The organism is Thalassotalea sp. SU-HH00458, assembly GCF_040362795.1.
Lineage (GTDB): Bacteria > Pseudomonadota > Gammaproteobacteria > Enterobacterales > Alteromonadaceae > Thalassotalea_H > Thalassotalea_H castellviae.
In genome coordinates this window covers 115,107-230,449 of record NZ_BAABWW010000005.1, presented here as the reverse complement: position 1 = coordinate 230,449, position 115,343 = coordinate 115,107, and the positions used below count along the sequence as shown (strand labels likewise).

Below are 115,343 nucleotides of genomic sequence, written 5' to 3'. Positions count from 1 at the left end.
TGTAAAGAAACTAATTTAGCTCCTTTACTAGAAAATTAATCTGCTAAGCTAGATGAGTTAACCGTTACACCGGCACCCATAGTAGTTGAAACAGAAATTTTCTTAATGTACTGACCTTTAGCGTTAGCTGGTTTAGCTTTTTTCAACGCTTCCAATAATGCTTCAAGGTTTTGTTGCAACTTAGCATCGTCAAAATCAGCTTTACCAATAGTAGTATGGATAATACCGTTTTTGTCGTTGCGGTAGCGAATTTGACCCGCTTTAGCATTGTTAACCGCTGTAGTAACGTCAGGAGTAACTGTACCAACTTTAGGGTTAGGCATTAAACCACGAGGGCCTAAGATTTGACCTAGTTGACCAACTACACGCATTGCGTCTGGCGTAGCAATTACAACGTCAAAGTCCATATTACCGGCTTTAACTTGTTCTGCTAAATCGTCCATACCTACAACGTCAGCACCTGCTGCAGTTGCTTTCTCAGCATTAGCGCCTTGTGTAAATACTGCAACACGAACATCACGACCTGTACCGTTAGGTAATACAGTCGCGCCACGTACGTTTTGATCAGATTTACGAGCGTCAATGCCAAGGTTGATAGCAACATCAACACTTTCACGGAATTTTGCTGTTGCAAATTCTTTTAATAAAGCAAGCGCTTCATTAATGTCATATTCTTTTAATACGTCTACTTTTTCACGGATAAGACGAGCGCGTTTTGATAATTTAGCCATTGATTAGTCCTCTACCACTAAACCCATTGAACGAGCAGAACCCGCAATGGTACGCACTGCAGCTTCCATAGAACCAGCAGTTAAATCAGGTTCTTTTGTCTTAACGATTTCTTCAAGTTGAGCTGTAGTAACAGTACCCACTTTTTCAGTGTTAGGACGACCAGAGCCGCTTTTAATACCAGCCGCTTTCTTTAATAAGTAAGAAGCAGGTGGCGTTTTTGTTTCGAACGTGAAAGAACGATCCGCGTATACAGTAATAACTACTGGTACTGGAGCGCCTTTTTCAATTGAATCTGTTTTTGCGTTGAACGCTTTACAGAATTCCATGATGTTCACACCGTGTTGACCTAAAGCAGGACCAACTGGCGGTGACGGGTTTGCTGCACCAGCAGCAACTTGTAGCTTGATTAAAGCTGTGACTTTTTTAGCCATCTTTAATATTCCTATGTTTGGGTACGAACGCCCTGCTTTACCTTACAAAAGGAAAAAGCAACGAACCTTAATGGTTGAGCTCCCCGTGGATTAAAAATCGTTCAAATTTACTGACTTTTCAGCCATGCAAATAAAAACGGCAGCGGATTATAAATTAATCAACGCCACCGTTTCAAGTTATATTTTAGTTTTAGCGGTATTTTTATTAAATGATCGCAATCTTGCCATGAAAGATTAGTTTGAGTGTCGTAGAAACAAAAAACGCCTGCCAATGGCAAGCGTTTTTTATCAGCGGAAAAAGGTTACCCTTTTTCTACTTGACCAAACTCTAAATCAACTGGTGTTGAACGACCAAAGATAAGAACCGAAACTTTAATGCGGTTTTTCTCATAATCAAGTTCTTCAACAACACCGTTAAAGTCAGCGAAAGGTCCATCAATAACACGTACCACTTCACCTGGTTCAAATAACGTTTTAGGTTTAGGTTTATCACCGTCTTCTAAACGCTGTAAAATACGATCAGCTTCTTTTTGCGTAATTGGTGCTGGACGATCACTCGTACCACCAATAAAACCAAGAACACGTGGTACACTTTTCACTAAATGCCAAGCTTCTTCATCCATTGCCATTTGTACTAATACATAGCCAGGGAAAAATTTACGAGCACTCTTACGCTTTTGGCCTGCGCGCATCTCAACTACTTCTTCAGTTGGCACTAAGATTTGTCCAAACTTGTCTTGTAAACCATGTATTTCAATATGTTCAACTAAGGTTTTTTGAACACGGCCTTCATAGCCTGAAAATGCTTGGACAACATACCAGCGTAATTTAACACCCGTTGATGGTGTCACACTGTCATCTTGTGGTGCATTTTCTTCTGGGATTGCGTTTTCTTCAGACATAATTAAACCTTTAATCCAGTAACGAAACCAACAAGTTCAAATAAAATTGAATCTAAGCCCCACATTACTAATGACATGATTAATGTCGCAACAAGAACAATACCAGTAGTTTGTACTGCTTCTTGACGCGTAGGCCAGACAACTTTACGTGTTTCAGTACGAGCTTCTTTAGCAAAATTAATAGCATTGCGACCTTTTTCTGTTTGACCGGCAACAATACCTGCAATAATTACCGCAGCAACAACAGAAACGGCTCGGATCAACACTGATTGATCACCATACACATAATTTCCTACTACAGCACCTGCTAATAGTAATATTGCGACGCCCCATTTTAAGGTGTCTAGAGAACTGCTAGGTTGCTCTTCTGTACTTGCATTCATATTAATAACCTGTAATTACCTGTCAAAACTAATAATTAACTTCTCTTTAACACGAGAAGCTTACAAATAAGTATATCCATGATACCTATTTAAAAATATGGCAGGGGTAGAGAGATTCGAACTCCCAACCGTCGGTTTTGGAGACCGCTGTTCTACCAATTGGAACTATACCCCTTCAAAATCTAGTTACACTTGTCGGGTGAATCTTAGTTTGTTTGGGAAAATTAAGAGTAACACGAGAAGTGAGGGGCTATTATACTGATGAAAACAGATTACTCAAGGGATATTTACAGGATATTATTAAGATATTCGTTCCATTAATGTATACTAAATTTTTCGATTTTCCTTAGCATTCTTGGAGTATATTTATGCGATTTAACAAGTCTTTAGTTGGTATCATTTCTTTTTCACTAATCATCACAGGCTGTGCAACAACCAATGCACAAAAAGGTGCCACTATCGGTGCTGTAGCAGGAGCAATTCTCGGAAAATCAACCAGTAATCATAAAGATAAACGTTTAGTATGGGGGGCAGCTATTGGGGCACTTGCTGGCGCTGCTATTGGTGATTATATGGATAAGCAAGAACAAGCATTTCGTGAAGAATTATCAGGCTCTGGAATCGATGTTATTCGTGAAGGCGATAATATTCGTTTAGTCATGCCTGCCAATATCACTTTCGCGACGGATCAGTCTTATATCACCGCAGGTTTTCATCAAACACTCAATGATATCGCCAAAGTGCTCATCAAATTCGATAAAACCTTATTAAGCATTGAAGGTCATACTGACAGCACAGGCAGTGAACAGCATAACCAGTTATTATCAACCCAACGAGCGAAGAGCGTTCAGCAATACCTTATTAGAAAATCTGTAGAGGAAAACCGTTTAAAAGTGACAGGTTATGGAGAGAATATGCCTATCGCCGATAACAGTACCGCAAGTAACCGTGCATTAAATCGTCGCGTTGAAGTGCAAATTATTCCCAACAAAGCCAGTTAATCGTTTAATGACTGATCTTGATCAACACTTATATTTTCATCAGTAATATGATCACCCTGTGATTAATTACGGAGAGTGAGAAATGAGTTGTTGTGGTCAATGTGGTGGTGAAAACCACGAAGCAAAAAAAGAAGTTGAGCAAGAACCCGTAGAGTCAACAGAATCTACAGAAGCAGAGTAAAATAGTGTGTATCAGCACTGACTTTATTAAAAGACGTTACGGCGTCTTTTTTATTGCCTAGGATTTAGTTTGTAGTATTTTGGTGTATATTAAACGGCACAATATTTTTATAAGTAAACAATTATGACCTCAGATAAATTTGGCACCAGTGCTAATTATAAGCGCCAAGAAAAAGGTTATAGAGATAAAGCATTAAAACTTTACCCATGGGTATGTGGACGTTGTGCACGAGCCTTTGAATACTCAAACATAAAAGAACTAACGGTTCATCATATAGTTCACGACCATACTAATAACCCAAACGATGGATCAAATTGGGAATTACTGTGTATATATTGCCATGATAATGAGCATGCTAAATATACTGACCATGCCTCATACAGCACCGAGGTAAAGCCAGGCGATACCAATCAAGACCAAGCGACATATAATCCCTTTGCGGATTTGAAATCAATGCTAAAGAAGTAGTTTAGCTTTTAAAAAGTTAAACCAATACTCACAATCATAAGACAATCTTAGTAATGGTGTTTATAAATGGAAAAATACTTTCTCGTTTAGATTTAATATCATCATTATATTGTCGCGGTGGCGACGACACCCAAAGGGACGCTAACGCCACTGTCCCCTTAGAACCCCATGGCGCTGCTAAAAAATGACTTCTTCATTAAATAATCATGCTTCAACCTAACGCTAAGAGAGCACATGGATGTTTTTATTCAGCATTTTTTAAAGCAGAATTTATGCTCCGTTAAGTTTTAGTATTAATCCTAAGCATATTAGCTTGTCATTTATCTTAGCTAGCTATAGAAGCGAGCTTTTCAGTTATAACCATTCCCCATCTCAGCGATTAACTTATCAACTAGCATAGGTAGACCTCGACCCGAGACAGGGATGTCGAGGGCTGCCGCTACTCATGGACGATAAATCGGCAGGTATCGGGGGCTAATGCTAGTTGAAAAGTAAAATGTTTCGCTGAGTTGGGCACCGAGGGGGATGCAAGGGGGAAACTGGTGTTATTTCCCCCTTGTGTGCTGTCGGCACACCGACAATATAACCAGAATGATTGGATAAACTAGCAAGTATTTTACTAAAACCAAACGCTCTGAACCTATTAATTTCTAAAGAAGTAGGTTGATTTTTAGTTATATTTAAGCAAGTTACATCAATATATTCGACATACAGTTTGAACCTTAAGAGATGATACCTACTTCAAAATCAAAAATACTTTCTAGTGTAGATTTTATATCATCATTATATTGTCGCGGTGGCGACGACACCCAAAGGGACGCTAACGCCACTGTCCCTATAGAACCCCATGGCGCTGCTGCATTAAACGTGAACTTACATTAAATTCAATAATTTCGACCTAACGACAAAGATCGCACATCCATGTGCGGCTTTGCCTTTGTCATCATCCATGATGACAATACATGAATATTGATTTTAACTTCAGCGTTTAAAGAAGCAGGGTTTATGCTCCGTTAAGTTTTAGTATTAATCCCAAGCAAATTAGTTTGTCATTTATCTTATCTAGCTATAGAAACGAGTCTATCAACCGTAACCATTCCCCATCTCAGCGATTTACTTATCAACTAGCATAGGTAGACCTCGACCCGAGACAGGGATGCCGAGGGCTGCCGCTGCTCATGGACGATAAATCGGCAGGTATCGGGGACTAATGCTAGTTGAAAAGTAAAATGTTTCGCTGAGTTGGGCACCGAGGGGGATGCAAGGGGGAAACTGGTGTTATTTCCCCCTTGTGTGCTGTCGGCACACCGACAATATGATAAGAAAAGTTAATTAAACTAGAAAGAATTTAACTTGTAATATTATTCACTAGCTAATTATAAATAAGTCTTCAAAGTGCACTTAGTTGACGTTAGCTATCGTCTCATCACCGAAAAGATTATGAAAAAATATCTAGAGGTTTCTAATGACTTTGATGGGCTAATTAAAATCAATCAGAGGTTAGATGAACTATGTCTAAACGAAGGGGAAATTTGTTGATCACTACAATTCGACATAAAAACTAATCGAAATCCAATTCTAGCGCATTAGAGCTAATGTCCGCTATGTGGCATCTCCAGTCCATACCGCCAACCCCTAGACAACAAAAAAGGCGCCGAAGCGCCTTTTTCAATCAGATTAGATGTTAATCTAAATCAGGAATTAATCCATGATTTTAGATACAACACCAGCACCAACTGTACGACCACCTTCACGGATAGCGAAGCGTAAACCTTCGTCCATCGCTACTGGGTTGATTAGCTCTACAACAAACTTTAAGTTGTCGCCAGGCATTACCATTTCAACACCTTCAGGAAGCTCTACTGCACCTGTGATATCTGTTGTACGGAAGTAAAACTGTGGACGGTATCCTTTGAAGAATGGTGTATGACGACCACCTTCATCTTTACTTAATACGTAAACTTCTGACTCAAACTTAGTGTGAGGAGAAATTGAACCAGGTTGACATAATACTTGACCACGCTCTACGTCTTCACGTTTAAGACCACGTAATAAAATACCACAGTTCTCACCAGCACGACCTTCGTCAAGAAGCTTACGGAACATTTCTACACCAGTACAAGTTGACTTTTGAGTCTCACGAATACCAACGACTTCAACTTCATCACCTACTGTGATGATACCGCGCTCAACACGACCTGTTACTACTGTACCACGACCTGAAATTGAGAATACATCTTCGATAGGCATAATGAATGCGCCGTCAATTGCACGCTCTGGCTCTGGAATGTATGTATCTAAGTGGTTAGCAAGTTCTAATACTTTCTCTTCCCACTGTGCTTCGCCGTTCAATGCACCTAATGCTGAACCTTGAATTACTGGTAAGTCATCACCTGGGAATTCGTATTCGTTAAGTAACTCACGAACTTCCATTTCTACTAATTCTAATAACTCTTCGTCATCAACCATGTCACATTTGTTCATGAATACGATGATGTAAGGTACACCAACTTGACGAGATAATAAGATGTGCTCACGTGTTTGTGGCATTGGACCATCTGTAGCAGCAACTACTAAGATAGCACCATCCATTTGTGCAGCACCGGTGATCATGTTTTTGATGTAATCGGCGTGACCTGGACAATCTACGTGTGCGTAGTGACGTGTTTCTGTATCGTACTCAATGTGAGAAGTATTGATTGTAATACCACGCTCACGCTCTTCTGGAGCATTATCGATTTGTGCGAAATCTTTTACATCACCACCGAAAGCTTTTGTTAATACCGCAGAGATAGCAGCTGTTAACGTAGTCTTACCGTGATCAACGTGTCCGATTGTACCAACGTTTACATGTGGTTTCGAACGTTCAAATTTTTCTTTAGCCATTATAAAATACCTCAAGGGTGTTAACAAAATTAATAAATTATTTATTAGAGATAAAGAATAGACCAAGAATTAAGGAATGGTGCTGATAGGCAGATTCGAACTGCCGACCTCACCCTTACCAAGGGTGCGCTCTACCAACTGAGCCATATCAGCATTCAACTTAAAAATGGAGCGGGCGGCGAGAATCGAACTCGCAGCTTTAGCTTGGAAGGCTAAGGTATTACCACTATACGACGCCCGCTAATCTTTTAGTTATCTCTGCAAAATGGTGGAGGGAGGTGGATTCGAACCACCGAAGGCGGAGCCGTCAGATTTACAGTCTGATCCCTTTGGCCACTCGGGAACCCCTCCAATATTTTGGACTTAATGACTATTTCATCATAGAAATTAAGTATTAATGGTGCCGACTGCCGGAGTCGAACTGGCGACCTACTGATTACAAGTCAGTTGCTCTACCAACTGAGCTAAGTCGGCACTACATTAAGTGGTGCGAATTCTAGAGTAATGTTTTGCCCCTTGCAATAAAAAAGCGTAAAAAAATAAAGTTTTTTACGCTTTTTTATTGTAAGTGATGTTTTTTTACTCAAAGTCGATTTATTTAAGCCCTTTATTAGCATTATAACGGTTCATTCCAACAAAAATTAATTTTTCAATGAATTCACATTCTACTGTCATTAATTGCTTAAGCTTTGCCGCATTGCCACCAGTTAACACAATAAGTAACGTATCATCTTCAGGTAAGTATTGTTCATGTGCAGTTTTAATTGCTGTATTAATACAACCTATTGTTGCCGCCCAGTTCGCTTGATTAACCGCATCAGTAGTATTATTTGCAAATGCTATTTGATTTATGTTTTTAGGTGTAGCGAAAACTTTTTTGGTATTTTGCACTAAACTTGAAAACATTAAATTAATGCCGGGTAATATCCAGCCCCCTTGATGAATACCTGAAGATGTTAATAAATCAATCGTAGTTGCTGTGCCCGCATCAATTATCAGTGTAGCTTGATTAGGGAATAACGTTGACGCTCCAATTAGCCCTAACCAACGATCGACGCCAAAAGTGCTCGGGTCATCATAAGCACATCTGATATTAAATTTTTCCGCTTCACTTTCGACAAAACAATAATCTATTCGCTCAGATTCACACCACGATGTAATGATTTGATTTAAGTTACTATCATTAACATTACTTACTATGCATTGCTCTACTATAGGAAAATTTTCCGCTAACCATTGCTGATTAATAAGGTGTGTTTCAATCGACTTGATAACCGAAAGTTCACCCTGTTGAAACGTCACGTATTTACATAATGTATTGCCGACATCTATCAATAATTTCACAGTAAACCTCTCAAGCTCACTTCACCACCATAAATAGGTTTGATTTGCCCATCGACTTCAAGCAATAAAGCCCCTTGATTATTAATGCCTCGGCATATTCCTAAGGTTTCTTTGGCACCTGTGATTAATCTTACTGGTTTATTGACGTATAAATCTTGCTTGTGCCAATCTTCAAGCATAGTGACAATTCCGCTTTCTTTATGTTGATTTAATCGGACGATAAGACAATTAATTAGCGTTGACACTAACTGGTTACGGTCAATTTCCACTGAAATAATTGATTGGAGATCAGTCCAAGGTTGATCGATATCTTCTGCCGCTTTCATTGGCATATTAATATTTAAACCTATCCCTATAACACAATGACTTGATTCTAGTGCTTGCCCTTCTAATTCTATTAAAATACCCGCTAATTTTTTGCCATTGGCATAAATATCATTCGGCCATTTTAATTCCACTTCAACATTATATAACTGCTTTATTGCATCACTAACAGCAATGGCCGCAACAACACTTAAGCCCATGGCGGCGGAAATCCCTTGTGTTAAACACCAATACATTGACATATAAACATGGGAGCCAAACGGCGAAATCCATTGTCTGCCTCTGCGGCCTCGACCAGAATTTTGATACTCAGCCACACAGACTTGACCTTGCTTAACTTGATGTGGGATCCGGCGTATTAAATAACTATTTGTCGAATCAATAACACTATGTACCTCCAGAGATATGGCACAATCATCAGGGTTTAAGTGTTGACCGATCAGCGATTTATCTAACAATTGAAGCGGCTGGGCAAAACGATAGCCTTTACCTGTAACACAAAACACATCTAAGCCCATTTTTTGTAACCCAGAGATATGTTTAGAGACCGCCGCCCTGCTAATACCTAATTCATCGCCTATCGCTTGTCCTGAAATAAATTGTCCAGTCGCAAGTCGTTTAATTAATTGTTCTTTTACAGATTTTGCCATATCTAAATAATCACGCTTGTCTTGGTTGAGTTAATTCAATTAAACCTTTGCTCGATAACAACCTGACTTCCGCTTGAAGAAAAATTTCGAATTTTGCCAAGACTTGCTTTTGAACATACTGGGCTAAGTGAATAATATCTTGACCATGTTTGCTGGCATAATTTACCAAGACCAATGCCTGAGTTTCAGCCACCCCAACCTCACCATATCTAAATCCTTTCAAGCCTGATTGCTCAATTAACCAACCTGCGGCTAATTTTACTTTGTTATTTTCTTGTGGGTAAGCGGGAATATTGGGATATCTTTTCTTTAATGCTTCAAAGGTATGCTTTTCAACCACAGGGTTTTTAAAAAAACTCCCTGCGTTAGGTAAGATTTCTGGATCAGGTAATTTAGCTCGGCGAATTGCAATCACTTTATCAAAGACATCTTTAGCGGTGACATCACCTGGCAATTCATCTAAACCACGATAAGTTAAATTCGCCTGCCACTGTTTAGCTAAACGAATAGTGACTTCAACGATAAGCCCCTTACCTGCAAGCTGATTTTTAAAAATACTATCACGATAAGCGAATTGACAGGCCGAGCGGTTTAATTTTTTAATCGATTTACTTTCAAATTCATACCATAAGACATATTCAATAACATCAGCCAACTCAGTGCCATATGCACCAATGTTCTGCACAGGAGCAGCGCCAACACTACCAGGAATTAACGCTAAATTTTCAATACCATAATACTGATTATCCACACAAAAACTAACCAATGCGTGCCAATTTTCACCACATTGTGCAGACACGAGCACTGAATCACCATCTTCGTTAACCGAGATACCTTTAAAGGCTGGTTGTAAAATAGTGGTGGTTTTGGCTTCGGTAAATAAGGTATTGCTTCCGGCTCCTAAAATATAAAAAGGAGAGGTTAACTCCTCAAGAATAGCATCCAATTCTGATAACGAGTGCGGTTGATAAAATGCAGGACAAATGGCTGGAAAAGCAAAACTATTATGCCGACTTAAATCGTATTGATGCTGCATTGTGTTCATTTTTAGAGAAGAATTTCGCTTATTGTAATGGAAATCAATCAGCTTAGGTATGGAAAATTTTGCGAGTCATTATCCTTGCTTGCGCATCGGGAGTTTAATGATATTAGCTTTATTAGTGTAATATTTATTTTGATATTTATCGGTATCGATATTTTCACTGTGGTTAATGACCACGCCGTCAACAGGCGCATTGACCTGTCTAAGCAAGCGTAAACCGGTTGTAATTTGTTCTCGTTTAGTTTTACCACCATGAACAATGTATAAAACACTATCGACTAAACGTGAAATAATAACCGCATCACTAACCGCATTAACTGGCGGTGTTTCAATAATAATGCGGTCATAAAAATTGCCAAATACTTTAATGAGCATGTTAAAGCGTTTCATCGATAAAAATGCAAGGGGATTTGCGGGTGTGATCCCTGAAGTTAAAATATCTAACTTGACATTTTTATCTCGGACAATACATTCGTTAATTTGGTGAGTTTTGGCTAATAAATTTGATAATCCTGGGCGGTGGGCAGGTAAATCCATATTTTTATATATAGTGGGATGACGCATATCCGCTTCAATTAATAGTACTTTTTCCATTTCACTAAATGAACGCGCTAACTCTAAGGCAACGGTAGATTTTCCTTCATTAGGTACAGATGAAGTAACCGCTATGACTTTAGGCGGTTTTTTCTCATGATTAAATAACAATGACGTTCGTAACGTACGAATTGCCTCAACAAAACGATTATCAGTATAATATTTTTTATCACCATCGTGAGTTTTAGGTCGAAATTTCGGCAATACCGCTAATATTGGCGCTTCATTAAAGCTTTCTAATTTTCGGCGTGAATTAAGTGTGTCCATTAATAATTCCCGCAAAATGACCACCATTGAAATAAAACCAAGCGATAAGATAAACGCTAAAATCACCGCCATTGTTTTATTAGGAGCTATCGGCCCTTTAGGAATAATCGCTTTATCGATAAAACGAACATAGAAGTTCGATTTATAATTACCCATCGCATCTGTCTCTTTCAGACGAATCAAATAATTACTATAAAGCTCTTTGTTTGTCTCAACTTCACGCTGTAACTGTGAAAATTTATTTTTAAGCCGACTCATTTTTAAATAATTTTGTTTCGTTATGTTGAGTCGTTCTGTATCTGCTTTTACTTTTTCTGCCGAAGAAAAGTATTCTTTTTCTATCGCGATAACCAGATCATTAACTTGTTCTTTTAAATTACGACGTAGAGACGCTAACTCTGCTTCAACAGACATTCTTTTCGGATGTTTAGGGCCATATCGTTGGGAAAGTTCAGTGAGTTTTCGTTCAATTTCTTCTTCTGATCGGCGAAGTTGAATATAACTTGGTTTGCTATTTATTTCTTGAAGATCCGTTAACTGTGTGTAATTACCTTTATGCTTTTGGATATATTGATACGTAACTTTTAAGTCACCTTCTTTTTTCGAGGCTTTTAATAATGATGAGGTTAATTCAGTTAATTCTGACTCAATCAAACCATCTAACCCTTTTACATCAACGATGCCTTCGCTTTCACGATAAGCTTGTAAGGCTTGTTCTGAGGATTCAAGTTTTTTCCCTAATTCTTCGAGCTGATCAACTAACCATTGCGAAGTCGATTCTTTTGATGCGCTATGAATTTCATCTTGATATTGCAGATAAGTTTGCCCCACTTGATTCGCGACTTTTTGAGCTAATCGTGGATCATAAGCGGTAAACGTTATCTTCACTAACTCAGTTTCAACAATGGGTGATATTTTCAATCGGTCTTGAAAATCTTCCACCACTTGACCAATAGTCGGCGGTGAAGAAGGCTTACCTCTGTCGGCGAGAAACTGAAGTTTATCATTATACTTACCGCTGTTAAATTCTTCATGCTCAGTAAGGTTTAATTTTGACACTACACGTTCGGCAAACTTTCTCGATCGCAGTAATTCGTATTGAGTTTGAATTTGTTCGTAACTTGCCGAACTTTCATTAAAGGCATCGTTAATAGATAAGGTATTTTTAGGTTTATTGCTACCGATTTGTAAGATGGCGGTTGCTTTATAAGAGTGCTTTAAAAGCGACACATAAAAAGCCACCACTAAACTCATTAGTAGTGTGAAAATAATAATTTTCCATCGTCTTGTCCAAAGCGGGCTTAAAACTTCTTTTAGATTTATCTCGTCTTGAACTATTTTAGGATGCTCGTGTTCGTTCATCAAAAAAAGCTTTGCTCTATCTCAATTATGTCGTCTGGGTACACCAATGTCATAACATTACCAGTGATTATGACGCTTTTACCATCAACAGTCCTTGTGATTTTCCATTCAGTTTTCGATGCTCTGTTCCCTAAACCACCGGCAAGTGCAATCGCTTTATCAAGTGTTAAGTCGTCTTGATACGGATAACCCCCTGGGCGTTTGACTTGTCCATGAATAAAAAAAGGTCGGTATTGTACAATTGACACCGTCACTTGCGGGTCAATTAAATAATCACCAAGTAACCCCTGTTTAATGACATTTTCTAGTTTTTTAGGTGTTAAACCAATCACTTTAATATCATCGAGAAAAGGAAAGGAAATAAAACCTGTTTTATTAATTTTTACATTGGTCGATAAATCGGGCTCATTGTATACAACAATTGATATTTGATCCCCCGGCCCTAAAACATAATCAGAAGCCAAAGCATTAGTACTAAAAATACTTATCAACCAAAATAAAATGACTAAAAATCGCATATTTTTTATCCACTCAATCCTAAAGGGTAACATCAAACCCTATTGAAATGCTATTTCTCTGATAATCGAGCATAATTTCAGACGCGTCTAAATCCTGATATTGATATTTCAGGTAAAAAGATAACCACTCATTTCTTTGATACTGCACGGTAAATTGGCTATACAAAAAATGCTCTTTTTCTTTGCCTTGCTGATAAATAATTTTTTCACGCTTTGTACCAACAATCGCAGTGGCATTAAATAAATCACTTAACCGAGAGGTTAGCTTGATATCAAAATTATCGACAATGCGATAGCTATTTGATAACCGATTCGCTTCTTGGAAATCTCGTTCGGTACTTATCACTACTTTAGTAGAATAAATAGGATGCCATTGCCAGTCAAAACGCCATTTAAAGCCGTCATCATCATGAAAGGCAGTTTGAGCAAATTTTATTTGCTGATAACCTAACAATAAAGCCAATTGGCTAATTTCAGTCGTTTGCCATTTCATCCCTGCTAACGCGGTATATTTCTTCTTATTGAGCACATTATTATGCTCAAAAGTGATGTTTTCAAAGGCGATATTGGTTGCTAAATAAGACTGACCTGAAAGCAAGTAATCAAATGAAATATTGGCATAACGCTTTTGTTGATCTAATAAATATGTCTGATCTCTACGTGTGTTGTATTGATGTGTAAATTGTCCTAGCTCAGCCGTTAATTTTGCCACTGAAGTTTGAGAGCCATACATATAACCTACTGAAAAATCTGAAGACTCGCGTTTATCTCCTTTCGTAAGTAAGTTAGCTTTGCCTAATGTCAGACCGGTACCTCGGTTTTCATAAATATTAGCTATGGTTGTTTTAATGAAAAACGCTTTATTGGCAGCTATCTTGAATTGATAACGGGGAGCTAAAGTATAATTTGTATGATCATCCTTAGAAAAATCTTGAAATTTGATGTGCTCGCTTTCAAATTCAAGATTGAATAACTGATTGTCAAATTGTGTCTGCAGAGCTATTGAAGGCGATAAGGTAATAAAAGAGGTTTGTTGTTCATGTTGATTAGTAAATAAAAAATTATCAGTTTGGCCAACTTCTGAATGTAACGAAAGGTTAAAAAAATTGCCTGATTCAGTATTAAAATAATCCTTGGCAAAACCACTTACACTGAAAAATACCCAGGAAAAAAGGTAAACATAAATGAATTTTAATCGTACTTTTTTATTATTCATGACAACAACGGCGTTATTTTAATAACAGACATTCCACAGGATTTTAACAAAGAACACAAGCAGGTGGGCAAAAATATTTACATTTTGTTAACGACAGGTGAAATTTTCACGATTAACCTTGATTTGTTTCAAAGATATAGACATAAATAGCATTAATGAGAGGTTGGCAGTAACACTTTTGCTGAAAGTCCTCCTTCTATCCGATTGGTCAGTAGGATTCTTCCGCCATGCGTATCAACTATACGCTTTATAATTGCTAATCCTAAGCCGCTACCTTCAGTACCGCGCGCTTTGTCACCCTGTGTAAATGGTTGAAACAATCGCTCAATATCCGCTTCAGGTATCCCTGGACCAGAGTCACACACATCAAAATATGCAAAGCGTCCCGTCTCACTCATGCCAGAGTGAATAGTAATATCACCATCACTATAACGAACGGCATTTTGGATTAAGTTTGCAACAACTCGCTTTATCGCGACATAACGTAAGGGTATCTTTACTACTGGTTGGGCATTCAGGGTAATATTTCTATCTAAAATGGATTCAGATTGCACCACTTCACTTAATAAGACATTGAGATCATCAAGTTCAGCTTTATCTTTACTATCATGGCGAATGTAATCAATAAATTGATCGATAATGGTATTCATATCGTCGATATCTGCATCAATACCTTCTTTAAGAAATTCATCTTGTTTAGACATCATCTCTGTCGCCAACCTGATACGAGTTAATGGCGTTCTTAGATCATGAGATATGCCCGCCATCAATAAATTTCGGTCATCTTCTAATTGCTTAATGCCCTTTGACATATGATTAAATGCTTGAGTTACCGCAACTATCTCTGTGGTACCCCGCTCGGCTAACGGCTCAGGAAAATCACCACGACCCACTTCGTGGGCCGCAGATTGTAATGATTTAAGAGGTCGGTTTAATTGGCGAACAAATAACCATCCACCAATAACACTTAACGCGCCAAGAATCATCAATACAATAATCAACGGACTATAATTTGCTTCTTCTAAACCCGTTAGTGGTATTTTCACCCAATAATTAGGTGCTTGAGGCGGACGTATCCAAAAGAGAAATTCGTCCCCTTGTGAAATACGGACTTCTGCTGGACCACCTAGCAACTCAGTCATAATAGATGAACGAAATTCAAAATAAGTTGCATCCGCTAGGCCTAACGGTAAAGCATCTTGTTCGGTGTAAATACCGATGCCCGTTTCTAAGTGAAAAGCTTTGGCCATGGCAGGCGTTAAAATTGGATCTTTTACATCTAAAAAAACCACGCGCACTTGTTTAGCTAACAATTGGTCTACTTGATCTGATTGTGGTTGCACTATGTACACCATAATTGAAACCAGTGAGACGACTTGATTGATTAATAACAAGACACCAATCAATAAAATTGTTTGCCCAAAAGCACTACGTGGCAATATTTTCATAAATGTTTATTTGTCAGTTATGCGACTGCTTTTCCTTCCGGAACAAACACATAACCTAGTCCCCATACGGTTTGAATATAGCGTGGCTTTGCTGGATCTTCTTCAAGCATTCTACGTAAACGAGAAACTTGCACATCAATACTACGCTCTAACGCTGAGTAATCTCGTCCGCGCGCTAAATTCATTAATTTATCCCGAGAAAGTGGCTCTCGAGGATGTGTGATCAACGCTTTTAAAACCGCAAATTCGCCACTGGTTAAAGGCATATTGATATCACCTTTAAGCATTTCACGTGTCGCAAGGTTTAATTGATAATCACCAAATTCAATAATATTTTCTTCTTGTGATGGTGCACCTGGGGCTTCTTGAACACGTCTTCTTAACACGGCCTTAATACGTGCTAACAACTCTCGTGGATTAAAAGGTTTTGGCATATAGTCATCTGCACCTAATTCTAATCCAATGATGCGATCCACCTCGTCACCTTTAGCCGTTAACATGACAATAGGTATATCATTTGACCCTTGACGCAATCGACGACAAATGGATAAACCATCTTCTCCAGGCAACATCAAGTCTAACACTAATAAATGAAAGTTTTCACGCTCGAGTAAACGATCCATTTGTTCAGAATTTGCCGCACTTCTAACAACAAAACCCTGTTCAACAAGATAACGCTCTAATAATGCTCGCAAACGCATATCATCATCTACAACCAATACTTTAGGTGTTTCGTGGCTCATATCTCACCTTTATTTTTTCCATATGTTATTTTTTGACTTGTCGCTACTATATGCTATTGCTAGCAATTTTAACAAAGTTACTATGTGTCAAAGCGACGGTATTTGTTACAAATTATTAACAGTATAGATTATCTAAGACAAAGTATTATAAGAAAAATTTGTATGTACTCCAGGGACAAATTTATCATGAGTCGACACATAAACTAAATCTTTACAGAACATTTTACCAATTAGATAAAAATGCTCCCTTTAACACCTATAACTTAAGCTGTTAATTTAAAAGAAAGCACAGATCAAGTTTTTTATCTGCGTTAATTACGAAAAGTAAGGTAGAATGCAAGCATGAAAACTTGGATTTATTTCTTTAAAGCACCTAGACGTGTACTAATTATCAATCGAAAACGACAATTAACGAAGTTAAAGCGTCAACTTATTCGTGTAAAAATAGCACTCGCCCAAGAAAAAGCTGAAACCAAAGAAATGCTAGTGATCTATCGCCGTTACACTATTAAGCAAGCAACACCTGAAGAAATGAAACAAGCAAACAAACAATTTCTGGATGTGTTAAAAGGCCTGGGAATTGGTGTGTTTGCTGTCTTACCATTTGCTCCTATTACTATTCCTATAGTGATAAAAATAGGTAAATGGGTGGGGGTAGATATTTTACCTAGTTCTTTTAATGAAGAGTCTGTTAAAAAAACGATCGTTATTTCAAATAACCAATCGCCTGATCCGTAACACATTGTGTGAAACTGGTTTGTCTTTCTGGCTTCGACAACCTCGCAATTGCTTGTTTCACTAATTTTGTTTTTACTTTTCTATCGGCTTCAGGTAAATCTTTTAATTGCTCATGAAAACAGCCAACAAGTCCGAAATTTAACGCCGTTTCTGAGTTTGGTAACTCTCCGTTTAAACACGTACTTAATTTTTCCGCTAATTCATTTCTACTAACTTTCGTTACTAAATCAGTTATTTGATAATTGACTTTATCTGTTTTCCGCGCTTGATTACAAGCAAAGAAAATATCAGCAACCGCGACAATTGGGATCAGTTTTTCATGTTGCATACTAAATTTATCTTTTAACCACTTTTTATGCTCAGCCGACATTTCATCCGCATAGCCACCGCTTAGTACCAATGAAAATGAAAGCAATATCATCATATTTTTAGTTAACATATACACCATCCAATGAGGAAAAATTAGAGCAAAGCATAGTCGTCTCTACGAAAGCCATCATAGTAAAGTTTAACTCAAAGATGAAGTAGTTTTATCTTTCAATAATTTAACCAAAAAAAACGCCACCTCAACGTTGAGGTGGCGTTTTATCGTGTGAAAAATTAAGTTTTAAACCATCATAGGTTTAAAAGGTATGTCGCGATATCGTTTGCCAGAAGCAGCAAAAACAGCATTGCTTAATGCCGGTGCAAATGGCGCAACCCCCGGCTCACCAAGCCCGGTAGGTTTATGATCAGATTCAACAATATGAACATTTACTTTAGGCATATCATTGATGCGCATTACCGGGTAGTTATGGAAATTAGAATTAACCACCGCCCCTTCTCTAAACGTAATTTCTGTACTTAACGCAAGTGACATTCCCATCACAACAGCCCCTTCCATTTGAGCGGTTGCGCCATCAAGATTTAACACTTGACCACAGTCAATTACACAATCAACTTCTAACACTTTAATATTTTCGCCATCAGATTCAACACGAACAGCCATAGCCACATAGCTTTGAAAGCTATAATGTACCGCTAAACCAATACCTTGCCCTTTAGGTAGGTTTTCACGCTCATACCAGCCAGATTGTTTCGCGGCTATTTCTAATACATTTTTAGAACGTTCAACCTGCTCTTTTTGCTCTGCAATATCGTTTGCATCATACAATTGATTCAAAAATGTTAAAGGATCTTTACCCGCTTTATACGCCAATTCATCCGCGAAAGTACTAAACGAAAAACCATAAAAAATAGCATATACCGCTCGATACCAACCAATGCGGGTATGTGCTTTCGCATCACCTATTTCGCTTCTAAAGTTTGGCAAACCAAAAGGATAATTATCAACTGCTGCAACATCATCTTTGCCTGGTTTTACTGCTGCAGGGTTAAATAATGAGGCAATAGGTGGAAAAGCAGTGCGGTGTAGCCAGCCGGTCACTGCGCCGTTTTCATCCAGTGACGCTTCAATGTGTTGCGCATTAATTGAGTGATAATAGCCTGTGCGCATATCTTCTTCACGCGACCAAGTTAACTGAATAGGAAAGCCAGTTTTTTCAGAAAGTACCGCTGCTTCATGAACATAGTCACATTTAAATTTACGGCCAAATGCCCCTCCCGCCATAGTAACGTGAACAATAATATCTTTAGGATCACGCTTTAAGTAACCTGCCAAAACTTTTTGAATATCAGCAGGAGATTGAGTAGCGGCCCACACTTCACACTTATCTTTTTCAACGAAGACCACACTAGCATTAGGTTCCATAGGTGAGTGCGATAAATGCCCCCCCGTATAAGTAGCTTTAAGGGTTTTTGCAGCGGTTGCAAAAGCAGAGTTTACATCACCACGTTCAGTCGCTAATTCAGCAGGGGATTCAACATTTTTGACTAATTGTTTTTTATACTCGACGGTGTCGTAGCTGGCATTTTCACCTAAATCCCAGGCAATTTTTAATTTCGCTAAAGCTTGCTGTGCAGTCCACGTATTATCCGCCACTACGGCAACACCACCAATAGAACCATAAGGCACCGCTAAACGATCAACCACGATAACGTCTAACACACCTTTCATGGCTAGCGCCTCATCTTTTTCAAGTGACTTCAAGGTGCCACCTAAAACCGGACAATGAGTAATCGCCGCATATTTAAGGCCCGGCATTTTTGTATCAACGCCGTAAATTCTTTCCCCAATAACGACTTTTCCTTGGTCATGTCTCGGCAGCGCTTTACCAATATAGTTATAAGCAGCTTTTGTTTTCAATGTCGGTTTTTCGGGGACCGGTTGAGTTGCGGCTAAACTCGCTAATTGACCAAAAGAGAGTTTTTTTCCGGATGATTTGTTATAAACAAAATGATTTTTTGCTTCACAGTCATCTACTGTTGTTTGCCACACTTTTGCCGCAGCAGCAACTAACATAAGTTTAGCCGCAGCACCTGCTTCACGCATAGGTTCATACATGACCCGAATACTGGCAGAGCCACCGGTACCTTGTGGGCCGTATTTTTCATCGCCATCTGCTTGTTGCACAGTCACCCGAGACCAATCCGCTTCCATTTCATCGGCAACTGCTGCTGGTAAAGCCGTACTAATGCCTTGTCCCATTTCACAACGACCACAATATAACAGTAAGTCGCCATTTTCTTGTAAATGAATAAAAGCATTTGGATTAAAGGCAGACTCGTGTTCAGAATGATCGAATGCTATCGCTTGTGAAGGGATCGCAACACCTAACACTAAGCCTGTGGTAGCAACACCTGAAGCTTTGATAAAATTACGTCGGCTGACATTTTCAATCTGATTTGTTGCCTTTGCCCGATTAGTTAATTTTTCAAGAATACTCATTACGAAACCTCCTTGGCTAATTCAAATGCTGCTTCACCAATGGCTTTTTTGATCCGTTGATAAGTACCACAACGACAAATATTTCCTTGCATCGCGGAATCTATTTCTTCAGCAGTAGGTGTTGGGTTAGTCGCTAAGAATCCCGCTGCATTCATAATTTGTCCTGCCTGACAATAACCACACTGAGGAACATTATTATTCAACCATGCTTTTTGTAAGGGGTGATCACCGTTTTCAGATAAACCTTCTATGGTGGTAATTGATTTTCCTGCCAACATGCCAACAGGAGTGATACAAGCTCGGGTTGCAACACCGTCAACATGCACAGTACAAGCGCCACATAAGCCTGCGCCACAACCAAACTTGGTGCCTGTTTTTTCTAAACGGTCACGTAAAAACCACAATAGCGGCATTTCATTATCAACATCGATAGGGTGTTGTTCACCATTAATAATTATAGATTTATCCATATTAGTCACTTATTTGTTCGGTTAAGTAATCAGCACTTTATACAGTAACACTTGCTGATGATCTGAGTACAGTAAAACGATTTAACCCCTTTTTTATCAGATAAACAACGGGTAATTAATACTTTGTTACAAGTGATAAAAATAAGATAATCGGGTAATTTTGTTTAAACAATCTTGACTAAAGGTAGTAGTAATCAAGGATAATTTCTATATAACTTGGTATTTAATTCACTTCAAAAAACAGTGTTTAAATGCTTATATCTGTGTAAACATAACCTTAAAACCTAATGAGTTTGTAGAGAATAAATGAATAAATACAAAATTTTGTTTATCGCGGCAATAGCTTTGTTTCTCAATAAAAATAGCTGCGCCGATACCTTAAGTAACTTTGAACGCCAAGTAGCAAGTCACAAAGGTAAAGTAATTTATGTCGATTTTTGGGCGTCTTGGTGTGTCCCTTGCCGAAAATCATTTCCTTGGATGAATGACATGCAAGCAAAATATGCGGATAAGAATTTTACTATCTTAAGTGTTAATTTGGATGCTCAGCCAAACTTAGCTGAAGAGTTTTTAAAGGAGACTCCGGCAAAATTTCCTATTTTTTATGATCCGAAAGGAAAAGTTGCCCGAGCATTTAAGTTAAAAGGCATGCCCAGCAGCTTTATCATAAATAAAAAGGGAGAAATTGTCAGTTCTCATGTCGGCTTTACCGAAGAGAAGAAACAAATGTATCAACAAGAAATATTGAGCCTTTTGAAAGACTAAAAACTTGAAAAGCCTCAACTATCGATGATTATAGTTAAGGCTTTTTTGCTTAGTTTATTCAACCGCTAATAATTCTACTTCAAAAATCAGCAATGAACCTGGCGTTATTTTTCCTGCGGCATTGTTACCATAGCCAAGACTTGCAGGAATAAAAAATTTAAACTTATCACCAACTGTCATTAATTGTACGCCTTCGGTCCAACCTTTTATCACTTGGTTTAACGCAAAACTAATCGGTTTTCCTCGTACCAGAGAACTATCAAAAACAGTGCCGTCTAAGAGTGTACCATGGTAGTGAACAGTCACGGTAGATTTAGCACTAGGTTGCTCTGTACCCTCTCCTTGATGCAAAATTTGATATTGCAGCCCCGAGTCAGTTTCTTGCACGCCCTCAGCGACTTTATTTTTTGCTAGAAATTGTTCTCCTAGTTGGATATTTTCTTGTGCGAGAACTTTATTTTGATGGTTTCTAAATAATATAAAAACGACCAAAATTATAACGACCACTATAAAAAATTTCATCTTTTACCTATTGAGTTTAAATCTGTGAAATGAGTGTACATTCCAAATCGTACAAATAAAAGCAACCTCAAACAATTGAGGAGATACCGTGTTTTGTTATTCTCTTAGACAAAATAAAAAGCACTTCGAATGAAGTGCTTTGGTAATTAACGTGCAAAAATGATTATTTCAGTAATTTTAATGCTTTCACACATCGACTGACATTTTGATGTTGTGCTTTAACTGATTTTAACGCTTGAGCTTTCATGTCTTTATATTCAACAACAAGTTTTGCCAATTCAGCTTCACTTTCTACGGTACATTCTGTTGGTAACATAGCACCGGTGAAAGCACTTAATAAGCCTAAATCACTACCCGCATTCAGCTGAGGAATATGTGCAAGAATTCGAGCTTTATACGGCGCTTCTAATTGGCTTTGTTCGGCAGGGAATAAGCCCCACATAATGTAGCGTAATGTTGATAGTTTTAACTTATCGGGGTTATTTACCACCACATCAAACCATTTTGCTTTTACATCAGCTTCAGGGCGAAGCACTTCTGCATAAATCGCACTTTTCACACCGCTATCAGAGTTATCTTTAGTTTTTTCAGTCTCAAGTAACGCTTGATAATTTCCGTGTTGATAACGGTTTAATTGAGCAAGAATATTCCAACGTTTATCTTGATCTATCGTTAAGCCCGCATAAGATTTCTCGCCTTGTAAAATATCTAAAAGATTCTTTAAATGTTTATCTGACTTAGACATAGACACATAACGGCTATACCACAACTTTTGGAAATCAGATTTTGCTTCAGCTTTTTCTAATAAACGTAAGTATAAATCTTCAACCTCACGATAAAGATCAGCATAGTCATTTTGCCCTAATCGCGTCGCTGTTGTTAAGTAACGCAGCGCTGTTGTTAAGCTTCCAGCAATTTTACTAACAACATTATAATCGGTTTCGCCTTCAATATTGGCGATAGCAAAATGAACAAATTTATCAGCAGCTAAGTTTGCATCACGCACACTGTCTGACAAACTTTGCCATAACATTAAACGCATCGTAGTACTTTCAACGGCATTAATATGCTTTTCTACTGCAGCCAATGATTTGTCATCTAGATCAACTTTCACAAATCCCCAGTCAGCTTCATTTGGGTAAACCATATCAGGACACGATTGACCAATGGCGTCTTTAACTTCTGTATTCGCACCTTTATAAGTTACCGGAATTGCCTTCGTTAAACTCATGCTATTGTCTGCAAAGTTATAAAGTCCTACTTGTACTCGTTGCTCACGTAACGTTGGATAATCTTCGGTCGCCGTTTGTTCTATAGAAAATTGGCTAATTTTATTATCACTACATTGATAATTAACTTTGATCGTATTCAACCCAGCATTATAAAGCCAGTCTTGTGTCCACTGGGTCATATCTTTACCGGCCGCTTTGCCTAATTCACCGATAAAATCGTCAAGCTCAGTATTTTTATAAGAGAATTTTTTCAGGTAATTACTCACCCCCACACGAAAGTTTTCTTCACCTAAGTAATAAGGTAATTGCTTGAGTACCGATGCACCTTTACCGTAAGTGATACCATCAAAGTTAGTTAATGCTGTGCCGGTAGACTCTACAGGTAATTCTATCGCATGAGTATTTACTGAATCATCGCTGCGATACGCCCACTGTTTTGTCCCTGAATAGAAAACATCCCAGGCATTATCAAAATCGCTAGCTTCGTTCACCTCAAGGTTTGCCATATAAGTGGCAAAACTTTCATTTAACCATAAGCCATTCCACCAACGCATCGTGACTAAATTACCAAACCACATATGCGCCATTTCATGAGCAATAACATTGGCTAAGCGCATTTTCGCGCGGGTAGATTTTTCACCACGCGCAATATACCCTTCATTAAACGTTACCGCGGCAACATTTTCCATGGCACCGGCATTAAAGTCTGGCGCAACAATTTGGTCATATTTACCAAAAGGGTAAGGTACTTCAAAGTATTCATTAAAAAACTTAAAGCTTTGTTTCGTCGGTTTAAACCATTCTTCGGTTTTGACATATTCCGCTAAACTTTGACGAGCAAATAAACGCAATTTCATGCCTTCATAGTCGTCTTCCCAAACCGCATAATTACCCGCATGTAACGAGAAAATATACGAAGAAAATTTAGCCGTTTCTGGAAAATGCCAAAGGTTGTTTTCACCTTGCGCTTCAATGTTATTTTCACGTGCTGCAGAAATCACTTGCCAAGACTTAGGCGCCGTAACTTGCATGGTATAAGTCGCTTTTAAATCTGGTTGATCAAAATGTGGAAATAAACGATTAGCGTCATAAGGTTCAAAATCTGTGTATAAATACACTTCGCCGTTTTCTGGGTCAACAAAACGGTGTAAACCAGAGCCATCCGTCGAATAAGGACGTTGATAATCCACTGAAACAACATTTTTACCTGGTGCTAGCTCTGCGGCAGGAATCGTAATAAACCACTTTTCATAAGTAAAAGAAACGGCTTTGCCATTCACTTTCACTGAATTTACCGTGCCCATTTCAAAATCAATGGTTAAGTCGTTTTGATTATTGTCGACCAAATCAAAACTTATATCCGTAACGCCTGAAAAATGTTCGTTTTTATTATCTAAACGTACTTGCAGATTATAACTGACATCACTGACTTGTTGAGCACGCATTTTGGCATAGTCTTCATACAGTGATTCGCTCTGTTGACGGGTAACTTTGGCAACAGGTGTTTGTTTAGCAACAGATTGAGATTCAGGTGCTTGGACGTTATTTTTTTCACAAGCGGTTAAACTTATTGCCGAAGCAGCAATAGCTAAAGCTAGCGCTTTATTAAGGCGAGATTTTACTGTTTTCATTACGTGTGAACCTTGTTAATGATTATTTGTAGTGGGTATTTTTATTGTTGTTTTTCATGTAAAAAATTTGTTAATAGGGGCTTTATAACATATGTTTGGTTATTCGTCAGGTGGAATATATTGTATATCTGGCTTTTTGAGATTAATGAGCAGATTTATCAGATAAATGAATGGTTAACTAAAGCAAATATCATTATTTAACCTGTAAAAACTTATCTATAGTTAAACAACTACAGAGAATTTTTTGAGGTTTATTTGTCTAACATAAAACACAATCGCCTGAGGTATCAGGAACTTGATTTAAACACCCTTGAAAAAGCTTATTCGCCCAGTAGTTGTGTTGATGATATTGGTGTTTATATCAAGCAATATATTGATTTAAGCGATAAAGCAAAAAAGAGTGCGATAGAGCAAGGTAAGTTAATTGCAAATATTCAATACGGCAGTAATCCCGATGAGGTTTTAGATTTATTTATGCCTTTTAAAGCTGCTCCCCAAAAACGAAAATTACAGGTGTATATTCATGGCGGCTATTGGCAAGAACTCTCAAAGGATGAATCATGCTTTGCTGCAACCAATTTTCAAAATTCCGGTTATCACTTTGCGGTAATAAACTATTCACTTGCTCCAAAAGCATCACTAACAGAAATTGTTGAACAAAATCGTCAAGCGCTCATTTTTCTATATCAACATGCGGATGAATACGGTTACGATAAAAATGAAATCTATCTTTCTGGCAGCTCTGCCGGTGGTCATTTAGCCATGATGATGGCGTTAACGGATTGGTCGAAATATATCGAAACAGAACAAAATATTGTTAAGGGAATTTGTGCGGTGAGCGGCATTTATGATCTTACCCCTATCGCGCAAACTTACATTAATGAGCCTTTACAGCTGACTGAAAAAGAAATAGCGAACTATAGTCCGCTTTTATTTGATACAGAAAAATTAAGTGTACCCTTACGAGAAAAAGAAATAATCAAACATTGCGCTTTTATTATGGCATATGGGGATACTGAAACCAGCGAATTTAAATGCCAAACTAGCGCAATGATTCATCATCTAACTGGACAAAAAATAAAGGTTACGCAGGCTGAAATAGCACAGCGTAACCACTTTAATGTAATTTTAGATTTAGCCGATGCTGAATCATGGCTAAGCCAGCAAATATTCCAACAAATGAAGCGCTACCTTAATTAAGCAATTAATTTAAGAAAACCTTCACTTGTTCATCTAGTTTCTCTTGCCATGTTTCAGGCATTTCTTTTGTTACGATGCTTAAAAAGTCCAAATTTTGTTTACTAGGGTTTACCTGATAAGCCGTTTTAGCCCACAAATAGCATTTTGCTAAAACTGAGGATGCCATATCCTTCTCAACTACCGCTAATTTTGTCCAATAAATTGAAGCTGTTTTCTCATAAGAAGGTGCATATTTCAGTGAAGAAGACGTTTCCATCATCAATAAAGCTCTATCCATTAAATCAGCATTATTTTGTTGATTTATCGCCATAGAGTAATAAAGGTTTGCTAACTTAAATGCTGCTTGTCCTGAATTACGCTGAACAGCCTGTTGATACCAGTATTCAGCGGTAGCGACATTTTGTTCGGGCGAAACTATAGCATAAGCATCACCTAAGGTGATCTGTGCAGCAACGGCACTAAGCTCCGCTGCAGGAGTGCACCATTCAATTACTTTTTTAATATCTTGTCTATGCCATTTCGAAGCTAAATATAATCTGCCAATGTCACAACCAGCGTCATGTAATCCATTTTTAAAAGCTTTGTTATACCAAAAACTTGGTACCGATTCTAATTCTGTTAGTTGCGATTCAAGGGTAGGGGCAACATAGTTGAAATTGATACAGTCAGCAAACTCTTTTTGCGCTTGAGGGATCTCTGCTAACGCAGCTTGGTAAAACCAGTTGCACGCTTGAGAGCTGTCTTGATTTACTTTACCCCAGCCTAATTTATAAAATAAGCCAAGTGTCATTTTTGCTAACGAATTATTATATTTGGCATGTTTTTCAAAAAGTATAAACGCTTGTTCAAACTTTTCTTCTGCAAGTAATTGCTGCGCAACTTGTAAAGGCTCATTTAATTCTTGTTCATTAGCCAATATTATTTGGCTAATGACAATAAAAAACAGCCCGAAACCGAGCTGTTTGTATCCATTAAATCTCATCAATTATGACCTTGAGGGAAACGTTCCTTGTAGTGCAATAATCCAATTAATAGCGATATAAGGCGCTCTAATACTAAAGGGTAGATTACCACCATTATTATTCACTGTAGTCGTAGCAGTAGAGTTCACTGTCCCTGTTAAATTTAAAGCAATGGAATCAGCATGCATAGGTACACTTGGTGCTGTTGAACTATAAATGTTTTGACGATTTGGGCTTTGGCCTAATGCTGCTCCACTTGGTACATTACTAGAAGAACGGCCATTAACTGCATTTAAATCAGCAACCCCTCCAACCGTAACATCATTCTCTATAGTAGTCGTAGCAGAATGATTGTGAGATGGCATTTGTATTAAATGCAATGTATGAGTTTCCGCTCCGCCTCTTTGACCAAGTGCGTAGTTTTGCAAACCGGGTCCATTTCCTGCTCCAATAACCGAACGACCTCGCGTATCAGGCAAACCAAACGTTGTTCTGCCATCTCCACCATAAGTTGTACCTAAAATTGAAAATAGTGCACTGTTTTGACTGATAGCAAGTAACTGGCCTTGAGCCAATGCATATCCTCGGGGAGCAAAATTACCGGCAAATACGCACATTGTTCCGAGCATAGGATCAAAGCTACTACAAGCTAAGGCACTTTTCCCAAAAAAGAGACTTGGTAACAAAATTAACGGTAACGCGATTTTTTTATATAGCTTTTTCATAGTTAAATCCTTTTTATTTTTGTACGTGTAGTTAATAATAATATTGATAAAAATAAGAGTAGAGAAGATGGTTCTGGTACAGTTACTGGTGGTTGGCCAACTTGAATTTGACGAACATCATTAAGCCCTAACATTCCTGTTGAATCTTGTTTAGCAGGGGGGACGCTATCAGTAATAAAACCAAATGATGCCTGTAAAACACCAACAATGTTTATACTTTCACCCGCTAATAAGGTACGTGAGAAATTGAAAAGCCCTGAATCTTGAACGACACCACCATATGGAGTAGGTAGAAGAAATCCATTGCGTTCATTACCATAATCAACATCTGACATAATATCTGAAAAAAAGAACTCCCCAGAGTCATCATAAAGACTGATCAAAGAGCTAGAAAAACCACCAAGACCAGGAATAGCCCAAGTATCGACTTTGTTAAAAAAATCAAAGCCAAAATCAAGCTCAAAAGTATCTGTTGCATGATTATTTTCTATATACAAACTAAAATCTAAAGCAGCAACTTCATATCCTGCAGCATTCGATAACAAAGTAGTGTCAAAACTTAACTTCTGATCTGTATCTGTGATTGCGACATTGCTGGTATTGTCACCTGATACATCTAGTCCTCCAAGAATTCCCCCTGGATTAACTTGGCCAGAATTAGAACCAACAGACATGTTAGCAGTAAATATTGTTTCTGGTGTAACCCACACCCCCGAAATTGGATCAATCCAACCGAGGGCAATACTACCCTCAACGGTTAGGTCTGATGTAATGATGGTGGCAGAAGTGGAAAAGTGAGTAAAAATTGAAAAAATAACGATTAGTATTTTTTTATTGAATTTTATCATTTGTAATTCCTTTTTTATTTTTGTATGTGAAGCAATTTTTACACCAGAACACTATATCCTCTTAAAAACAATAACTTAAAAACAAGCCAATCATTTCACTTCTTCAGAGTGTAAATTTTATGGACACATATTGTTAAAAAATCGTTGCGACAAATCACTGATATGTAAATTATTTATATGGTTGTTAAAAGCGTTTAAAACTTAATGAGTACGGCAAGCCTCAAGTAACTTTTCAACAAACAAGCCAGAAGCCAAGGAAATTTCTCTTACATTGCGATGCAAATTCAATAAATGTTTTTTAATCCGCTTTACTTCTGGGGTTCTAATTTTCACGCCTGCCAAGCAACTATGTGCGACCGTTAAACCTAACGTATTTATTGTTCTTGCATCATAAATAATATCGGTAATTGTGGATAATTTTGGGTTTTTCTTCGTGATTTTTAACACCTCTTCATAACCAGAATGCCATCGTCGCATAGTATTCACTATCGCTTGTAATCCAGCTTTATCGCCTCCTTTATAGGCATTCAGTTGTTGTTGCATATTGACTAAAGTTAAACTTTCCGCAGGCAAATAATCTACAAAGCTATTTAAGCCGGCTCTTTGGTGATATTGATCTTTTTTAAATTTTAAATGATGACGAGTGTAATAATGAGCCGGCTCTAATTGCTCGGCTAACATCACCAAAGAGGTAATCTTTGTTTCTGGAAATACAAGCCCACGAATACCATTCATGTGTTGTTGTAAATGATGCAACCCCAACTTAGCCGCACTGATATTAATTTGAAATAAGCGTTGATACATCTGATTGATATTTCGCATTGATTTAGCCGACCAGAGCCTTTCGGCGATGGCAAATGTGCGTGGCCAAATCCGTAAATCAATATTTTTTTCGCTAACAAGCTCCGTCCATAGCGTTGCTTCACCGCCAAGTATATTTTTTTCATGTGCTGGCAAAAGATTGGCGAGTAATTTAACGTTAGCATAGTCAAAGTCACTTAATTGTTGACCTTCTACATTATAATGACTATTCCCGATTAACATACGGCCAGTAAGTTGAGCAGGATCAGATAGGTCAAACTCACCACGTGTCGGTCCCATCCAAGAGTCTATGGTAAAATTGATTTGTCTTGGGTGTAAGGCTAACTGACGATCAAGTTGCACTTTTTGATAGTGATTATTGTTTAATTTTACATAAGCATGGATCAGGTAATTATTACGACTAACCATAGCTAGTGTGCCTTTTACTGCACTACCTTTTAAACGAGGCATGGTAAATTGCCACGCCGAAACAGTATCTTCATTGCTAGGAATGACGGCTGAATTTTCCCGTTTCGATAACAATTCATTTCGATAATGGTATGCGCTACTTTGTGGTTGATCGATATAAAAGCCGGTCGATAATAATCCCTGATATTGATTGGCAGCTATTTGACTTAAAGATTCCATTCCTCGCCACGACTGTACCATAATATCTTTTGGCAATTTTGGCTGGTAAATTTCATCCCAACCCATCATTTTCCGCTGATGTTTTGCCAGTATTGTTTGCACTTTTTCATTAAAGTGTCCTTGTAATTCATGGCTATCTTGTAACTTGTTATCAGCCATGTACTGTTGCACCGCCTCACTTTCTTGCCACTGCACTGGATCGACTTCATCCCCCCCAATATGTATATATTCATCTGGGAAAAGCGAAGTAATTTCCGCCACTATTTTATCAATAAAGACGTACACATCAGGATTACTCGGATCAAGTAAGGGTTCAAACACCCCCCAAGCATCTTCCATTGAATAACGCTTTTTTTCAGTCATTAATTCTGGGTACGCTACGGCAATTGCTGATGCATGACCTGGCACATCAAACTCAGGTACTACTCGAATGCCTAACTGACTCGCATAATGAACTACGTCTTTGATCTCTTGTTGTGTGTAATACTGTCTATCAGAGGCTAATTTGTGTAACTTAGGATAGGATTTTGATTCAAAACGCCAACCTTGATCATCCGTTAAATGCCAATGAAAAACATTTAATTTTGCTGCTGCCATCCCATCAAGTTGACGTTTAATCGCCTTAACTGAAATGAAATGACGAACACTATCAATCATCAACCCCCGCCAAGGAAAACGTGGAAAATCATTGATCACAACTTGTGGCAATGTCGTAATATTTAAGGAACGGTTCGCTGCAATTAATTGGCTAAGTGTGGCGAGGCCATGCAAAGCCCCAAAATCATTATTGGCCAAAATATCAATACCTTGTGAAGTTATTTTCAACTGATAACTTTCATCACTGTTCAGTTTTGCAAGATAGTTTTCATGTGTTTTGCCTTGATTGATGATCAGATTAATTTTACTCATCATTTCACTATCATCAGGCGGTAGTTTAGTCACTTGATGACCAAGCTTTGCTAGTTGGCTAGTGATGCGTTGCTGAATAAACAGCTGGCGTTTTTCATGAATGCCTTGCACATTAAAATACACACTTTCTGTTAATTGATATGTTTCAGGTAATAATTTTACCGACTGCGGATATGGCATCAAAGCTAACGACTTTTCTTGTGCGAACGCTTGTTGCGCGCAGAACATAAAAGACAAGCCAACGCTGATAACGATGATTTTTATTATTGATAACTGGTGACTGAATAAGGTCATGATGTAAAACCCATAAAATATGTTTCCATTGAAGATAATTAACTAAAACGATTCCATTGCTGCACGCTCGGCATTTAATTTGGCTAAAGCCTGTTGTGTATTCAACTTAGATTTTGGCGTGAATATTGTCACAACCACGCCGGCAATAATACCTCTTATTAAGACAGTAATCACAGGGTTACCCGAAAATTATTAGAAAACTAATATTGGGTAAGATTACCTATATTCCCGCCGACAATATTAAAAACGCCTAACTCTAACGACATTATATTTACAGTCATAGGGAGGAACACAATCGCTGGGAGAATAGAAAAGCTCAAGTACAACAAGCCTGAATAGATACTTTGATTACGGCTAACGAATAAGACTGCGAAATAGCTTAGTGGCAAGAAGCAATATCGGTTATTTTTGCAATATGGCAATCACGCTTTCAGCAGGTTCAGCGATTAATTGCTGATTCGCGTAAACTAAGTGCCAGTATAAGGTTAAGCCATGTTCTCCTAGGGGGATCAGCTTAATATCTGAGTCATACGATAAACGCTTTAATTGATTTCTCGAAAATATTGAGACACCTAAATTAGCTTTAACTAACTCGACAATGGCATCGTTAAACCCCACCTGTAAGACTTTTTTGGGGATCACACTTTCGGGTTTAAAAAATAATTCATATTCACGATCTTTTTCAGGCACCGTTGAATTCGTTACATAGGTTTCATCGATAAAATCGTGTGCGGTTAAATAGGTTTTATTGGCATATTTATGTTGAGTTGAAAGGCAAGCCACCAACTCATCCTGATTCAAACAATGCGTTTTGAAGTTTTTCTCATCTATTTCAAGATCCGCGCTGGCTGTTGAGATCATGGCAATATCCACATCATGATTAAATAATGCATGTAAGGGTTGGTTAGCGGCTTCTGAAGAAATTTCTAATTCAATAGTAGGATGCTGATGGTTAAAGCCTTCGATTAATTTTGGCAACCATTGAAACGAAGCATAATGTGGCAAACCAATACGTAATACTTGTTCAATTCCATCGGTTAATCGTGAGATATCATGTTCTGCCCGCGCTAATTCTTCCAGTATTTTTTTTGCCGATTGTAATAAACGTTTACCTGCATTCGACATGATAATTTTACGACCGCGGCGATAAAACAGCGAAGTATTTAAACGTCTTTCTGCTTCACGAATACGGTTAGTCAATGCCGGCTGTGTAATAAATAACGCTTGTGCGGCTTCTTTTACTGTTTCGCAACGTTCTAGCTGACAAATCATTTTTAAATGACTAATTGATAACTGACTTTTTGTGATATCCATTGTTTTTATCTCAGATCTGAATCTCAGGTTCATTTATCGATGCGCGACAGGTGATCATTTATTCACGGGCATACACAAGAAAACCCATTCAAAAACTGAATGAGTTTTCTAAATCATATCAAATAAAGTGATTACTTGTTGAGTAAAATTCGATTACGAGAAAACTGACTACGAACGCGTTTGTCTTCGATTGAAAATTGATAATCGATCACTTGTTTCACTGCAGTTTTACTGGTGACTTCGGTATCAACAAGTTCAGGACATTGACCATTTTCAAGATAATACATAGCGGTAGATAACATGCCTTCTTGTTGATCGCCCAATGGTTTAGTTAAATCATCTGCAACATCACAACCTTGAATATCGGTATCATATATCGGCGCATCACTCGGTGAAAAACCATCGGCATAATCACCAAAACCTTGATCATTTACCCCTTTAAATTGCACCGTAAAGTACGTGGTATCACAATTATCTGTTGGATAAAAACCATAAGGTTTACCACAGGTAGTCGTACCAATTTGAATCACTTCGACACCAATGCCACGCACACCATTAATAAAAGCTTCACTTGCGGAACAAGTACCTGCAGATGTCAGCACAAATACGCGAGATAAATTTAACGTTGGCAACTCAATCCCTTCACGAATATAGTCAGCATTAAAACCTATGGTTTCTTGGTAAAATGGTGTTGGCGATAAACTATTACCGGTAACCGGATTGGTATTAGGGTATTTATCGTTAAAAATCGTTTGCTCAAAAGTACGGTTTACCGTTTGATTTCCCGCGACCATATAACCTAACTGACTCGCTAAGGCTAAATAGCCGCCGCCGTTATAACGAAAATCTATCACTAACTCATCAACATTAGCTGCTTTTAATGTTGAAATAGCGTCATATAACCCTTTTTCAGCGGTCGCGATATGATCATTAAATACCATGTAGCCAACGGTATTAATATCCGTTTCTATCACCTTAGTCATAGGCACTGGATCAGAAATAATAGTTTGCGCGGTTAACATCACTTCTCGAGGCTCTTCGCTCTCTAAATCATGAATAAGAAATACGCTTTCTTGGCCATCTTCACTTGGAAATAAACCATGATTTAACGTATCAATACTGGCCGAATCATTTGCTGAGGCGACATTCACCCCGTCTACTTCCACGATAATTGCACCACGTTCTACATTGGCATTTGCCGCTGGCGTATTAGGATCTGAATAGGTAATGGTAATTTTTCTTTCAATATCAACGCCCTGCTCGATACTAATATTAAAACCAAAACCGACGGATGAACCTGACGTGGACAGGTTTTCCCATTCTTCTGAGCTCATTGAAAAATGAAATTGATCTTTTAACTTTCCTGAAGGCGTAACGGCTGTGGTGACAAGTTCATCAAAGTATTCTAATACCGTAAACGGCGCGGGGTCTTGATCTAAAATTTCATCGTACCAAAGATATGTATCATTGCTGTAAGAACGTAACCACAGCTTCTCAGTCATTGCTGAGCCAGAGCCCGCAGCACATTGGTTAGCAAGTTGCGCATGAGCAGTAAATTCACCTGCTACCCACGTTGGCGTACTCGTAGAATTGCCACTACCATTGCCACCAAAAGCACTCGAACCGTTTGAAGAGCCAGAACCACCACATGCGGTTAAAACTAAAACACTGCTCGCCAACAAACTTCGTAAAATAAAATCGTTTAAAAACACTTATTACTCCTACTTAAATCCATTTAATGTATTACTCAAGCAAAATTATCATGAGTTAGATAAAAAAAGCCACTGCTATGTGACTTTTCAAAGAGGAATTTTAATACACCACAATTTGCCTTGCTTAACTTTAAAGGTGAGTGCGCAATTCAAATAACTCAGGAAAGAAACTTATATCTAACGCTTTTTTCAAAAAGCCCACGCCTGATGAACCTCCGGTTCCCATTTTATTACCAATAATGCGCTGTACGGTATACATATGTTTAAATCGCCATTGCTGAAAAGCATCTTCTATATCAATTAATTTTTCCGCAAGTTCATATAATTCAAAATGCTCATCAGCATTTTTATATACCGCTAGCCATGCGTTTAACACCGCTTCATTTTGTTGATACGGCAAAGAAAAATCTGTTCTTAACTGCGTAGGATCCTCGATTAACTTTTTATCCGCTAATACCTTAATTACTTCATCATACAAACTTGGCGCCTCAAGCGTTGCTGTTAACTCTCGATAAGCCACAGGGTTTGATTTGTGTACCTCCAGTAGTTTTGCATTTTTATTACCTAATAAAAATTCCAATTTCCGATAACCGAACGACTGAAAGCCAGAAGAATGACCTAAAGTATCTCTAAATTTTAAATAATCTACTGGCGTTAAAGTCGAAAGAATATTCCAAGATTGGGTTAGTTGATTAAAAATGTGTTTAACGCGAGAGATCACTTTAAATGCATGACCAAAATCGGCTTCTTGGATATTGTTAATCGCTTCACTAAGTTCATGACCAGCCAGTTTTAACCATAATTCACTGCTTTGATGAATGGTAATAAATAACATCTCATCATGTTGGTCTGATAAAGGGTTTTGCGCAGACAATATTTGCTCTAAACCTAAATAATCGCCGTAGGACATATCATCGTTAAAGTCGGTATGGATAGACGATTCGACTTCTCGATAATTTTTATTTTTCGGTTGATGTGGGCAGCTCATCGTTGCACCTCTGAGAGTTGATTAACCAACATTTCCTGCGCTAAATGATACAGTTTTTCATAGACATGGTCTTGCTGCCAATGATCTTCAATATTTGGCATCAGCATAATTTCATCCATAATTTTTTGTTGTATATCACCTACGCGTAATGCGGTTTTATAAGGAATATTCGGCGAAAATGTCACCATAGCGTACAAAGGGATCCATAAATCAGGATGCATTTTATGAAATTTAGCCTCAATTTTTTTACGCAGTAAAAAGCGCTCATCGCCAGCTAAATCACTCATTTCAACAAAATTTCGTTTTGCTAATTCAATAATGGCGTCGCCATTTTCTTTGCGCTCATCTTGATAGGCGGCAAGAATATCAGCCCATTGATGTTCATGCTTTTCGACTAATTCAGATAAAATTCGGCAGTCTTCAAAACCACAGTTCATCCCTTGCCCATAAAAAGGCACCATCGCATGTGCGGCATCGCCGATCAACGCAATACTGTCATTCACTAACCAAGGATAAATATGCACTAAACATAAAGGGGAAGGGGTTTTGCTTAAAAAATCTTCTACAGGGTCAGCTAAATATTGCATTGCTTCAGCAAAATATTGATGAAAAAACGCCGTCACTTTTGCTTTAGTATTTAATGAAGTAAATGAAAGCTCACCTTCATGATTTAAAAATAAGGTACAAGTAAACGAGCCATCTATATTTGGTAAGGCAATCAACATAAAGTCTTTTCTCGGCCAAATATGTAAGGCATTTTTTTCGAGTTTATGACTGCCATCTTCATTGGCAGCAATCGAAAGTTCCATATAGCTTTGTTGCATATAGTCGAGACTGTAACTTATTCGCTCTTTCGGCAACTCTTGCATTAATCGCCTAACTTTTGAAAACGCGCCATCAGCGCCAAACACTAAATCACTTTCATGAATTTTTTGATGATGATTTTCATTAAGATAAACCGCAGTATTATCAGCAAAATTAAGCTGTACCAATCGATGATCAAAATGCACATTAACCTGTGGTTCTTGTTCTGCTAAATCAATTAATTGTTCATTAATGCCTGAACGGGAAACCGACCATATCGCTTGTTCTTCAGTACCATATGGCTGCTTAGTAATATTACCTTCGATATCGTGCATAACCCGACAATACATAGGAATAGCTTGTTGTCGGATTTCATCATCCAAACCAACAGCATTTAACGCTTTCCAGCCGCGATCCGATAAAGCTAAATTAATCGATTTACCTTGATATATATTCGTTTTTCGAGAATCAGGGCGAGATTCAAACAAGTCTATTTGATAGCCCTTTTTCGCTAACATAACGGCTAATAAAGCACCAACCGGACCTGCACCATTGATCGCTATTTTTTCGCACCTACTTTTATCTGATGGCGATTGTTTCGAGAAATCATTCATCTTGCCACCCTGCTAATAATGATTTTAACGTTTGGCCAAACAAGTAAACGTCTTCAAAACTATTGTATAAGGGCGTTGGCGCTAATCGAACTACATCAGGCTCTCGAAAGTCAGCTATAACCCCTGCTTCGGTTAGTGCTTTAAAAAATGATTTATCGGTGCCCACTAATTTTACCGACAGCTGACACCCTCTTTTCTCTGGCGCAGTTGGTGTAATGATCTCCAGTTCAATATTAGAAAATTGACTGACAATATCATTGAAAACAAATTCTAAATAAGCCGTTAATTGCAAACTTTTCGCCCGTAAGTTTTCAATACCTGCCGCTTGAAAAATATCTAAAGACGATTTCAATACTGCCATGCCCATAATCGGGACATTGCTTAATTGCCACCCTTCCGCTCCTGACATAGGTTCAAAGGTATTTTCCATTAAAAAACGGCGCTCTTTGTTATGTCCCCACCAGCCGCCAAAGCGAGGTAATTCAGTGTTATTGCCATGTTTGTCATGCACAAAAATGCCGCCAACGTTTCCCGCACTCCCATTTAAATATTTATAAGTGCACCAAGCAGCGAAATCGACATGCCAATCATGTAACTGTAACGGCACATTTCCCACCGCATGAGCAAGATCAAACCCCGCTAAAGCTCCAACATCATGAGCCGCTTGTGTGAGTTTTTCCATATCAAATAATTGACCAGTAAAATAATTCACGCCACCTAAAAAGACTAATGCAAGCTCGTCTTTGTGGTTATCAATAGCGGCAAGAATATCCTCTTCGCGGATCAGATGTTCACCTTCTCTGGGAGCAACTTCGATAATGGCATCATCAGGAGAAAAGCCATGATGTTTAACTTGTGTTTCCAGTAAGTAACGATCAGAAGGAAACATTTTCGCTTCACTGATAATTTTATAGCGTTGCTGACTTGGCTGATAAAAAGACACAAACAGTAAATGTAAATTTGTGGTGAGTGAATTCATACACACCACTTCCGACTCATTCGCACCGACAAGCTCAGCACTGGCGGGCGTTAAAATTTCGTGGTAACTCACCCAAGGATTTTTCGCTTCAAAGTGACCTTCAACGCCCCATTTTGCCCATTCATCCATTTCTGCATTAACATACTCTTTCGCGGATTTTGGCGCGAGACCAAGCGAGTTGCCAGTAAAATATAATACCCGCTGGTCGTTGATAATCGGAAAGTGAAATTTATCACGAAAAACCGACAATTCATCTTGCCTGTCTTGCTGTTGTGCGAAGCTTAAGCTGTTTTCAAAAATCATAAAATTCTCATTCTTTATTGGCTGTTTCTTTTGTTAACAACAGCACTACACTGAAATCGGTAAATTAAAAAATTGTTCGGCATTCGTTGCCAATAATTGTTGTTGTTCAGGTGGCGAAAGTGTTGCTGAGGTTTTAATTAATTGCCCCATTTTTTGCTCCCCTAACGGGAATGGATAATCGGTACCAAACATGAGTTTATTCGTGGTCATTTTTTTGACCAATAAATCTAAGGCGTCATGATCAAACACTGCCGTATCAAGATAAAATCGATCAAGGTAATGACTCGGTGGAAATTGTGATTTACCTCGAGCGATATCTCTAAAATGCCAAGCGTTTTCTAATCGCCCTAATAAAAAAGCAAATGCGCCGCCGCCATGGGCAAAACATATTTTTAATGTCTCGCTGACCTGATCAAAACCACCGCCTAAAATCATTGAAACGATTGATAGTTGTGTTTCTGCAGGCATACCAACTGTCCAGCCCATCATATAGTTTTTCGTGCGCTCACTTGCCATCATGTCCCACGGATGGACAAACACTGGAATACCTTCACCTGCACAATGCTGGAGAAAGGTCAGCACACCTTCATCGTCCATATTTTTTTCACCAACATGATTGCCAATTTGAATCCCGACATGACCGGTATTCATTGCACGACTTGCTTCTTTACAGGCGACGTCAATATCTTGTAACGGCACTTGTGCCATCGCGAACAAACGTCCTTTACCTTGCTGACAAATTTCTAACGCGGCGTCATTAAAAAACTGTGCGCAATATAAAGCTTGTTCAATCGGTTTTTCGTAGGCAAATAAAATTGGCGTAGCAGATATAATTTGCTGCTCAAGGCCGTGTTCATTCATTTGTTGTAAACGAACATCAGCATCCCAACAGGCAGAATAAATAGGACGAAACTCTTTGTTGCCTTTCATCAACATTGCTTTATCAAAATCCTCCCCTTTGCTGGGTAAGTGTTTTAACCACGGCCAATCATCGCCACCAAACTTCTCTTGTAAATTAGGCCATGTTTTAGGAAAAAAATGTGAATGTATATCAATCACTTTCATTGTTAATTCTCTATTTATTCGTTTGTTATTGGCGTTATTGAAATGTCTAATTAAAGTAAACGGCAAACTTTTGTGTTTATTACTCGCTTAAATATTAACTGTCATCGAGGGTTACCCAACCTTCTGGTGGTTGTTTACCTGGATGAAGCGCACCACATTCTGGGCATGTTCGGGCTTTTTCATCTTGATAAAAGGCTTGATAAACCGGAGGTAAGTCATCAACGATAGAGTGCAATATCACTTCGCTTCTGTGTACTAAGGCCTGACAGTCAAAACAATACCATTCAAAGGCGTCTTTTTCGCCAGCAGGACGCTTAGGTTCAATCACTAAACCAATGCTGCCAGCCATTGGTCGTTGAGGCGAGTGTCTGACATGTGCAGGTAAAAAGAAAACATCGCCTTCGCGAATAAAGACATTTTTACAGTCGCCGTCTTCAATCACTTTCAACACCATGTCACCCTTTAGTTGATAAAAAAACTCTTCAACAGGATCATCATGAAAGTCTGTCCGTTGATTCGGCCCCCCCACCACAGTCACCATCATGTCGGTGTTTTGCCATACTTGAACATTTCCCACTGGAGGTTTGAGCAGATGTTGATGCTCTTCAATCCATCGCTGAAAATTAAAGGCTGTTAGCTTAGCTTTCATAACTTGTCCTCAGTTAATTCATCTGCTTGGTTAATGGTTTATAAGCCACGGCTTTGCACTCAATTAATAAGTGAGGGTGAGGCAATTGATGTACTGCAACGGTAGTGCGTGTTGGGCCATCAAAATCAAAGTATTGGCTATACACTTCGTTATAGCCTTTAAAGTCATTCATGTTGACTAGAAAAGTACTGAACTCGACAAGATCAGTAAGCTCTGCACCAACTGAATGGAGAATATCGCGAATATTTTCAATCACGGCTTTGGTTTGCACAGCAATGTCTAAGCTTGTCGCGCCGAATTCATCCACTTCAACGCCAGCAAAACTATTGTCTGGTAAACGGGAACTGGTGCCAGAAATAAAAATAAAATCACCTGCGCGCTTCACATGAGGGAACTTACCTCGCGGCACCGCTTTTTCTGTTAAGACTTTTGCGTTTGTTGTCATTTCCAATCCTTTTTAGCTTTTGAACCCTGCTAGGTTTAATCGATTTTAATACAAATATTGACCGGCTCTGCGTAAAAATTAAGTGAGTGCTTACCACCTTCTCGACCTATACCAGACAGCTTAACGCCGCCAAATGGTGCTCGCAAATCGCGTAAAAACCAAGTATTGACCCATACAAGACCAACATCTATTTGTGGGGAAACACGATGAGCTCGAGAAACATTTTCGGTCCATAACGCGCAAGCTAAACCATATGGCGTATTATTCACTCGTTCGATAACTTCGTCTTCATCATCGAAAATTGAAACATGACAAATAGGGCCAAAAATTTCTTCTTGATTCACTCTATTGTTGTCCTCTAACCCGCTAATTATTGTTGGTTCGATATAACAACCTTGATCGCGTTCATCATGAAATTTCGGCACACCTCCACCAATAATAAAGTTTGCACCTTCATCTTTTGCTAACTGATAATAAGCAAGCACTTTTTCTTGATGCTGTTTTGACACCAACGGTCCTAACAAAACACCTTCTTCTTTCGGGTAACCAATTTTTATCGCTGCCGCTTGTTGTTTTAGTTTTTCAATAAATTCATCGGCAATTTCGCGGTGAACATAGACTTTTTCCGTGCACAAACACACTTGACCACAATTAGTAAATGTTGAACGTGCCACGCCCGCAACGGCTTTATCAAGGTCAGCATCGGCAAAAACAATCGCTGAGTTTTTCCCCCCTAATTCAAATGAGATTGGTTTCACTCCTTGAGAAACAGCGCGCATAATATGTTGCCCCGTTGCGCTTGCACCAGTAAAAGTAACGGCATCAACACTTGCATGTGAAGTTAAGTAGTCGCCAATATGCTTACCCCGTCCAAGTATTAAATTAAACACACCTTTAGGAACGCCAACTTCATCCATCACTTGTGCTAATAACACGGCGGTTGAAGAGGTTTCTTCTGAAGGTTTAAGTATCACACAATTACCGCATGCTAATGCTGGAGCTACTTTCCATGTTGCTAACAACAAAGGTAAATTCCATGGCGAGATCACAGCGACAACACCCAGTGGTTTATTAACAGAATAGTTCAGCGCTTTTTCACCCGAAGGGGTTTCAGTGATAAAAGTTTCGCCGGAATGAGTGCGTGCCATATCTGCAAACGCGCGAAAATTTGCCGCTCCTCGAGGGATATCAATGGTTTGCACTTGATGGAGTGATTTACCTGTATCGGCAATTTCCGCATCAATAAATTCTTGTTGACGTTCAACCATGCGATCCGCAATTTTATGCAGTAAATCGCAGCGTTGATTAACCGTCAATTTACCCCAAGGCCCTTTTAATGCTTGCCGCGCACTCTGAACAGCCATATCTATTTGTCGATTGTTTGCTTCGGCAATTTCAGAAATTTTCTGACCATTAACTGGATTAATATTGTCGAAATAACAATCGCTTGCAACAAACTGTCCGTCGATATAACAGTGTAATAAGGGATGAGGTAATGACGCAGACATTCAATTTCCTATCAATTTTGTTTCACACGTTATTAGTGTAGTAGGAATTTAACTGTAGCTTTTTAATATTGATAACAAAAATTATTAAATATAAGAATAATGATTCATTTTATGAATACGTCATAAATAAAAATAATGCGAGGATATTTACGTAACAATGATGTAAAACCGATAAACCTTGTACTAAGATTTGACTCAGCTTTTACTGGTCAGATACAACTGCGCTGCCCCAAGTAAAGCCGCATTTTCTAAGTCACTTTTTATTATTGTTAGGTTATTCGTGACCCTTTTATAAGGAAAGTTTGCTAGTGAACGCCATAACGCTTCAATAAATAAATGATAAGACTGCGCAACTGAACCGCCTATCACGATCACCTGCGGATTTAACACAAATAGAATGGTTGAGATCGCCTGTGCTAAATGCGCGCCAAATTGTTCAAAGGCCTCGAGTGCTTTAAGCTCATTTTGCGCCGCTAATTTTGCTAACTCAGCACCCGTCATTTGATAATGTTCAGTAAAAAATTTTCCCGAGCAATAATCATCTATAGTGCCATTTAAATAACGGATCCCACCTACTTCGCCAGCACTACAATTTTGCCCAGCATATAATTGCTGATTGAGAATATACCCTGAACCAAATCCGGTTCCTAAACAAATACCGACAACGTCTTGGTAGGGTTGTGCTCCACCAAAAGCATGTTCACCGGCAACAAAACAATTAACATCGTTATTGATATAAATATCACATTGGTAATGAGCATAAAGTGCAGCTTTAAGTGGGTAGTTTTGCCACGCTGGAATATTAACCGCGTCAAAAACCACGCCTTGTTCAATATCCAAAATACAAGGTACACCTATCGCGATGGCATTGGTTGAGTCATTTTTCACACTGTCGATACAAAAAATAATAAACGCTAATATTGACGCTTCATTTTTATGTGCAGCAAAACTTCGCACGTTAGATTCTGCAATAACACCGTTTTGAAAACGGCCTGCGTTTATCGTTGTGCCACCAATATCTAAAGTGACAATAGAAGTAGAATTCATAAATACGCCAATTTTTTACATCATATCATTTCAAGTCAGTTCAGAGATTAAGCCTACAGGGAAATAATGTAGGCTCAATCCAAAGCAACAAGTTACTGAGATTAGTTCACAGTAAAGCTTCTACCAGCTCTTTGACCATCTGCAGATCTTGCTCTGACTTTGACAGGCAAACTGACGGCTACCGGCTTAGCATAACTTTGCCAATCGCCGTTGGCTTGTTGGTATTCCAGTGGTAAACCCACTAAAGAGCTATTGATATGTAATTGGTTGTCGATTATTTTCGCGCCAACGGTAGGAATACGATAAAACACGCCAAGCTTATCTAATTTAATCAGCTCTTTTTGCCCGATGGTATTACTAAATAGCTGCCATTTTTCATCCCGTAACGCTTTTAATTCATTAGAAAAGACACCTGTATCTTTATTATATTTTGCTCCTTGGTAATTATAAGGAACTGACCAATTGGCATGGTGCCAAGCACGCTCTGCCATAGCAATCATACGAGGGTAAAGCATATATTCCGCTTGATTTTCACTGCGAATGGTTTCACTCCACACTTGCCCTTGAACACCGATAACCTTGAATTGCTCTGGCAACGGTCGATGGATAATATTGCCAGCGTCATCTTTTTGTATGCTGTCATCAATTTCGAAAGGTTGACCAGAAGTATCGACGCGAAATTCCGCATGAATGGGTAAATTATCAGGCATAAAATTAAACACGTTTTGGCTATCAATACGACGTGAAGCCCAATTATAACCACGCTCTTTTGGGTCGACTTCATAGGGAAAATCAAAATAGAAAACATCAGGAATTGATAACACAACATTCCAACCGCGATGTGCCTGCTCGCTCACCATTTTGTGCGCGCCACCCGGTAAAGAACCCCAAATATAAGAATAAATGTCTTTAGGCATGTTCTCTACATGCGTTTAACCTAAACCATCATTCCAACCCCCCACCGAAATACCTTTACTGGCGATCATATTAGCAACACGTTCAATAAAATGTGCTCCTAAATGTTTAATATCATTAACCTCATTCGTAGTATCAGCAACCAATGCTTGACATGCCGGTGATTCTACCCAAGCTCCAGCCGTTTCATCGGCGCCAATATGATACATTTGCAGTGGATGTTCAGCCTGATCATGTAAAGCAATTAAATCTTCCAATACTCGATCAACAAAGGCATAAGAGGACTCCAAACAAACGTTGATCGTATTGTCGTTGTAATTTTGAATCGACATATATTCGGTTTTATCATCAAAATCACTTAATAAATATTTCGTGGCTGCTACTTCATTTTCTTGCTCGATAAATCTGCGGTAACGCGCTTCCATTGCTTTGATCGCTGCACGCGAATGTCCAGGCATATCAAGCGAAGGGATCACTTGAATATGATGTTCCTTGGCATAATGTAAAATATCGAGATAATCTTGGACGCTATAAAAACCATCTCTGTCCGCTGCGTCTGCGCCACCAAGTTGTGGCTGCATGCACGCTGTATCTGATAAGTCCATACAACGCATTCCACCAATTTCAGTTAACTCAGGAAAGCTCGGTAATTCAATACGCCAACCTTCATCTTCTGCCAAATGCATGTGTAGTTTATTTAACTTATAAGCCGCCATTTGCTCAATCAAACGAAACACCATGGCTTTATCATGAAAATTACGCGCAACATCTAAATGTTGACCACGATAGCTATATTTCGGTGCATCGTTTATCTCAACATAAGGAACCGTAAGCGTGTCTACCGTTAATAAACTTGCTAACGTTTGAACCCCATAAAATGCCCCCGCTTTATCGGCGGCATTAATGATAACGCCTGCATCAGAAACCGTTAAATGATAACTTTCTTTTGCCCCCGCCGTAGTATTCAGATCAGTAGCAATATTAACCTGAACTGGCACTCCTGAAGGTGATTGTGGCACACCGAGTTTGGTTAATCGAGTTAGCGCAGCACTGATATCTCTTTCATCAAGTCCTTGATATCTCAAAGTTAATCCTTTGGATAAATTTAACGACTGATTCTCTGTCAGGGTTATAGATTTTGGCGTTGGAATAACGCTCGCCGCTAGTGAAACGTTATCCACTGCACCAGCTTTATTATGCTCAAACAACCAGCCTGCATCAGCGTATTCGTTAATATCATTTGGATTCGCTTTAATTTGTTTAGCAATATTGTCATACGGGACTATCCAAGGGGTGAGTTCAAGTTGAGTTTCCGGATCAATTTTCGTGCGGGTACTATCAATCACCGCAGGCGTTAATTGTGGAGCCGACAGCCAATAATTCGGCATTAATTGTGAATGAGTTAAAACGGTTGCTGCCATCCAAATTTTTAAACTTTGTTTTTCGCCCGCCTTAAAACCAGTGAAAGCTGGTGTTGGTTTTATTTGATGAATATCACCGTTATGTAAGGCAATAGTAAAGGCGTCTGATTGACTGGCATAAATAGGATACACTTGTGAATATTGAATCGTCCATTGATTAACAGGTAAATCAACTGGCGAAGTAAAGTGTATATAAGCACTAAAACAATACTTGATCGCTTTACCATCTTTATCGGGACAATCAGTTTCTATATTACTCAATACTTGATATTTCACCTCAAGTGAAGCGGCCATTTGATCAAGCTGACTTTGATTTATTGCCGTTACTTCATTGAGTTGTTTATTACTTTCATCCACATTTTTTTTTGCCTGACCACAAGCAATCAAGGTGACTAAAGCAACACTTAACCCGCACTTTGCTACTATCGAACGTTTTATCATGTAATAACCTTTATCCATTTAAAATTTAGTAACTTAACAATTCTCTTTGCGATTAAATATCGGTAATGTTTTATTGGCGATCAAAGGCTTGGCCCAAAAACCTATAGAAAAAATATAGCCTAAAGTGAGATACACAACGATCATACCAATACGTAAATCGCCTGACAGATCCGCAATAAAACCTATCAATGGCGAAGCTAAACCTCCACCAACGATGCCTGTGCATAAGATGCCAGCAAATGAGCCATGATGTACTCGTACAGAATTTAACGCGAGAGAGAAAATCACCGACCACATCACTGATAAGAAAAAGCCAACCAATGGAAAAGCCAATACCGCCACATCGCTTGTGCCAAATAAAGCCGCGGTTAAAGCAAGCATAGCTCCCATAGAAAATAATTTAAGTACTAGCCGACTATCGAGTATTTTCACTAACGCTAACCCCAAAAAACAGCCTAAAGTTAACATCTACCAAAAATTACTAACGGTATTCGCGCCTACCGTCACCGGGTCTAAACCATGGTATTGTGATAAAAATAGAGAGATTACATTAGCAACACCTTGCTCAGTTCCTACGTAGGCGGCAATGCCAATAAAAAATAATATCACGGTTTTATTTTTAAATAAGCCTTGATAGATTTGCCATGCACCAACTTGTTCATCGGCTTGTAATGTTACCTTCGGCAATTTTATGAGATATATAAACACTAACATCATCAATGAAATAATCGCGAATATCCAATACATCGACAGCCACGTCATCTTGGCGGGAACATTTGCCTGAAAAAACGCAAATATTCCAGAAACGTCTTCACTAGCCATTCCTTGTACAACAACGCTGTACACCATAGGACTTAAGGCCGCAGCACCACCAAATAATAATTGCGCCATCACCGAGTAGAAAGCAAAGTGCTCTTTGCCACCAGCAACTCTTAATAACGGATTAATAGCCACTTGTAACATTGCCATGCCAGTACCAATAAAAAACAAAGAGGCCATTGCCATGAAAAAGCTTGGAGTTAAGGCGAATAAAAAGGAGCCGAATGCAGACATAATAAAGGCAGATAACATTACAGGTTTTTCGCCATATTTATCAACGAGCATACCGGAAGGAATAGACATGACACCATACGCGGCAAAAAACGAAAAAGGTAGAAAGCCTGCCACGGCTAAACTGAGATCAAAATCATTCACCAACGAAGGAAATAAAGGTCCTAAAATATTGGTGATAAAAGAAATGGCAAAAAAAATGACTAAAACCAAAATCAGCGCGGAAACATTCTTTGTCATACTGTTTATTATTCCTATAAATTTTTTATCAAGCCGATAAAAGACTGTTGTGATCTCATATTATTTTGCAAACTATGTATTGGCATTTAGCAATTAATTTACTCAGCTTCAATGCTATTAAGACTTCTACTGTCTTTCGCACTTCGACAGCTTTATTGGTTAAACACAATAAAACTAAAGATTAATCGCGCAGCAACGCTTAAATTTTGATAAATATTTTTCGCTCATATAGCCACTTTGACATCCAACCAAAGAGCACGACATGACTCAAGGCAAAAACAAACGACGCTAGCTTTTCAGGTAAAAACGAGGCTAAACCAGCGAACATATATTGATGCAAACCTTGCTCCCCTACGTGAAATAAACCGTAGCTTGCAACCCAAACCCAAGATAATACATAGATAAATAATGGATTTGTGCCGTAAATAAATAGTGGTGTCATTGGTTTTTCAATGCGTTTCAAATCAATTAAGTAAACAAACAGAGCTAAAACTAAACAGGCAAAGCCTGTGGTGTAAATAACATAAGCACTGGTCCACAACGCTTTATTAATTGGTATGAAAACATCAAGCATCAAACCTAGTCCAATAGCAATAACACCTAATTGCAATAACTTAACTAACGACTGCTGTTTATTTTCACATTGGCTAATGAGCCGTGTAACCTCGAAGCCAAACAACACACTCACAATAGAAGGTAAAGTACTTAATAACCCTTCGGGATCAAAAGCGACGCCAAAACCGCTGTACATATGCTCTGCACCAAGAATGAAAAGATCAAATTCTCGCACTATATTCATTTCAAGACGATAAGCCCCGTCTCCTGCCAGCGTTAAAATAAAATGATATGCCACTAAAATAAGGCAAGAAAGCACTAACATTTGTTGTCGTTTAAACGTCAAAACAATAAAAGCAGCAAAGATGTAGGCAATACCAATGCGTTGTAACACCCCCATAATGCGCAACGATTCAATCGAACTGGTAAATGGGTAAGCATTTAACGCTAAACCAATTAAGAACATGATAATGCCACGTTTGATAATTTTAATTCCAGCGTCAATATCAAGGATATAATCTTGCTTTTTAAACGCGAAATACATGGCTGAGCCAACAATAAAGAGAAAGAAAGGAAACACTAAGTCCGTTGGGGTAATACCATGCCAGCTCGCATGCAATAAAGGAGCATAAACAAATTCCCATGAACCTGGGGTATTCACTAATATCATTAAAGCAATGGTTAAACCGCGTAAGGCATCTAACGCTAAATAACGTTGCATAGTAATTTCCTATTGATAATTATCACCTTACTCACCTGTGAGCGAAATTAATGCCATGAGATTAAGGGAATGAATAGGTTATTCTGCTATAGGCCTGTTATTAACAGATAAACTTTTCTCTCACTTTATGATACTTTTCTATCAACAATAATAAGAGTGCTTGCTATGAAGTTAATGTTTGAAAAAATCTTACCCTCAGAAAATTCATCTTGGCGGTATTGGTTATACAAACTCGATAACATTGAGTTTAATTGGCATTATCACCCTGAATATGAAATTGCTTTAACTCTAAATAGTCAGGGACAGCGATATGTCGGTGATAATATCGAAAATTATCACGAGTTAGATATGGCGTTTTTAGGCCCCCACTTACCGCATACATGGTCTTCATCGCCAGCGGTAATCGGTAAGCCTCAAAAAGTATTTGTTGCGCAAATCCCCGTTCGTTGGCTTGAGAACTTAATGCTAAGTATACCCGATTTAGCAGACTTTAAACCATTACTTGAACTCTCTCGAAGGGGGATAAAATTTAGTGAAGATACCGTCAAAAAATCAGCAAAAATATTCGCAAAAATGCAACAGGCCAATGCTTCGCAACGCTTTATCGGTTTACTGGAAATTTTTCAGTTAATGCTGGATGATAAAGACAAAAAAGTGTTATCGAGTAATGGTTACAATGTTTCCGTCACCTCAGATGCTTCTACCGATAAACTCGATAAAGTGATCCGTTATATTCATGAAAATTACACAGGTAAATTACCAGCAGCTAAAGTTGCCAGCTTAATACATATGAGTACCAATCATTTTCATCGGTTTTTTAAACAAAGAACTGAGCAAACCTTCACTGAAGTGGTTAATCAATTACGCATTAGTAAAGCCTGTTCATTATTAATTAACTCACAACGCCCTATTGCCACAATCAGTGACACTTGTGGCTTTAATAATATTGCGAACTTTAATCGACGATTTTTACAATTTAAAGGGATGAGACCTAAGGAATTTCGACAAATTTATGCGGGAAAACCTGTCTAAAACGGTATGTGATAAAGCGATAAAGAGACCCCTTTATCGCTTTATTTCGAGGTATTACCCTTTGGCTTGGATAAGATGCACATCTCTTTGTGGAAATGGAATAGTGATGTTTTCACGATCAAAGGCAAGTTTCACCTCTTCCATCATACCGAAATAAACAGGCCAATAATTATCAGATTTCACCCAAGGACGAACTAAAAAATTAATTGAACTATCGGCATGCGCTGAGACAAAGATATCAGCACCCGGCTCTTTTAAAATCATGTCGTTGTCATCCACTATTTTCGCTAAAATACCTTTAACTTTAGCAATATCATCTTGATAACTAATGCCAAACGTTAAATCAACGCGTCGCGTTTCTTCAGCAAAAATATTTTTCACACATCCATTAGACAATAATGCGTTAGGGATGATTACTCGTTGATTATCAAGTGTGCGTAAAATGGTATTAAAGATCTGAATTTCAACTACTTTGCCGACAAAGCCTTGCGCTTCAATCACATCGCCCGCTTTAAATGGCTTGAAAAGTAGGATAAGAATACCACCAGCAAAATTCGCTAAGCTTCCTTGTAATGCTAAACCGATGGCTAGACCTGCAGCACCTAATACCGCAATCAATGAGGCCGTTTCAACCCCCACCATAGAAGCAAATACAATAACGAGAATCGCTTTGGCAATAATACTGACAATACTTAATAAGAATTTATGAAGGGTGACTTCAACTTTCTTTTTCTTCATGCCTTTTTCAAACACCTTGAGGACCTTTTTAATAAGCCAAAGACCAATAAAAAAGACCACTAACGCCATCAATAATTTCCCACCCCATTGCACTGCCATTTCGCTAACAATGTTAAGGTAATGCTCAATTTTTTCTGTCGATTGTTCCATAATTTAGTAATTCCTATGCAGTGAAGTTAAAAATAGTGTAGTGATTACTTACTGATTAATAAACTAAAAAAGCGAACATAATGTTCGCTTTTTGAATTCTTAATCACTTAAAGTTGTTTAGAAACTATACTGGTAGCCTAAAGTTAAACTTCTTGGTTTACCCACCATAATAGAGCCATGGGTTTTCGTTGATACGTATTCTTCATCCAATAAATTATCGATATTTAAAGTGATTTTTTGATTTTCAGCTAACATGTATTGTGTTGAAAAATCAACCACAGTACGACTGTCGATACGGTCAGTTAATAAAGCATTCCCTTGACCTGCCACGGTACGAACTTCATCGGTATAACGTACTAAAACATGACTGCGCCAATGATCACCGACAACACCAACCGTTAGTTGCAATTGATTTTCAGGCACATAGGGTAATTCATCACCAGCGATAACATCGCCCCATGTTTCTAACTGTGATGAGAAGTCATTTTTAAATTCAGTTTGTGTAAAGGTATAGGTTAAATCCACCGGAATAATGACATTATTCGAGGCAAATTCGTATCCAGCTTTCACTTCTAAACCTGAAACTTCTACTTCACCGGCATTGTATTGATTACCAATATTATCATCATCACAACCTTGGCTCGCCGTACAATTACCGTGCATGTTGTCATAATCAGAGACAAACCATAACGCCTCACCATTAAATCCAGCTTGGTTATAACGCAGGCCTAACTCGTAGTTAAAACTTTCTTCATTGTCTGTGTCTTCATTGCCTGGCGCAGGTGGCGCAAAACCTTTTTGCACACCACCTAAGATAATTAATTCATCGTTAACGCGATATGAAACCGCCACAGAAGGTAATAACACATCAACATTATTTTCCTTATGGCTTGGTGTTAAAGTACGGCCACTGTCTGATTTACCCCAATCATGACGTTCAATGGTCATATCTTCATAACGTAAACCCGCATTTATGATGAAATCACCTAACGTCACTTCGTCATGAACAAATAATGCTAAGGCTTGAGCACTATCGACACGGTTAGAATCTGTACCCGGTGCGCCAGCGCTAGTTTGTGACATGGTGAAGGTAGCATCGATCAAATACTTATCTACCCATTGAAAACGGTCCATTTCATCTTCGTGATATCGTGCACCAAACTTCACCTGATGATCACCAAAGTCGGCATCAAGCGTTGTTTGAATTCCTTTCGATAAATAAGCACGACTATTTGCTTTTATATCTACTGTCATCGCACTTTCTTCAAATGTTCCGGCATCAAATGCCGCCGCCGCTTCAATACCACCACTACCTAAACTGTCACCGTTGACTTTACTGGTTTTATACCAGTTTCGGCTGAAGTCATTGTAGTAGGCTGAACTTCCTAAGGTAAAACGGTCAGATAATTTAATATGATGATTAATCTGCAATTGTTTATGTTCAGTGCTCATATTATCTAATTGCGATGCCGAATAACGAGTATATGGATTTGCTTCAAAATCACCTTGCGTTAATCCCATATAAGTTTCATCTGAATCTTCATCAGAATATTTCACTTTAAACTCTAGCTCTTGATAATATTTAGCATCATTATCACTGTGAACAAGTACTTTCGCTAACAGGTCATTTTTAATAAATCCAGTTGCTGCGTCGCTATGATTAATATCTTTAAATCCGTCAGCTTGATAACGAAACACCTCAAAAACTGTCGCGACATTTTTTCCTGAGCCACCAACAACACCATGTACTTTACCGTAGCCATCTTCACCAGCACTTAAAGATAATTTGCCAGCTAATGCTTCTTCAGGAATTTGACGCGATAGCATATTAATAACGCCACCGGTAGTACGAGGGCCATACATAGCACTTGATGTCCCTTTAAGAATTTCTAATTGCTCCATACGACCAACTGTCGGAAAATAATACGCAGAAGGGGCTGCGTATGGTGCTGGCGCCGCTAAAACACCGTCTTCCATAATCGTGACTTTTTCACTTCTGTTTTGTCCTGTGCCACGCATACCAATATTTGGACGAAGACCATAGCCATCTTCTTCGAGAACGTAAACACCTGGTACTGCGGTAAGCGTGCGCATAATGTCAGTAAAATCAAACTTTTCTAGTTCATCGGTAGAAATAACGTGTGCACTACCTGGAATATCATTAATGGCAGTATCTGAACCAAAAATAGTCAAATGTTCCATGTCATCATTATCACCAGCAAAAGCAACCGAGGAGAATGCGGAAACAACCGCTAAAGACAACATAGCGGGTTTAAAGTTTTTTGAAAAGCGCATGAAGTAAACCTTGATAAAAAGTCAGTAAAGATTAATTGCGCGCATTTAAACACAATAACAAATGAGAATCAATATCATTACCATTAGTTTTACTTATACAATCCTTATTCTTTGATCTCGCGCATAATTAAAGAAGATAAGCAAAATTGATAAAGTCGAGTAAAAGCAATTAATTATCATATATACCGAGATGCTTGTTTATTTAAAGACAATTGCTTGATAGATTATCTAAAAAAAGAATAAGTGGAACGCCCTTGTCCACAATTAAATTGATTACGAGCCTTCCATGAGCAAAATAGCTTTTATTACTGCAGCACCTGAAACTATCAGTGCGTTTTTACTGGCTTATATTAAAGCGTTATCGATTCATCATGACATACACATCATTACTTCATTACAGGATGACCAATCAATTAGAGGGCTTGATAGTAAAATCACTGTTCACAAGGTTAATATTCAACGTGATCCTAAAATCTTTGCTGATTTAAAATCGTTGGCTGTACTTTACCGTTTGTTCAAAAAAGAGCGCTATGAATTAGTTCATTCGTTTACGCCAAAAGCAGGGCTACTCACGCAACTCAGTGCCTTTATGGCACGTGTTCCTATACGGCTTCATACCTTCACAGGCCAAGTGTGGGCGACCAAACAAGGCGTTGCTCGCGCAGTACTGAAAACTTTAGATCGTATTACGGCAAGGTTAGCCACTTATTGTTTAATTGATAGCCCTTCGCAAAAAGCCTTTTTACTGAAAGAAAAACTGTTAACCGACAAACAATGTAGCGTATTAGCTTCGGGTTCAATTTCTGGGGTAAATATTGAAAAATATCGCTTCTCACAAGAAAATAGAACGCAGTTAAGGATTAAGCACCATATTGCTGATGATGACTTTGTCTTTATGTTTGTCGGCAGGTTAAAAAAAGACAAAGGCGTACCTGAACTATTAGCTGCATTTCAGCAGATCAATCATGATGACAAAGTGAAACTATTCATTTTAGGATCAGACGAAGAAAATTTAAGCGAACAATTTAATCAAATCGCCAATCTTCATTATTTAGGCTTTACCCCAAATGCCGAAGATTACTATGCTTTTGCTGATGTTTTATGTTTACCAAGCCATAGAGAAGGTTTTGGCAATGTTATTATTGAAGCAGCTTCCTGCCAACTTCCTGCACTAGCCTCAAATATATATGGGTTATCCGATGCGGTGGAACATAATGGCACGGGAATTTTGCACCCAGTCAAAGATCCACAAGCCATTGCAACGGCAATGCAGTCATTCATTGACAATCCAGACAAGTTAAACGAAATGAGAAAAAGGTGTCGAGAGAGAATTGAAGAATCTTTCGACGAAAAAATACTCGTCAACGAATTTATGCATTTTTATCAAACATTAGGATTAAAGTGATCACATTAATGTTATTTAAACGTGAATGGCGTATAAACCAGTGAATAATGCCGAACTATGATCAGTAAAGTAAACACCCTCAAAGATGCCAGCTTAACTACCATGGCTAATATTGCTCAAGCGTCAGCACAGTGGCTTTTGTTGATCATAATCGTCAAGCAATTTAATGATTTAATTTTAGGTCAGTTAGTACTTACACTATCAATTGTTACCCCAATATTCTTATTGTTTAGCTTTAAATTAAGAACATTAGTCGTTACCGACTACCACAATGAACGTTATTTTGAGCAATACTTACATGCGCGATTTTTTGCACAAACGATTGCCGTTATTCTCTTAGTGTTACTTTCGCCTTGGCTGCTTTCAAATGTTTACGCCAGCATTATTTCGTCGGTGATTTTTTTTAAAATAGGCGATGGCACGTCTGAACTTTGTTATAGCTATTTACATAAACAACAACAATATAAACAAGCCGCACTTTCACAAACCACCCGCAGTATTTTTACCATTACCTTGTTGCTAGCCGCTTCGCTGATATCTAATGACATTCACTTTACGTTCTTTACATGGGCGATTACCACTGTTGTTTTCTCCATTATTGATGTGTACACAGTGAAAAAAACGATTGCCGACAAAGAACACCGTTCCTTTATTTTATGGTCAACCTGTCAACATAAAGAAGCTATATTTGCCTCTCTCGTGATCTACAAAAAATATTGGCCCATTAGTGTGTCAATTTTATTTAGCGCGATGTTTGTTTATATTCCCAATTATACTTTAGAGTATTTTCATGGCACACAAAGCGTTGGGCATTTCGCCGCTATTAGCTATTTTCTCGTTGCCGGTGGTATTTTAATTCATAGCCTTTCGCAAGCAGTCACGCCGAAATTGTCTCATTTATTTCACCAAAGAAAATTTCAAGCTTTTATGAAAACCACGCAATTACTGATGTTAACTGGTGCAGGTATCGGGTTAATCGGTTTAGTCTTTGCGCATTTTATTGGCGAATGGCTACTCACCATCATTTATAATCAAACCATCGCTTTACTGACTGACGAATTAAAACTCATCATTATTGCCAGTATGATCCGGTATAGTTACACCTTTTTAGGCTCAGCGTTAAACGCATTAAAGTGCTTTAATCGACAAGCCTTTGTATATGGTTCAGGCAGTTTAGCCTTGTTGATTTCATGTTTATTTTTAGTACCAACCATGGGCACTATCGGAGCCGCTATTGCGATGATCATTGCTTGTGGCGTAGAAATGCTCATTATGTGTGTCACATTTTTTGTTCAGTGGAAAAAAATCAACCAACCCAAGGCGCATTCATGAATAAAAAAGTTCTGCATATTTTCGGAAAAATGGACAGAGGGGGCGCTGAGCTTAGAACCCTTGCTACCTTACAGCCATTATCTGATAAAGGCATAGATATAGAGTTTTGTTCATTATCAGGCGAACAAGGATTACTCGACAATGAGATCAAAGCGGCTGGCAGTGAAGTGCATTTATGCCGATTGGGGCTACTTTTTCCGATAAAGTTTGTTCGATTATTACGCCAGCATCAATTTGAAGTTGTGCATTCTCACGTAGCAATGGTGTCAGGGTTTATCTTATTTTTGGCTTGGCTTGGAGGGGTTCCGCAGCGTATTGCTCATTTTAGAAATACCCATGATGCAGCAAACACTTCATTTATTCGCAAATGGCGAAACCGTTTGTTACATGGTTTGATTGATCGATTTGCCACCAATATTTTAGGTGTTTGTAATGCTGCTCTGTCTATTTTTTGGCGACCAGACTGGCAGCTAGACCCTCGTTGTCAAACCATCTATAACGGATTAAGTCATCAGGCATTACTAGAAACAAAAGCTACTTTTTGGCAAGAAAATAACATAACCAATCATGAGCCTGTTATACTCAATGTCGCCCGTATGGTTGAGCAAAAAAATCACCTGTTTATGATCCGTGTTCTGGCGGCATATATCGAACAATACGGACCTATTAATTTAGCGTTACTCGGTAAAAAAGACGACAAAATCGAGCAAGAGATCATCACGCTCTCTCAAGAGCATCATTGTTTAGATTACGTGGTATTTCTCGATGTGCAACCTAACGTTTACGACTTTCTAACCCATGCTGATGTTATGCTTTTTCCTTCATTATGGGAAGGCTTACCCGGTGCAGTAATTGAAGCCGCTTCAGTAGGTTTGCCGGTAGTGGCGAATGACTTACCTGGCGTGATTGAAATTGCCCAACAACTCCCGTGCGTACATTATTTGTCAGTTGAGCAGCCAATAACACTGTGGTGTGAAGCATTACACAGTGCAGTTACAAGTCACAAAAATGAGCGAGAAAAGCACCATAACACCTTTAAAGATAGTTCGTTTAACTTAAATCAATGTGTTGAAGCGCTTTATGCCATATACCAGTGAACGGCAGTCTTTATTAAAAGTATGCTCCATCATTATTATCGTAATGATGACCATTATTCTGTTAACGTCGTTTTGGCAGGCCATTATTTTTACCCGAGAAGAACTTGAATTATTCTCGCTATTTAACTGGCTGATATTAAGTGCACTGCTTGCCTATGCTTTACCTAAAGGAATTTGGTCAATTTGTTTTATCTTTTTCTCGGCATTTAGTATTTTTCATGGCGGCTTAGTTTTTGTTTCTGCTATTGGCTTGATCACCGATAAAGATATTCTCTATTCCATTAGTTTTTGGTTTCATCGTAATGAAACGGTATATGCCATCTACCTAATGAACTTTACTATGCTGATATATGCGCTAACGGCGATTTCTTTCTCAAAAAAGGCGACTGCCACACATGACACCTTAGATCTGCGCTTAATCAAACGCTTTCATCATATTGGCGGCGCTTTGTTATTATTTATGATCACTACTTTCTTATTAGTGGGCTTTGCTACGGGCGCATTACAATCTTATACCGCTTATTTAACCGTAATCAATCAATCGCCTTTCGTGACATTAATGTTTGTATATATCTATTTATTTATGGGAATGGCGGTAGTATTCGTGGCGGTGTCTTATCGCCCAGGCTTTGGCTATTTTTACTTTCTCGCGTTTGCAATATGGGCAGTGATCGCGTTTAAAGTTGGTTTACGTGGTGAAGTAATGTTCCCAACCTGCGTTGCAGCAGCCATTTTAGGTCGACGAAAAATCCCCATAGGCACTTTCAAATTATCGATCATGATTTTTATCATGTTAATCGCCATTGTTATTGTCAAAAATGCCCGTTTATCAGGTGATTATTCAAAAATTGATAACATGAATCCGCTAAACGCGCTAGCAGAAATGGGCAGTAGCTTAAGAACTGTACAAGAAGTGGTGAAATGGCGAAATGAAGGGTTTAAATTATTATACGGTGCAAGTTATTGGGCCCCCTTTGAACGCCAATTAGCATTATTTCTACCGATTGAACGACCGCCAGCGAAAAAAGACAAACGCTTGCTCAATGTAGTCGTTCAAGAAAAAGCAGGACCTATTGGTTTTTCACCCGTCGCAGAAGCATATTTAAATTTTGGTGAAAAAGGCATTATATTCATCGCCTTTATCTTAGGGATCAGTTTAGCGAAATTTGACAGCCTAGCTTCAACGGTCCGCGCCGATACGCTAATTGGTGTTGCTTTGATCCCTTTATTCATTATGATAAGGAATAGTTTTACCTTTATTCCCGTACAAACCATCATGGGCATCATCATCGCTTTGATTATCCTTCAATTAGCTAAAATAAGAGTAGTGAATTAGCCCAATGAATGTCATCGTAAATTGTGAGTTTCGATTCTATCAAACCCCTGACGGTAAAGTTTGGACGCCTTCTTCTTTTGAATATGACTTTTGGATGCGGTATGCGGCTGTATTTGAACAAGTAACGGTTGTCGCAAGAATAAAACGAGTATCAACAGTCTCCCCCGACTGGCTACAAGCCAATGGCAAACAAGTCAATTTTCATGCACTCCCTCATTATATTGGTTTAAAAGCACTGATTATTGCGCTACCACGTTTAATTAAGTCTTTGTTAGCGGTGATAAAATTAGACGGGTTATTGTTATTTCGGGTACCTTCTCAAACCGCCACGATTGCTACTTACTTGCTGAAAAAAAATCAGCCGTATGCTGTCGAAGTCATTGGTGATCCCTATGATGTTTTTTCTACAGGTGTTGGTGGAAAACTAGCAGCGCCATGGTTAAAAATGTTCAGCAAACGCACATTACAAAAGCAATGTCAGCATGCTTTAGGGGCAAGTTACGTTACAGAATGTTATTTACAACAACGTTATCCTCCGGGTATTAATACCATTACCAGCTTTTATTCGTCGATTATGTTAGATGAAAGTCAGATAGTCGACACGCCCCGTAAGTATCAGCAAGTAGCCAGAAAACTTGTTTTTGTCGGTTCATTAGAGCAAATGTATAAAGCGCCAGATATATTATTACAGGCATTTTCTTTGTTAGTAAAAGCGGATGATACTTATCGGTTAACCATGATTGGCGCCGGCCAACACTTAACCGAATTAAAAGCACTCGCGCAACACTTAACTATTAACGCCAATGTCGATTTTGTTGGCGAAATAAAAAGTAACGAAGTCATCAACCATTTACGCCAAGCTGATTTATTTGTGCTTCCTTCTCGAACAGAAGGTTTACCCAGAGCCATTATTGAAGCAATGGCTCAAGGCTTACCTTGCGTTGGCACTTCTGTTGGAGGCATACCTGAATTAATACCTGATGAATTATGCGTTCCAGCCGATGATGCTACTGCACTTTTTTCAGTGTTAAACAAACTCTGTAATAACCTTGATGAACTGACTAAACAATCCATGATAAATTTAGAAAAAAGTAAACAATATGGTAATCAATTTTTATCAGCAAAACGTCAGCAGTTTTATCAAGATTTAAAAATTCAGTACCAAGCAAATCTCAACAAAGCACGAGGAAGTAATTAACATGCTAAAACGCTTAATGGATGTCCTCATAGCCTTGGTCGCGTTACTCTTTTTGTCACCGGTTTTATTAGTGTGCGCCCTTATTTTATACAGTTTAAATTGCCGCCCCATCCTTTTTAAACAAACTCGCCCAGGCTTACATGGTAAGACGTTTAATATGCTAAAGTTCCGTTCAATGACTGACAATAAAGATGCGCAAGGGCAATTATTGCCCGACGAAGAGCGGTTAACGCCTTTCGGGCAGTTTATCAGAAAAACCAGTCTTGATGAACTTCCAGGATTGTGGTGTGTGTTAAAAGGTGACATGAGTTTAGTTGGGCCAAGACCATTGCTTGTCGAATACCTACCATTATATTCAACTCAACAAGCACGCCGCCATGAAGTTAAACCGGGCATTACTGGTTGGGCACAAGTCAACGGCCGAAACGCCATTAGTTGGGAAGAAAAATTCGAGTTAGACGTGTGGTATGTTGATAATCAATCGCTTTGGTTAGACATTAAAATTTTATTGCTAACCGTCAAAAAAGTCGTTTCCCAAGCAGATATTAGTGCCGAAGGGGAAGCTACAATGAGTAAATTCACCGGCACAGATAGTTAAATAAAAATATAAGGGCAGTAATTAATGAAAAATTTAGCCATTTTAGGCGCTGGCGGTCATGGTAAGGTCGCTGCAGATATTGCAGAACAACTAGGCTGGAATATTCATTTTTTTGATGCTGCATTCCCAAGCATAAATAAATGTGGCTTATGGGATATCGTCGGCGATGAAGCAAGTTTAATTAAACATGCTGCAAATTATAATGCTGTGTTTGTTGCCATTGGCAACAACGATATCAGATCAAAAAAACAAAAAGAATTTAAAGCATTAGGCTTTGCTATCACATCACTTATTTCGCCTGCAGCAACACTGAGTGCACATGTTGAAATAGGTGAAGGCGTTTTAATTGTAGCAAACGCTTGTGTCAATATAGGCTGTAAAATTTCTGATGGCGTAATTATCAACACTGGATCCAATATTGATCACGATAATCACATTGGTGAATATAGCCATATTTCACCGGGTGTAAATTTAGCAGGTGATGTTAATATTGGCGAACAATGCTGGGTTGGCATAGGCTCAAGCATTATTCATCAAATCTCAATTGGCGATAATGTTATCGTTGGCGCTGGTACTGTCATTATCAATGATGTGCCTGAGAATGTTACTGTAGTAGGTTGTCCTGCTCGAATTGCCCACAAGCGTTAAGGTTTTTTATGTTAAATACCCCCTTTTCACCTTGGCCAAGTTTTTCTGAAGAAGAAATATCGGCAGTCAGTAAAGTACTTCGCTCTAACAAAGTGAATTATTGGACCGGCGACGAAGGACGAAACTTTGAAAAAGAGTTTGCTGATTTTGCTGATTGCCAATACGCCGTTGCCGTCGCCAATGGCACTTTGGCTTTAGATTTAGCTTTACAAAGCTTAAATATCGGCCAAGGGGATGAGGTTATTGTCACCTCTCGCACTTTTATTGCTTCAATCAGCTGTATCGTCAATGCAGGGGCAACACCCGTTTTTGCGGATGTCGATCTCGATTCACAAAATATAACCGCTCAATCAATTGCACAGGTATTAACCGATCAGACGAAAGCCATTATTTGTGTTCATTTAGCGGGTTGGCCCTGTGAAATGGACGAGATAATGGCATTTGCCAAAGCACGCAACATTTACGTGATTGAAGATTGTGCACAAGCTCATGGTGCCAAATACAAAGGCCGTTCCGTGGGAAGCATTGGTGATATTGGAGCATGGTCATTTTGCCAAGACAAAATCATGACCACCGGCGGTGAAGGCGGCATGCTAACCACCAATAATGAACAGATATGGCGACAAGCGTGGGCATTTAAAGATCATGGCAAATCTTATGCGGCGGTTTATGAAAAAGACCATCCCCCGGGTTACCGCTGGCTACATGAGTCTTTTGGTACTAATTGGCGCTTAACTGAAATGCAATCGGCAATTGGTCGAATACAAACCGCACGAATGCCACAATGGCATCAAACACGAGTAAAATATGCAGAAAACGTGCTCAATGCATGTAAAGCGTTTGATTTTATTCATGTTCCAGAAGTTCCAGACGATATCGAACATGCTTTTTACAAATGTTATGTTTTTATCAAACCTGAAAAATTACCCTCTGCTTGGTCAAGAGATAGCATTATCGAAGCGTTCAATGAAATAAATATCCCTTGTTATTCAGGTAGTTGTTCTGAAGTATATTTAGAAAAGGCTTTTGAAAATACAAACTTTACACCTAAAAAGCCATTAGAAAATGCCAAGCAATTAGGTGAAACCAGCTTGATGTTTTTAGTGCATCCAACATTAACCGAACAAGAAGTAGCATCAAGCTGTCAGGCAATTAACGAAATTTTTACAAAAGTAGCAGACACGTCAAAATAAACTGTTATGATATTAAAATAATAATAATTCATTTAAAAATGAATACATGTAAGCGTAGATCTGAAGGCGATTGCAGATGATCAGAAAAATAGACTTAATTCCTAGCTCAGCAAAATTACTAATCGCATTAACTTATGACGCTTTTGCCGTAGGGTTTGCGTTTTTTCTAGCGTATTTTTTACGTTTAGGCGTTTCAAATTTTGATGTCTCACAAGCAGAAGTATCGGTATTTATTACCGTTACGCTCAGCACAATGGTATTACTTTACTTCTCAGGAACATACCGCTCGGTAATTCGCTATTTTAATGCCAAATCAACCATGAAAGTCATAGCCTTGGTTGCTATTGCCAGTATCATCTTCGTCTTAGCTGGTTATGTATTTGATGCGTTTGTTCCTCGTTCTGTTCCTATCGTATTTTTTGCGGTCGCCAGTTTTTTAATTGCTGGCGCCAGAGCATCGTTTGGCATTATCACAGGTGAAAAGTGGTTTGATGAAAAAGAAGGCGTAGTGATTTATGGTGCCGGCAGCACCGGTAGGCAACTCGCAAATACACTTGCATTAGGCAATCAATACCAACCGCTGGCCTTTATCGACCAAAAAAGCCGATATCATGGCCGTGAATTAGCCGGCATCAATATTCATCCGGTAAAAGATATCGGTAAGCTCGTCAAGCGTTTTGGCCAATACAAAGTGCTGATCGCGATTGATAAAGTGACCCAAACGCGGATGAAAGAAATCGTTGCTTCCATTGAGCCTTACGCCCTTGAACTGTTAACCATCCCCAATATGGCCGATATAGTATCGGGCAAACGAAAAATTGATCAACTTCGGGAAGTCTCGGTGGATGAGCTGTTAGGCAGAGAGCCTGTTGCACCTATTCCAGAGCTATTATCTGAAAATATTTTCGGCAAAGTTGTGATGGTATCAGGAGCTGGTGGCTCTATTGGTAAAGAATTATGCCGTCAAATTATTCACCAAAAGCCTGCAAAATTAGTTTTATTAGACGTTAGCGAAGCCTTTTTATATGAAATCAACCAAGAGCTAACGGTTTATCTGCGTGAAATTGACAGTGATATTCCATTAATACCACTGATCGGTAATGTGCAAAACGGCATGTTGATGACCACCATTTTTCATACCCAAAAAGTACAAACTATCTATCATGCTGCCGCATATAAACATGTACCTTTGGTGGAATGTAATGTCATCGCCGGCATTTCTAACAATGTGTTAGGCACATATGAAGTAGCCCAAGCAGCTATTTTTTGTGAAGTAGAAACATTCGTCCTTATTTCAACCGACAAAGCGGTGAGACCTACTAATGTCATGGGCGCCACAAAACGTTTAGCTGAATTAGTATTACAGTCTTTAGCCCCACGTGATCATGATACGCGTTTTGTGATGGTACGTTTTGGTAATGTCTTAGGCTCATCTGGCTCGGTTGTGCCTTTATTTAAACGTCAAATCAAAGCCGGTGGCCCAATAACGATTACTCATCCAGATATTATTCGCTATTTTATGACCATTCCTGAAGCAGCCCAGCTAGTTATTCAAGCTGGCGCTATGGGTAAAGGTGGTGATGTTTTTGTTTTAGATATGGGTGATCCGGTTAAAATTGTTGATCTTGCGGTGAATATGACTCACTTAATGGGATTAACCATTAAAAATGAAGCCAATCCTGATGGAGATATTGAATTAAAATACAGTGGCTTACGCCCTGGCGAAAAGCTATATGAAGAATTACTGATTGATGATCATGCCCAACCAACCCGTCATGAGCGCATTTTAACCGCCAATGAACGCTTTCTTTGTTGGCCTGACGTGAAAGTGATCCTCAATAATATTAACGATGCTATGCGTGCAGAAGATACTGACAAGTTAAGACAAATTCTATTAGATGCGCCGTTAGCTTATAATCCAGAGCCCAACGTCGAGCCAAGCACTAAAGCAACGGATAACTCACCCATTACCGCTCCCGAAGCAGTCGATGATCAAACAGATAAAGCTCCTGAGCTAAAAACGGTTAACGTTAACGTATAACTCAAACGAGCTTTTCTTTTATCACATTGATTCCGTTTGAATTAGCAAGATGATCCCTCAACAAACACCTGACGATATAACTATTGTTTTATCAACATGAGCCAAGTATTTGCATAATCAGGTAAGTGTTTATTGGCTTGATAATAGTCTTTCCAACCGTAATAACTGCCTTTAAGAAAATCTAACTGAAATAAATTATTATCAAATGCACCACCTTGATCAGCTAACACCCCCATATTGTTGACGGGCTTACCATCAACGAGGTAATTTATTAAAAATAATTTTCCAAGACCTAACTGCTTAACATTACCGGCAAAAGTTACATCAGGTTTGATCGCTATTTTCTCTGCGAGGGTTTTACCGTATCCTAAGATACTTGGCACCTCAGCAAAATACCAATAACGCGACTGCTCTCGTTTTCCGAGCGTATAATCATAAGCAATGCCATTATTGCGATGAACATTAAAATATCGTTTCTTACCATTAATGTCGACAACACCAGTACCTTGTAACAAGACATCGTGCAAAGCTTCTTCGGTTAACCAAATAAGAGGTTGTGCAAGTTTATTATTTAACAAGGCTCCGTTAATGATTTGCTGACGAGTCAATTGATAACGCGTTAAATGTTGTTTGTTTTTTTCAGCTTCAGCTAAGGTCATTCCTTGTTCATCGGCCGGTAAAGCATATAAAGCTTGGTTAAATTTAGCCGTTGGTTTATCGCTAGCCTTTAACAATTTTGTGTAATATTTAGTAATAAATATTTGCTTCTCAGGAATATTATTTAATAAGCGTTTCTTTACCGCATTATTACTCTGCTCGGCTAACTGATGAGCTTGTTGTTTGTCTGGTAACCAACGATAAAAGTCAAAATGTTGTAATAAATAATCGCGAGAGTAAGAGCTGCTCTTTGGCGATTGGCATAAAAAGTCTAACGTTTTTACAACCCGAGATACGTTTATTCCTTCAATCACTTCACCTGCATGTACAGCAAATTTATCTTGAGGGAATGATTCGATATAGTGTTTTGTATTATTAGCAACATCACATAAATCTGCAGTATTCACAGAGATTTCGCCAATAATTTCAGGCGTTTCTTGTAAAACAAACTCTGCCTGACTAGCAAAACTAAACGAAATACATACCCAGCCAATCAATCGATAAATATTCATCATGACTTCACAAGTAGGCTTTCAATTGCTTGTATAAACTCAGCATCATCTGGCGCTGTTCTTGGGCTGAAAGACTGTACTTTTTGGCCTTTACCATCCACTAAATATTTATAGAAATTCCATTTTGGTGACGTTGATTTCTCGGCTAAAAATTCAAAGATACTATTTACATCGCTGCCTCTTACGGCACTAGTCGACAGCATAGTAAAAGTAACACCATAATTTACATAACAAATTTTGGCAGTATCTTTTTCATTATCTTCTTCTTGAAAAAAATCATCTGAAGGAAAACCTATCACCACCAATCCTTGTGACTGATATTTTTTATGTATTGCTTCTAATTGCTTAAAGTGAGGCGTAAAACCACAATTACTTGCTGTATTTACAATCAACACAGGTTTCCCTTGCGTTAATTCGCATAAATTGACTGTCTTACTTGAATGTAATTTTTGCTTCGTCACGTTAAGATAATCAGGACAGCTATTATTCAGCTCGCTGGCCTTAACTGGTGTGATCACTGAAAAGCCTAATCCAATCATTATAAGTAACAGTAGATATTTCATCATATTCCTAATCTTGCTATTTAAGCCATGATACATGGCGAATGTAGCTATACATTATCACAAAAACACCTATGTGAGCATTCATAAACAATGGAGAGTTTCTTGAGCATAATCTACCTGTTATAATCACTGCCAAAGGTAATTATCTGGAGCTCATCGGATATATCTCCCTTAATATCGATTAACACTTGAATTATCATGTCAAGTGTATAACTTTATTGAATTAATCAAAGTTAATTGAAATAAAATCTGACAAATTATTGTCTGATTTTCTTTGAGTTATACAGGAATTTCCACAAAGTTAGCATACACTTAGCTATGTTAAATTTTAAAAGGTATTTTGGATAATATGAAACCACTTCATTTCAGCGCACTCATTAGAACCCTTTCTCTAATTAGTTTCATCGCTTTTTCTTCTCATGCGCAGCAAGGGCCACCGGCCAATGTTAATGTAACCAAGATACAAAGTACGACTTTGTCTCCCGTTGCTTGGGTGTCAGGCAGTGTTGTTAGTCGCAATAACTCACAAATTGCCGCCGATGTATCTGGTCGATTAATTAGCTTGGCAAACCTAGGTAGCAAGGTAAAAAAAGATCAAATCATTGCCGAACTTGATGACCGAGCGCTGACATTAAAATACCATGAAGCGGATGCACTGGTCGCCAATGCCCAAGCAAAACTAACGTTTGAAAGTGCTGAGGTAAAAAGAAAGAAAACCTTAGTTGAAAAAAAACTGATCTCTGAAAAAGAGCTAGAAGAAACCATCGCAAATCTTAATATGGCAAAGGCCAATGCAGCAGCAGCTAAAGCTAAACTTGAACAAATCGCTCAAGATATTACTTACACGAAACTCAAAGCACCTTTTGATGGCATTGTTGCTGAACGTTTAAGTAACCAAGGCGAATATGTCAATAACGGCAATGCAATTATTCGCCTAGTAGAAACCGCCAATGTTGAAGCTTCAGTATTTGCGCCATTAACGGCTTATCGCTATTTAAAAGAGAGTAAACAGCTTGCAATTAAATCTCCGTTAGGCGAAGGAAGTGCCGATATAAAAGCCATTATTCCGGTTGCTGACTCACGTTCACATTTAATGGAAGTACGCCTAGATATGTCATCTTTTGACTGGCCAATTGGCTTAGACATAAAAGCTGCAGTGGCAACAGGAGATAGCAAACAAGTACTCGCAACACATCGAGACGCCTTAGTATTAAGACGCGATGCGATGAGCATTTTTATCATAGATGCTGAAAACAAAGCCAAACAAGTCAATGTTACCGTTGGTATTAGTGAAGGTGAGCTCGTTGAAGTTATTGGTGATATTCAAGCTGGTGATAATGTTGTCATTCGTGGTGCAGAACGGTTAAGAGCAGGACAAACAGTCAATATAAAAACCAATAATGATAAGCTGATTTCCGGAAATTCGGCTATGGGAACTAAATAATGACCCTCACCTCAGCCTCACTTAAAAATCCTACCGCGGTAATCGTCGCGGTATTATTGATCATGCTATTTGGCGGTATTAGTCTTTATAAATTGCCTATCCAATTAACGCCGGATATCAGTAAACCACAAATAGTGATCTCTACCAGCTGGCGCGCTGCGGCACCTGAAGAAATCGAAGCCGAAATCATTGAACGCCAAGAAGATGTTTTAAAGGGCTTACAAAGTCTTGAATTACTTGAATCAAATTCAAGTCAAGGCAGTGGTAGTATTACCTTAAGGTACAAAACCGGTGTGAACTTACAACGGGCATTAATTGATGTAATGAATGCATTAAATCAAGTCCCTAACTATCCAGCGGATGCTACCGAGCCAGTGATTGCTGTTGGTGGCGCTAGTAATTTTGACGCTATTGCTTGGTTAGCATTAAAACCAACCGAAGGTAATACCAATGATATTGCCAGTTATCAAGATTTCACCGAAGAAGTGGTGCAAACACGCATCGAGCGTGTTGAAGGTGTTTCTCAATCCAATGCTTTTGGCGGTTTAGCAACAGAATTACGTATTACCTTTGATCCCTATAAAGCCGCAACACTTGGGCTTAATATTCCGGCAATTGCGAGTACATTAACAAATAATACTGATGCTTCTGGTGGTTTTAACGAAATTGGCCGTCGCAAATATACCTTACGCTTTTCAGGTAAATATGGTGTTGAACAGCTTCAAAATATGGTGCTTGATTGGCGAAATGGCCAGCCGATTTTATTAAAAGATGTCGCAAAGGTCGAACTGGCATTATCAGACCGAACAGGAGTACTGACACTTGATGGCTCACCAGCCATCGCAATGAACGTACAAGCAGAACAAGGCGTGAATGTTATTCAAGTCATGGACGGTCTAAAATCGGCTATTAAAGAACTCAACGAAGGTCCGCTGAAACGCTCCAAATTAGAACTCATCCAAATGTATGATGAAACGATTTACATTGGTCGTTCAATGAGCCTAGTTAAAAATAATTTAATTCTCGGCATCGTATTAGCCATTATTGTACTGTGGTGGTTCTTACGTAAGTTTAAAGCAACCTTAATTGTTGCTTTATCCATTCCAATCTCACTAGTTGTCACCTTAGTGATCATGCACAGCACAGGGAGAACATTGAATATTATTTCAATGGCCGGATTAGCTTTTGCCGTTGGCATGGTGCTCGATGCTGCTATTGTTGTCTTAGAAAATATCGTCCGGTTGCGTGAAAACGGAGCGAAACCCAATGAAGCATCATTAAAAGGCACAACCCAAGTTTGGGGAGCTTTGTTATCCTCTACAGCCACTACGGTTGCCATTTTCTTACCCATTGCCTTTTTAGAAGAAGTATCAGGGCAGCTTTTTGCTGATTTAGCCATTACCATTGCTGTTGCTATTGTCGCTTCATTATTAATTGCGGTAACTGTGTTACCTACTGCGGCTCGCCGATTATTAAAAGAAGTGTCATCAGAAGACCCTCATAATCATTGGTGGACGAATATCACCAGCGGCATTATGCATATTACGTCAACCCCTAAAAAACGTGTTGCTTGGGTATTTGGCTTGATGCTCTTTTCGTTTATCGGCAGCTATTTAATGTTTCCGAAAATCGATTATCTTCCTAAAGGTAATCAAAATTCATTTAACGCATTTTTATTACCGCCTCCGGGACAAAGTTATTTGGCAGCTAGAGTGGAAATGAGCGATGAAATTAATCAACGTTTAATGCCTTATTTAACCGGCGAAAAATCACCGAAAATTGAACATTCATGGTTAGGTTTTTTCGGTAATTTTGGTTTTATGGGAGGACGAGCCGAAAACTCAGATCACATCAAAGACATTGTCAATATTATTAATGGTGAAGTATTAGCAGGCTTCCCTGATACTATCGCCTTTGCTTCTCAAGAAGAGTTATTTGGTAACTTAGGTGGTGGTCGCCGTATCGATATTGATATTCAAGGCAATGAAGTTGACCAATTACTTTCTGCTGCACAAGTTGGTTTTGGCGCAGTCAGTCAAGCATTACCTGGGGCACAAATTCAACCGACACCTGGCCTTTCTCTTGCGGAGCCTGAATTACGCATGATCCCAGATGAGCGCAGTATTGCTGAATCAGGTTGGACAAGACAACAAGTGTCTTCAATATCAAGAGCCTTAGGTACTGGGCTTTATGTGGGTGATTTTTTCAATGGTCAAAAACGTTTGAATGTAATTTTACGCTCAACCGATTGGGAGTCGCCTGAAGAATTAGCCGCAATTCCTTTAGCAACACCTGAGGCTGGCGTACAACCCGTTGGTGAGTTAGTTGATGTTGTTAGAACGGCAGGACCGAGCTCTATCAGACGTGTTGATAGAAAAAGAACCATTACTTTACAAGTAACGCCTCCAGAAAATATTAGTTTAGAAGATGCCATTAACGCCATCAAAGAAAAAGCAGAACCTGCGATTTTAGAGCAATTACCTGAAACCGGTGCGATAAATTATCGCGGCTCAGCAGAAGCTTTAACCGAAGCATTACAAAATATGAGCCAAAGCTTCTTACTTGCTTTAGCTATTTTATATTTATTAATGTCAGCGTTATTCCGTTCCTTCAAGGACAGTTTGTTGGTGGTATTAACCATACCGTTAGCAACCGTAGGTGGTATTGCGATGCTACAAATAACTAACCTGATTATTTTCCAACCGCTCGACTTACTCACCATGATAGGTTTTATTATCTTACTCGGGCTTGTGGTCAACAATGCTATTTTACTTGTTTATCAAACGCGTTTGGGTGAAAACGATGGTTTATCTAGGCATGATGCAGTAGAGCAAGCGGTACGCTTACGACTAAGGCCAATACTCATGAGCACATTAACCAGTATTTGTGGCATGCTCCCGTTATTATTGATCCCGGGCGCCGGCGCTGAACTATACCGAGGAATTGCCGCTGTTATTGTTGGGGGAATGAGCGTAAGTACGATATTTACATTAATTTTCTTACCCAGTTTATTACAAATGGGCAAAGCAACAGCACATCAATTTGATGCTGAACTTTCCGCAGAAACGGCTTAGTTTCAGTCTTTAATCAAATTTTTAGATAAGTAAAATAAACACGCCCACAGCAAAGTGGGCGTTTTTTTACGCGTTTATGCAAACTTATTTATGCGAGCTTACAGTAATTGTTCAACGAGTTTTTTGTCGGTTAAATTAAGTCGATCAAATTGGCTGTATTGTTGATGAGCAAGGTCGATATACTGGTCATTTTCTCTCGTATGATAAGAGCGCTCTTGGTACCATAAGCCATTTATTAAATAACAACATGCTAAATAAGCGTGTACCAAATCAGCCTTTAATGACTTTTTGCTCATGCCTTGATAACAATCAAAAATATAAGCAAAGTCACAGTTAGATAAATTATTAATCGCGATAAACATCGCAACATCATATTCTGCACAGCCAATTGATGTACACTCATAATCAACTAACCAAGCATTGGCTCGCTTATCAATCAGTATATTCGTGAAGTTTAAATCGCCATGGCAAACCACTGGCTCAGACACTTGCGCAAAAGTATTAATTTTTTGATTCAACGTCATTAAAAATGACTGCTGCGCTTGAGTAAACGCATTCATTTTTATTTGCGCTTCAATTAATGACTTTATCGACAGGGACGAAATTTTATCCATTGGCGTTACTTGATGAAAATTTTGCAATAACCTCATAGAAACCGCGATTTTCTCTGAGATCGTATATTGATTTTCAAAGAGTGAATAGCCTTCAATATATTGCGTGACTAACCAATCTTTCGATTGATAAATAACAGAAGGCGAGAGATTTAAAGCAGCAGCAGACTGAGCAACTAATCGTTCGTTTTGTTCAGTAGACGGATGTGAAGATAAAGACTTAACAAAATACTTAGCTGATTTTTGACTATCAAGATTAACGGCAGTAACGATATAACAATGATGACTGAGGCCTAATAACACCCTCTCAATAGCACAAATATAACCATCAAAACAAGTAAGTGCTTTAATACGTTGAATATCACTTTCTATAGAACCGAACTTATCCTTATGGTTGTGCCGTTGATGTTTCAGTTAAAACCTCATTTTGTTTTCGTTGTTTAAATTTAGTTAACCATTGAAAGTAACCATATAAAGCCATAAAAAAATATAACACTAAAAGTGCTGCGGTTGGCTCTAAACCTTTTGCAAGGTAAAGGTAAACAGAAACTGCATTAATTACAATCCAATATAGCCAGTTTTCTAATACTTTTTGCGCCACTAAATAAGTGGTAAAAACAGAAAACACGGTTGTTGCTGAGTCAAGGTATGGATAGTGGGTGGGTGTATTGGTTGCCATTAACCAGCCCACAACCATAGAAATAATACTTAACAGTAAAATAGCTTTGACATGAAAGCTCAAAGACCAAGATTGAATATATAAAGTTTTCTGCGGACGTTTATTAATATAATACCAACAATACCAACCATAAATTGCCATTGCAAAATAATATACTTGTAGCAGGCTTTCCATCCATAAATACACGTCATAAAAAATAACGGTATAGATAACCGTACTGATTAAAGCCGCCGGCCAGCACCAAATATTTTCTTTGGCAGCAAGCACAACATAAATCAATGCTGAAGCAACGGCAATTAATTCCCAAAAAGGCAATTGAGTAAAATAGGCAATTGTTTCAGTCATATTATTCAACTTAGCTTTCAGCTTCTACAACACTACGGTTGCCACCAATAAACTTACAAATAAAAACTGCGGCATTTAATGTTTGATGCACATGTTTAATTTCTGACATCACTTTTTCAACAGCAAGATCATAGTCACCAAAGACTTGAGTACTCATGCCATTGGTGACCACTTCTAAACCGTCAACATTTCTTAATCGCTTGATGAACGCCCAAATCTCCGTTTTAAACTTTTCTTCTGCTAATGGGTATAAACTGATCTCAATCGATATTTCCATTTCTTCACCTTTAATAAACTAATTCATTATTGCGATTATCTACGCATATTATTGAAACTAAAATTGATAGTCTAATGTAACACCAACTTGTCTAGGTGCCGCATAACGCTCAAATTTTTTCGCAGCCCAGTCAATATCTGGTTCATTGCCGAAGTAAAACCCTCGGGTCGCCACTTTTTCATCCGTTAGGTTACGTGCCCATAAATACACTGACCACGATTGAGTTTCATAACCAATACGAGCATTAATCAATTGATTACTTGACGATTTTTCAGAATGACTATCTGAAAAGTAAAAGCTGCTTTTGCCCGAAGTTGAAACGTTAACAAATACACCAGAATCACTAGTATAACTTCCACCTAAGCTATACGTGTTTTTAGGAGCATGAGCTAAAGTTCTATCAGAAATATCAATAGTTGACCCGTATTTATCAAAATACGCATAGTTATCATAACGAGCATCTAAATACCCCAATGTAGCATATACATTCAAATTAGCGGTCACTTGCCAAGTTAAATCAAGCTCTGCTCCGTAACTAGTTGAACTCGTTGCGTTAGCAGTATAAATAGTAAAACGTTGCGGGTTATTTGGATCTTGTTGCGATGCGTTGACTTGCTGGTCTTTTCTGTCCATGTAGAAAAAAGCGACGCGAGAATGAATCTTATTATTCAAATACGACGAATCTAGACCAAATTCGTAGTTGAGCAAGGTTTCGGTATCAAACTCTTTAAATTGGCTTAACTCAGCCGGTAATCCCATATTAAAACCACCCGCTTTATAACCCTTAGCAATGCGAACATAGGCGTTATGGTCGTTATTTAGTGCTTTACTTAGAGCAATATGACCACCCCACATGGTTTCACTTGGAGAAAAACTGTCTTGTTCGCTATCAATATAATCGCTGTCTCTATTTTCTACCCGTAAGCCTACCGATAACTGATAGTCTTCTGACAAAGTGCTGTCTAGCTGAGCAAATATTGCCATATTTTTAGCTTGATATTGAGACACTAATATTTCATCTTCCCAACCATTGTAATAAGACTCAAGATCATTCTCTTCGTCTAACTTGCTCACATAAATTCCTGCTAACCAATCCGTTGTCTGGTTAAATATTTTATGGCTTGATTTATTATTCAAACGAATTTCTTGTGACCAAACGTCTCTATCTGCCTCTTTATCCCATAAATATTCATACACACACGGGATTTGATCGCTGTCATCACCATTGCCATTTTCATCATAATAATCTGTACAGCTTTTATCTGCCCAATAGTTAGCATTCGCCCAATCACCATCAAAGGCATTATGGTGATCTGTGGTAGTAAAGCTTGAAATTGCCGTTAATTCAGCCGAAGTAAAGCCCGAATAATTAAATTTTAACGAGCTACCAGACGATTTTTGTTTATCGATACCAGGATGGTCAGTGAGAGTATCAAAACCATTATTGTCTAATGTCCATACATCGTACCCATTGTCCATATCAGCAAATAATAAGGTAAAATCAACCGTTAATTCGTCACTTGCTTGGTAAGCAAGTTTCAACTTACCGCTTAGCTCATCAATACCATTGGTGTCGTCTTTAGCTAAAAATAAGTTGTCTCTAAAACCATTTTGTTGGTGTTGCTCTATGCTCACGCGATAATTTAAACGCTCACTTAATGCGCCTGTGCTAAAACCAGCGACGTTTATTAAATCATCGTTACCAAACGAAGTTTTAATACCATGTTCTGACACATCTGAAGGAGCATTAGACTGAATATACACCATGCCCGCCAATGCATTCGCACCAAAACGAGTACCTTGTGGGCCGCGCAACACTTCTACTTGGTTAACATCATACATACTCGCTGCCATGCCTAAGCCAGATAAGTCGATATCATCAACAATAAAACCTACCGAAGAATTAGGCGCCCCACTGTATTGAGAACGTTCGCCTACGCCACGTATTTGCAAAAATTTAGGACGAGAAGATTCACCCGAAAAATTAACATTAGCCACGCTTGCTAATACATTTTCAAAATGCTGGTCGCCTTGTGCCAATATTTGTTCGGAGGTAACAACAGCAATACTGGTAGGTGCTTGGGCAAGGGATTGTTGTTTAAAATTTGAAGTAACCGTAATGCTTTCAATGGCTTCCTCTTGCTCAGAAGCATACGCATTTGCAGATAAAAAACTAAAAGATGTAAGAATAGCGAGTGAAGATTTAACTAGATTCATGTGGCTCTCATATTATTAATCGAATAATACAATAGAGAGCAAATTATCAGAGATCGATCGATCAATAATAAGTTAACCATCCCTACGTCGGCATTATCCGTATCAGGTAGTAAGGGTCAATCATCTCAGCATAAAAACACTAATGTTTTATGCACCCCTTGGTTTGAGCAGGATAATAACAACTAATAATGTAATGTACATCTATTTTTAGGAATAAATTATACTTACATTTTCTGAGTGTTCGTGTTTTTTATAGGCAGAAAACGTTTATTAATATAAAAATACTTCGCTGAATAGGCACCAGCTCGATAACAACCATAACAAATAAGGATCCAGAGTATAAAATGAGAAGCCGGTAATTTATTTGGCCAGTAAGTAAACCATATAGCCGCCGTGATCATATTTTTTAAAGAGTCAACGAACATAGCGATCAGCGCACCTATACTGAATAAATCAGTCACGTCTTTCCAGCGTGAAACCCCTAACCAAAAGTTAACAATTTGCAGAATCTCGATAATTAAAAAAGTCAGCATGGCAATTAAGCCATAAAATCCGCCGCCAAAGGTAACCCACTTTGAATGAAAAAACGGCAGGTTTTTCTTATTTTTTTTCGACAGTTGAGAAGGGTTCTCATCGTTTTTATCAAAGGCATTTTTAAAGGCAACGTTTGTCGACAAATAACCTTTTTGGTACGAAAAAAATACCATCAAAAAGCTAAAAGCATAAACAGGTAAGCCAGTGAAAATTACAGCGAAAAAAGCATCTTGAATTAATTCCATTTCTATTTATCTCTTAATATGAAGAGTGTTCTTCTATAGCTAGTATTAAGTTACCACTTAGGGATTTCACTGTAAAACATTGGTTTAAGAGCGCTCATATTCACGGAAATACAGCTTGGTAAGTTTTGAACAACGCTCGAAATAAAATATTAGGTATCGAGCAAAATTACTTAAACGATAATTTAAAAATCCCATAATTGTTATTATCTCTAGAAGTAAAAAGGCTCAAAAACGCGTTGTCTATTGCTCTAATTTTTTGTTCAAATAACTTGAATAGCTCACCATTCGCTGTTTCAACAAAAAAAACACAATATAAATCATAACAAGTCAACGAATGTATAAAAATATCTTCTGTGGAAGTTGAGATTGAATCGGCTATTTGCATAACTAACAACTCTTTACTACTTGAATACTCTCCATAGGATGAATCAGAGTCAAACTTAGCCAATTCAGGTAGCAAATATTGATCTCTAAACTCTTCTGCAGACATAACGGCTCGTTGTTTATGGTTAATTTCAAATAAAATAATCTCCTTTTTAGCCCCTAATACCGAGACTTCTATATCGTAAATTCCATCTTCAATAAATTCAGCTTTGCCATCCCATTTGTTCAATAAATATTGATGTAATTCATCAGTGTCATCAACAAAAAGAAAGTCAGCTTCGCCAGTCAAAAACATATCTAAAGAAGAAGTAGTATGACTTCCTCTAGATTCTTCAGATACAGTGCTATCGATTTCGCTTTCGATATCGATATTTCTTGAAATATCCCTGTCAGTGATTTCGCCATCTGACGATTTTATTGTTATTCGATAATCGGGTTGCTTTGAGAATTGATTAACGTCAATCTGTTGCTCTTCAGACTCAATTTCAAGTGACGAACGATCGGTGATTAACGAGGTATTTTCCTCATCAGTAAGTGAAAGGTACCCCGCCACTAGCAAGACAAAGAGTGTGACCAAAACGATAATTTTTTTCATGAAATGTTTTATCCGAATGTTGCTCAATCAGCAAAGCTGAGAATTTAGCAGTGTATACGGGTTTACCGTAATAATGAACTTGGCTATATTAGCTTGGCTACATTCTATACAATATATAGCGACTAAATGTTTTTGAGCTTTTAATTTAAATATACGAAAAAGCAAAAACTTTACTTATACCTTCAATTCCTACAGGAGTAAAACGGCTTGGTAAGTTTATTGTTAGTGTGTGCTATTTAAATGTACTTTTATTTGCTGCCAGTTTTACTTATGCAAATGCCACGCTTTCACTCGATTAAGTATCGAAACACGAATGCAATGAAGTCAACGCTCTCATTTAAAAAGATCCAAGAGATATGGCCATATTACCTATCAACCAGTATCAGCCAGCAAATTAAGCACTATATTTAAGGAGCAAGTTAATGCAAAAAATGGCTAACTTATTTTTATGTTCAGCATTGTTTGTGTGCTTACAAGTTTTTAAACCAACAGTCTTTATGGAAGTGTATCGCTTTGCTTTTGACTTTAATCCTACCCTGTATAGTAATTGGGTGCTTTACAAAATGGTGTGGTCAAATATTCAAACAGGCAGTATGGCAGCAAAAGTAATGGTTCCATTATTACTCGCTGAAGTGGCGTGGTTTTTAATGCCTGTGGCACTACATAGGTTATTAACACATAAAAGCGGCACCAAAAGAGACAAATGTAGAACATAAACACACCCATTTTGACTAATCAGCGATACTTGACCAGAACAAATGATTGTTATCGAGTAGCTTCAAAATATATAACTTGTTATCAAATAGCTATGTTATAAAATTCCCCCCCAAAATTAAGGCAGAGGCTCTCTATTTTTTTTGCCATCGAGCGCCTCTTCGAGTGTTAATGAAATCCTTTTATTGATTATGTTTCAAAAAATCAATTGACCTAAACTATGTATTCCCCTGCAGATAACGCTCCCACATACGGTGTTGTCGAGTTAACTCATCAGCAGTTTCTCGGTCTTGGGCTGCCTTTTCAAAATGTTGTTCGATCATGTCTGATTGTTTAGCCACATGTCGTTTTAAGTCTTTAACGTTATCGTTGATATTATCTAACTTAGTCGATAATGAGCGCATTGCTCGACTAAAATCTCGATGAAAATCTTTAAATTCTTCAGACTCTAAATGACGTAACGTTGCATCTTGGCCTGGGTACATGTCTTGCAACAGAGTATTCATCCGATCAATGACTAATAAATACCCCGTATTGTCATAACGATATTGATTAGCAATTCGCGATATTTGTTTTGAACGTACTAACAAACGACGCGAAAGTTCTTCGTCGCTACTAAAGTAACTTGAGTATTCATCTTCTTCTAATTCTCTTGCATTATCAGTTGCTTGATTCACTTGTGGGGCAAATGGATAAGCAATGATAAAGTCGTTATAACTGGCGATAGTGCCTCTGTCGTCTGCGAGCTCAAATGCGCGCTTATATAAGGTAAGTAACGCCTCTTGGGTGTGTTCACTTTGTGGGACATGCTTAATATACCACTGATACGACGCGATGTTATCAGCTTCTTTTACGCGTTGATAAACTTTGTTAAATACCGCGTTTGTCACACTTGCATCGTCATTAAATTTATCAGCCAAGGCTAAATAGTCAGTTAACTTTGTTGTATCTGGGTAACGTGCTATGGCATCAAGTAAACTGTCTCTTTTTATTTGAGCAGGAATATAGTCAGATTCGGCAAGTGCAATTAATCTTTTATAATCATCGTTATTTTTTAAAACGCTATGCAACGATTGATAGGCGAGTACTCGATTTTCTTTATTACCAAGCAAATCACTGTTAATAAGTGTTTGCAATAGTTGTACATCGCCATTGTTTTTAGCTTGGTTAATGTGCTGCTTGGCAAGTGTGTACCAGTCTGTTTTTAATTGCTCAATCCATTGCCTTCTCTCTGGAAAATAGCGACTTAGCGGTACATCATTTTGCTGATATAACGCGGCTAGTTTGGTTAATTGCACCATTCCTGATAATTGCTTCGCTTTTTCAGTTTCTTCAAGCAATTGCTCTGTATAAGCGCTAGAGGTGAGCTCGAGGGCATGTTTACGTAATTGATGATAATTATCGCCTGTTTCTCCTATCTTCATTAATATTTTTTCTTGTTGCCAATCGGCGATAAATATTTCGTATTTATCTTTTTTACGAAACTCTGTCGGGGCAAATACGGTAACTAAGGGTAAGTTACCTTGGTCAATAAAATCTACTTTTGCATAATGCGTATCATTTGGTGATAATTTTTTTGTTTCAAGCTCTTTAATTAAACGGCCGGTATTAACATCAAGTATATAAATGCTTCCACCTACCGATAATGCCGTATTGTTATCTTTTGAAAAGCGCAATTGCCCTCTACCAAATTCAGTGCCGGAAACCACGAAACCAGATCGCTTACGAGTATTATGATTATAAAGTTGCTTACCGGTTGCTAAATCCCAAGTGACAATACCGTATTCAACAATCGAAATTAATTTAGTATCATCTGGCGTAATAGCGATTGATTTCACTTCCCGACTATTGTCGAATTTAGCATTTTCTAACGGTAGACGTTTGCCTGAATCAACGTCAAATACGGCTAAACGATCGTGTTTTTCAAACACCAATCGTTTACCTGAAGCGGAAAACTCTGCTCTGCCATCCCAGTCACCACCTTTTATTTTTTGAATGAGTTTTACCGGGTTGGTCTGATAGATATAAAAATAGTCTTCGCTACTGTTCCAGCGTTCAAACCAAAAACCGAAGCGTTCACCATTTGGTGCCATGGTAAAGTTATAATACCGACCTCCAATAGGACTGTAAGGATTTTGATTATAATCAAGCTTATAAGACACCTTATTTTCTTGGAAAATAATATCGCCCGTTTCAAGGTTTTTAACCGTTACGCCATTACAAGATGAAGCATGACTTTTACAGCTCTTACCTGTTATGGCAAGTTTTCCTGATTCGTCGGTTTGATTTAACACATCCTGATTGCTAGGTCTTGTAGATGCATCAACAAGCGTAGACATACATGCAAATACTAAAGAACATACAATGACGATATTATATTTTTTCATTAAAATTCCTTCTAAAAATACGGGCTATTATTAAATTAATGTTAGATTAATGCATTTATATTCCAGATTCTATGTAAGCGTATAGAATTCTATAAAATATCTAACTAAAATAATTAATTAGATCTAATGAAAACCATTTTTCACTAATTAGTAACCAATTTAGTGACCGCTGACTTTGATAGCTTGTTAAGCTTTCTTCCGTTCAATAAATAATACATGTATAAAGTTCTGATTGATTTATTCATATATTGATTATGTGGTTAGGACGTATAATAAAAACATAATTAAAATACAAAAAGCCTCGAAAAACGAGGCTTTAAAATGAAATTTACAGAATTACTGAAAGGTGAAAACTATTCGATGTTCTGGATCTATCAAAACACCTTAATAGATAACACTATATTTTACAGGTAGTTACCAATAAAAATGATTATGTAAAATACTTTTTAAAAAGGCCTCTAACTACGAGGGAATTACCCCTTTTAATCTTTCAAGATCAGTATCAGATACTCCTAATTTTCTAAAATAAGTTGCCCATTCATAAGTCAATTCTTGTACTGTTGATATAATCGTTTTGGCTTTTGCCTGAGTAAGACCAAACCTTTTCGATTGCGATAACGCATTATCAATTGTTCCCGCTCTACCTTGTGCGCCTATACCAATACCATGTTGGCGAGAATTGTTTATAGGTAAAACGTCATAGGCTGGCGACAGACGCCAAGCTTTATCCGAAAATGAATATAAGAAAGCGTGGTTTCTTGAGTGATCGTCGGTGTTACCCATCATTATATTAAACACCATGCGTGTATAAAGTTCATGAGAGTCTTTTGGCTCTGCGCCATATTTCATTATAAACTCGGCCAAAGATCCATAGCTATATGTTTCAGCAAGCGCCTGATTAGTAATTTTATCTTGGTTAATTAACGAATTGGCACTTAAAAAGTGGTGTGACGGTTGGTAATTAGCACAGTCAAATCGTTCCACTAATAATATATCTTCTTGTTGACTATGTAGTATCGTCGTATTCGCTATTCTAACGTTTAGTTCTTTCAGCATAGTCATTGTCGCGTGCTCTACAAGACACACATTAAATATGTCATCTTGACGATTGAACTTGGCCAAATAACTGTTGCCATTATCCTCAATTATAGTTTTAGGTCTTGCTCCTCCCATACTTGAACCATACTCAAAAGCTTTTTTAGCTTCTTTTGAGATCTCTTCATTATTAAGAATGGCCGTTTTGCCTTTTAAGAGCATAGGAATATCCTCAAGCTTATTTTTACTTACCTTCGGCTTACATGCTGTCCTAGATAAGCTAAATGTTAATGCTCCGACTCCCATGCTATCACCAGCCAAAACTAACTCTAAAGCATTTCTAGGCTTAGTAGAGTGAAGTGATAGAATAAGTTTTTTCCCCCAACTGTCAGCTCCAGCATCTAAAATAACACCGAACATCCCCTTATTTACTCTTGTGATAAATTGGTCACTAAGTAGTGGTAAGTGCACAGGATCTAAAGGGAATGCATCTGATCTTTGCAGATAACTTTGACCATATCGAAATTTGCCAATATTGCCCTTTGCATCAAGCTCAACAATTCCGCAGATTATTGGGGAAGACTCTAGCCCATCGATAAAAACATATGCTCTAGAAATCATTTGGTAATTCCTTCTCTACTCGTGAGCTTTTTCTAACGGGATTTCTATTTACTAACTCATATTCTTTTTCAATAGTTTCAATAAATGGGTCGAGGATTTCCAATTGATTCAATATCATAAGTAAGGTATCAGAATTGATGCCTTTCCCACGTTCCAGTCTGCTAATGGTATTCTTACTTGTACCAGCTCTTAAAGCTAATTCTTCTTGATCCATAGAAGAAGCCCTCGATTGCTTTATCAAGTTACCAAGAAGTTCTTTGGTATAATCAATTTTCCTCATAAAACACCATATTTGAACAATAAAAGCTTAATTACCCAATTATGGCACATCCAATAGAAACATCAATTAACTAATCATAAATGAGACTTTATGGCCTTACTAACCATTTTTGATGATTAAATACATGAGAGGACACTAGATTATAATATTTTACTTATTTGTAGAGCGATTGGTTTGTTCGAAAGAATAAGTATAGGTACAACAATTTAAACGAGAATCTGAAAACTGTGCACTGGAAAATGAAAACTTCATAAGAAATGTAGACGTTTATTTTTACGATTATTTATCTCTTCATTCTAATTTTTGCGTCTATTTGAACGCTCATATTAGCAGTATCCTTCTTACCTGATAGTTTTGGCTAGATACACTGCTTTGATCTCAAAAAAATCCTTATATTTTTCAATCTTTTTTCTAAACCCGTTAAAGGTAAATTTTATCAGCCATTGTTTGATATATTTCTTTGCGCTTAGCTCTTCTATCTGAATGAATATAAAACTGTGGCCAAAATTTGTTGACCACTACAATGACGATAAATGAATGTTTTTAACCCTATGTAAAGGTTGATAAGTTTCTACTCGATATTCTGGATCTGCTCTCTCATTTGCTCAATAAGCACTTTCAATTCAACTGCCGCATTGGTGATGTCTGCATTGATTGATTTTGAGCCTAAGGTATTCGCTTCACGGTTAAATTCTTGCATCATAAAGTCTAAACGACGGCCTTGAGCACCACCTTTTTTCAAGATACTTTTGGTTTCTTTAACATGGCTAAAGAGGCGATCTATTTCTTCATCTACATCCATTTTTTGCGCGAGCATTACAAGTTCTTGTTCAACTCTGGTTGATTCCAGTTCAATTTTAGCGTCTGTAAATTTATCAATAATACGTGTGCGTTGCCATTGGATCACTTCAGGCATATGACCTTTTACTTTTTCAGCTTCCGCAACAATGCCATCAAGGCGTTGTTCAATAAGCGCTTTCATGTTTTCGCCTTCACTTGCTCGAGCAGCAATAAAGTCTGTTAGTGCTTGGTCAAATCCTTTTAAAATATCTGCTTGAATGCTGTCCATGTCAGCTTCTTCAGTTTCCATTACGCCAGGCCAGCGCATTATTTCGATAGGGTTCACTTGGCTATTGAGTGTTTGTTCGTTAACCCAGCTTGCATGCTCTAATAATTGCGAGGCTAAGTCTTTGTTTATTGAGAGTTTACCTTTAGTTGCTGGGTTTGCATTAAAACGTAAGCCACATTCCACTTTGCCGCGATTTAATGCTTTACGAAAACGCTCTCTTAATACGGGTTCAACACTACGAAATTGCTCAGGTAATCTGAAATAGGTTTCTAAAAAGCGTTGATTAACACTTCTAATTTCCCAAATGGCATTACCCCAATCACCTTTCACTTCAACTCGTGAAAAAGCTGTCATACTATGGATCATAATCTTTCCTATTTTTACTCTATAAAGTTTGTTTTATAAGAATGAACGAAAGGATTATGCCTGAGCGTACCAAAATTTGCTAACTTACCCACAACAAGTACTATATTTTTATGCAAACCCCGTATTCATAATCCAACCAATAAATAACACTTGCGGGACAGTAATTAGCGGTAAAAACAGTGCTGTTTTCCAGCTTTTTGTGGTGTCTTTTAATACCATAATTTCGGTATAGTCGGTTGATGCACCTGCCATGAGAAAGGTAAAAGAATTACCCGGTGCGCTGGCGCGAGTAATTAAGTCTGCCGCTATTGGTGTTGAGCCTTCAGAGCAAACTTCAATAATAGTAGCGGCAATCAGGGTTAAAAATAAGCCACTTGCGGTTGCACCAAACCATAGGTTAAAACTTTCTGGTGGTACAAAGGCTCTGACCAGTGCCACTAATACAATGCCGACAAATACCCAACGAAACACCATACGTGAATCTTTAAAACCATTTATAAACATGTTTATTAAGGCATTAGGAGTGTAATCGGCTTCTTTAATCAGCTTAGTTAGCGTTTCTTTAAAACTAAAGTCTGACGTTAGTTCATGTAGATTTTCATTTTGAGGTAACACACCCGACATTGCGAGGCGGTCAAATATAATGCCACTTGTCCAGGCAATGACTAACGAAAAGGCGATAAAGCACAAGGTCCATTGCCATCCAATTAAACCAATTAAAATAAAGGTTAATGTAAAAGAGTTCCACGGACTGGCGATGATAAACGCCATGACTTGGCCAATACTTGCGCCACGTTCATAGAGCTTCATACCAACCATTAAAATACCGTGATTACATAAATCAAATAACAAACCTGCCATAGTTGCTCTAAAAATGCCGCTTGTGGTTTGGCCTTTGCCAATAGTGGCTATAATAAGATCGCGCGGTAAGCGACTTAACCAACCAACAATGACCACCCCAAGTAGCATGCCTATCCACATAGCATCAAGCATTTCAACGGTAGTCGCACTAATAATGTACCACCAAGATTCTGACGGCGATTGAAACCAATAGCTAATAAACGCTAAAACTACAAAACTGCTTCCTCCCCATAACAACCAGTCAATACTACCTTTGACGGGTTCACAACAGTCAGCTGATTGTGGTTGCATACTGTTGTCTTTGGCTGAATTAGTCTCTTGTTGTTTGTCTGTGCTGCAACAATTACTCATTTAACAACTCCTCATTGGTTGTTTCGTCAATTAACCCTTCGATTAAATGGCAAACATGATCCCCCGTAGGTGTGCAATCAGGAAGTGATTGCCAAGTTGCCAAGGCTGCTTTCATTTGTTGACACGTTGCCTGCATTGCGGCAATTTTTTCTTCGGTTTCGATAATTCTATCTTTGATGATTTCTCTTACGGTTGGACAAGGAGAACTACCTGAGTTTGACTGGTCAATCACAGTTTCAATATCGTGTAGTGAAAAACCTAACGATTTAGCCTGAATAATAAACTCAAGCCGTCGCTGATCAGCGGGTAGATATTCTTTATAACCGTTAATGGGGTTTGTTTGTGGCTTTAACAATCCAATACGAGTGTAGTAACGTACCGTATCTAGGCTAAGCGAATACCGCTGTGCAAGTTGTTTTACTCTCATAACATTAACCTATAGCAAATCATAGCCATACTATAAAGCTATGAGTTACTCACAGGTCAACTATATTTTTAAAAGTCTAGCTTGCTAACCACCGCGTCTTAATATGATCTGCCACACGAAACGCATTGGCATAAATAGTGAAGGTATAAGGAACACTACCGCCTGTAGGCATAAATGAGCCGTCGGTGACATAAAGATTTTTCACTTCGTGCGCCTGACAATATTTATTGAGCACAGACGTTTTAGGGTCATTGCCAAAGCGACAGCCACCCGCCATTAAATTAGTGGGTGGCGAACTACTGACCGAAGTAGCAATGTTTTTAGCGCCTAATTTTTTCAGTAAAGCCGCGCCTTTTTCTGCTAAATACTCACCTACTTCAAGATCATGGTTATGACTACCAATTCTAACTTTGGCCACAGGATCGCCCCATTTATCTGTCACTTCTTCATCTAATGCAACAAAACAATTATCGGTAGGTAACCAATCATTAAACACTTCAAATCTAAGCGTTTTATAAGTCGTAAATTCGTTAAAAATATTTTGCTTGAGTGCTTCCCCCCAAACCAATTCGTTATGCTCATTCCACTGGCTGCCACCTACTCGAGCAATAGGATTTTGATGAAACAAAAAGTCGATTGTGCCACCTTTAGCTTTGCCATTTTTATTTGCGCCTTGAAACTTTTTATCGTCTATTTGATACCAATCTTGTAACGCTCGATTAATAAATGGGCCTACTTGTTTTAATTCAGCCTGTTGTTGTTTATCAATCTCGTCAAAGAAAAAGTCGCCAGAGCCAGTGCCACCGGCACTAAATATAAGGTTTTTTCCCACTTGACCACTGCTATTCGCTAGCCCTTGCGGAAAATAATCACTTGTTGATGACAATAATAAACGAGAAGTTTCAATAGCTTGGCAAGCAACTACATATATTTTAGCGGTTACTTGCTGATCACGCCCTTGGCGATCATAATATTGCACACCAGTAACTTCACCTTGGTCATTACTGTTAATATGGTGAACTTTAGCGTTGGGGATAATGGTTAAATTGCCAGTGGCAACAGCATGATTTAATAACGCCGCTCGACCACTCCCTTTTGCACCGGTTGAACAACCATAACTACTACAATACCCTGAATATTCACAACTATTCCTTCCCATGGCAGGTTGAGAAAGTACCGCACGTGGAACAGGAATCGCATGAAAACCTAACGCTTGAGCACCTTTGTCTATCCATGATGAAACGGCGTGTTCAGCCAATGGCGGATAGGGAAAATCTTCGGTTGAACGAGGTTCTTGATGGGGATGTTTAACGACTTTGCCTGATACACCAACCTCTCTTTCAACTTGAGCATAATAGGGTTCCAGTTCATCATAGCTGATCGGCCAATCGACAATATTGGCTCCTTCAATCGCACCGAATTCAGAACGAAGTCGAAAGTCTACGGGTTTTAAACGGTGAAAATAACCGCTCATAAAATTGGAAGAGCCACCAACAACTGTGCCATTCCAGAAGCTCCAACCTGACTCGCTCGTAGGTTCACCATCCCAATAGGTTGAACCGTTTTCACGCACATATTCTTCTTCAATCACGTGTTGCTCATCCGCTAAATTGGGGTTGTAGGAGTCACGTAAACTGATCGCTAATTCATCTTTATAGAATTCTTTTTCTGTTAACCATGGGCCCTTTTCTAACACCAACACTTTTGCACCGGCTTTTGCTAAGGTATACGCAACCGGCGAGGCACCGGCACCACTGCCAACAATACAAATATCATAACTCATGCTTTGTTATTTCCTTTGTTTGACTGGGTGGTAAATTTAGCGATTAATGACTTACTTTCCATGCGTTGCGCTTGTTTATTTACCGCTAAATTACCTGTGGGTAATTCATAATATCGCTTTCCTGCTGGCGGCAAAGGAAAGCCAGCTTGATGATTGAGCCATTTCCAGCCAATTCCATCAGGATTACCGCCATATGCCGGCGGCGACAACATCGCTTCATATAAATTAAGAATCATCATGTTAAGCCAATTTTGGCCAGCTTCAGATTGGCTAATCGCTCGAAAAGTTTGCTCTTTTTCATCGGTATTTAATGCTATAAAATTGTTGCTGAATTTATTTTGGGTGAAGCCATTTAACCAACCAACACCGCGATAAATAAAGTCTATTTCATCTTGAGAGGTGGGCTGTTCATGCACAAGTTGATAGAGATAAAAAGTGGCCTGAATATCTTGAGCACTAGGTCCCGTTTTAGACGCTGGAAAAAGGTGTTCGAATACTGCATCTAGGGTTTGCCAAACGGTATCTTTTAACGCCAATTGGTAAGCATTATTCTCAGAAGTAGCATTGAACGCAATAGCCGGTAATGCTGCAATAGCTGATGCTCCAGCGGCAGACTTTAATAAATGACGACGCGATAGTTTTTTCTTTAACCACAAAGGTGTTCGGTAATTTTCATTAAAAAATGAGGGCATTAATCTGTCTCACTTTGGTTAACATTTCTATGATTGTTGCCAACGTTCCATTTCTCAAGAAAACTTAACCACGCTTCTCTAGAATAGTTACCCTGCGTTAATAGCTCTGCGGTATCTTTAGATAACATCATTTTACCTGTAGCAGTAGAGACATACATATGAGGGTATCCTAAGGTTGGCGGTAGTGATTTCATAAATGCTTCGTTTTCATTTGAATCGCTAACATTAATTTTTAATAACACATATTCACTATGAAGCTTTTGATAAATATCAGGATTTTTTTCTAAAAAGGCATCCATTTTATGACACCAAGTGCACCAATTTCCGCCAATTTCAATTAAGACATTTCGATTGGTTTTCTTCGCTAACTCAATAGCAGCTTTCGCATCCGAAAACGGGTCGCGTTGATCGTCATATATACGACTATATTCCGGTAAGCTATCACTTGTTTCAAACGATTCTTCAGCAATTGCAAACGCATGAATAAGAAAGGCTGTCAAAAGAATAGCGAAAGAATGCTTCATAATTTATTCCAAATATTGAGACTATCAAACATGACCTTGTTTTAAACAACTATATTTCAAAATTCTTTGTCCGTCATTATGTCAATATGAAACTTAAGCGATTATAATGCGACCATTATTTTACTCACAGAGAATTTATCATGCGTCCAAGCGGCAGAACATTAGGACAAATTCGTCCGGTTACCATCACTCGTCAATTTACTGCACATGCAGAAGGCTCCGTTTTAATAGAATTTGGTGATACCAAAGTGATTTGTACTGCCTCAGTTGAAGAAGGCGTTCCTCGTTTTCTAAAAGGCCAAGGTAAAGGATGGGTTACCGCTGAATATGGCATGTTACCTCGTTCTACGCATACTCGCATGAGACGTGAAGCAGCTAGCGGCAAACAAAGTGGTCGTACATTAGAAATTTCTCGTTTAATTGCACGTGCGTTAAGAGCCGCTGTTGATTTAAAAGCATTAGGTGAAAATACTATCAGTGTTGATTGTGATGTTATTCAAGCCGACGGTGGTACCAGAACCGCTTCTATTACCGGTGCCTGTGTAGCATTAGTTGATGCACTCAATTACATGCGTGCTAAAGACATTATCAAAACAAATCCGTTAAAGCATATGATTGCTGCTATTTCAGTAGGCATATATAAAGGTGAACCGGTGGCTGATTTAGATTACCCAGAAGATTCGGCAGCAGACACCGACATGAATGTGGTAATGACTGACACAGGTAAATTAATTGAAATTCAAGGTACAGCGGAAGAAGAGCCGTTCAGCTTTGATGAAATGCAAGAAATGCTAACTTTGGCTAAGAATGCCATTAACGAATTATTCGATCTGCAAAAAACAGCGTTAAATTAATAGGACCAAACATGAAAGCTTATCAACGTGAATTTATTGAATTCGCCTTAAATAAACAGGTATTACGTTTTGGTGAATTCACTTTAAAATCAGGGCGTACCAGTCCTTACTTTTTTAATGCTGGTTTATTTAATACCGGCGGTGATTTAGCTCGTTTAGGCCGTTTTTATGCTTCGGCTTTAATGGATGCAGATATTGATTTTGATTTGTTATTTGGCCCTGCATATAAAGGGATCCCTATTGCAACTACTACGGCTGTTGCCTTAGCAGATCACCATAATAAAGATTTACCTTACTGCTTTAACCGTAAAGAAGCGAAAACTCATGGTGAAGGAGGCAGTTTAGTTGGCTCACCTCTTGAGGGTAAAATCATGCTAGTGGATGACGTGATCACCGCTGGTACTGCAATTCGTGAATCAATGGAAATAATTAAAGCACACGGAGCTGAGCTTTCAGGCGTATTAATTGCACTAGACCGTCAAGAAAAAGGAAAAGGCGAACTTTCGGCGATCCAAGAAGTAGAGCGTGATTTTGGCACGAAAGTCATCTCAATTGTCACGTTAACCGACTTAATTACCTATTTAGAAGAGCAACCTGATATGGCAGATAGCTTAGCAACTATCAAACAATATCAAGAAGACTATGGTATTTAAGCGACCGTTTATCGTCAGTGATAAGAGCAAAAAACCTAAATTCCTTTAAGAATTTAGGTTTTTTTGTTTTTACCGTCAACCATTTAAAATATTGGCTTGAGAAACGCTTAAGCCGTTAATTCAAATTGATAGCTAGGTTGTTTTTCATATGCGCGATTAATATTGGCGTAAAAGCTTTCAATCCGTAAAGCTCGTTGGTCAATATCAACAGAACGTGTTGGGGCAACGGCTTCTTGTTCCTTCAAGGTTCTTTCCATCGCGCGATCAAAATCAGTTGATTCAAGATTATTTAACGCGTTTTCTTGTTCACTGTCATCACTCGAAAGCTTAGTAAGATTTTCGGTATCTGACTTACCAGTAGTCGAATTTAAACCCGCCAGTTCAGATTGAGCTTGCAGAATTTTTTTAGTGGCTGAATTAGCAACTCGTAAATCTTGGGCTGAGGGTTGAACAGGCGCTAGCGCTGCAGCATACACCTTCTGCATTTTACTGATAGTGGCTTGTGGGTCACCTTCTACAGCGGATAAATCAACAGAAACTTCGCCATCAACGGCATACTTTTTACCATCGGGGCCGGTTTCAAATGAATAAGACGGAGAACCTGTCGTTGAACCGCCAACAGCAGCGTGGGCTGATTCATGAGCACGCACCTCTTGATCACGATCGGCTAACTCATTAATCACTTTTTGTTCAGCAACTTCTTGTTTTTCTACTTGTTGCTTTTCATAGTTCTCTTGTTCAGCGTCTTCGATATTCTCCGCAGATGAAGCTTCTTTGGCTTTTTTAGAAAATGGTTGTTGACTTTGCTCTTCATCCTTCGACGAACCATGTTCTTCATCAGAGATCGTCGTATTGGCTATTTCGGCCTGTTTACGTATGTTTTCAAAATCAATATGTTCATTATTTTGTGCCGGTGTACGTGCTCGCTCACGTTCAGAGGCGACACCTTTTTCTCCGGCAGATTGCTGGGCAGCAGCGGGTTTTGTGATGATTTCTCTTTGATTATTTTCACGGCGCAACGCATCCGTTGGTGGGTTTACCACCGTCGGGATTGGCGTAGTAGTTGTGTGCGGCGTGATATTCATGATTTAAATACTTACATCCAGTAACGTGCCTAATGCTTCATCGGCAGTTTTAATAACATTTGCCGATGCTTTCGCTTGATGTTCTGCAACTTTCAAATCGACGATAGATTGATTTAAATTTGGCGTATCTATTGATGAAGTTTTAACTTCAGTTTCAGCGCTATCTTCAACATTAAATTGTGCCGCATGCTCATGGCTAATATGGGCAATATCACTTGCCGCTTGAGTCGCTGATTCAGTCGCTTTTTGAAAACCTTCAACACCTGAATTAAATGCAGATTGAACGTTCATAGTATTTCCCCTTAATATCTTTAATAAGTGATAAAAAATATATTCTGAACACTTATTTTTACAACGGATATTTAGTGCAAACCAATGTGTTTAATTATTAACCAAATCAGCTCGAATGTAAAGTTTTTGGCGAGTGACTAATGCGATACAAACCGTTGATTAAGCCACGAAGAAAGCTTTTCAACAAAGTTTTCGAGCTCACTAATAAAAGGGGCATGCGAGGCTTTTTCAAAAATAACAACATCACTTTCATGCGCTAACAAAGAGACTTGTTCAATGACTGCTTTTGGTACTAAACCATCAAGTTTGCCATAAATACGTAAAAACGGTTGGCTGACAAGCTTAAGTTGTTGACGTTGATCTTCCTGTTCTAAGAACCTTAAAGATAAATCTAAAGTCGATTTACTAGGCATAGGGTATTGCATGATCAATTCACGTAACTGCTTTATATCGTTACGTAAATGCGGGCTACCCATGGCTTGTATTTTCAAAAAATTATTAATAGTTTTTTGGGTATCTTCTTCAAGTTGACGATGAAATAAGCTTAATACTTCCGGTTTAATACCCGGCCAATTTTCTTGTTCAACAAAGCATGGCGTACTCGCAACCGTAATAAGTCCAAGTACTTTATCAGGGTGGCTACATGCCAACTCTGTCGCAATTATACCGCCTAAAGACCAACCAATAATAACAGCGGGTTCATCAATAATGTCTGCAATATGTTGAGCAATATTTTTTATAGTGTAAGGCGATACTTGATAATCAAGGTTATTACCAAAGCCTGGTAAATCAACGGTAATTATTCGAAAAGACTGTTCAAGCTGTTTAACACTTGGTTGCCAAACCCCCGAGTTGAGCCCCCAACCATGTATAAACACTAAAGGTAATCCAGCACCACTACTCGTAAATTTCAACATTGTTGCCATACTTATACTAGAGATTTAAAAAGCGTCAGTGTATAGAAAGTGATAAACAAATGGAATTGGATAACAAAATTGCTGGGCAATTATTCACGCATCTACATCGTTATTTTGCTGAATGTTTAACATTAACTCGACAGACCATGAGCGAGTGTGAGTTATGTAAAAGTGCTCACGTAATACATCCCTTGTTATGTCAATATTGTTACGACGATTTACCCTTATTTTCTTACCAACATTTTGGTTTTAATTTACTGAATTGGCCGGCCATTGATAAGCTCTTTCCACAAAGATCATTTGAGCAATTGCTTTGCCTTGCGCCTTATATCGCGCCATTTGATCAGTGGCTAATAGATTTTAAATATCAAAAGCGTTTTGAACTAGCGGATCTTTTGGGTTATTTGTTGGCAGAATTATGGCAAAAACAAGTAAACGAACAACAGGATGTCGCAATACTTTCAGTGCCCATTCACCTAAAAAAATGGCAGCAGCGAGGTTTTAATCAAGCGCATTTAATTGCACGAGCCTTCAATCGTCGAACAAAAATTCCTTATTTAGAACAAGCTTTGCGTAGAACAACTTATAGTAAGAGCCAAGTAGGACAAAGTGGCAAGTTACGACGCAAGCTTTTAAAGAATGCCTTTGCGTTATCTGAAGAATTTGATACGTTACCAAGTCATATCATCTTATTGGATGATGTGATCACCACAGGAAGTACAGTGAACACCTTATGTAAATTATTAAAATTAAAGGGAGTAAAACACATTACCGTATTAACGGTTGCGCTTACACTCCCTAAATAATCTCAGGCTAAGTGGTATTAAGCTAATGCAGGCAATTAATTGGCTGAAGCGCTAAACGCTTTGGCAAAAAATAAACTGTTGGCTAAAACTTTCGCACTACCAAACCAATAACCTCGAAATGCAAATACATCTGACGTAGCAATAACACGACCGCGACCTTGGTTATGAGCAACAATTGCCGGACTATTCGCTATTTTATTAATTAAATTTTGATCAGTATAACCACTCATTAACGGCGTTGATGTATATTCAGCAACGGTAATAAAAGGCGATTCAACCGACTCCATAATCAAGGTACTGTTTCTAAATACCGGTAACTGTGAATCAGTATAGCCATAAGCTAATGGGTGGCTAGTATCGAGTTTAGTGTCAAAAATAGCGCCGGCAATACGTTTTCTTGCTGACAATTTTTCTTTGTCTTGATAAGTCAGTGATTCGCTATCGAATAGGCCATTAATGTGTTCTTTTTCAACAAAATCAGCCTTTAATAATTCAACTTTTGCTAGCCATTGTGCCGCACGCTTTTGCCCAAAAATAACGCCGCCTTTTTTAACCCAAGACTGAATTTTGGTAGTGACATTTTTATTGATATCGGCGTAATTACCATCCACCATAATGATATGGCTGTATGGCGCTAAATCAACACGAGATAAACGGTTTCTTTCAACAATAGTCACAGGAATATTTAACGTATCATCTAGGTAATAAAGGATCTCAGCCGCTTCATATTGCGAGCTTCCTTTGCCGCCAATTAGTAATACCTTAATAGGGTTAACGGGCTTTATTGAACCAGAGCCAACATCAACGCCATTAATAGTTAATCCCGTGTCGATATTAAAGATCGGTAATGAATTTTCATTCGCGGCAAGCGCTAACAAATCGCGCCATTGTTGATTTGTTTGAATACCAGCAGGAACCACAATCGTTCCTGTGGCAAAGTTTTTTGTTTTTCCAGCAATAACCGATGAAAATGTTTTTGTGGCCACTTTTGCTTTAACGCCGTTTGCTAATAATTGATTGAGCAATTTTGGCGCTAAAAAGTGATGCCATTCAAAAGCGTAAGCATAAGCATTTTTGTCTATTGAAATGTCATTTTTTTCTGCTGGTTGCCATGAATTTTTTGCAAGGCGTAATCCCCAAGTACGTCCAACTTGTATGAAATTTATATCCATCGCTAAAGGCATTGTCCAACCTGAAACATCATAAAAAGTATTATCTGGGAAATCGGTTCCTTGGTTAAATAACGCTTGGATCACGCGATATTGTTTTTGCGCCAGTGGCACATAAAAACTCTGACCTTTTTTATAAAGTGTGCCGTCATAACGAAAATCTTCAGTTAAGGACAAGACATTAATTTGATGAGCTGTCAGTTTTTCTAAAAAGATATTCAAACGATGGGAATCTTTCGCTTCTGTAATTAAATAGCCATTAAACTTTTCTTTTTTGATCAAATCCTCTGACTCTTCATGAAAATTTTTACGATACTTTTTAAATTTATCGCTATTTTCCCATGCCCCTTGAATCGTGGAAAGCGAAGTTAATACATGGTTTTTAATGCCATATTCAAAAGTTAACAAGCCATTAATACTGTCTTGTTGAAAGCCTCGGCTACTCGCTTGCTCGAATAATATGCCGATACCACCATTAATGTCTGGATAGGTTGAACCTTTGCCATAATAAAAATCGTCAAAGCTTTCTTGGCTATAATATAAACGATCTTCTTTATCTAACGCTTTAGCATGAAAAGTAGCTAGAAGTTGCGTTAACTCGGTAGTTTTCTTCGGTGTTAACGGATGTGTTCTGCTTGGTATGCCTGGTTGGAAAAAATAGCTGCTATTGGCACCCATCTCGTGAAAATCACCTAGAACATGTGGTTGATATTGATGAAAATATGCCAATCTATTACGACTCTCTTTTTGAGAAAGTAATAACCAATCACGATTTAGGTCAAAACCAAAGTGATTAGTACGACCTGTTCGCCATTGTTGATGATGTTCAATATGATTCGGATCAGGATTAGCCGTTGTACCACGATATGTATTTACCCAATTGACAAAACGGTCCATACCATCAGGATTGATGCTTGGCTCTAAAACAATAACCGTGTTTTTAAGAATATCAGCTACCGACTTCTCTTGGCTGGCCGCTAAATGATAAGCAATTACGAGCGCGGCATTACTGCCAGTAATTTCATCACCATGCACTGAGTACCCTAACCAAACCACTAACGGATCTTCTGGTTTTTTTCCCATATCTTGACGGGCTAATAATTCAGGCAATTTTGCAATATTATCAGGATGAGAAAGTGTTAATAACACTTGTTTACGCATTTCAGTTGTACGGCCAATGTCGGTTAGCACGGCTTTATTTGAAGCATTAGCCAATGCTTCCATGTATTGCACAAGTTGATCATGACGAATATGTCGCTCACCTAAACCAAAACCTAAAACCGCTTCAGGTTTGATAACTGATTGATCATATGTATGATTTTCTGGTAAATATTTTTCAACCGCCGCGGCGAATAAAGGTTGGCTAAACAGACTTAATAGTAGAGTTATTATCAGTAAACGAAAATGCATTTTTGAAATTCCTAGCTAATTGCTTGAGTTTAATCAAACGAATTTGATTAGAACAAAATAACAAACTCTTAGGAGTGCAGCTAGTATTTCCCCCTTAAATTCTCGTGGTTTTATCTCTTTTTTATCTCGTTTTTCAACAAAAAGACTCTTTTTCATAAAAAATAAACCGCAGCATAAATGATCACTAGCGAAACTTAACGTAGCAGAGTAAAATAAACATACCTGACTAATTTAGTCAGGTATCACAAAAATCTTATTCTTATTTTTGAAAAGTTTAGAGCGAAACGCATTATGATCACAATTTCAGAAACAGCCCAAGAACATTTTCAAAAGCTGTTATCCCAACAAGCCGAAGGCACAAGTATTCGTGTATTTGTTGTCAATCCAGGAACTGCAAGTGCCGAATGTGGTGTGTCATATTGCCCAGCAGATGCTGTTGAACCTGAAGATATCGAAATTCCTTTTGAACATTTTTCAGCTTATGTAGACGCAGACAGCAAAGCATTTTTAGAAGATGCAGAAATCGATTTTACTACTGACCAAATGGGCTCTCAGTTAACTCTAAAAGCACCCAACGCAAAATTGCGTAAAGTAGCTGATGATGCTCCATTATTTGAACGTGTTGATTACTTTTTAAAAGCGGAAGTAAACCCTCAATTAGCTGGTCACGGCGGTGAATGTACCTTGATGGAAATTACCGATGACGGTTACGCGGTTCTACAATTTGGTGGCGGCTGTAATGGTTGTAGTCAAATTGATGTAACGGTAAAAGATGGAATCGAAAAACAACTTATTGAAATGATGGGTGATGAAATTAAAGGTGTTAAAGATATGACTGAACACGAACGTGGTGAACATTCATATTATTAAAGTGTCATTAAAAAAAATCCTCGTCAGTGTTAATACTGGCGAGGATTTTTTAATACCTATTATTTATTAAAAGAAAGACGCCATTGCATAGGCTGTTTTCTCAAACATTAATGGTTGTGCTTCCATTAATTCTAAATTAGCTTTATTAGCCGTAGTTACTACACGTGTACGGTATTCTTTTTGTGTTGTTGCTTCAGAATAAGTTTGAGTAGTTGCACCGTCATCTGAAATTTTAGTATTGATTTTAGAGTCTTTACGAACAATAACACCTTTACCCGCACGCTCTTTTATTTGGATATCTGCTACCAAAAGATACATAACATCTTGCACAAAAGCATTAGCCGCTGTTGAAAGTGCTCCAACTAACAATCCTGTTCCTACTGCGTTGCGATATGAACCACCTGTAGCATAACTAATCGCAGCACCAGCACCAACCCCTTGAAATCCAGCACCTAAAGCAGCCGCAGCCATATCAGGAGTAGTCTTTTCAAGATTTCTCACAAAAACACTCATAGTATATTGCGCTTTTTTAGGATCATCAGTTAACGTATAACCATTACCACTATTAACTAACTGTTGAGATAATGCATTACGAAAAGAATTTCTATCAAACTCCATAACACCACTTCTAACTTCTAAGTAGATTTTACGTTTTTCTTGTTCAACAGGATCTACAAATATTGATGTGCTTATTTTCGTTTGTACATCTAAATCACGTTTAGCAATAGACGTATGAACTGCAGAACAACCACTTAGAATACTTAATACTGTACCAACTAATACAACATTAATGAGAGACTTTACTTTAATCATTTTAACTCCTTATTTTTTGTTTTAAATTTTATTGTTTCGTTAATAATAATATCGCCCATGATAGCGATAGTAATATTTACAATTTCTATATTGCGTCCAGTTATAGCGTAATAAGTCTCTACACGTATAACCTGGTCGCCAATATGTTCCTTGATATTCAGGCGGCTTTACTTTTTTCTCCAGCATGCTTTTTATATAAGCATCCACTTCTTTAGGCCTTTCAGCAAGAAATGGTTTGGACAATACTTCGGCGTTCATTTGAGCTTGAGCTTTAGCAAGCAGTTCTTCGTCAGTCTCTTCCGAGGCAAATAATGATTGGCTTCCAACAGTGATTTGGAGAATAAAAAACCATGTAACTATCAAAACTTTATGAGGGGTGAATTTATTTTTCATATTTAATTCCTTTTTAAACTTTAATGAATAGTTAATCACTAATAAATCCCGCGTAAAATATAGCTTAAATTTATTTAATTTGATAGACACGATGATTAAAATAATAAAAATGCCACGCTAGCGTGATTCCTCTAGCTATCATAAAAAAGATAAAGGCTAACCATAAGCCATTATTTTCAAGATCTTGCAATAACCACCACAATGGAAAGAAGCAACCAAAGGTAGAAAGAATCATACTATTTCGCATTGCTTTTGCTTGCGTTAAACCAATATAAATACCATCAAAAAGATAACTCCAGCAGGCGGCAAGCGGTAATAGCATAATCCAAAATAAATATTGGTCGGCATAAAGAACGACTGCTTCGATGTCTGAAATTAAACGGATCACATAAGCACCTGAAATCATAAAAAACAAGCTATATGCTAAAGCAAAAATGATGGTCCAAAATAAACTCACTTTAAAAACAACCTGTAACTTTTTGAGGTTATTTTCCCCTTTCGCTTTACCTACCATCACTTCTGCGGCGTTAGCAATGCCGTCTAAACCGAAAGAGATAAAAAGTAAGAAATTCATTAATATCGCATTCGCTGCTACAACATTATCCCCTAACCTTGCCCCTTGGAACGTGATAAAAACAAAGCAAGATTGTAAACACAGCGTGCGGATTAAAATGTCTCGGTTGAGTTTGAAATAACTAGTCAATGCTAATTTGTTGAACAGTTTGCTCTTAACATCCTTTACAGATGCTTTGATGACAGATTTAAAGTGATGACTAATTAAGCCAAAAGATAATAAAACACTGGCATATTCTGCAATTAACGTTGCATAAGCGACACCTTGTACTTGCCAATCAAGCCAAAGCACAAAAACGACATCAAGAATAAGGTTAACAAGATTGGTAAAAATAAGGATCCACATTACCATTTTCGCTTTGTGATTACCCAATAACCAACCTAAGAGTACTAAGTTAGCTAACGCGGCAGGTAATCCCCAAATTCTAATTTCACTGTATTGTTTAGCATAAAACTGAACCTGATCTGAGCCTCCTGATAAATAAATAGCCCCAGAAATATATGGCGTTTGCAGTAATATAAAGCTCCCACCAATGATTAAAGCGACCAGTAAACCGCGTAATAATACTAATAAGTTTTGTGAGGCATTTTGTTGACCAAATGCTTGAGCAGCTAAGCCCGTGGTTGTCATGCGTAAAAAACCGCATAACCATGTAATACAAGTGATGACCATTGCACCTACGGTACTTCCACCTAAATAGTAGGCATGATCTAAATGACCAATCACCGCAGTATCTACTAATCCTAATAATGGTACCGTGATATTTGACAGTATCATTGGGATAGCTAATACAAATAATTGTTTATGATCCGCTTTATTTGCAAAGAACAATAATCACCTTCTTGTTGACATTAATGACGGCAAAGACACTATATATTTTGCCTAATAAACGCTATGGTTGGCGGCATAAACATTTTACTATGAAATACAGAGTGATCCCGTGAAAATCATCCAATTTAGTTTACTAATAACACTATTCAGTTTTACGATGAATGGTGCTGCCGCTGTAATTTTACAATATCATCACGTCAGTGACGACAGCCCCGCCAGTACGAGTATTTCACCAGCGCAATTTGAAGCACATATGCAGTATTTAGCCGATAATAGCTTTCGTGTTGTTCCTTTATCAGAATTAATGAATTCCATTAAAAAACAGCAAGCTATTCCTGATAAAACCGTGGCGATTACTTTTGATGATGCGTATTTAGATATTTTGACACAAGGTAAACCGATTCTCGATAAGTTTAATTACCCTTTCACCATTTTCATCAACCCCGGCATAATCAACCAAAACTCATCACAATATCTTTCATGGCTGCAACTAAAAAAAATGGCCGATGATGGCGTTATTATTGCCAACCATGGTTTTAACCACGATTCATTCGCGCGCATTCCTAAAAACTTAACCGAAGCAGAATGGCTTGATCATCTTAAAACCTTGCTCAACCAAGCAGAAAAAATAATTGAAGAAAATACCGGACAAAGTTGGCGTTATTTTGCCTATCCTTATGGTGAATATACACCAGCGATTCAACGCATGCTCAAAGAGCATGATTTTATCGCCTTTTCACAACAAAGCGGCGCTGTTGGTTTCGGCACTGATCTTACAGCAGTACCCCGTTTTCCTGCATCAAAGCCTTATGACAACCTCACCACCTTACGTGATAAATTGCATGCGTTACCTTTTTCGATGACTTTAACAGACGAAAGTACTGAAACCATTTATCCGATAAATAGCCTAGAATCATCAACATTTAATGTCATTGTTGATGATTTTAATAAAAGTCAGTTAAATTGTTATGTTACTGGTATTGGTCGTCAGAACATTGATTGGCAAACAGAAAATAGTTTTATGATTACTTTTAACGCACCATTGCCGAGTGGACGAGTAAGAGCCAATTGTACTGCTCCGAGTAAAAGTAAGCCCGGTCGATATTATTGGTATTCAAAACCTTGGTTCATATTAGAAGCAGGGGATCAGTGGTACCCACTTTAACCCTGTAGTTTCAAACAAAATTTTCTCCAGAAATATGAAAAAAGGAGCCACAAGCTCCTTTTTCAATAATCAAACATGTTCATGTTATTCCGATAATTTAACAATTTTTGCAAAATCGCTGACTAGGTTTTCTCCGGAAATAATCGGTAATTGCCCTAATTCATGCTCAGGTTTGAAAATAGCCGATATTTTGCCTTCTGGGTTGATTAATACGATAGAAGCGCTGTGATCAACTAAATAGTTATCATCTCGCTTTTCATCACTTATTGCATACATTAAGCCTAAATTTCTCGCGAAAGGAAATAATACTGAATGATCAGCCGTTAAAGCTTTAAATTCTGGGTTGAAATAAGCGATATATTGAGAAAGCTTATCTACCGTATCACGCTGAGGATCAACAGAAACTAATAAGACTTGTGCATTGTTATTAATCGCTTTGAGCTCATCATAAACAAAATTGAGTTCTTGTAAGGTCGTCGGGCACACATCAGGACAAGAGGTATAACCAAAAAATACCCATGACCATTTACCGATGAATTGTTCGTTGGCAAATTTCGCCCCTTGATGATCAACCATAGCAAAAGGTTTTATTGTGCGCGGTGTTTGGTAAAACAAAGAATGTTCAGGTTGTGCCAAGTTATACGATTTTTGATACAGCAAAAAACCTGTCGCTATTGAAATAACCGCAACAATAGCGATAAGTAATTTATTCACAAGATATCCTTAAAAATTAATTCAGTGGTAAAGCGTAATGGTCAACTAATAAAATAATAAAGAGTAACATTAAATGGATAATCGAGAACTTAAACGTATCCATGGCGGTACTCTCATCGGCATTAAATTTAAGTTTCCAGGCATAAACAAAAAATATGATGTTCAGCACAACCGCACCAATTAAATACAACCAATTACTCATGCCAACAAGATAAGGCAGTAAACCAACAACAAACAATAAAACCGTATACAAAAGAATTTGGGTTTTAGTGAAATTCACGCCATGCGTTACTGGCAGCATTGGAATGTTGACCTTGGCATATTCATCTTTTCGATGAATGGCTAACGCCCAAAAATGAGGAGGTGTCCATGTAAAAATTAACAAGACCAACAGCAAAGCATTCGGATGAATTTCATTGGTCATTGCCGTCCAGCCCAATAACGGCGGTATTGCGCCAGCTAAGCCACCAATAGTAATGTTCTGTGGCGTAGCACGCTTTAAATACATAGTATAAATAAAACTGTAACCAACTAAACCCGAGAAAGTTAACCAAGCCGTTAAAGGGTTAACAAAACTATATAAAATAGCAAAACCAGATACGGCTAATAGCATGGCAAACAACGCGGCATTCTTAGGATCTAATCGGCCGGTTGCAACAGGTCTGTTGTAGGTTCTGCCCATCACACTATCAATACGTTCATCAACGATGTGATTAATCGCTGCTGCGGCCGATGAAAGAAAGCCAATGCCTGTCATTGAAGGAATTAAAACCTGCCAAGGAATAGCACCAGGTACCGATAAACACATACCGACTAATGCCGTTAACACTAATAACGCAACAACACGTGGTTTGGTGATTTCATAATAATCACGCCAACTTGCCGTCATTGGTTTACTCACATCAGCCTCTACTGAAGAAATATCACTACTCATTCTTACTCCTAGGCTTTTCGCTTTAAACTATAGGTTAATAAAATTAGCATTAACATTAGGCATGCCGCAACAATGTTATGACTAACTGCCACCGAAAGCGGTAATGAAAACCAGACATTACTGATCCCTAATGCGATTTGTGCCGTTAATATCATCACTAAACCGACTGCGGTATTTTTAAAGAATCGGGTATTAGCTTTCATAAATATCGTACCAGCCAGCCACAGTAAGTAAACCGCAGTAATGATGGCACCAAAACGATGCATTACATGAATGGTCACGCGTTCATAATGCCCTAAATGGCCATGTTCATAAGTGTCACGCTCTGGTGGTATCAAATCAAACGCCACTTCAATGGTGAATTCTTCTGCCCAACCGGCCTGACAAATAGGTAATTCTGTACAAACGAGCGCGGCATAATTGGCAGAGGTCCAACCGCCTAGCGCGATTTGCCCCGTTAATATGACTACCCCTAATAGTCCATAAGGTGCATAGCGTCGCACTGAAGCATCACCACCAGGTACGCGATAAGGATTGAGTCTTAAATACAGTAAAAACAGCAGGCATAAAGTAGTAAAACCACCGAGTAAATGTCCCATGACCACCACGGGCATTAACATCAAAGTAACTGTCCACATACCTAACGCGGCTTGGAAAATCACCACACATAAAATTAATAAGGGAAGAAATAACGGTGTTCCTTGCTCTCTATTTCGGAACGATAATATCGCTATCGCTAAAATAAATAAGCCTAAAGCTCCGGCAAAATAACGATGGATCATTTCATTCCACGCTTTTTCGGGTTCAACAGGTCTATCTGGAAATGCTAGTTCAGCTTTTGATATCTGCTCTGCTGATTCTGGTACGTCTAATAATCCGTAACAACCGGGCCAATCGGGACAACCTAGCCCAGCATGAGTTAAACGAGTATAGGCGCCTAAGCTGACCACAATAATCGCAAGTAAGATACTGACAAGGACAAGTCGTCTAATGTTTTGGGTACTTTTCTGTTGCATATTAGCCAATCCTTGAATATTTCAATAATTTTTTCATATCGGCAAGAATAGCTTTATCAAAAGAGACTAAACCTGCTTTTTCTTTTGGACCTTGATAAGACATAACAACGTTGCCTAACGGGTCAACTATCACAACTTGATTGCTTTCAATATGTTCGTTTGCTTGTTCAGGCAACGAAAGTTGTTGCCACTTAGCATGACGTAAATGACCTAATTGACGTTCCGCTAAGCTTTTCTCGTATAAGACAATGGGAGTGACGCGAGGCAGTTCTTTACCTAATAACGTATATGTATTATTAAGCGATAGCAGGGTTTTTTCACATAATTGTTGACAGTTTGCAGGCAAGCGATAAAGGATTAACCATTGTTCTTTTAACGCCGTAGGATCAACACCTAAGTCGGTTAAGGTCAGTTCTTGTTCGGCCAATTGACCATGGTTAGTGACCCCGTAATTAAACCAATGTTGTTCTAGCGCTAATTTAGCTAAAACGACAGGTAATATGAATACGGCCAAGGTGATGAGTAACGTTCGACGTGATTTATTTACTTGAGGCGAAGACATAGATAACCTTTTTCTTATTTTAATTTTTATTATTATTTTTCGGTTTATTTTTAATAAACCATACACTAGCACTGATCATTAACAGCATCCAAGCTGTGGCTAATGAAAACCATTGAAATGCATAAGCTCGATGCTTTTCTGGTGGCATCACTATAGGACGCCAATTTTTTTCAAAACCTAGACTTTCTTTTGTATCTAAGTAAATGACAAAGGGCAATAACTTTTGTGCAAAAAACCTTGAAAATTTATCAATTTCTATCCGTTGAATTCTCAGCGGCCACGAAGGATTTTTGTAATTCTCTTCGCTTAACACTATGCCTTGTTCAATTAACCTTACATGACCTGTTATTTTTTGAGCGCCAGATACTGGGGTAATTTCAGGTAATTTACTGCGATCGATAAAGCCTTCAATCCAACCTAAATTCACTAACACTGCCCTATCGTTGTCGGTAATCACTTGTAACACTCGATAACCTAGTCGACCGTTATGCGTTTGATTATCTAATAGGAAAACTTTCTCATCATTGAAAGCCCCCTGAATTTTAACCGGAAGATCGTTGATATTTTCATTTGATGATTGTAACGATAATACCTCATCAAGAGATAAAGCATCTTGAGATTTATAATCGCTAATACGCGATAAACGTTGTTCTTTTTCGATGGCTCTGGCGGTTTGCCAAAATCCAAGCTTGATTAATCCACTAAAGACAAGCAAAGTGATAATGACAACAAACCAGTTTAATTGATTGAAATATTCTCTAAAATCAGCAAACTTCATATATTACCGTAAAAATTAATAGCAACCTGTATAACCTAACATAATAAAAAGAGAGGGTTTTGTGATTATAAAAATTATCATTGTTGGCTTATTAGCCTTTATGATTTATAACCTGTTTCGTGCTTTAATAATCATGAATAAAAACGATCCAAACCAGCCAAGTATGTCAAAGTTTATCGGCCGTCGAGTCATGACTTCTGTTGTAATTGTTCTCTTATTGCTTGTGGGTATTCTGACTGGCGTAATTACACCAAACCCAAGACCTTTCTAAACAAAGCGATTAAAGAAAAGAAGGCGCTTTAATGGCGCCTTATTTATTTTCATTTTTTGTATATTCTCTGTAAAAACTTAAGGCTAAATTGACTAGCTCAAAAACAACAAGATGGCACGGAAGGTAACATTTTACTTAAGTACCTTCGATGCAGTTATTGAGTTAATCTACGACCCATACAGTTTTTAAATAATGTAAACAAAAACAAAGAGTAATACCCATACCACGTCGACAAAGTGCCAGTACCAACTTGCCGCTTGAAACGCAAAATGATTCTTAGGAGTAAAGTGACCTTTAAACACTCGGATCAACATGACAATTAACATGATGGTACCTAAAGTAACATGCATCCCATGAAAACCTGTCAGCATATAAAAGGTATTACCATAGATTCCACTGGTTAAATACAGCTTCATTTCATCCGCATAACCGTGCGCATATTCTAAGCCTTGGCAATACAAGAACACTAGACCCAGGACACAGGTAATGCTTAACCAGAATTTTAATTGCGGGCGCTTATCTTGCTCTAATGCCACATGAGCTAAATGAGCCGTCACTGAAGATGTTAATAACAAAATAGTATTGATAAGGGGTAAACCATACCAACCCATACCGGTTGTTTCTGTTCCGTCAGGTGTTTTAATCAATGGCCATTGCGCCGTGAATTCCGGCCATAATACCGCGCCGGTCATTGCATTATTATCAGCGCCACCTAACCATGGAACAGAAAGTGTTCTGGCGTAAAGTAAAGCACCAAAAAATGCCGCAAAGAACATCACTTCAGAAAAGATAAACCAGCTCATCCCTTGTTTAAATGAATTATCCATTTGATGGCTATATTTGCCCGCCATTGATTCATTAATCACATTATTGAACCAACCAAACATCATGTAGATCACCATCGCGATACCGGCGATTAATACATAACCACCGAAACCTGAGGTTGAATTTTTTATATCTGTTACATAATTCGCTGCGCCAACGGCGATTAAAAACAATGCAACGGCACCCACAATTGGCCAATGGCTTTGTGCGGGTACATAATATGTTTCATATTTTTTTGTAGTCATCACTATTCCCCTGTGTTTCGCGTAATCGCCTAAGATTCAACTGAGCCGGTGATATCGTATAAAGTGTAAGACAAAGTAATAGTCTTCACTTCTTCTGGTAGCTCTGCATCAACATAAAATTGCAGGGCCATTTCGACATCTTCTTGTGCTTTAAGCGGCTGTGAGTTGAAACAAAAACACTCTATTTTTTGAAAATAAATCGCGGCTTTACCAGGCGAAACTGATGGTACAGCTTGCCCAATAATGTCATTGACCGATTCATTTTTCGCATAAAATTTCACTAATTTCATTTCACCAGGATGTACTGTAATTTCGTTTATCATAGGCTCAAACTGCCAAGGTATCCCTTTAGCTGTTCGGCTAATAAATTGCACAGTTATGGTACGGCTTTCATCGATGCCATCTTCATTGACACTAGCAGCGGTAGTCGCCGTTTTACCATTTAACCCGGTGATATCACAAAATACGTCATATAAAGGCACTAAAGCAAAACCAAAACCAAACATTGCAAAAACCACCAACACCAGTTTCTTTACTGTTTTAGTCTTATTATTCGATAATTTTTGGTCTTGCTCTGTACTCATTATATTTTCCTATTGCCCTTTAATATCTTCAGCGTTAGGTGGCGTTTCAAAGGTATGATATGGAGCTGGACTTGCGACCGTCCATTCCAAACCTTCAGCACCGTCCCAAGGTTTCGCGTCAGCTTTTTTACCGCCCTTAATACACTTAATAACAACCACTAAGAATATTATTTGTGATAAACCAAAGGCAAACCCGCCAATACTTACCCACTTATTAAAGTCAGCAAATTGCAACGCATAATCAGGTATACGACGAGGCATACCCGCTAAGCCTAAGAAATGCATTGGGAAGAACAGAATGTTCACTGAAATTAACGAACACCAAAAATGTGCCTTACTCAATCCGTCGTGATACATATGTCCAGTCCATTTAGGTAACCAGTAATAAGCCCCGGCATAGATGGAGAATAATGAACCTGTCACTAATACATAGTGAAAATGAGCTACAACAAAATAGGTATCATGATATTGGAAATCAACCGGTGTTAACGCCAACATCAATCCTGAGAAACCACCAATGGTAAATAAAATAACGAAGGCAATCGAAAATAGCATTGGCACTTCAAACGTCATAGCACCGCGCCACATAGTCGCAACCCAGTTAAAGACTTTCACACCCGTTGGCACCGCAATCAACATAGTACAATACATGAAGAATAGTTCACCGAATAACGGCATGCCGGTGGTGAACATATGGTGAGCCCAGACAATAAACGATAAGAAAGCAATTGAAGCTGTGGCATAAACCATTGAGCTATAGCCGAATAAACGTTTACGAGCAAATGTAGGTATGATGGTTGATACAATACCAAATGCCGGCAAGATCATGATGTAAACTTCAGGATGACCAAAGAACCAAAAAATATGCTGGAACATTACTGGATCACCACCACCAGCGGCGTCGAAGAAACTCGTACCAAAATAGGTGTCAGTTAATAGCATAGTTACAACACCAGCTAACACCGGCATTACCGCAATTAATAAATAGGCCGTAATGAAAAATGTCCAAACAAATAATGGCATTTTCATGTAAGTCATACCTGGGGCACGCATATTCATGATGGTTACAATGACGTTAATTGCCCCCATAATCGATGAAACACCCATAATATGTACAGCAAAAACAAAGAATGCGGTACTTCCGTTAGAGTATGTTGTCGAAAGTGGTGCGTAGAACGTCCAACCAAAGTTAGGTGCTCCTGATTCCATAAAGAACGAAGCAATAAGAATGGAAAATGCAAAAGGCAAAATCCAAAAACTCCAGTTGTTCATACGTGGTAAAGCCATATCTGGCGCACCAATCATCATAGGTATCATCCAGTTAGCAAAACCGGTGAAAGCCGGCATAATCGCGCCGAATACCATGATCAAACCGTGAACAGTAGTTAATTGGTTAAAAAAGTCGGGTTCAACAAATTGAAGTCCTGGTTGAAATAACTCAACACGGATCATCATTGCTAATGCACCACCAAATAATAACATGATGAATGCGAACCATAGGTACAAAGTACCAATATCTTTGTGGTTAGTCGTATACAACCAACGTTTTATACCCGTCATTTTGTGATCATGGTGATCATCGTGCTCATGCGAGTCGTGAATAGCTTCTGTAGTCATTATTCTGCCTCCTTACTTAGCACTTGCAGCAATATCTGCGGGTTGAACAACATCACCGGTATTATTACCCCAAGCATTTCGCTCAAAAGTAATGACGGCAGCAATGTCGGTTTTAGACAATTGAGCACCAAAAGCGGCCATACTTGGATTTTTCTTACTGCCATTTACCACCATATCAATGTGTGCATTAACATCACCTGTAGTAATTGGGCTACCGATTAATGATGGAAATGCTGGTGGTAAACCTGCACCAGTAGACTGATGACAAGCTACACAAGCCGTGTTGTAAACTTTCTCGCCTTTAGCCATTAATTCATCAAGTGTATATTCTTTAGATAAGTCTTCTGCGGGTGCAGCAGAAACAGCTTTACTCACTTTCTCAACGACTTTTTCAACAGTAGTCGCAGCTGAAGAAGCAGAACCGCTAGTCGCTGATTTAACATCAGCCGCTTGTACAGTATCACCTGTGTCATTGCCCCAAGCGTTTCGCTCGTAAGTAACAACCGCAGCAATTTCTTTCATGCTAAGTTGTTTGCCATAACCTTGCATACCGGTTCCGGCTTTACCATTGAAAACGATATCTATATGGTCAGCAACACTGCCCGTTGTCGCAACAGGACTGCCTTTAAGCGCTGGAAACGCAGGAGGTAAACCTAAGCCTGTAGGTTGATGACAAGCAGCACAATAAGCCGTGTAAGTAGTTTCACCTAATTGCATTAATTCTTCTTTAGAGAGTGAAGCATTTAAAGAAGCAGCCTCTGCAGCAGCGGCATTAGCGATTAATTCATTTTGTTCATCAATCCAACGGGCGTAGTCTTCTTCCGATTTAACTTCAACGACAATCGGCATAAAACCATGATCTTTACCGCAAAGCTCAGCACATTGGCCTCTATATATTCCTGGCTCAGGTACTATCGCCCATGCTTCGTTGATAAAACCAGGGTTAGCATCTTGTTTAACGGCAAAATCTGGCACCCACCATGAATGAATCACATCATCAGAAGTGATCAAAAAGCGAATTTTTTTATTAACCGGTATCACCAAATGTCTATCAACCTCTAAAAGATAATTTTCACCTTTTGTTTCGCCAACACCATTTTGGTTTTCATATTGTCCACGAGGAGTCGATAAAACAGAGTAAAACTCAATGTCTTGGTCAAAATATTTATAGTGCCATTTCCACTGAGAGCCAGTGACTTGAATAGTGATATCAGAATTATCGTTATTTTCCATGCTAACGAGTGTTTTCGTTGCGGGTACCGCCATGCCGATTAAGATGACAATAGGGATAACTGTCCACAGAATTTCCACCTTGGTACTTTCATGAAAAGTTGCTGGCTTTACCCCCTTTGATTTGCGATGGAACATGATTGACCAAAACATCGCCCCAAAAACCACAACACCAATTGCAGTACAAATATAAAGCGCAAACATATGAAGACCATATACTTCCTGACTTATATCAGTAACACCTTTGGTAAGATTTAACTGTTTATCTGCCCAAGCCATACTAGGAACTAATAGCCCTAGGAATAGCCAACTTAGGTTACGTCTCTTCACTCGACATCTCCTCCACCCTTTCTAAGTTTTAAAATCTTTAATATCATTAAAAAACGAATATCTTGATTTCTTTTAGTTGTTTTTGTTGTTATTTTTTCTGGCTATTTTTTAACCACTTAAAGTGCGCCTTATTATTATTTTTGTTCAATTTCTGTCCTAGAATTACTTAAATCTTGATCTAGGTCAATTCTTAATTTTCTTTAATAAAAGTAAAAACACTAACAATTACAATAGAGTATCAACTCTAAAACGTTAAAAAGTCCATTTTATATAGCCTGACGCCATAGGCTAAAAATCAAGCAATTGCTCTAATAAAATAATATCAGGTAGAAATGAGGGTGAATATTTTTTAATCAAAAAACAATCTAGTTTGAGAATACTAAGATTAAATAAGAATTATTCTTTATAAAAGTTCGGCTAAAGCATGAAAAGTGACAAAAAGTAAAAAATTGCTGACTTTTATTAAAAAGAGGAGAACAAAAGTCAGCAATATGGAAAAGTTAAATTTACATCCAGTCGGCAGAACGAATAACTCCTACAGCTATGCCTTCAACATTAAAATGTTGCGAAGTTAAATCAACTTTTATCGGTGAGAAATCTTCATTTTCAGCGTGAAGATAAACAACATTTCCTTCACGTTTAAATCGTTTTACCGTTACATCTTCATCAATTCGCGCAACAATCACTTGGCCATTTTGCACGTCAGTCGTTTGATGTACCGCTAATAAATCACCATCGAGAATGCCTATATCTTTCATACTTTCGCCATTTACTCGCAATAAATAATCCGCTGCAGGGTGAAATAAATTACCGTCAATTTTATAGTTATCTTCAACATGTTCTTGCGCCAGAATAGGTTCTCCTGCCGCAACACGACCAATTAACGGTAAGCCTTCTTCTTCAGTAAACTGTTCCGCTAAACGAATACCGCGCGACGTGCCAGGTAGCATTTCGATGTAACCTTTTTTAGCGAGTGCTTTTAAATGCTCTTCGGCGGCATTGGCAGATTTAAAACCGAAAAAATCGGCAATTTCAGCGCGCGTGGGTGGCATACCCGTTTGAGAAATATTTTCTTTAATAAGATCAAAAATTTGTTCTTGGCGTGGTGTAAGTGGTCGTAGGTTAGTCATTCGACAATTTCCTGTATATACTGACAGTTATAACTGTTAGTATATACAGGCTGTAAATAAACGCAACCCTGACTAGTCAAGTAAAAAACTTAATCGAGATATCAGACATAATGCTATATAAATGAATGAGATAAAAACCTCTCTATTCGCCATTGGTTATTATATCTGAAAGCAAAATCAGCTATGCTTAGCCAACGTTTCACTTAAAAATACGAGCCACGTGAAAGCAGAATTTCATCATAGTATTAATGATATTGCCAAAAACCAATGGCAAGCCGTAGAAAACTCTTTATGCCCACTGATGCATTATGAATTTTTCAAAGCGCTTGAAGATAGTACGTCTATTTGTATTAAGACTGGTTGGCAGCCTCATCATTTAACCTTATCTACTGATAAAACAATTCAAGCAATTATCCCGTTATATATTAAACAACACTCATGGGGCGAGTATGTGTTTGACTGGGACTGGGCACAAGCTTATCAGCACAATGGTTTAGATTATTATCCCAAGTTAGTCAGCACTATTCCTGTTACCCCCATTCCAAATGACAAGCTCCTAAGCGAAACGGTTGATTATCTGCAAATCATAAAAGTACTGATTGAGTATTGCCAGCAAAATGATATCAATAGCTGGCACTTGTTGTTTATTCCTGAAATTTCTCAAGCTGCTCAAGAAAAGTTACCTGATGACGTATATCTTCGCCATACGGTTCAGTTTCATTGGTTTAATCGTCAATATCAAAGTTTTGACCATTTCCTTTCAACATTTACCGCCAGAAAACGTAAAAACACCTTAAAAGAACGCCGTTCAATTGCTCAACAAGATGTTCAGGTTAAGCGGTTTGTCGGTAAAGACATTACCAAGAAACATTTAGATTACTTCTATTTAACTTACCAATTAACTTATTTAAAAAAAGGTCATCAGCCGCACTTAAGCTATGCTTTTTTTCAACAAATTTTTCAAACGTTACCGGATAATATTTTACTGGTAATCGCGAGTCGAGATGATCAATATATTGCTTGTTCATTGTTCTTTTATGATCATCAGCATTTATATGGTCGTTATTGGGGCTGTAGTGAATCAGTGAAAAATCTTCATTTTGAGCTTTGTTATTATCAAGGCATCGAATTTTGCATTGCTAATAAATTAGCGATGTTTAATCCAGGCACACAAGGTGAGCATAAAATACAACGAGGTTTTGAAGCCGTATTGACCTATTCTTATCATTGGATCAAACATGAACACTTCAAAACGCCGATAAAAAATTACTGCCAACAAGAACGAGTACAACTAAAGCGTTATCAAAAGCAATGTTTAGCGGCATTACCGTTTAAACAAAGCTAACGCGTCAACAAAAGGAAATTAGGATGGAATTAGCATTTTCTCAGGCCTGTGAAAACAACAAGTCTGCCATTTTATCAGTATTAAATCAGGCGTTTAGTACCACAAACAAGGTGCTTGAAATAGGCTCTGGCACGGGTCAACATGCCGTACATTTTGCTAAACATTTACCACAACTAATTTGGCAAACCAGTGATCTTGCCACCAATCATTTTTCTATCCAGCAAAGAGTCATTAACAGCGGTTTAAACAATATTCGCGCGCCTATTACCCTTGATCTTACTGAAGACTGGTCTTTTACTAACGACAACAGTACGCCTTTTTTTGATGGTATTTTCACTGCCAATACCCTGCATATTGTGAGCTGGCCACTAGTACAACGCTTTTTCACAGGCGTTGGCAATAATTTAGCGAAAGACGGAACCTTATGTATTTACGGACCATTTAACTACCAAGGTAAATTTACTAGCGCAAGTAATCAACAATTTGATACGTGGTTAAAAGAACGTGATCAACTCAGCGGTATTCGTGATTTTGAAGCCATAATTACCTTGGCAAATGCTGCCGGTTTTTCTTTAATCACCGACCACACTATGCCGGCAAATAACCGTTTATTAGTATTTAGAAAATGCGAATAAATAATTAGCAACGAATTAAAAAAAACGGCACTTTCAACGAGCCAAAGTGCCGAACTAGGTTAAACAAGCATTTCTTTTACGTTTTCACTAACAATTAATTCACCTTCCGTCAGCGCTTGAATTTCTTCAATAGAAACCCCTGGCGCATATTCTAATAAATGAAATTTACCTTGATGAATTTCTAAGTAAGCTAAGTCGGTAAGCACCTTTTTAATACAATTTTTACCTGTAAGCGGCAAAGTACAATTGGCGAGTAATTTAGAATCTCCATGCTTTGAAGCATGTGTCATGGTAACAATAATATTATCAGCACCGGCCACTAAATCCATTGCGCCCCCCATGCCTTTGATTAACTTGCCAGGGATCATATATGAAGCAATATTGCCATTCACATCCACTTCAAAGGCACCGAGTACTGTTAAATCAACATGGCCACCGCGGATCATGGCAAATGACTCAGCACTTGAAAATACAGACGCTCCGGTTGCCATAGTAACCGTTTGCTTACCGGCATTTATTAAATCGGCGTCAATTTCATCTTCCGTAGGAAATTGTCCCATGCCCAGAAGGCCGTTTTCTGATTGCAGCATAACCTCCATATTTTCAGGAATATAATTCGCCACTAAAGTAGGAATACCAATCCCTAAATTAACGTAATAACCGTCTTGTAATTCTTGAGCAACGCGCTTTGCCATTTGTTCTCGAGTTAACGCCATTTTTATTCTCCTGACTCTTGCTGCGAAGGACGAATCGTTCGCTGTTCAATGCGTTTTTCAAAGGTGCCGACAATCAGACGGTCGACATAAATACCTGAGGTATGAATTTGGTCTGGATCAAGTTCACCTGGTTCAACGATTTCTTCAACTTCAACGACCGTGATTTTTCCTGCGGTTGCCGCCATTGGATTAAAATTACGCGCTGTTTTGCGATAAACTAAGTTGCCGTATTTGTCCGCTTTCCACGCTTTGATAATCGCGAAATCACCTTTTATGCCCTCTTCCAGCAAGTATTCTCTGCCATTAAAAGTACGTACTTCCTTACCTTCTCCCACTGGTGTACCAACACCTGTAGCAGTGAAAAAAGCAGGAATGCCCGCTCCGCCAGCCCGCATTTTTTCAGCAAGAGTTCCTTGCGGTGTTAATTCAACGGCTAATTCGCCACTCATCATTTGTCGTTCAAACTCAGCATTTTCACCTACATATGACGCCACTATTTTGCTAATTTGACGATCGGCAAGTAACACCCCTAAACCAAAATCATCAACACCACAATTATTTGAAACCACCGTAAGATCTTTAGTGCCTTTACGCTTAATTTCATTGATTAAGTTTTCAGGAATGCCGCATAAACCGAAGCCGCCAGCAATGACTGTCATTCCGTTTTCTAAGCCTGCCATCGCTTCTTGATAGTTAGCGACAACTTTATTAAAACCTGCCATTTTTTTGTTCCTATATTTGGTAAATTAAATTGCTTATTGCTTTCAAAAAGCGATTTAATGGAATTATTTCACTGTCCAACCGCCATCAAGCACAAGGGCTTGGCCGGTCATATTTCTTGCTTCTTTACTCGCCAAAAAACACACCGTGGCACAGATTTCGTCAATATCGATAAACGACTTTTTCGGCATAGGCTCTAGCATTATTTTATTGATGACGTCTTCTTCGCTAATGCCATGTTGTTGCGCTTGATCTTTGATCTGTTTTTCAACTAATGGCGTTTTAACGTAGGCAGGACAAATTGTATTGATGGTAATGTCAGTATCAGATGTTTCTAAAGCGATCACTTTCGAAAAACCAATTAAGCCATGTTTAGCTGCCACATATGCAGACTTATAAGGCGAAGCAACTAAGCCATGTATTGAGCCAATATTGATAATTCTGCCAAAGCCGTTTTCCCGCATTTTGGGCATAAAAGCTTTACAGGTTCGCGCCGGCCCTGTCAGTAATACATCAACAATTTTTTGCCAAACATTCATGGGAAAATCTTCTAAACGTGAAACATGCTGTATACCGGCATTGTTGACTAAAATGTCCACGGTTGTATCAGCTAATGCTGCGAGTAAATTTTCGATATCTTGTTCATTGGTAACGTCTAGTTTAATGCCTCTTGCAGTTAAGCCTTTTTCAGCCAATTTTTGCTGGGCAGATAAAACCGCTTCATCATTCATATCAGTGATAATGATATTCGCACCTTTTTCAGCCAACGACTGAGCAACACCGAAACCAATACCACTACCTGCTCCAGTTATTAAGGCGGTCATGTTTTTCATTATTTACTCTCCAAAAATGTTGCAATGGTTTTTGCTTTACTGCTGATTGAAAAGAGACCATCTAAATGCCCCCACATGCCTTGAATTTCTTCATACTGACTATTTTCACCAATAAGCTCATGCGCTTTTTTAGCCATAGAAGGAAACAAAACTAAATCATTGGCAGCTGGCAAAAATAACGTTTTAGCGGTAATTTTTTTCAAACTTCCGGCAAGGTCATTATTATGACCGGCAATAAACAATTGATTGGCTCTGACAAGATATAAAACATGATTGGCATCAATAATATCGAGCTTTGCCCCCGCGGCGCCATAAAGCCAATCAACCACCGGAAAATTAGCGTTAATATCATTTAATGCCGCTTGATTAATGGCTTGATGTGTAGGGTTTGACGCATTGAAAATAGCTGGGTGCATTGCATCTTGGGTGATACTTGCTAAAGATAATTGCAATCCTCTTTTTGGTGCTTCACTTTGATAGTAATCACCACCATTCCAGTTAGGATCGGCTTTTATCGGTGCAGCCCAAGACTCTAACCCCGCGACTAACCACGCATCCATTTCTGCCGCGCCAATAACAGAAATCATACGTTCAACCATATCAGGATAAGCAACAGACCATTCAATAGCTTGCAACGAGCCCATAGAGGCACCCACAACGGCGTGTAATTTTTTAATACCTAAGCTATCGATGAGCGCTTTTTGTACATTGACAAAATCACGAATAGTGACCACAGGAAAGGTTAATCCGTAAGGTTTTCCTGTTTTAGGATCAATCGTTGCAGGCCCTGTTGTTATAACGTTTTTATCGAACGCACTGGCATTCACCAAAGTGTCAGAACTAATGACATAATATTTATCGGTATCAATGGCTTTACCTGGGCCAATAATGCTATCCCAATAGCCTGGCAAGGCATCACTTTCATTATACTTACCAGCAGCATGTGAATTTCCTGAAAAGAAATGAGTAATCAAAATAGCATTACTTTTATCTTGATTTAACGTGCCATAGGCTTCCCACCCAACGTTTACTTGCGCAATATTTTTACCGCCAAAGGTTTGAAAATTATCCAGTGTAAATTTTTGCTTAGTAACCAATAATGGTTTACTAGCTTCGTCTGCAAAGCAAAATCCTGATAACAGCAAAGTTGCAGCTAAAAGAAGAAGTCTTATATTCATAGTATTTCCTATCAAAAACTAAATAAAAATAAACAAGCCAATGGCAAGTATTAAGCCTAACAATGGAACTGCGCCGGTCATAGCAAACATCGACCAATACGCGCTGGCATGGGTTTCCTTACAAATAGCACGAATGGTAGTAACAACATAACCATTATGTGGCAAGGTATCTAAAGCGCCAGAACTTATGGCAACTACCCGATGTAATTGTTCAGGATTCACCCCTTGATCAATATAATGAGGTGCAAGTAATGGTAAGGCAATCACTTGGCCTCCTGAGGCCGAACCTGTTAACCCTGCTATAACACTTACGGCAACAGCGGCACCGATTAATTCATTGCCAGGCATTTGCGTCATAATGTTTACTGCCACTTGAAATGCTTCTGTTGATTTTGCTACAGCGCCAAAACCCACGACGGCAGCGGTATTACCAATAGCAATCAATGCCCCGTTTGTACCTTCAGAAATAGCATTATTTAGATTGTGAAAATATTTGTTATTGATCAACCAAATACTGATCACTCCACCGGCTAATGCAACAATCAAAGCATTATGGCCAAAATAGCTGTGTAAGCTAAATGATAATGTTAAGACCACCAACAGTGGAATAACACCAGTAATGGGATGAGGGTAATCTCGTTGAGGAATTTCTGGATCATCTTCACGGTGTTCAAAAACTTCCCCATTGGCTATCGCTTTGGAAATCAGTTTTTTTAACCACCAATAACCAAATAGCGCCATAAATATTGCGACCACTAAACTCACTTCCCAACCAGCATAAGGCGTAGTGCCTAGATATTTTATCGGGATCCAGTTTTGAATTTCAGGCGAACCAGCAGAAGTCATCGTGAACGTGACCGAGCCAAAAGCTAAAGTTGCCGGAATGAAACGGCGCGGTAAATTAGCATCTTTAAATAAACTTAGTGCCATTGGGTAAACCGAAAATGCAACAACAAATAAGTTTACGCCACCGTAAGTTAAAATGGCACACGCGGCAACAACCGCAAAAACCGCTTTTTTCATGCCGAGTTTATCAACAATATAGCGAGCAACACTGTCTGCGGCACCGGTATCTTCCATAAATTTACCGAATAAAGAACCCAGTAAAAACATAAAAAACCACGCGGCAATAAAACTTGTAAAGCCAGACATATAAGTGCTAACAAAATAAGTATCGCCAGTAAGTAACGCCATATTATTGCTAAGGGCTACTAGTAACGCACATAAAGGAGCGCTAATGAATAAATTCATGCCCCTCATCGTGAGAACCACTAATAAAATGAGTCCTCCGACTAAGCCAAACATACTTAACATAAGTAATTCCTGAGTATTGTTTTAATTAAATCAATTTGACTGAAGAGATCTCTCACTAACAAAACTCATGAGTAATATAAGATGATAGCTTATGGAAAATAATCACCTTAAATGCTCAATTTCATTGTGCTTTACAGGGTGATAAAAAGGTATAGTACTTAAGTACCACATACAGATGGATGTGCTTAAGCTAGATTAACTAATGACTGAAAAACAATCACTGCAATAAATAAAACTATAAAGAAAGAATATCCATCGGGGAGAAACATGAATACATCAATGTTTACATCAAAAACGGCTCAAAGTAAGTCGTCTCAAAACACTTTTAGCAAATCGCTGTGTGCAATAGCTATTAGTTCAACACTTATGAGTTCTGCAGTTTATGCGGCA

105 protein-coding genes, 5 tRNA genes, 1 pseudogene and 1 riboswitch (1 of these 112 only partly in view) are annotated in these 115,343 nt (G+C 38.4%); of the genes and pseudogenes, 27 read left to right on the top strand and 84 right to left on the bottom strand.

The window, feature by feature from the left end:
• Positions 1–35: 35 nt before the first annotated feature.
• The 5 genes from rplA to ABXH06_RS09825 form a co-directional block, all read right to left on the bottom strand.
• The gene (rplA, locus tag ABXH06_RS09845) at positions 36–731 is read right to left on the bottom strand and encodes a 50S ribosomal protein L1 (protein ID WP_311581429.1); all 696 of its coding nucleotides are present in this window, start codon (positions 729–731) and stop codon (positions 36–38) included.
• A gap of 3 nt (positions 732–734) precedes the next feature.
• Positions 735–1,163, bottom strand: a complete 429-nt coding sequence (gene rplK, locus ABXH06_RS09840) for a 50S ribosomal protein L11 (protein WP_311581432.1) — start codon at positions 1,161–1,163, stop codon at positions 735–737.
• A gap of 302 nt (positions 1,164–1,465) precedes the next feature.
• Positions 1,466–2,065, bottom strand: a complete 600-nt coding sequence (gene nusG, locus ABXH06_RS09835; RefSeq protein ID WP_311581434.1) for a transcription termination/antitermination protein NusG — start codon at positions 2,063–2,065, stop codon at positions 1,466–1,468.
• 2 nt (positions 2,066–2,067) lie between these two features.
• Entirely contained in the window at positions 2,068–2,448 is a 381-nt protein-coding gene (secE, locus tag ABXH06_RS09830; protein ID WP_311581437.1) for a preprotein translocase subunit SecE, read from the bottom strand.
• A gap of 98 nt (positions 2,449–2,546) precedes the next feature.
• A tRNA-Trp gene (locus ABXH06_RS09825) sits at positions 2,547–2,623 on the bottom strand.
• A 193-nt stretch (positions 2,624–2,816) separates the two neighbouring features.
• Here ABXH06_RS09825 and ABXH06_RS09820 point away from each other — a divergent pair.
• Together ABXH06_RS09820 and ABXH06_RS09815 are read left to right on the top strand one after the other, a co-directional pair.
• Positions 2,817–3,449: a YiaD family glycine zipper/OmpA-like lipoprotein gene (locus ABXH06_RS09820; protein WP_353518119.1), complete on the top strand. Its 633-nt coding sequence runs from the start codon at positions 2,817–2,819 to the stop codon at positions 3,447–3,449.
• Between the two features lie 304 nt (positions 3,450–3,753).
• A complete protein-coding gene (locus tag ABXH06_RS09815; RefSeq protein ID WP_353518118.1) occupies positions 3,754–4,098 on the top strand; it encodes a YajD family HNH nuclease in 345 nt (114 codons plus the stop codon).
• Between the two features lie 1,701 nt (positions 4,099–5,799).
• On the opposite strand, the gene tuf is transcribed toward ABXH06_RS09815, so the two are convergent.
• From tuf to ompR, 13 genes are all read right to left on the bottom strand, one after another.
• Entirely contained in the window at positions 5,800–6,984 is a 1,185-nt protein-coding gene (gene tuf / locus ABXH06_RS09810) for an elongation factor Tu (protein ID WP_311581407.1), read from the bottom strand.
• A 77-nt stretch (positions 6,985–7,061) separates the two neighbouring features.
• Positions 7,062–7,137 (bottom strand) — tRNA-Thr (locus ABXH06_RS09805).
• Positions 7,138–7,151: 14 nt separating this feature from the next.
• Positions 7,152–7,225 (bottom strand) — tRNA-Gly (locus ABXH06_RS09800).
• Positions 7,226–7,250: 25 nt separating this feature from the next.
• Positions 7,251–7,335 (bottom strand) — tRNA-Tyr (locus tag ABXH06_RS09795).
• 47 nt (positions 7,336–7,382) lie between these two features.
• Positions 7,383–7,458, bottom strand: a tRNA-Thr gene (locus tag ABXH06_RS09790).
• A gap of 120 nt (positions 7,459–7,578) precedes the next feature.
• The gene (locus tag ABXH06_RS09785) at positions 7,579–8,328 is read right to left on the bottom strand and encodes a type III pantothenate kinase (protein WP_311581442.1); all 750 of its coding nucleotides are present in this window, start codon (positions 8,326–8,328) and stop codon (positions 7,579–7,581) included.
• A complete protein-coding gene (gene birA, locus ABXH06_RS09780; protein WP_353518117.1) occupies positions 8,325–9,302 on the bottom strand; it encodes a bifunctional biotin--[acetyl-CoA-carboxylase] ligase/biotin operon repressor BirA in 978 nt (325 codons plus the stop codon). The genes ABXH06_RS09785 and birA overlap by 4 nt, the downstream gene beginning before the upstream one ends.
• Positions 9,303–9,312: 10 nt before the next feature.
• Positions 9,313–10,338, bottom strand: a complete 1,026-nt coding sequence (gene murB / locus ABXH06_RS09775) for a UDP-N-acetylmuramate dehydrogenase (protein ID WP_311581446.1) — start codon at positions 10,336–10,338, stop codon at positions 9,313–9,315.
• Positions 10,339–10,416: 78 nt separating this feature from the next.
• Complete coding sequence (locus tag ABXH06_RS09770) at positions 10,417–12,567, bottom strand: GumC family protein (protein ID WP_311581448.1); 2,151 nt, start codon at positions 12,565–12,567, stop codon at positions 10,417–10,419.
• The gene (locus ABXH06_RS09765; protein WP_311581450.1) at positions 12,567–13,085 is read right to left on the bottom strand and encodes a polysaccharide biosynthesis/export family protein; all 519 of its coding nucleotides are present in this window, start codon (positions 13,083–13,085) and stop codon (positions 12,567–12,569) included. Before ABXH06_RS09765 ends, ABXH06_RS09770 begins: the two co-directional genes overlap by 1 nt.
• A gap of 19 nt (positions 13,086–13,104) precedes the next feature.
• Positions 13,105–14,301 carry an outer membrane beta-barrel protein gene (locus ABXH06_RS09760; protein ID WP_353518116.1) on the bottom strand — a complete coding sequence of 399 codons (1,197 nt, stop codon included), beginning with the start codon at positions 14,299–14,301 and terminating at the stop codon, positions 13,105–13,107.
• Positions 14,302–14,453: 152 nt separating this feature from the next.
• Positions 14,454–15,749: a two-component system sensor histidine kinase EnvZ gene (envZ, locus tag ABXH06_RS09755; RefSeq protein ID WP_311581454.1), complete on the bottom strand. Its 1,296-nt coding sequence runs from the start codon at positions 15,747–15,749 to the stop codon at positions 14,454–14,456.
• A gap of 17 nt (positions 15,750–15,766) precedes the next feature.
• Entirely contained in the window at positions 15,767–16,492 is a 726-nt protein-coding gene (ompR, locus tag ABXH06_RS09750; RefSeq protein ID WP_311581457.1) for an osmolarity response regulator transcription factor OmpR, read from the bottom strand.
• Positions 16,493–16,834: 342 nt separating this feature from the next.
• Between ompR and ABXH06_RS09745 the strand changes: the two genes are divergently transcribed.
• A complete protein-coding gene (locus ABXH06_RS09745; RefSeq protein ID WP_353518115.1) occupies positions 16,835–17,230 on the top strand; it encodes a hypothetical protein in 396 nt (131 codons plus the stop codon).
• On the opposite strand, the gene ABXH06_RS09740 is transcribed toward ABXH06_RS09745, so the two are convergent.
• The 3 genes from ABXH06_RS09740 to ABXH06_RS09730 all read right to left on the bottom strand — a co-directional run bounded on the left by ABXH06_RS09740 (position 17,199) and on the right by ABXH06_RS09730 (position 20,527).
• Positions 17,199–17,669: a hypothetical protein gene (locus ABXH06_RS09740; protein WP_311581462.1), complete on the bottom strand. Its 471-nt coding sequence runs from the start codon at positions 17,667–17,669 to the stop codon at positions 17,199–17,201. The two genes, ABXH06_RS09745 and ABXH06_RS09740, sit on opposite strands and share 32 nt — an antisense overlap.
• Before the next feature lie 168 nt (positions 17,670–17,837).
• A complete protein-coding gene (locus tag ABXH06_RS09735) occupies positions 17,838–20,057 on the bottom strand; it encodes a xanthine dehydrogenase family protein molybdopterin-binding subunit (protein WP_311581464.1) in 2,220 nt (739 codons plus the stop codon).
• Positions 20,057–20,527 (bottom strand): (2Fe-2S)-binding protein, encoded by a 471-nt coding sequence (locus tag ABXH06_RS09730; protein ID WP_311581467.1) that lies wholly within the window; start codon positions 20,525–20,527, stop codon positions 20,057–20,059. The genes ABXH06_RS09735 and ABXH06_RS09730 overlap by 1 nt, the downstream gene beginning before the upstream one ends.
• Before the next feature lie 306 nt (positions 20,528–20,833).
• On the opposite strand from ABXH06_RS09730, the gene ABXH06_RS09725 reads away from it, so the two are divergent.
• Positions 20,834–21,292: a TlpA disulfide reductase family protein gene (locus tag ABXH06_RS09725; RefSeq protein WP_311581469.1), complete on the top strand. Its 459-nt coding sequence runs from the start codon at positions 20,834–20,836 to the stop codon at positions 21,290–21,292.
• A gap of 54 nt (positions 21,293–21,346) precedes the next feature.
• Here ABXH06_RS09725 and bamJ read toward each other — a convergent pair whose 3' ends face one another.
• Positions 21,347–21,814 (bottom strand): BamJ family beta-barrel-assembly machinery protein, encoded by a 468-nt coding sequence (gene bamJ, locus ABXH06_RS09720; protein WP_311581471.1) that lies wholly within the window; start codon positions 21,812–21,814, stop codon positions 21,347–21,349.
• 163 nt (positions 21,815–21,977) lie between these two features.
• Positions 21,978–24,677, bottom strand: coding sequence for an aminopeptidase N (gene pepN / locus ABXH06_RS09715; RefSeq protein WP_353518114.1), 2,700 nt, complete (start codon positions 24,675–24,677; stop codon positions 21,978–21,980).
• A 255-nt stretch (positions 24,678–24,932) separates the two neighbouring features.
• Between pepN and ABXH06_RS09710 the strand changes: the two genes are divergently transcribed.
• Complete coding sequence (locus ABXH06_RS09710) at positions 24,933–25,877, top strand: alpha/beta hydrolase (protein WP_353518113.1); 945 nt, start codon at positions 24,933–24,935, stop codon at positions 25,875–25,877.
• A gap of 4 nt (positions 25,878–25,881) precedes the next feature.
• Here ABXH06_RS09710 and ABXH06_RS09705 read toward each other — a convergent pair whose 3' ends face one another.
• The 20 genes and pseudogenes from ABXH06_RS09705 to ABXH06_RS09610 form a co-directional block, all read right to left on the bottom strand.
• Entirely contained in the window at positions 25,882–26,859 is a 978-nt protein-coding gene (locus ABXH06_RS09705; protein WP_311581478.1) for a tetratricopeptide repeat protein, read from the bottom strand.
• Between the two features lie 3 nt (positions 26,860–26,862).
• Positions 26,863–27,564, bottom strand: coding sequence for a phage tail protein (locus ABXH06_RS09700; RefSeq protein ID WP_311581480.1), 702 nt, complete (start codon positions 27,562–27,564; stop codon positions 26,863–26,865).
• A gap of 2 nt (positions 27,565–27,566) precedes the next feature.
• Positions 27,567–28,412 carry a PEP-CTERM sorting domain-containing protein gene (locus ABXH06_RS09695; protein ID WP_311581483.1) on the bottom strand — a complete coding sequence of 282 codons (846 nt, stop codon included), beginning with the start codon at positions 28,410–28,412 and terminating at the stop codon, positions 27,567–27,569.
• Between the two features lie 201 nt (positions 28,413–28,613).
• Positions 28,614–31,064, bottom strand: coding sequence for a beta-N-acetylhexosaminidase (locus tag ABXH06_RS09690; protein ID WP_311581486.1), 2,451 nt, complete (start codon positions 31,062–31,064; stop codon positions 28,614–28,616).
• 42 nt (positions 31,065–31,106) lie between these two features.
• Positions 31,107–31,238, bottom strand: a complete 132-nt coding sequence (locus ABXH06_RS09685; protein ID WP_311581489.1) for a hypothetical protein — start codon at positions 31,236–31,238, stop codon at positions 31,107–31,109.
• A gap of 228 nt (positions 31,239–31,466) precedes the next feature.
• A complete protein-coding gene (locus ABXH06_RS09680) occupies positions 31,467–32,378 on the bottom strand; it encodes a LysR family transcriptional regulator (protein ID WP_311581492.1) in 912 nt (303 codons plus the stop codon).
• Between the two features lie 131 nt (positions 32,379–32,509).
• The gene (locus ABXH06_RS09675) at positions 32,510–34,090 is read right to left on the bottom strand and encodes a S41 family peptidase (protein ID WP_311581495.1); all 1,581 of its coding nucleotides are present in this window, start codon (positions 34,088–34,090) and stop codon (positions 32,510–32,512) included.
• Positions 34,091–34,220: 130 nt separating this feature from the next.
• A complete protein-coding gene (locus ABXH06_RS09670) occupies positions 34,221–35,078 on the bottom strand; it encodes a tryptophan 2,3-dioxygenase (RefSeq protein ID WP_353518112.1) in 858 nt (285 codons plus the stop codon).
• Complete coding sequence (locus tag ABXH06_RS09665) at positions 35,075–36,496, bottom strand: FAD-dependent oxidoreductase (protein WP_353518111.1); 1,422 nt, start codon at positions 36,494–36,496, stop codon at positions 35,075–35,077. The genes ABXH06_RS09670 and ABXH06_RS09665 overlap by 4 nt, the downstream gene beginning before the upstream one ends.
• On the bottom strand, positions 36,489–37,778 hold the full coding sequence (gene kynU, locus ABXH06_RS09660; RefSeq protein ID WP_353518110.1) for a kynureninase: 1,290 nt from the start codon (positions 37,776–37,778) through the stop codon (positions 36,489–36,491). Before kynU ends, ABXH06_RS09665 begins: the two co-directional genes overlap by 8 nt.
• Before the next feature lie 45 nt (positions 37,779–37,823).
• Positions 37,824–38,843, bottom strand: coding sequence for an amidohydrolase family protein (locus ABXH06_RS09655; RefSeq protein ID WP_353518109.1), 1,020 nt, complete (start codon positions 38,841–38,843; stop codon positions 37,824–37,826).
• Positions 38,844–38,937: 94 nt separating this feature from the next.
• On the bottom strand, positions 38,938–39,492 hold the full coding sequence (locus ABXH06_RS09650; protein ID WP_311581506.1) for a 3-hydroxyanthranilate 3,4-dioxygenase: 555 nt from the start codon (positions 39,490–39,492) through the stop codon (positions 38,938–38,940).
• A 13-nt stretch (positions 39,493–39,505) separates the two neighbouring features.
• Positions 39,506–39,937 carry a RidA family protein gene (locus tag ABXH06_RS09645; RefSeq protein ID WP_353518108.1) on the bottom strand — a complete coding sequence of 144 codons (432 nt, stop codon included), beginning with the start codon at positions 39,935–39,937 and terminating at the stop codon, positions 39,506–39,508.
• Positions 39,938–39,972: 35 nt separating this feature from the next.
• Entirely contained in the window at positions 39,973–41,445 is a 1,473-nt protein-coding gene (locus ABXH06_RS09640) for a 2-hydroxymuconic semialdehyde dehydrogenase (protein ID WP_353518107.1), read from the bottom strand.
• Positions 41,446–41,640: 195 nt separating this feature from the next.
• On the bottom strand, positions 41,641–42,492 hold the full coding sequence (locus ABXH06_RS09635; RefSeq protein WP_353518106.1) for an ROK family protein: 852 nt from the start codon (positions 42,490–42,492) through the stop codon (positions 41,641–41,643).
• Between the two features lie 101 nt (positions 42,493–42,593).
• Positions 42,594–42,983 (bottom strand): chitobiase/beta-hexosaminidase C-terminal domain-containing protein, encoded by a 390-nt coding sequence (locus ABXH06_RS09630; protein WP_353518159.1) that lies wholly within the window; start codon positions 42,981–42,983, stop codon positions 42,594–42,596.
• Positions 42,972–45,122, bottom strand: a pseudogene (locus ABXH06_RS09625) (family 20 glycosylhydrolase); the annotation flags it as partial. The pseudogene ABXH06_RS09625 and the gene ABXH06_RS09630, both read right to left, overlap by 12 nt.
• Before the next feature lie 180 nt (positions 45,123–45,302).
• On the bottom strand, positions 45,303–45,737 hold the full coding sequence (locus ABXH06_RS09620) for an MFS transporter (RefSeq protein ID WP_353518105.1): 435 nt from the start codon (positions 45,735–45,737) through the stop codon (positions 45,303–45,305).
• The gene (locus ABXH06_RS09615; RefSeq protein WP_353518104.1) at positions 45,738–46,559 is read right to left on the bottom strand and encodes an MFS transporter; all 822 of its coding nucleotides are present in this window, start codon (positions 46,557–46,559) and stop codon (positions 45,738–45,740) included.
• Between the two features lie 199 nt (positions 46,560–46,758).
• A complete protein-coding gene (locus ABXH06_RS09610) occupies positions 46,759–47,835 on the bottom strand; it encodes an acyltransferase family protein (RefSeq protein WP_353518103.1) in 1,077 nt (358 codons plus the stop codon).
• Positions 47,836–48,000: 165 nt separating this feature from the next.
• Between ABXH06_RS09610 and ABXH06_RS09605 the strand changes: the two genes are divergently transcribed.
• Positions 48,001–48,867, top strand: coding sequence for an AraC family transcriptional regulator (locus ABXH06_RS09605; RefSeq protein ID WP_353518102.1), 867 nt, complete (start codon positions 48,001–48,003; stop codon positions 48,865–48,867).
• Between the two features lie 54 nt (positions 48,868–48,921).
• Here ABXH06_RS09605 and ABXH06_RS09600 read toward each other — a convergent pair whose 3' ends face one another.
• A complete protein-coding gene (locus tag ABXH06_RS09600) occupies positions 48,922–49,755 on the bottom strand; it encodes a mechanosensitive ion channel family protein (RefSeq protein WP_353518101.1) in 834 nt (277 codons plus the stop codon).
• A 117-nt stretch (positions 49,756–49,872) separates the two neighbouring features.
• Positions 49,873–52,050 (bottom strand): TonB-dependent receptor family protein, encoded by a 2,178-nt coding sequence (locus ABXH06_RS09595; RefSeq protein ID WP_353518100.1) that lies wholly within the window; start codon positions 52,048–52,050, stop codon positions 49,873–49,875.
• A 286-nt stretch (positions 52,051–52,336) separates the two neighbouring features.
• On the opposite strand from ABXH06_RS09595, the gene ABXH06_RS09590 reads away from it, so the two are divergent.
• From ABXH06_RS09590 to ABXH06_RS09550, 9 genes are all read left to right on the top strand, one after another.
• The gene (locus ABXH06_RS09590) at positions 52,337–53,455 is read left to right on the top strand and encodes a glycosyltransferase family 4 protein (protein ID WP_353518099.1); all 1,119 of its coding nucleotides are present in this window, start codon (positions 52,337–52,339) and stop codon (positions 53,453–53,455) included.
• Positions 53,456–53,512: 57 nt separating this feature from the next.
• On the top strand, positions 53,513–54,787 hold the full coding sequence (locus ABXH06_RS09585) for a lipopolysaccharide biosynthesis protein (RefSeq protein WP_353518098.1): 1,275 nt from the start codon (positions 53,513–53,515) through the stop codon (positions 54,785–54,787).
• Positions 54,784–55,884, top strand: a complete 1,101-nt coding sequence (locus tag ABXH06_RS09580) for a glycosyltransferase (RefSeq protein WP_353518097.1) — start codon at positions 54,784–54,786, stop codon at positions 55,882–55,884. Before ABXH06_RS09585 ends, ABXH06_RS09580 begins: the two co-directional genes overlap by 4 nt.
• Complete coding sequence (gene wzy, locus ABXH06_RS09575) at positions 55,868–57,220, top strand: O-antigen polysaccharide polymerase Wzy (RefSeq protein ID WP_353518096.1); 1,353 nt, start codon at positions 55,868–55,870, stop codon at positions 57,218–57,220. Before ABXH06_RS09580 ends, wzy begins: the two co-directional genes overlap by 17 nt.
• 4 nt (positions 57,221–57,224) lie before the next feature.
• On the top strand, positions 57,225–58,418 hold the full coding sequence (locus ABXH06_RS09570; protein WP_353518095.1) for a glycosyltransferase: 1,194 nt from the start codon (positions 57,225–57,227) through the stop codon (positions 58,416–58,418).
• A 1-nt stretch (position 58,419) separates the two neighbouring features.
• Entirely contained in the window at positions 58,420–59,016 is a 597-nt protein-coding gene (locus tag ABXH06_RS09565; RefSeq protein WP_311581540.1) for a sugar transferase, read from the top strand.
• Between the two features lie 24 nt (positions 59,017–59,040).
• Entirely contained in the window at positions 59,041–59,664 is a 624-nt protein-coding gene (locus ABXH06_RS09560; RefSeq protein WP_353518094.1) for an acetyltransferase, read from the top strand.
• An 8-nt stretch (positions 59,665–59,672) separates the two neighbouring features.
• Positions 59,673–60,857: a DegT/DnrJ/EryC1/StrS family aminotransferase gene (locus ABXH06_RS09555; RefSeq protein WP_353518093.1), complete on the top strand. Its 1,185-nt coding sequence runs from the start codon at positions 59,673–59,675 to the stop codon at positions 60,855–60,857.
• 76 nt (positions 60,858–60,933) lie between these two features.
• A complete protein-coding gene (locus ABXH06_RS09550; protein WP_353518092.1) occupies positions 60,934–62,898 on the top strand; it encodes a polysaccharide biosynthesis protein in 1,965 nt (654 codons plus the stop codon).
• A gap of 80 nt (positions 62,899–62,978) precedes the next feature.
• Here the strand turns inward: ABXH06_RS09550 and ABXH06_RS09545 are convergent, their stop codons facing one another.
• Together ABXH06_RS09545 and ABXH06_RS09540 are read right to left on the bottom strand one after the other, a co-directional pair.
• Positions 62,979–64,070, bottom strand: coding sequence for an MltA domain-containing protein (locus ABXH06_RS09545; RefSeq protein WP_311581548.1), 1,092 nt, complete (start codon positions 64,068–64,070; stop codon positions 62,979–62,981).
• Positions 64,067–64,633, bottom strand: coding sequence for a glutathione peroxidase (locus ABXH06_RS09540; RefSeq protein ID WP_503012492.1), 567 nt, complete (start codon positions 64,631–64,633; stop codon positions 64,067–64,069). Before ABXH06_RS09540 ends, ABXH06_RS09545 begins: the two co-directional genes overlap by 4 nt.
• A 346-nt stretch (positions 64,634–64,979) precedes the next feature.
• Here ABXH06_RS09540 and ABXH06_RS09535 point away from each other — a divergent pair, with 346 nt between their 5' ends.
• On the top strand, positions 64,980–66,074 hold the full coding sequence (locus ABXH06_RS09535; RefSeq protein ID WP_311581550.1) for an efflux RND transporter periplasmic adaptor subunit: 1,095 nt from the start codon (positions 64,980–64,982) through the stop codon (positions 66,072–66,074).
• The gene (locus tag ABXH06_RS09530; protein ID WP_353518091.1) at positions 66,074–69,148 is read left to right on the top strand and encodes an efflux RND transporter permease subunit; all 3,075 of its coding nucleotides are present in this window, start codon (positions 66,074–66,076) and stop codon (positions 69,146–69,148) included. Before ABXH06_RS09535 ends, ABXH06_RS09530 begins: the two co-directional genes overlap by 1 nt.
• Before the next feature lie 98 nt (positions 69,149–69,246).
• On the opposite strand, the gene ABXH06_RS09525 is transcribed toward ABXH06_RS09530, so the two are convergent.
• The 6 genes from ABXH06_RS09525 to ABXH06_RS09500 form a co-directional block, all read right to left on the bottom strand.
• The gene (locus ABXH06_RS09525) at positions 69,247–70,062 is read right to left on the bottom strand and encodes a phosphotransferase (RefSeq protein ID WP_353518090.1); all 816 of its coding nucleotides are present in this window, start codon (positions 70,060–70,062) and stop codon (positions 69,247–69,249) included.
• A gap of 85 nt (positions 70,063–70,147) precedes the next feature.
• A complete protein-coding gene (gene pnuC / locus ABXH06_RS09520) occupies positions 70,148–70,783 on the bottom strand; it encodes a nicotinamide riboside transporter PnuC (protein WP_353518089.1) in 636 nt (211 codons plus the stop codon).
• Positions 70,784–70,793: 10 nt separating this feature from the next.
• Positions 70,794–71,060: a hypothetical protein gene (locus ABXH06_RS09515; RefSeq protein WP_311581558.1), complete on the bottom strand. Its 267-nt coding sequence runs from the start codon at positions 71,058–71,060 to the stop codon at positions 70,794–70,796.
• A 57-nt stretch (positions 71,061–71,117) separates the two neighbouring features.
• Positions 71,118–73,277, bottom strand: coding sequence for a TonB-dependent receptor (locus tag ABXH06_RS09510; RefSeq protein WP_353518088.1), 2,160 nt, complete (start codon positions 73,275–73,277; stop codon positions 71,118–71,120).
• A gap of 62 nt (positions 73,278–73,339) precedes the next feature.
• Positions 73,340–73,446, bottom strand: a riboswitch (TPP riboswitch).
• Positions 73,447–73,501: 55 nt separating this feature from the next.
• Positions 73,502–74,056 carry a hypothetical protein gene (locus ABXH06_RS09505; protein WP_353518087.1) on the bottom strand — a complete coding sequence of 185 codons (555 nt, stop codon included), beginning with the start codon at positions 74,054–74,056 and terminating at the stop codon, positions 73,502–73,504.
• A 166-nt stretch (positions 74,057–74,222) separates the two neighbouring features.
• On the bottom strand, positions 74,223–75,035 hold the full coding sequence (locus tag ABXH06_RS09500; protein ID WP_353518086.1) for a hypothetical protein: 813 nt from the start codon (positions 75,033–75,035) through the stop codon (positions 74,223–74,225).
• A gap of 422 nt (positions 75,036–75,457) precedes the next feature.
• Here ABXH06_RS09500 and ABXH06_RS09495 point away from each other — a divergent pair, with 422 nt between their 5' ends.
• Positions 75,458–75,751 (top strand): hypothetical protein, encoded by a 294-nt coding sequence (locus tag ABXH06_RS09495; protein WP_311581566.1) that lies wholly within the window; start codon positions 75,458–75,460, stop codon positions 75,749–75,751.
• A gap of 216 nt (positions 75,752–75,967) precedes the next feature.
• Here ABXH06_RS09495 and ABXH06_RS09490 read toward each other — a convergent pair whose 3' ends face one another.
• The 9 genes from ABXH06_RS09490 to ABXH06_RS09450 form a co-directional block, all read right to left on the bottom strand.
• On the bottom strand, positions 75,968–78,136 hold the full coding sequence (locus ABXH06_RS09490) for a WD40 repeat domain-containing protein (RefSeq protein ID WP_353518085.1): 2,169 nt from the start codon (positions 78,134–78,136) through the stop codon (positions 75,968–75,970).
• A 462-nt stretch (positions 78,137–78,598) separates the two neighbouring features.
• A complete protein-coding gene (locus tag ABXH06_RS09485) occupies positions 78,599–79,792 on the bottom strand; it encodes a type II toxin-antitoxin system HipA family toxin (RefSeq protein ID WP_353518084.1) in 1,194 nt (397 codons plus the stop codon).
• Positions 79,782–80,072: a helix-turn-helix domain-containing protein gene (locus ABXH06_RS09480; protein WP_353518083.1), complete on the bottom strand. Its 291-nt coding sequence runs from the start codon at positions 80,070–80,072 to the stop codon at positions 79,782–79,784. The genes ABXH06_RS09485 and ABXH06_RS09480 overlap by 11 nt, the downstream gene beginning before the upstream one ends.
• A gap of 571 nt (positions 80,073–80,643) precedes the next feature.
• On the bottom strand, positions 80,644–81,507 hold the full coding sequence (locus ABXH06_RS09475) for a YicC/YloC family endoribonuclease (protein WP_311581576.1): 864 nt from the start codon (positions 81,505–81,507) through the stop codon (positions 80,644–80,646).
• A 108-nt stretch (positions 81,508–81,615) separates the two neighbouring features.
• Positions 81,616–82,719: a permease gene (locus ABXH06_RS09470; protein ID WP_353518082.1), complete on the bottom strand. Its 1,104-nt coding sequence runs from the start codon at positions 82,717–82,719 to the stop codon at positions 81,616–81,618.
• A complete protein-coding gene (locus ABXH06_RS09465; protein ID WP_311581580.1) occupies positions 82,712–83,146 on the bottom strand; it encodes a MerR family DNA-binding protein in 435 nt (144 codons plus the stop codon). Before ABXH06_RS09465 ends, ABXH06_RS09470 begins: the two co-directional genes overlap by 8 nt.
• Positions 83,147–83,222: 76 nt before the next feature.
• Complete coding sequence (locus ABXH06_RS09460; RefSeq protein ID WP_353518081.1) at positions 83,223–84,929, bottom strand: GMC family oxidoreductase; 1,707 nt, start codon at positions 84,927–84,929, stop codon at positions 83,223–83,225.
• Complete coding sequence (locus tag ABXH06_RS09455) at positions 84,926–85,621, bottom strand: gluconate 2-dehydrogenase subunit 3 family protein (RefSeq protein ID WP_353518080.1); 696 nt, start codon at positions 85,619–85,621, stop codon at positions 84,926–84,928. Before ABXH06_RS09455 ends, ABXH06_RS09460 begins: the two co-directional genes overlap by 4 nt.
• On the bottom strand, positions 85,621–86,145 hold the full coding sequence (locus ABXH06_RS09450) for a thioredoxin family protein (protein WP_353518079.1): 525 nt from the start codon (positions 86,143–86,145) through the stop codon (positions 85,621–85,623). The genes ABXH06_RS09455 and ABXH06_RS09450 overlap by 1 nt, the downstream gene beginning before the upstream one ends.
• A gap of 140 nt (positions 86,146–86,285) precedes the next feature.
• Here ABXH06_RS09450 and rph point away from each other — a divergent pair, with 140 nt between their 5' ends.
• Positions 86,286–86,999 (top strand): ribonuclease PH, encoded by a 714-nt coding sequence (rph, locus tag ABXH06_RS09445; protein ID WP_311581588.1) that lies wholly within the window; start codon positions 86,286–86,288, stop codon positions 86,997–86,999.
• Between the two features lie 11 nt (positions 87,000–87,010).
• Positions 87,011–87,652, top strand: a complete 642-nt coding sequence (pyrE, locus tag ABXH06_RS09440; RefSeq protein WP_311581590.1) for an orotate phosphoribosyltransferase — start codon at positions 87,011–87,013, stop codon at positions 87,650–87,652.
• A gap of 107 nt (positions 87,653–87,759) precedes the next feature.
• Here pyrE and ABXH06_RS09435 read toward each other — a convergent pair whose 3' ends face one another.
• The 3 genes from ABXH06_RS09435 to bioH form a co-directional block, all read right to left on the bottom strand.
• Entirely contained in the window at positions 87,760–88,737 is a 978-nt protein-coding gene (locus ABXH06_RS09435; protein ID WP_353518078.1) for a putative metalloprotease CJM1_0395 family protein, read from the bottom strand.
• Positions 88,738–88,740: 3 nt separating this feature from the next.
• A complete protein-coding gene (locus ABXH06_RS09430; RefSeq protein ID WP_353518077.1) occupies positions 88,741–89,028 on the bottom strand; it encodes a hypothetical protein in 288 nt (95 codons plus the stop codon).
• Positions 89,029–89,165: 137 nt separating this feature from the next.
• Positions 89,166–89,945, bottom strand: coding sequence for a pimeloyl-ACP methyl ester esterase BioH (gene bioH, locus ABXH06_RS09425; RefSeq protein WP_311581596.1), 780 nt, complete (start codon positions 89,943–89,945; stop codon positions 89,166–89,168).
• Positions 89,946–90,004: 59 nt separating this feature from the next.
• Between bioH and ABXH06_RS09420 the strand changes: the two genes are divergently transcribed.
• Complete coding sequence (locus tag ABXH06_RS09420) at positions 90,005–90,751, top strand: ComF family protein (RefSeq protein WP_353518076.1); 747 nt, start codon at positions 90,005–90,007, stop codon at positions 90,749–90,751.
• 35 nt (positions 90,752–90,786) lie between these two features.
• On the opposite strand, the gene ABXH06_RS09415 is transcribed toward ABXH06_RS09420, so the two are convergent.
• The gene (locus ABXH06_RS09415) at positions 90,787–93,330 is read right to left on the bottom strand and encodes a M14 family zinc carboxypeptidase (protein WP_353518075.1); all 2,544 of its coding nucleotides are present in this window, start codon (positions 93,328–93,330) and stop codon (positions 90,787–90,789) included.
• Positions 93,331–93,621: 291 nt separating this feature from the next.
• On the opposite strand from ABXH06_RS09415, the gene nfuA reads away from it, so the two are divergent.
• A complete protein-coding gene (nfuA, locus tag ABXH06_RS09410) occupies positions 93,622–94,200 on the top strand; it encodes a Fe-S biogenesis protein NfuA (RefSeq protein WP_311581602.1) in 579 nt (192 codons plus the stop codon).
• A gap of 66 nt (positions 94,201–94,266) precedes the next feature.
• Here the strand turns inward: nfuA and ABXH06_RS09405 are convergent, their stop codons facing one another.
• The 3 genes from ABXH06_RS09405 to ABXH06_RS09395 form a co-directional block, all read right to left on the bottom strand.
• Positions 94,267–95,013 carry a complement resistance protein TraT gene (locus tag ABXH06_RS09405; RefSeq protein WP_303450449.1) on the bottom strand — a complete coding sequence of 249 codons (747 nt, stop codon included), beginning with the start codon at positions 95,011–95,013 and terminating at the stop codon, positions 94,267–94,269.
• 39 nt (positions 95,014–95,052) lie between these two features.
• Positions 95,053–95,406 (bottom strand): hypothetical protein, encoded by a 354-nt coding sequence (locus ABXH06_RS09400; RefSeq protein ID WP_303450447.1) that lies wholly within the window; start codon positions 95,404–95,406, stop codon positions 95,053–95,055.
• A gap of 70 nt (positions 95,407–95,476) precedes the next feature.
• On the bottom strand, positions 95,477–96,811 hold the full coding sequence (locus ABXH06_RS09395) for an MATE family efflux transporter (protein WP_353518074.1): 1,335 nt from the start codon (positions 96,809–96,811) through the stop codon (positions 95,477–95,479).
• Positions 96,812–96,920: 109 nt separating this feature from the next.
• Here ABXH06_RS09395 and ABXH06_RS09390 point away from each other — a divergent pair, with 109 nt between their 5' ends.
• Complete coding sequence (locus ABXH06_RS09390) at positions 96,921–97,976, top strand: polysaccharide deacetylase family protein (protein WP_353518073.1); 1,056 nt, start codon at positions 96,921–96,923, stop codon at positions 97,974–97,976.
• 84 nt (positions 97,977–98,060) lie between these two features.
• Here the strand turns inward: ABXH06_RS09390 and ABXH06_RS09385 are convergent, their stop codons facing one another.
• The 5 genes from ABXH06_RS09385 to ABXH06_RS09365 are packed head-to-tail and all read right to left on the bottom strand — an operon-like array spanning position 98,061 to position 101,980.
• Complete coding sequence (locus ABXH06_RS09385; RefSeq protein ID WP_353518072.1) at positions 98,061–98,690, bottom strand: SCO family protein; 630 nt, start codon at positions 98,688–98,690, stop codon at positions 98,061–98,063.
• A gap of 16 nt (positions 98,691–98,706) precedes the next feature.
• Positions 98,707–99,624, bottom strand: coding sequence for a heme o synthase (gene cyoE / locus ABXH06_RS09380; RefSeq protein WP_311581610.1), 918 nt, complete (start codon positions 99,622–99,624; stop codon positions 98,707–98,709).
• An 8-nt stretch (positions 99,625–99,632) separates the two neighbouring features.
• Positions 99,633–100,616 carry a COX15/CtaA family protein gene (locus ABXH06_RS09375; protein ID WP_353518157.1) on the bottom strand — a complete coding sequence of 328 codons (984 nt, stop codon included), beginning with the start codon at positions 100,614–100,616 and terminating at the stop codon, positions 99,633–99,635.
• Between the two features lie 25 nt (positions 100,617–100,641).
• A complete protein-coding gene (locus ABXH06_RS09370) occupies positions 100,642–101,202 on the bottom strand; it encodes a redox-active disulfide-containing membrane protein (protein WP_353518070.1) in 561 nt (186 codons plus the stop codon).
• A 19-nt stretch (positions 101,203–101,221) separates the two neighbouring features.
• Positions 101,222–101,980, bottom strand: a complete 759-nt coding sequence (locus tag ABXH06_RS09365) for an SURF1 family protein (protein ID WP_353518069.1) — start codon at positions 101,978–101,980, stop codon at positions 101,222–101,224.
• A gap of 61 nt (positions 101,981–102,041) precedes the next feature.
• Between ABXH06_RS09365 and ABXH06_RS09360 the strand changes: the two genes are divergently transcribed.
• Positions 102,042–102,251 carry a DUF2909 domain-containing protein gene (locus tag ABXH06_RS09360; RefSeq protein WP_311581615.1) on the top strand — a complete coding sequence of 70 codons (210 nt, stop codon included), beginning with the start codon at positions 102,042–102,044 and terminating at the stop codon, positions 102,249–102,251.
• A gap of 185 nt (positions 102,252–102,436) precedes the next feature.
• Here ABXH06_RS09360 and ABXH06_RS09355 read toward each other — a convergent pair whose 3' ends face one another.
• The 5 genes from ABXH06_RS09355 to lexA form a co-directional block, all read right to left on the bottom strand.
• Entirely contained in the window at positions 102,437–103,321 is an 885-nt protein-coding gene (locus ABXH06_RS09355; RefSeq protein WP_311581617.1) for a cytochrome c oxidase subunit 3, read from the bottom strand.
• 29 nt (positions 103,322–103,350) lie between these two features.
• Positions 103,351–103,905 (bottom strand): cytochrome c oxidase assembly protein, encoded by a 555-nt coding sequence (locus ABXH06_RS09350; RefSeq protein ID WP_311581619.1) that lies wholly within the window; start codon positions 103,903–103,905, stop codon positions 103,351–103,353.
• A gap of 9 nt (positions 103,906–103,914) precedes the next feature.
• On the bottom strand, positions 103,915–105,522 hold the full coding sequence (gene ctaD / locus ABXH06_RS09345; protein WP_311581621.1) for a cytochrome c oxidase subunit I: 1,608 nt from the start codon (positions 105,520–105,522) through the stop codon (positions 103,915–103,917).
• Positions 105,523–105,534: 12 nt separating this feature from the next.
• Positions 105,535–107,031 (bottom strand): cytochrome c oxidase subunit II, encoded by a 1,497-nt coding sequence (gene coxB, locus ABXH06_RS09340; RefSeq protein WP_311581860.1) that lies wholly within the window; start codon positions 107,029–107,031, stop codon positions 105,535–105,537.
• 557 nt (positions 107,032–107,588) lie between these two features.
• Entirely contained in the window at positions 107,589–108,212 is a 624-nt protein-coding gene (gene lexA, locus ABXH06_RS09335; RefSeq protein WP_311581623.1) for a transcriptional repressor LexA, read from the bottom strand.
• 220 nt (positions 108,213–108,432) lie between these two features.
• Between lexA and ABXH06_RS09330 the strand changes: the two genes are divergently transcribed.
• Positions 108,433–109,557 carry a GNAT family N-acetyltransferase gene (locus ABXH06_RS09330; protein WP_311581625.1) on the top strand — a complete coding sequence of 375 codons (1,125 nt, stop codon included), beginning with the start codon at positions 108,433–108,435 and terminating at the stop codon, positions 109,555–109,557.
• A gap of 23 nt (positions 109,558–109,580) precedes the next feature.
• On the top strand, positions 109,581–110,192 hold the full coding sequence (locus ABXH06_RS09325) for a DUF938 domain-containing protein (protein WP_353518068.1): 612 nt from the start codon (positions 109,581–109,583) through the stop codon (positions 110,190–110,192).
• Positions 110,193–110,251: 59 nt separating this feature from the next.
• Here the strand turns inward: ABXH06_RS09325 and ABXH06_RS09320 are convergent, their stop codons facing one another.
• The 5 genes from ABXH06_RS09320 to ABXH06_RS09300 form a co-directional block, all read right to left on the bottom strand.
• Positions 110,252–110,908, bottom strand: a complete 657-nt coding sequence (locus ABXH06_RS09320; RefSeq protein WP_311581629.1) for a CoA transferase subunit B — start codon at positions 110,906–110,908, stop codon at positions 110,252–110,254.
• A gap of 2 nt (positions 110,909–110,910) precedes the next feature.
• Positions 110,911–111,630, bottom strand: a complete 720-nt coding sequence (locus ABXH06_RS09315; RefSeq protein WP_311581631.1) for a CoA transferase subunit A — start codon at positions 111,628–111,630, stop codon at positions 110,911–110,913.
• 63 nt (positions 111,631–111,693) lie between these two features.
• On the bottom strand, positions 111,694–112,461 hold the full coding sequence (locus ABXH06_RS09310; RefSeq protein ID WP_311581633.1) for a 3-hydroxybutyrate dehydrogenase: 768 nt from the start codon (positions 112,459–112,461) through the stop codon (positions 111,694–111,696).
• Positions 112,461–113,639 carry an E22 family MetX-like putative esterase gene (locus tag ABXH06_RS09305; protein ID WP_353518067.1) on the bottom strand — a complete coding sequence of 393 codons (1,179 nt, stop codon included), beginning with the start codon at positions 113,637–113,639 and terminating at the stop codon, positions 112,461–112,463. The genes ABXH06_RS09310 and ABXH06_RS09305 overlap by 1 nt, the downstream gene beginning before the upstream one ends.
• A gap of 18 nt (positions 113,640–113,657) precedes the next feature.
• Positions 113,658–114,953, bottom strand: a complete 1,296-nt coding sequence (locus tag ABXH06_RS09300; RefSeq protein WP_353518066.1) for a GntP family permease — start codon at positions 114,951–114,953, stop codon at positions 113,658–113,660.
• Between the two features lie 279 nt (positions 114,954–115,232).
• Between ABXH06_RS09300 and ABXH06_RS09295 the strand changes: the two genes are divergently transcribed.
• A protein-coding gene (locus ABXH06_RS09295) for a TonB-dependent receptor (protein WP_311581863.1) crosses the window boundary here: on the top strand, positions 115,233–115,343 show its 5' end (the start). Its footprint extends 2,220 nt past the window's final position; the window shows 111 of its 2,331 coding nt (coding positions 1–111); it begins with the start codon at positions 115,233–115,235; its stop codon lies off the right edge, out of view.

Excerpts from the sequence above, each read along its gene's own strand:
- ABXH06_RS09730 (WP_311581467.1), bottom strand. The coding sequence starts at position 20,527 with ATGGATAAATCTATAATTATTAATGGTGAACAACACCCTATCGATGTT.
- ABXH06_RS09560 (WP_353518094.1), top strand. The coding sequence starts at position 59,041 with ATGAAAAATTTAGCCATTTTAGGCGCTGGCGGTCATGGTAAGGTCGCT.
- ABXH06_RS09615 (WP_353518104.1), bottom strand. The coding sequence starts at position 46,559 with ATGACAAAGAATGTTTCCGCGCTGATTTTGGTTTTAGTCATTTTTTTT.
- ABXH06_RS09500 (WP_353518086.1), bottom strand. The coding sequence starts at position 75,035 with ATGAAAAAAATTATCGTTTTGGTCACACTCTTTGTCTTGCTAGTGGCG.
- nfuA (WP_311581602.1), top strand. The coding sequence starts at position 93,622 with ATGATCACAATTTCAGAAACAGCCCAAGAACATTTTCAAAAGCTGTTA.
- ABXH06_RS09450 (WP_353518079.1), bottom strand. The coding sequence starts at position 86,145 with ATGAAGCATTCTTTCGCTATTCTTTTGACAGCCTTTCTTATTCATGCG.
- ABXH06_RS09700 (WP_311581480.1), bottom strand. The coding sequence starts at position 27,564 with ATGAAAAAGCTATATAAAAAAATCGCGTTACCGTTAATTTTGTTACCA.
- ompR (WP_311581457.1), bottom strand. The coding sequence starts at position 16,492 with ATGAGCCACGAAACACCTAAAGTATTGGTTGTAGATGATGATATGCGT.
- ABXH06_RS09680 (WP_311581492.1), bottom strand. The coding sequence starts at position 32,378 with ATGGATATCACAAAAAGTCAGTTATCAATTAGTCATTTAAAAATGATT.
- ABXH06_RS09820 (WP_353518119.1), top strand. The coding sequence starts at position 2,817 with ATGCGATTTAACAAGTCTTTAGTTGGTATCATTTCTTTTTCACTAATC.
- ABXH06_RS09420 (WP_353518076.1), top strand. The coding sequence starts at position 90,005 with ATGGAATTGGATAACAAAATTGCTGGGCAATTATTCACGCATCTACAT.
- pepN (WP_353518114.1), bottom strand. The coding sequence starts at position 24,677 with ATGAAAACAGTAAAATCTCGCCTTAATAAAGCGCTAGCTTTAGCTATT.
- ABXH06_RS09605 (WP_353518102.1), top strand. The coding sequence starts at position 48,001 with ATGAAGTTAATGTTTGAAAAAATCTTACCCTCAGAAAATTCATCTTGG.
- nusG (WP_311581434.1), bottom strand. The coding sequence starts at position 2,065 with ATGTCTGAAGAAAACGCAATCCCAGAAGAAAATGCACCACAAGATGAC.
- ABXH06_RS09470 (WP_353518082.1), bottom strand. The coding sequence starts at position 82,719 with ATGAGTAATTGTTGCAGCACAGACAAACAACAAGAGACTAATTCAGCC.
- pyrE (WP_311581590.1), top strand. The coding sequence starts at position 87,011 with ATGAAAGCTTATCAACGTGAATTTATTGAATTCGCCTTAAATAAACAG.
- ABXH06_RS09815 (WP_353518118.1), top strand. The coding sequence starts at position 3,754 with ATGACCTCAGATAAATTTGGCACCAGTGCTAATTATAAGCGCCAAGAA.
- ABXH06_RS09765 (WP_311581450.1), bottom strand. The coding sequence starts at position 13,085 with ATGCGATTTTTAGTCATTTTATTTTGGTTGATAAGTATTTTTAGTACT.
- lexA (WP_311581623.1), bottom strand. The coding sequence starts at position 108,212 with ATGACTAACCTACGACCACTTACACCACGCCAAGAACAAATTTTTGAT.
- tuf (WP_311581407.1), bottom strand. The coding sequence starts at position 6,984 with ATGGCTAAAGAAAAATTTGAACGTTCGAAACCACATGTAAACGTTGGT.
- ABXH06_RS09665 (WP_353518111.1), bottom strand. The coding sequence starts at position 36,496 with ATGAATGATTTCTCGAAACAATCGCCATCAGATAAAAGTAGGTGCGAA.
- ABXH06_RS09635 (WP_353518106.1), bottom strand. The coding sequence starts at position 42,492 with ATGAATTCTACTTCTATTGTCACTTTAGATATTGGTGGCACAACGATA.
- ABXH06_RS09570 (WP_353518095.1), top strand. The coding sequence starts at position 57,225 with ATGAATGTCATCGTAAATTGTGAGTTTCGATTCTATCAAACCCCTGAC.
- ABXH06_RS09310 (WP_311581633.1), bottom strand. The coding sequence starts at position 112,461 with ATGAAAAACATGACCGCCTTAATAACTGGAGCAGGTAGTGGTATTGGT.
- ABXH06_RS09545 (WP_311581548.1), bottom strand. The coding sequence starts at position 64,070 with ATGATGAATATTTATCGATTGATTGGCTGGGTATGTATTTCGTTTAGT.
- birA (WP_353518117.1), bottom strand. The coding sequence starts at position 9,302 with ATGGCAAAATCTGTAAAAGAACAATTAATTAAACGACTTGCGACTGGA.
- ABXH06_RS09550 (WP_353518092.1), top strand. The coding sequence starts at position 60,934 with ATGATCAGAAAAATAGACTTAATTCCTAGCTCAGCAAAATTACTAATC.
- ABXH06_RS09465 (WP_311581580.1), bottom strand. The coding sequence starts at position 83,146 with ATGAGAGTAAAACAACTTGCACAGCGGTATTCGCTTAGCCTAGATACG.
- ABXH06_RS09590 (WP_353518099.1), top strand. The coding sequence starts at position 52,337 with ATGAGCAAAATAGCTTTTATTACTGCAGCACCTGAAACTATCAGTGCG.
- ABXH06_RS09595 (WP_353518100.1), bottom strand. The coding sequence starts at position 52,050 with ATGCGCTTTTCAAAAAACTTTAAACCCGCTATGTTGTCTTTAGCGGTT.
- wzy (WP_353518096.1), top strand. The coding sequence starts at position 55,868 with ATGCCATATACCAGTGAACGGCAGTCTTTATTAAAAGTATGCTCCATC.
- ABXH06_RS09315 (WP_311581631.1), bottom strand. The coding sequence starts at position 111,630 with ATGGCAGGTTTTAATAAAGTTGTCGCTAACTATCAAGAAGCGATGGCA.
- ABXH06_RS09695 (WP_311581483.1), bottom strand. The coding sequence starts at position 28,412 with ATGATAAAATTCAATAAAAAAATACTAATCGTTATTTTTTCAATTTTT.
- ABXH06_RS09655 (WP_353518109.1), bottom strand. The coding sequence starts at position 38,843 with ATGAAAGTGATTGATATACATTCACATTTTTTTCCTAAAACATGGCCT.
- ABXH06_RS09305 (WP_353518067.1), bottom strand. The coding sequence starts at position 113,639 with ATGAATATAAGACTTCTTCTTTTAGCTGCAACTTTGCTGTTATCAGGA.
- ABXH06_RS09535 (WP_311581550.1), top strand. The coding sequence starts at position 64,980 with ATGAAACCACTTCATTTCAGCGCACTCATTAGAACCCTTTCTCTAATT.
- ABXH06_RS09650 (WP_311581506.1), bottom strand. The coding sequence starts at position 39,492 with ATGAAAGCTAAGCTAACAGCCTTTAATTTTCAGCGATGGATTGAAGAG.
- ABXH06_RS09735 (WP_311581464.1), bottom strand. The coding sequence starts at position 20,057 with ATGAGTATTCTTGAAAAATTAACTAATCGGGCAAAGGCAACAAATCAG.
- ABXH06_RS09585 (WP_353518098.1), top strand. The coding sequence starts at position 53,513 with ATGATCAGTAAAGTAAACACCCTCAAAGATGCCAGCTTAACTACCATG.
- ABXH06_RS09640 (WP_353518107.1), bottom strand. The coding sequence starts at position 41,445 with ATGTCTGCGTCATTACCTCATCCCTTATTACACTGTTATATCGACGGA.
- ABXH06_RS09505 (WP_353518087.1), bottom strand. The coding sequence starts at position 74,056 with ATGGAATTAATTCAAGATGCTTTTTTCGCTGTAATTTTCACTGGCTTA.
- ABXH06_RS09540 (WP_503012492.1), bottom strand. The coding sequence starts at position 64,633 with ATGATGAAATATCTACTGTTACTTATAATGATTGGATTAGGCTTTTCA.
- ABXH06_RS09515 (WP_311581558.1), bottom strand. The coding sequence starts at position 71,060 with ATGGAAATATCGATTGAGATCAGTTTATACCCATTAGCAGAAGAAAAG.
- ABXH06_RS09455 (WP_353518080.1), bottom strand. The coding sequence starts at position 85,621 with ATGCCCTCATTTTTTAATGAAAATTACCGAACACCTTTGTGGTTAAAG.
- ABXH06_RS09620 (WP_353518105.1), bottom strand. The coding sequence starts at position 45,737 with ATGTTAACTTTAGGCTGTTTTTTGGGGTTAGCGTTAGTGAAAATACTC.
- murB (WP_311581446.1), bottom strand. The coding sequence starts at position 10,338 with ATGCAGCATCAATACGATTTAAGTCGGCATAATAGTTTTGCTTTTCCA.
- ABXH06_RS09490 (WP_353518085.1), bottom strand. The coding sequence starts at position 78,136 with ATGAAAAAATATAATATCGTCATTGTATGTTCTTTAGTATTTGCATGT.
- ctaD (WP_311581621.1), bottom strand. The coding sequence starts at position 105,522 with ATGACTACAGAAGCTATTCACGACTCGCATGAGCACGATGATCACCAT.
- ABXH06_RS09530 (WP_353518091.1), top strand. The coding sequence starts at position 66,074 with ATGACCCTCACCTCAGCCTCACTTAAAAATCCTACCGCGGTAATCGTC.
- coxB (WP_311581860.1), bottom strand. The coding sequence starts at position 107,031 with ATGGCTTGGGCAGATAAACAGTTAAATCTTACCAAAGGTGTTACTGAT.
- bioH (WP_311581596.1), bottom strand. The coding sequence starts at position 89,945 with ATGTTGAAATTTACGAGTAGTGGTGCTGGATTACCTTTAGTGTTTATA.
- ABXH06_RS09460 (WP_353518081.1), bottom strand. The coding sequence starts at position 84,929 with ATGAGTTATGATATTTGTATTGTTGGCAGTGGTGCCGGTGCCTCGCCG.
- ABXH06_RS09320 (WP_311581629.1), bottom strand. The coding sequence starts at position 110,908 with ATGGCGTTAACTCGAGAACAAATGGCAAAGCGCGTTGCTCAAGAATTA.
- ABXH06_RS09370 (WP_353518070.1), bottom strand. The coding sequence starts at position 101,202 with ATGTCTTCGCCTCAAGTAAATAAATCACGTCGAACGTTACTCATCACC.
- ABXH06_RS09495 (WP_311581566.1), top strand. The coding sequence starts at position 75,458 with ATGCAAAAAATGGCTAACTTATTTTTATGTTCAGCATTGTTTGTGTGC.
- cyoE (WP_311581610.1), bottom strand. The coding sequence starts at position 99,624 with ATGAGTAGTGATATTTCTTCAGTAGAGGCTGATGTGAGTAAACCAATG.
- ABXH06_RS09630 (WP_353518159.1), bottom strand. The coding sequence starts at position 42,983 with ATGGCAGAGCGTGCTTGGCACCATGCCAATTGGTCAGTTCCTTATAAT.
- ABXH06_RS09670 (WP_353518112.1), bottom strand. The coding sequence starts at position 35,078 with ATGAGCTGCCCACATCAACCGAAAAATAAAAATTATCGAGAAGTCGAA.
- ABXH06_RS09565 (WP_311581540.1), top strand. The coding sequence starts at position 58,420 with ATGCTAAAACGCTTAATGGATGTCCTCATAGCCTTGGTCGCGTTACTC.
- secE (WP_311581437.1), bottom strand. The coding sequence starts at position 2,448 with ATGAATGCAAGTACAGAAGAGCAACCTAGCAGTTCTCTAGACACCTTA.
- ABXH06_RS09435 (WP_353518078.1), bottom strand. The coding sequence starts at position 88,737 with ATGAATATCACGCCGCACACAACTACTACGCCAATCCCGACGGTGGTA.
- ABXH06_RS09325 (WP_353518068.1), top strand. The coding sequence starts at position 109,581 with ATGGAATTAGCATTTTCTCAGGCCTGTGAAAACAACAAGTCTGCCATT.
- ABXH06_RS09610 (WP_353518103.1), bottom strand. The coding sequence starts at position 47,835 with ATGCAACGTTATTTAGCGTTAGATGCCTTACGCGGTTTAACCATTGCT.
- ABXH06_RS09510 (WP_353518088.1), bottom strand. The coding sequence starts at position 73,277 with ATGAATCTAGTTAAATCTTCACTCGCTATTCTTACATCTTTTAGTTTT.
- ABXH06_RS09690 (WP_311581486.1), bottom strand. The coding sequence starts at position 31,064 with ATGACCTTATTCAGTCACCAGTTATCAATAATAAAAATCATCGTTATC.
- pnuC (WP_353518089.1), bottom strand. The coding sequence starts at position 70,783 with ATGACTGAAACAATTGCCTATTTTACTCAATTGCCTTTTTGGGAATTA.
- ABXH06_RS09760 (WP_353518116.1), bottom strand. The coding sequence starts at position 14,301 with ATGAATAATAAAAAAGTACGATTAAAATTCATTTATGTTTACCTTTTT.
- ABXH06_RS09400 (WP_303450447.1), bottom strand. The coding sequence starts at position 95,406 with ATGAAAAATAAATTCACCCCTCATAAAGTTTTGATAGTTACATGGTTT.
- envZ (WP_311581454.1), bottom strand. The coding sequence starts at position 15,749 with ATGAAAATATTGCCACGTAGTGCTTTTGGGCAAACAATTTTATTGATT.
- ABXH06_RS09600 (WP_353518101.1), bottom strand. The coding sequence starts at position 49,755 with ATGGAACAATCGACAGAAAAAATTGAGCATTACCTTAACATTGTTAGC.
- ABXH06_RS09430 (WP_353518077.1), bottom strand. The coding sequence starts at position 89,028 with ATGAACGTTCAATCTGCATTTAATTCAGGTGTTGAAGGTTTTCAAAAA.
- ABXH06_RS09415 (WP_353518075.1), bottom strand. The coding sequence starts at position 93,330 with ATGCATTTTCGTTTACTGATAATAACTCTACTATTAAGTCTGTTTAGC.
- bamJ (WP_311581471.1), bottom strand. The coding sequence starts at position 21,814 with ATGAAATTTTTTATAGTGGTCGTTATAATTTTGGTCGTTTTTATATTA.
- kynU (WP_353518110.1), bottom strand. The coding sequence starts at position 37,778 with ATGATTTTTGAAAACAGCTTAAGCTTCGCACAACAGCAAGACAGGCAA.
- ABXH06_RS09475 (WP_311581576.1), bottom strand. The coding sequence starts at position 81,507 with ATGATCCATAGTATGACAGCTTTTTCACGAGTTGAAGTGAAAGGTGAT.
- rph (WP_311581588.1), top strand. The coding sequence starts at position 86,286 with ATGCGTCCAAGCGGCAGAACATTAGGACAAATTCGTCCGGTTACCATC.
- ABXH06_RS09405 (WP_303450449.1), bottom strand. The coding sequence starts at position 95,013 with ATGATTAAAGTAAAGTCTCTCATTAATGTTGTATTAGTTGGTACAGTA.
- rplK (WP_311581432.1), bottom strand. The coding sequence starts at position 1,163 with ATGGCTAAAAAAGTCACAGCTTTAATCAAGCTACAAGTTGCTGCTGGT.
- ABXH06_RS09485 (WP_353518084.1), bottom strand. The coding sequence starts at position 79,792 with ATGATTTCTAGAGCATATGTTTTTATCGATGGGCTAGAGTCTTCCCCA.
- ABXH06_RS09555 (WP_353518093.1), top strand. The coding sequence starts at position 59,673 with ATGTTAAATACCCCCTTTTCACCTTGGCCAAGTTTTTCTGAAGAAGAA.
- ABXH06_RS09645 (WP_353518108.1), bottom strand. The coding sequence starts at position 39,937 with ATGACAACAAACGCAAAAGTCTTAACAGAAAAAGCGGTGCCGCGAGGT.
- ABXH06_RS09580 (WP_353518097.1), top strand. The coding sequence starts at position 54,784 with ATGAATAAAAAAGTTCTGCATATTTTCGGAAAAATGGACAGAGGGGGC.
- rplA (WP_311581429.1), bottom strand. The coding sequence starts at position 731 with ATGGCTAAATTATCAAAACGCGCTCGTCTTATCCGTGAAAAAGTAGAC.
- ABXH06_RS09770 (WP_311581448.1), bottom strand. The coding sequence starts at position 12,567 with ATGAACGAACACGAGCATCCTAAAATAGTTCAAGACGAGATAAATCTA.
- ABXH06_RS09705 (WP_311581478.1), bottom strand. The coding sequence starts at position 26,859 with ATGAGATTTAATGGATACAAACAGCTCGGTTTCGGGCTGTTTTTTATT.
- ABXH06_RS09480 (WP_353518083.1), bottom strand. The coding sequence starts at position 80,072 with ATGAGGAAAATTGATTATACCAAAGAACTTCTTGGTAACTTGATAAAG.
- ABXH06_RS09365 (WP_353518069.1), bottom strand. The coding sequence starts at position 101,980 with ATGAAGTTTGCTGATTTTAGAGAATATTTCAATCAATTAAACTGGTTT.
- ABXH06_RS09725 (WP_311581469.1), top strand. The coding sequence starts at position 20,834 with ATGAATAAATACAAAATTTTGTTTATCGCGGCAATAGCTTTGTTTCTC.
- ABXH06_RS09300 (WP_353518066.1), bottom strand. The coding sequence starts at position 114,953 with ATGTTAAGTATGTTTGGCTTAGTCGGAGGACTCATTTTATTAGTGGTT.
- ABXH06_RS09350 (WP_311581619.1), bottom strand. The coding sequence starts at position 103,905 with ATGAGTACAGAGCAAGACCAAAAATTATCGAATAATAAGACTAAAACA.
- ABXH06_RS09745 (WP_353518115.1), top strand. The coding sequence starts at position 16,835 with ATGAAAACTTGGATTTATTTCTTTAAAGCACCTAGACGTGTACTAATT.
- ABXH06_RS09355 (WP_311581617.1), bottom strand. The coding sequence starts at position 103,321 with ATGACTACAAAAAAATATGAAACATATTATGTACCCGCACAAAGCCAT.
- ABXH06_RS09740 (WP_311581462.1), bottom strand. The coding sequence starts at position 17,669 with ATGTTAACTAAAAATATGATGATATTGCTTTCATTTTCATTGGTACTA.